Origin of the sequence: Sulfurivermis fontis (assembly GCF_004001245.1) — a bacterium.
GTDB classification, from domain to species: Bacteria; Pseudomonadota; Gammaproteobacteria; order Thiohalomonadales; family Thiohalomonadaceae; genus Sulfurivermis; species Sulfurivermis fontis.
Genome location: NZ_AP018724.1, coordinates 2715687 through 2828226 on the forward strand (window position 1 = coordinate 2715687; position 112540 = coordinate 2828226).

The 112540-nt window shown below is 64.0% G+C and carries 121 protein-coding genes, 1 tRNA gene and 2 pseudogenes (2 of these 124 only partly in view); 62 read left to right on the forward strand and 62 right to left on the reverse strand.

Translation table 11 applies throughout. The features are described 5' to 3' along the window. The 4 genes from EP379_RS13570 to EP379_RS13585 all read left to right on the forward strand — a co-directional run. On the forward strand, positions 1 to 172 hold the final stretch of the coding sequence (locus EP379_RS13570; protein ID WP_127478312.1) for a c-type cytochrome. The gene continues 416 nt to the left of window position 1, outside the view; 172 of the gene's 588 nt are visible here — the last part of the coding sequence; the start codon falls outside the window, past its left edge; its stop codon occupies positions 170 to 172. An 18-nt stretch (positions 173 to 190) separates the two neighbouring features. Further along, positions 191 to 1489, forward strand: coding sequence for an FCSD flavin-binding domain-containing protein (locus EP379_RS13575; RefSeq protein ID WP_127478313.1), 1299 nt, complete (start codon positions 191 to 193; stop codon positions 1487 to 1489). A 101-nt stretch (positions 1490 to 1590) separates the two neighbouring features. Then, positions 1591 to 2877, forward strand: a complete 1287-nt coding sequence (locus EP379_RS13580) for a nucleotide sugar dehydrogenase (RefSeq protein WP_127478314.1) — start codon at positions 1591 to 1593, stop codon at positions 2875 to 2877. Further along, the gene (locus EP379_RS13585; RefSeq protein ID WP_127478315.1) at positions 2874 to 3491 is read left to right on the forward strand and encodes a class I SAM-dependent methyltransferase; all 618 of its coding nucleotides are present in this window, start codon (positions 2874 to 2876) and stop codon (positions 3489 to 3491) included. The genes EP379_RS13580 and EP379_RS13585 overlap by 4 nt, the downstream gene beginning before the upstream one ends. Positions 3492 to 3631: 140 nt before the next feature. Here EP379_RS13585 and EP379_RS13590 read toward each other — a convergent pair whose 3' ends face one another. From EP379_RS13590 to aprB, 11 genes are all read right to left on the reverse strand, one after another. Then, positions 3632 to 4171, reverse strand: coding sequence for a hypothetical protein (locus tag EP379_RS13590; protein WP_127478316.1), 540 nt, complete (start codon positions 4169 to 4171; stop codon positions 3632 to 3634). A gap of 32 nt (positions 4172 to 4203) precedes the next feature. Next, complete coding sequence (locus tag EP379_RS13595) at positions 4204 to 5838, reverse strand: hypothetical protein (RefSeq protein ID WP_127478317.1); 1635 nt, start codon at positions 5836 to 5838, stop codon at positions 4204 to 4206. Then, entirely contained in the window at positions 5835 to 7502 is a 1668-nt protein-coding gene (locus tag EP379_RS13600) for a thiamine pyrophosphate-binding protein (RefSeq protein ID WP_127478318.1), read from the reverse strand. The genes EP379_RS13595 and EP379_RS13600 overlap by 4 nt, the downstream gene beginning before the upstream one ends. A gap of 75 nt (positions 7503 to 7577) precedes the next feature. Then, positions 7578 to 8768, reverse strand: a complete 1191-nt coding sequence (locus tag EP379_RS13605; RefSeq protein WP_127478319.1) for an NnrS family protein — start codon at positions 8766 to 8768, stop codon at positions 7578 to 7580. 322 nt (positions 8769 to 9090) lie between these two features. Beyond that, the gene (gene tsaA, locus EP379_RS13610) at positions 9091 to 9804 is read right to left on the reverse strand and encodes a tRNA (N6-threonylcarbamoyladenosine(37)-N6)-methyltransferase TrmO (RefSeq protein WP_232023914.1); all 714 of its coding nucleotides are present in this window, start codon (positions 9802 to 9804) and stop codon (positions 9091 to 9093) included. A 99-nt stretch (positions 9805 to 9903) separates the two neighbouring features. Next, positions 9904 to 11142 (reverse strand): ISL3 family transposase, encoded by a 1239-nt coding sequence (locus tag EP379_RS13615; RefSeq protein WP_127474685.1) that lies wholly within the window; start codon positions 11140 to 11142, stop codon positions 9904 to 9906. Positions 11143 to 11294: 152 nt separating this feature from the next. Then, positions 11295 to 11576: a pyrimidine/purine nucleoside phosphorylase gene (gene ppnP, locus EP379_RS13620; RefSeq protein WP_127478321.1), complete on the reverse strand. Its 282-nt coding sequence runs from the start codon at positions 11574 to 11576 to the stop codon at positions 11295 to 11297. A 187-nt stretch (positions 11577 to 11763) separates the two neighbouring features. Next, on the reverse strand, positions 11764 to 12198 hold the full coding sequence (locus EP379_RS13625; RefSeq protein ID WP_172600495.1) for a hemerythrin domain-containing protein: 435 nt from the start codon (positions 12196 to 12198) through the stop codon (positions 11764 to 11766). Between the two features lie 7 nt (positions 12199 to 12205). Beyond that, complete coding sequence (locus tag EP379_RS13630; protein ID WP_127478323.1) at positions 12206 to 13093, reverse strand: YkgJ family cysteine cluster protein; 888 nt, start codon at positions 13091 to 13093, stop codon at positions 12206 to 12208. A gap of 166 nt (positions 13094 to 13259) precedes the next feature. Next, positions 13260 to 15272 carry an adenylyl-sulfate reductase subunit alpha gene (gene aprA, locus EP379_RS13635; protein ID WP_127478324.1) on the reverse strand — a complete coding sequence of 671 codons (2013 nt, stop codon included), beginning with the start codon at positions 15270 to 15272 and terminating at the stop codon, positions 13260 to 13262. Positions 15273 to 15302: 30 nt separating this feature from the next. Next, positions 15303 to 15776, reverse strand: coding sequence for an adenylyl-sulfate reductase subunit beta (gene aprB / locus EP379_RS13640; RefSeq protein WP_127478325.1), 474 nt, complete (start codon positions 15774 to 15776; stop codon positions 15303 to 15305). 477 nt (positions 15777 to 16253) lie between these two features. Between aprB and soeA the strand changes: the two genes are divergently transcribed. From soeA to EP379_RS13675, 8 genes and pseudogenes are all read left to right on the forward strand, one after another. Then, the gene (soeA, locus tag EP379_RS13645) at positions 16254 to 19145 is read left to right on the forward strand and encodes a sulfite dehydrogenase subunit SoeA (protein WP_127478326.1); all 2892 of its coding nucleotides are present in this window, start codon (positions 16254 to 16256) and stop codon (positions 19143 to 19145) included. Between the two features lie 133 nt (positions 19146 to 19278). Next, complete coding sequence (locus tag EP379_RS13650) at positions 19279 to 20007, forward strand: 4Fe-4S dicluster domain-containing protein (protein WP_127478327.1); 729 nt, start codon at positions 19279 to 19281, stop codon at positions 20005 to 20007. An 88-nt stretch (positions 20008 to 20095) separates the two neighbouring features. Then, positions 20096 to 21082: a dimethyl sulfoxide reductase anchor subunit family protein gene (locus tag EP379_RS13655; protein ID WP_127478328.1), complete on the forward strand. Its 987-nt coding sequence runs from the start codon at positions 20096 to 20098 to the stop codon at positions 21080 to 21082. 136 nt (positions 21083 to 21218) lie between these two features. Further along, a complete protein-coding gene (locus tag EP379_RS13660) occupies positions 21219 to 21458 on the forward strand; it encodes an AbrB/MazE/SpoVT family DNA-binding domain-containing protein (protein WP_127478329.1) in 240 nt (79 codons plus the stop codon). After that, the gene (locus tag EP379_RS13665) at positions 21458 to 21868 is read left to right on the forward strand and encodes a type II toxin-antitoxin system VapC family toxin (RefSeq protein WP_127478330.1); all 411 of its coding nucleotides are present in this window, start codon (positions 21458 to 21460) and stop codon (positions 21866 to 21868) included. Before EP379_RS13660 ends, EP379_RS13665 begins: the two co-directional genes overlap by 1 nt. Before the next feature lie 158 nt (positions 21869 to 22026). Next, a pseudogene (locus EP379_RS17045) lies at positions 22027 to 22575 on the forward strand (cyclin-dependent kinase inhibitor 3 family protein); the annotation flags it as partial. Next, complete coding sequence (locus EP379_RS17050; protein ID WP_127478935.1) at positions 22573 to 23262, forward strand: hypothetical protein; 690 nt, start codon at positions 22573 to 22575, stop codon at positions 23260 to 23262. The pseudogene EP379_RS17045 and the gene EP379_RS17050, both read left to right, overlap by 3 nt. A gap of 135 nt (positions 23263 to 23397) precedes the next feature. After that, on the forward strand, positions 23398 to 24354 hold the full coding sequence (locus EP379_RS13675) for an IS5 family transposase (protein WP_127478331.1): 957 nt from the start codon (positions 23398 to 23400) through the stop codon (positions 24352 to 24354). A gap of 174 nt (positions 24355 to 24528) precedes the next feature. On the opposite strand, the gene EP379_RS13680 is transcribed toward EP379_RS13675, so the two are convergent. The 6 genes from EP379_RS13680 to EP379_RS13700 form a co-directional block, all read right to left on the reverse strand. Next, entirely contained in the window at positions 24529 to 25767 is a 1239-nt protein-coding gene (locus EP379_RS13680) for an ISL3 family transposase (RefSeq protein ID WP_127478143.1), read from the reverse strand. 16 nt (positions 25768 to 25783) lie between these two features. Further along, positions 25784 to 26158, reverse strand: a complete 375-nt coding sequence (locus EP379_RS13685; protein ID WP_127478332.1) for a hypothetical protein — start codon at positions 26156 to 26158, stop codon at positions 25784 to 25786. A gap of 129 nt (positions 26159 to 26287) precedes the next feature. Next, positions 26288 to 26623 carry a type II toxin-antitoxin system RelE/ParE family toxin gene (locus EP379_RS13690; protein WP_127478333.1) on the reverse strand — a complete coding sequence of 112 codons (336 nt, stop codon included), beginning with the start codon at positions 26621 to 26623 and terminating at the stop codon, positions 26288 to 26290. Between the two features lie 51 nt (positions 26624 to 26674). Then, positions 26675 to 27061, reverse strand: a complete 387-nt coding sequence (locus tag EP379_RS16555; protein ID WP_197722799.1) for a type II toxin-antitoxin system death-on-curing family toxin — start codon at positions 27059 to 27061, stop codon at positions 26675 to 26677. After that, positions 27058 to 27285 (reverse strand): AbrB/MazE/SpoVT family DNA-binding domain-containing protein, encoded by a 228-nt coding sequence (locus EP379_RS16560; RefSeq protein ID WP_197722800.1) that lies wholly within the window; start codon positions 27283 to 27285, stop codon positions 27058 to 27060. The genes EP379_RS16555 and EP379_RS16560 overlap by 4 nt, the downstream gene beginning before the upstream one ends. A gap of 145 nt (positions 27286 to 27430) precedes the next feature. Then, positions 27431 to 28210 carry a type IV pili methyl-accepting chemotaxis transducer N-terminal domain-containing protein gene (locus EP379_RS13700; protein ID WP_127478335.1) on the reverse strand — a complete coding sequence of 260 codons (780 nt, stop codon included), beginning with the start codon at positions 28208 to 28210 and terminating at the stop codon, positions 27431 to 27433. Positions 28211 to 28558: 348 nt separating this feature from the next. On the opposite strand from EP379_RS13700, the gene sat reads away from it, so the two are divergent. After that, positions 28559 to 29755 carry a sulfate adenylyltransferase gene (gene sat, locus EP379_RS13705; protein WP_127478336.1) on the forward strand — a complete coding sequence of 399 codons (1197 nt, stop codon included), beginning with the start codon at positions 28559 to 28561 and terminating at the stop codon, positions 29753 to 29755. A 67-nt stretch (positions 29756 to 29822) separates the two neighbouring features. Here the strand turns inward: sat and EP379_RS13710 are convergent, their stop codons facing one another. The 8 genes from EP379_RS13710 to napF all read right to left on the reverse strand — a co-directional run bounded on the left by EP379_RS13710 (position 29823) and on the right by napF (position 36787). Further along, on the reverse strand, positions 29823 to 30269 hold the full coding sequence (locus EP379_RS13710) for a bacteriohemerythrin (protein ID WP_127478337.1): 447 nt from the start codon (positions 30267 to 30269) through the stop codon (positions 29823 to 29825). Between the two features lie 263 nt (positions 30270 to 30532). Next, positions 30533 to 31162, reverse strand: coding sequence for a NapC/NirT family cytochrome c (locus EP379_RS13715; RefSeq protein ID WP_127478338.1), 630 nt, complete (start codon positions 31160 to 31162; stop codon positions 30533 to 30535). An 80-nt stretch (positions 31163 to 31242) separates the two neighbouring features. Next, positions 31243 to 31686 carry a nitrate reductase cytochrome c-type subunit gene (locus tag EP379_RS13720; RefSeq protein ID WP_127478339.1) on the reverse strand — a complete coding sequence of 148 codons (444 nt, stop codon included), beginning with the start codon at positions 31684 to 31686 and terminating at the stop codon, positions 31243 to 31245. Next, complete coding sequence (gene napH, locus EP379_RS13725; protein ID WP_127478340.1) at positions 31683 to 32579, reverse strand: quinol dehydrogenase ferredoxin subunit NapH; 897 nt, start codon at positions 32577 to 32579, stop codon at positions 31683 to 31685. Before napH ends, EP379_RS13720 begins: the two co-directional genes overlap by 4 nt. Continuing rightward, positions 32579 to 33433, reverse strand: a complete 855-nt coding sequence (gene napG / locus EP379_RS13730) for a ferredoxin-type protein NapG (protein WP_127478341.1) — start codon at positions 33431 to 33433, stop codon at positions 32579 to 32581. The genes napH and napG overlap by 1 nt, the downstream gene beginning before the upstream one ends. A gap of 20 nt (positions 33434 to 33453) precedes the next feature. Then, positions 33454 to 35997 (reverse strand): nitrate reductase catalytic subunit NapA, encoded by a 2544-nt coding sequence (gene napA, locus EP379_RS13735; RefSeq protein ID WP_127478342.1) that lies wholly within the window; start codon positions 35995 to 35997, stop codon positions 33454 to 33456. Beyond that, positions 35994 to 36284: a chaperone NapD gene (locus EP379_RS13740; RefSeq protein ID WP_127478343.1), complete on the reverse strand. Its 291-nt coding sequence runs from the start codon at positions 36282 to 36284 to the stop codon at positions 35994 to 35996. The genes napA and EP379_RS13740 overlap by 4 nt, the downstream gene beginning before the upstream one ends. Then, positions 36281 to 36787 carry a ferredoxin-type protein NapF gene (gene napF, locus EP379_RS13745; protein WP_127478344.1) on the reverse strand — a complete coding sequence of 169 codons (507 nt, stop codon included), beginning with the start codon at positions 36785 to 36787 and terminating at the stop codon, positions 36281 to 36283. The genes EP379_RS13740 and napF overlap by 4 nt, the downstream gene beginning before the upstream one ends. Positions 36788 to 37070: 283 nt before the next feature. Here napF and moaA point away from each other — a divergent pair, with 283 nt between their 5' ends. From moaA to EP379_RS13780, 7 genes are all read left to right on the forward strand, one after another. After that, the gene (gene moaA / locus EP379_RS13750) at positions 37071 to 38054 is read left to right on the forward strand and encodes a GTP 3',8-cyclase MoaA (protein ID WP_127478345.1); all 984 of its coding nucleotides are present in this window, start codon (positions 37071 to 37073) and stop codon (positions 38052 to 38054) included. Between the two features lie 96 nt (positions 38055 to 38150). Further along, positions 38151 to 39017, forward strand: coding sequence for an HDOD domain-containing protein (locus tag EP379_RS13755; RefSeq protein ID WP_127478346.1), 867 nt, complete (start codon positions 38151 to 38153; stop codon positions 39015 to 39017). 37 nt (positions 39018 to 39054) lie between these two features. Continuing rightward, positions 39055 to 39369 carry a hypothetical protein gene (locus EP379_RS13760; RefSeq protein WP_127478347.1) on the forward strand — a complete coding sequence of 105 codons (315 nt, stop codon included), beginning with the start codon at positions 39055 to 39057 and terminating at the stop codon, positions 39367 to 39369. A 75-nt stretch (positions 39370 to 39444) separates the two neighbouring features. Beyond that, entirely contained in the window at positions 39445 to 40641 is a 1197-nt protein-coding gene (locus tag EP379_RS13765; RefSeq protein WP_127478348.1) for a porin family protein, read from the forward strand. A gap of 11 nt (positions 40642 to 40652) precedes the next feature. Further along, entirely contained in the window at positions 40653 to 41558 is a 906-nt protein-coding gene (locus EP379_RS13770) for a metal ABC transporter substrate-binding protein (protein WP_127478349.1), read from the forward strand. Continuing rightward, on the forward strand, positions 41555 to 42310 hold the full coding sequence (locus tag EP379_RS13775; RefSeq protein ID WP_197722801.1) for a metal ABC transporter permease: 756 nt from the start codon (positions 41555 to 41557) through the stop codon (positions 42308 to 42310). The genes EP379_RS13770 and EP379_RS13775 overlap by 4 nt, the downstream gene beginning before the upstream one ends. Positions 42311 to 42322: 12 nt before the next feature. Next, positions 42323 to 42820 (forward strand): HugZ family pyridoxamine 5'-phosphate oxidase, encoded by a 498-nt coding sequence (locus EP379_RS13780; RefSeq protein ID WP_127478351.1) that lies wholly within the window; start codon positions 42323 to 42325, stop codon positions 42818 to 42820. Positions 42821 to 42936: 116 nt separating this feature from the next. Here EP379_RS13780 and EP379_RS13785 read toward each other — a convergent pair whose 3' ends face one another. From EP379_RS13785 to EP379_RS13805, 5 genes are all read right to left on the reverse strand, one after another. Next, positions 42937 to 44367, reverse strand: a complete 1431-nt coding sequence (locus EP379_RS13785; protein ID WP_127478352.1) for an RtcB family protein — start codon at positions 44365 to 44367, stop codon at positions 42937 to 42939. A 149-nt stretch (positions 44368 to 44516) separates the two neighbouring features. Next, positions 44517 to 44936 (reverse strand): archease, encoded by a 420-nt coding sequence (locus EP379_RS13790; protein ID WP_127478353.1) that lies wholly within the window; start codon positions 44934 to 44936, stop codon positions 44517 to 44519. A gap of 2 nt (positions 44937 to 44938) precedes the next feature. After that, entirely contained in the window at positions 44939 to 46204 is a 1266-nt protein-coding gene (locus EP379_RS13795; protein WP_127478354.1) for a BamA/TamA family outer membrane protein, read from the reverse strand. Between the two features lie 4 nt (positions 46205 to 46208). Then, positions 46209 to 46997 carry a sulfite exporter TauE/SafE family protein gene (locus EP379_RS13800; protein ID WP_127478355.1) on the reverse strand — a complete coding sequence of 263 codons (789 nt, stop codon included), beginning with the start codon at positions 46995 to 46997 and terminating at the stop codon, positions 46209 to 46211. 56 nt (positions 46998 to 47053) lie between these two features. After that, on the reverse strand, positions 47054 to 48418 hold the full coding sequence (locus tag EP379_RS13805; RefSeq protein WP_127478356.1) for an NAD-dependent succinate-semialdehyde dehydrogenase: 1365 nt from the start codon (positions 48416 to 48418) through the stop codon (positions 47054 to 47056). A 104-nt stretch (positions 48419 to 48522) separates the two neighbouring features. On the opposite strand from EP379_RS13805, the gene EP379_RS13810 reads away from it, so the two are divergent. The 3 genes and pseudogenes from EP379_RS13810 to mtgA form a co-directional block, all read left to right on the forward strand. Continuing rightward, the gene (locus tag EP379_RS13810; protein ID WP_127478357.1) at positions 48523 to 49470 is read left to right on the forward strand and encodes a complex I NDUFA9 subunit family protein; all 948 of its coding nucleotides are present in this window, start codon (positions 48523 to 48525) and stop codon (positions 49468 to 49470) included. A gap of 125 nt (positions 49471 to 49595) precedes the next feature. Further along, the gene (locus tag EP379_RS13815) at positions 49596 to 50828 is read left to right on the forward strand and encodes a multifunctional CCA addition/repair protein (RefSeq protein WP_127478358.1); all 1233 of its coding nucleotides are present in this window, start codon (positions 49596 to 49598) and stop codon (positions 50826 to 50828) included. A 72-nt stretch (positions 50829 to 50900) separates the two neighbouring features. Next, a pseudogene (mtgA, locus tag EP379_RS16750) lies at positions 50901 to 51608 on the forward strand (monofunctional biosynthetic peptidoglycan transglycosylase); the annotation flags it as partial. 30 nt (positions 51609 to 51638) lie between these two features. Here mtgA and EP379_RS13825 read toward each other — a convergent pair. Together EP379_RS13825 and EP379_RS13830 are read right to left on the reverse strand one after the other, a co-directional pair. Then, on the reverse strand, positions 51639 to 52436 hold the full coding sequence (locus EP379_RS13825) for an undecaprenyl-diphosphate phosphatase (RefSeq protein ID WP_127478360.1): 798 nt from the start codon (positions 52434 to 52436) through the stop codon (positions 51639 to 51641). 22 nt (positions 52437 to 52458) lie between these two features. Next, complete coding sequence (locus tag EP379_RS13830; protein WP_127478361.1) at positions 52459 to 53154, reverse strand: class I SAM-dependent methyltransferase; 696 nt, start codon at positions 53152 to 53154, stop codon at positions 52459 to 52461. 147 nt (positions 53155 to 53301) lie between these two features. Here EP379_RS13830 and EP379_RS13835 point away from each other — a divergent pair, with 147 nt between their 5' ends. Beyond that, entirely contained in the window at positions 53302 to 53517 is a 216-nt protein-coding gene (locus tag EP379_RS13835) for a hypothetical protein (RefSeq protein WP_127478362.1), read from the forward strand. A 6-nt stretch (positions 53518 to 53523) separates the two neighbouring features. Here EP379_RS13835 and EP379_RS13840 read toward each other — a convergent pair whose 3' ends face one another. Continuing rightward, positions 53524 to 54723, reverse strand: a complete 1200-nt coding sequence (locus tag EP379_RS13840; protein ID WP_232023916.1) for a class I SAM-dependent methyltransferase — start codon at positions 54721 to 54723, stop codon at positions 53524 to 53526. A 43-nt stretch (positions 54724 to 54766) separates the two neighbouring features. On the opposite strand from EP379_RS13840, the gene EP379_RS13845 reads away from it, so the two are divergent. The 3 genes from EP379_RS13845 (at position 54767) to EP379_RS13855 (ending at position 57860) form a co-directional block, all read left to right on the forward strand. Further along, entirely contained in the window at positions 54767 to 55540 is a 774-nt protein-coding gene (locus tag EP379_RS13845; protein ID WP_127478364.1) for a pteridine reductase, read from the forward strand. Between the two features lie 78 nt (positions 55541 to 55618). Continuing rightward, positions 55619 to 56911, forward strand: coding sequence for an ATP-binding protein (locus tag EP379_RS13850; protein ID WP_127478365.1), 1293 nt, complete (start codon positions 55619 to 55621; stop codon positions 56909 to 56911). 22 nt (positions 56912 to 56933) lie between these two features. Then, positions 56934 to 57860 (forward strand): response regulator, encoded by a 927-nt coding sequence (locus tag EP379_RS13855; protein WP_127478366.1) that lies wholly within the window; start codon positions 56934 to 56936, stop codon positions 57858 to 57860. Between the two features lie 246 nt (positions 57861 to 58106). Here EP379_RS13855 and folK read toward each other — a convergent pair whose 3' ends face one another. Further along, positions 58107 to 58595 carry a 2-amino-4-hydroxy-6-hydroxymethyldihydropteridine diphosphokinase gene (folK, locus tag EP379_RS13860; protein ID WP_127478367.1) on the reverse strand — a complete coding sequence of 163 codons (489 nt, stop codon included), beginning with the start codon at positions 58593 to 58595 and terminating at the stop codon, positions 58107 to 58109. Then, positions 58596 to 58952 carry a dihydroneopterin aldolase gene (folB, locus tag EP379_RS13865; RefSeq protein WP_127478368.1) on the reverse strand — a complete coding sequence of 119 codons (357 nt, stop codon included), beginning with the start codon at positions 58950 to 58952 and terminating at the stop codon, positions 58596 to 58598. A gap of 86 nt (positions 58953 to 59038) precedes the next feature. On the opposite strand from folB, the gene plsY reads away from it, so the two are divergent. Then, complete coding sequence (gene plsY / locus EP379_RS13870; protein ID WP_127478369.1) at positions 59039 to 59632, forward strand: glycerol-3-phosphate 1-O-acyltransferase PlsY; 594 nt, start codon at positions 59039 to 59041, stop codon at positions 59630 to 59632. Between the two features lie 4 nt (positions 59633 to 59636). Here the strand turns inward: plsY and tsaD are convergent, their stop codons facing one another. Further along, the gene (gene tsaD / locus EP379_RS13875; protein WP_172600543.1) at positions 59637 to 60647 is read right to left on the reverse strand and encodes a tRNA (adenosine(37)-N6)-threonylcarbamoyltransferase complex transferase subunit TsaD; all 1011 of its coding nucleotides are present in this window, start codon (positions 60645 to 60647) and stop codon (positions 59637 to 59639) included. Between the two features lie 143 nt (positions 60648 to 60790). Here tsaD and rpsU point away from each other — a divergent pair, with 143 nt between their 5' ends. The 5 genes from rpsU to EP379_RS13900 all read left to right on the forward strand — a co-directional run bounded on the left by rpsU (position 60791) and on the right by EP379_RS13900 (position 65458). After that, positions 60791 to 61006, forward strand: a complete 216-nt coding sequence (rpsU, locus tag EP379_RS13880; RefSeq protein WP_127478371.1) for a 30S ribosomal protein S21 — start codon at positions 60791 to 60793, stop codon at positions 61004 to 61006. Positions 61007 to 61044: 38 nt separating this feature from the next. Then, positions 61045 to 61500, forward strand: coding sequence for a GatB/YqeY domain-containing protein (locus EP379_RS13885; protein ID WP_127478372.1), 456 nt, complete (start codon positions 61045 to 61047; stop codon positions 61498 to 61500). 66 nt (positions 61501 to 61566) lie between these two features. Then, entirely contained in the window at positions 61567 to 63336 is a 1770-nt protein-coding gene (dnaG, locus tag EP379_RS13890; RefSeq protein ID WP_127478373.1) for a DNA primase, read from the forward strand. A 121-nt stretch (positions 63337 to 63457) separates the two neighbouring features. Beyond that, positions 63458 to 65314: an RNA polymerase sigma factor RpoD gene (rpoD, locus tag EP379_RS13895; RefSeq protein ID WP_127478374.1), complete on the forward strand. Its 1857-nt coding sequence runs from the start codon at positions 63458 to 63460 to the stop codon at positions 65312 to 65314. A gap of 67 nt (positions 65315 to 65381) precedes the next feature. Continuing rightward, positions 65382 to 65458, forward strand: a tRNA-Ile gene (locus tag EP379_RS13900). 55 nt (positions 65459 to 65513) lie between these two features. Here the strand turns inward: EP379_RS13900 and EP379_RS13905 are convergent. Then, entirely contained in the window at positions 65514 to 66326 is an 813-nt protein-coding gene (locus tag EP379_RS13905; RefSeq protein WP_127478375.1) for a phosphate/phosphite/phosphonate ABC transporter substrate-binding protein, read from the reverse strand. 129 nt (positions 66327 to 66455) lie between these two features. On the opposite strand from EP379_RS13905, the gene EP379_RS13910 reads away from it, so the two are divergent. Both EP379_RS13910 and EP379_RS13915 read left to right on the forward strand, forming a co-directional pair. Beyond that, positions 66456 to 67511 (forward strand): efflux RND transporter periplasmic adaptor subunit, encoded by a 1056-nt coding sequence (locus EP379_RS13910; RefSeq protein ID WP_172600496.1) that lies wholly within the window; start codon positions 66456 to 66458, stop codon positions 67509 to 67511. Beyond that, positions 67508 to 70603, forward strand: coding sequence for an efflux RND transporter permease subunit (locus tag EP379_RS13915; protein ID WP_127478377.1), 3096 nt, complete (start codon positions 67508 to 67510; stop codon positions 70601 to 70603). Before EP379_RS13910 ends, EP379_RS13915 begins: the two co-directional genes overlap by 4 nt. A 9-nt stretch (positions 70604 to 70612) precedes the next feature. Here the strand turns inward: EP379_RS13915 and tatC are convergent, their stop codons facing one another. The 9 genes from tatC to hisB form a co-directional block, all read right to left on the reverse strand. Next, positions 70613 to 71512, reverse strand: a complete 900-nt coding sequence (gene tatC / locus EP379_RS13920; RefSeq protein WP_127478378.1) for a twin-arginine translocase subunit TatC — start codon at positions 71510 to 71512, stop codon at positions 70613 to 70615. Beyond that, positions 71509 to 71886 carry a Sec-independent protein translocase protein TatB gene (tatB, locus tag EP379_RS13925; RefSeq protein WP_127478379.1) on the reverse strand — a complete coding sequence of 126 codons (378 nt, stop codon included), beginning with the start codon at positions 71884 to 71886 and terminating at the stop codon, positions 71509 to 71511. Before tatB ends, tatC begins: the two co-directional genes overlap by 4 nt. Before the next feature lie 69 nt (positions 71887 to 71955). Continuing rightward, the gene (gene tatA / locus EP379_RS13930; protein ID WP_127478380.1) at positions 71956 to 72189 is read right to left on the reverse strand and encodes a Sec-independent protein translocase subunit TatA; all 234 of its coding nucleotides are present in this window, start codon (positions 72187 to 72189) and stop codon (positions 71956 to 71958) included. A 238-nt stretch (positions 72190 to 72427) separates the two neighbouring features. Beyond that, positions 72428 to 72745, reverse strand: coding sequence for a phosphoribosyl-ATP diphosphatase (locus tag EP379_RS13935; protein ID WP_127478381.1), 318 nt, complete (start codon positions 72743 to 72745; stop codon positions 72428 to 72430). Then, positions 72742 to 73137 (reverse strand): phosphoribosyl-AMP cyclohydrolase, encoded by a 396-nt coding sequence (gene hisI / locus EP379_RS13940; protein ID WP_127478382.1) that lies wholly within the window; start codon positions 73135 to 73137, stop codon positions 72742 to 72744. The genes EP379_RS13935 and hisI overlap by 4 nt, the downstream gene beginning before the upstream one ends. Continuing rightward, positions 73134 to 73907, reverse strand: a complete 774-nt coding sequence (gene hisF / locus EP379_RS13945) for an imidazole glycerol phosphate synthase subunit HisF (protein WP_127478383.1) — start codon at positions 73905 to 73907, stop codon at positions 73134 to 73136. The genes hisI and hisF overlap by 4 nt, the downstream gene beginning before the upstream one ends. Positions 73908 to 73979: 72 nt before the next feature. Continuing rightward, the gene (gene hisA, locus EP379_RS13950; RefSeq protein WP_127478384.1) at positions 73980 to 74723 is read right to left on the reverse strand and encodes a 1-(5-phosphoribosyl)-5-[(5-phosphoribosylamino)methylideneamino]imidazole-4-carboxamide isomerase; all 744 of its coding nucleotides are present in this window, start codon (positions 74721 to 74723) and stop codon (positions 73980 to 73982) included. A 35-nt stretch (positions 74724 to 74758) separates the two neighbouring features. Beyond that, a complete protein-coding gene (hisH, locus tag EP379_RS13955) occupies positions 74759 to 75403 on the reverse strand; it encodes an imidazole glycerol phosphate synthase subunit HisH (protein ID WP_127478385.1) in 645 nt (214 codons plus the stop codon). 50 nt (positions 75404 to 75453) lie between these two features. Next, the gene (gene hisB / locus EP379_RS13960; protein ID WP_127478386.1) at positions 75454 to 76047 is read right to left on the reverse strand and encodes an imidazoleglycerol-phosphate dehydratase HisB; all 594 of its coding nucleotides are present in this window, start codon (positions 76045 to 76047) and stop codon (positions 75454 to 75456) included. Between the two features lie 199 nt (positions 76048 to 76246). Here hisB and fnr point away from each other — a divergent pair, with 199 nt between their 5' ends. From fnr to ccoS, 9 genes are all read left to right on the forward strand, one after another. Further along, entirely contained in the window at positions 76247 to 77014 is a 768-nt protein-coding gene (fnr, locus tag EP379_RS13965; protein ID WP_127478387.1) for a fumarate/nitrate reduction transcriptional regulator Fnr, read from the forward strand. A 507-nt stretch (positions 77015 to 77521) separates the two neighbouring features. Continuing rightward, a complete protein-coding gene (ccoN, locus tag EP379_RS13970; protein WP_127478388.1) occupies positions 77522 to 78949 on the forward strand; it encodes a cytochrome-c oxidase, cbb3-type subunit I in 1428 nt (475 codons plus the stop codon). Between the two features lie 22 nt (positions 78950 to 78971). Beyond that, positions 78972 to 79682, forward strand: coding sequence for a cytochrome-c oxidase, cbb3-type subunit II (ccoO, locus tag EP379_RS13975; protein WP_127478389.1), 711 nt, complete (start codon positions 78972 to 78974; stop codon positions 79680 to 79682). After that, the gene (locus EP379_RS13980; protein WP_127478390.1) at positions 79675 to 79884 is read left to right on the forward strand and encodes a cbb3-type cytochrome c oxidase subunit 3; all 210 of its coding nucleotides are present in this window, start codon (positions 79675 to 79677) and stop codon (positions 79882 to 79884) included. Before ccoO ends, EP379_RS13980 begins: the two co-directional genes overlap by 8 nt. Then, positions 79881 to 80723 carry a cytochrome-c oxidase, cbb3-type subunit III gene (ccoP, locus tag EP379_RS13985; RefSeq protein WP_127478391.1) on the forward strand — a complete coding sequence of 281 codons (843 nt, stop codon included), beginning with the start codon at positions 79881 to 79883 and terminating at the stop codon, positions 80721 to 80723. The genes EP379_RS13980 and ccoP overlap by 4 nt, the downstream gene beginning before the upstream one ends. A gap of 408 nt (positions 80724 to 81131) precedes the next feature. Next, positions 81132 to 82547 (forward strand): cytochrome c oxidase accessory protein CcoG, encoded by a 1416-nt coding sequence (gene ccoG / locus EP379_RS13990; RefSeq protein ID WP_232023917.1) that lies wholly within the window; start codon positions 81132 to 81134, stop codon positions 82545 to 82547. Positions 82548 to 82579: 32 nt separating this feature from the next. Further along, positions 82580 to 83113 (forward strand): FixH family protein, encoded by a 534-nt coding sequence (locus EP379_RS13995; protein WP_127478392.1) that lies wholly within the window; start codon positions 82580 to 82582, stop codon positions 83111 to 83113. Positions 83114 to 83177: 64 nt separating this feature from the next. Further along, positions 83178 to 85649 (forward strand): heavy metal translocating P-type ATPase, encoded by a 2472-nt coding sequence (locus EP379_RS14000; RefSeq protein WP_127478393.1) that lies wholly within the window; start codon positions 83178 to 83180, stop codon positions 85647 to 85649. Positions 85650 to 85690: 41 nt separating this feature from the next. Next, positions 85691 to 85915: a cbb3-type cytochrome oxidase assembly protein CcoS gene (gene ccoS / locus EP379_RS14005; protein WP_127478394.1), complete on the forward strand. Its 225-nt coding sequence runs from the start codon at positions 85691 to 85693 to the stop codon at positions 85913 to 85915. 32 nt (positions 85916 to 85947) lie between these two features. Here ccoS and EP379_RS14010 read toward each other — a convergent pair whose 3' ends face one another. The 8 genes from EP379_RS14010 to EP379_RS14040 all read right to left on the reverse strand — a co-directional run bounded on the left by EP379_RS14010 (position 85948) and on the right by EP379_RS14040 (position 92850). Continuing rightward, on the reverse strand, positions 85948 to 86622 hold the full coding sequence (locus tag EP379_RS14010; protein ID WP_127478395.1) for a hypothetical protein: 675 nt from the start codon (positions 86620 to 86622) through the stop codon (positions 85948 to 85950). 5 nt (positions 86623 to 86627) lie between these two features. After that, on the reverse strand, positions 86628 to 87131 hold the full coding sequence (locus EP379_RS14015) for a hypothetical protein (RefSeq protein ID WP_127478396.1): 504 nt from the start codon (positions 87129 to 87131) through the stop codon (positions 86628 to 86630). Positions 87132 to 87209: 78 nt separating this feature from the next. Next, a complete protein-coding gene (dtd, locus tag EP379_RS14020; protein ID WP_127478397.1) occupies positions 87210 to 87656 on the reverse strand; it encodes a D-aminoacyl-tRNA deacylase in 447 nt (148 codons plus the stop codon). Beyond that, entirely contained in the window at positions 87653 to 88603 is a 951-nt protein-coding gene (pip, locus tag EP379_RS14025) for a prolyl aminopeptidase (protein WP_127478937.1), read from the reverse strand. Before pip ends, dtd begins: the two co-directional genes overlap by 4 nt. 391 nt (positions 88604 to 88994) lie before the next feature. Then, positions 88995 to 90818 (reverse strand): translational GTPase TypA, encoded by a 1824-nt coding sequence (gene typA, locus EP379_RS14030; RefSeq protein WP_127478398.1) that lies wholly within the window; start codon positions 90816 to 90818, stop codon positions 88995 to 88997. Positions 90819 to 90948: 130 nt separating this feature from the next. Then, positions 90949 to 91125 (reverse strand): hypothetical protein, encoded by a 177-nt coding sequence (locus EP379_RS16425; protein WP_172600497.1) that lies wholly within the window; start codon positions 91123 to 91125, stop codon positions 90949 to 90951. Between the two features lie 63 nt (positions 91126 to 91188). Further along, positions 91189 to 92223, reverse strand: a complete 1035-nt coding sequence (locus tag EP379_RS14035) for a VIT1/CCC1 transporter family protein (RefSeq protein WP_127478399.1) — start codon at positions 92221 to 92223, stop codon at positions 91189 to 91191. A gap of 9 nt (positions 92224 to 92232) precedes the next feature. After that, entirely contained in the window at positions 92233 to 92850 is a 618-nt protein-coding gene (locus EP379_RS14040) for a Crp/Fnr family transcriptional regulator (RefSeq protein ID WP_127478400.1), read from the reverse strand. A gap of 276 nt (positions 92851 to 93126) precedes the next feature. On the opposite strand from EP379_RS14040, the gene EP379_RS14045 reads away from it, so the two are divergent. The 14 genes from EP379_RS14045 (at position 93127) to EP379_RS14110 (ending at position 103966) form a co-directional block, all read left to right on the forward strand. Then, positions 93127 to 93825, forward strand: a complete 699-nt coding sequence (locus EP379_RS14045; protein WP_172600498.1) for a DUF4395 domain-containing protein — start codon at positions 93127 to 93129, stop codon at positions 93823 to 93825. Positions 93826 to 93850: 25 nt separating this feature from the next. Then, a complete protein-coding gene (locus tag EP379_RS14050; RefSeq protein WP_127478402.1) occupies positions 93851 to 94258 on the forward strand; it encodes a hypothetical protein in 408 nt (135 codons plus the stop codon). After that, complete coding sequence (locus tag EP379_RS14055; RefSeq protein ID WP_127478403.1) at positions 94255 to 94689, forward strand: hypothetical protein; 435 nt, start codon at positions 94255 to 94257, stop codon at positions 94687 to 94689. The genes EP379_RS14050 and EP379_RS14055 overlap by 4 nt, the downstream gene beginning before the upstream one ends. A 97-nt stretch (positions 94690 to 94786) precedes the next feature. Continuing rightward, positions 94787 to 95479, forward strand: a complete 693-nt coding sequence (locus tag EP379_RS14060) for an ABC transporter ATP-binding protein (protein ID WP_127478404.1) — start codon at positions 94787 to 94789, stop codon at positions 95477 to 95479. Continuing rightward, a complete protein-coding gene (locus EP379_RS14065; RefSeq protein WP_127478405.1) occupies positions 95472 to 96719 on the forward strand; it encodes an ABC transporter permease in 1248 nt (415 codons plus the stop codon). The genes EP379_RS14060 and EP379_RS14065 overlap by 8 nt, the downstream gene beginning before the upstream one ends. Positions 96720 to 96730: 11 nt before the next feature. Beyond that, positions 96731 to 97465 (forward strand): outer membrane lipoprotein-sorting protein, encoded by a 735-nt coding sequence (locus tag EP379_RS14070; protein WP_127478406.1) that lies wholly within the window; start codon positions 96731 to 96733, stop codon positions 97463 to 97465. Positions 97466 to 97511: 46 nt separating this feature from the next. Then, positions 97512 to 98765, forward strand: coding sequence for a hypothetical protein (locus tag EP379_RS14075; protein ID WP_127478407.1), 1254 nt, complete (start codon positions 97512 to 97514; stop codon positions 98763 to 98765). After that, positions 98766 to 99914 carry an alkaline phosphatase family protein gene (locus EP379_RS14080; protein WP_127478408.1) on the forward strand — a complete coding sequence of 383 codons (1149 nt, stop codon included), beginning with the start codon at positions 98766 to 98768 and terminating at the stop codon, positions 99912 to 99914. It abuts the gene before it with no gap. Between the two features lie 63 nt (positions 99915 to 99977). Beyond that, on the forward strand, positions 99978 to 100583 hold the full coding sequence (locus EP379_RS14085) for a hypothetical protein (protein ID WP_127478409.1): 606 nt from the start codon (positions 99978 to 99980) through the stop codon (positions 100581 to 100583). Between the two features lie 74 nt (positions 100584 to 100657). Next, entirely contained in the window at positions 100658 to 101071 is a 414-nt protein-coding gene (locus tag EP379_RS14090; protein ID WP_127478410.1) for an SseB family protein, read from the forward strand. Next, positions 101068 to 101346, forward strand: a complete 279-nt coding sequence (locus tag EP379_RS14095) for a PilZ domain-containing protein (RefSeq protein WP_127478411.1) — start codon at positions 101068 to 101070, stop codon at positions 101344 to 101346. The genes EP379_RS14090 and EP379_RS14095 overlap by 4 nt, the downstream gene beginning before the upstream one ends. Next, positions 101346 to 101543, forward strand: coding sequence for a hypothetical protein (locus tag EP379_RS14100; RefSeq protein WP_127478412.1), 198 nt, complete (start codon positions 101346 to 101348; stop codon positions 101541 to 101543). The genes EP379_RS14095 and EP379_RS14100 overlap by 1 nt, the downstream gene beginning before the upstream one ends. A gap of 132 nt (positions 101544 to 101675) precedes the next feature. Further along, the gene (locus tag EP379_RS14105) at positions 101676 to 102515 is read left to right on the forward strand and encodes a cytochrome c (protein ID WP_127478413.1); all 840 of its coding nucleotides are present in this window, start codon (positions 101676 to 101678) and stop codon (positions 102513 to 102515) included. 275 nt (positions 102516 to 102790) lie between these two features. Beyond that, the gene (locus EP379_RS14110) at positions 102791 to 103966 is read left to right on the forward strand and encodes a lysozyme inhibitor LprI family protein (RefSeq protein ID WP_127478414.1); all 1176 of its coding nucleotides are present in this window, start codon (positions 102791 to 102793) and stop codon (positions 103964 to 103966) included. Positions 103967 to 104088: 122 nt separating this feature from the next. Here the strand turns inward: EP379_RS14110 and EP379_RS14115 are convergent, their stop codons facing one another. Continuing rightward, positions 104089 to 104457, reverse strand: a complete 369-nt coding sequence (locus tag EP379_RS14115) for a response regulator (RefSeq protein ID WP_127478415.1) — start codon at positions 104455 to 104457, stop codon at positions 104089 to 104091. Between the two features lie 277 nt (positions 104458 to 104734). On the opposite strand from EP379_RS14115, the gene EP379_RS16880 reads away from it, so the two are divergent. After that, positions 104735 to 105220: an RNA-binding protein gene (locus EP379_RS16880; RefSeq protein ID WP_127478416.1), complete on the forward strand. Its 486-nt coding sequence runs from the start codon at positions 104735 to 104737 to the stop codon at positions 105218 to 105220. 46 nt (positions 105221 to 105266) lie between these two features. Continuing rightward, positions 105267 to 106037 carry a M90 family metallopeptidase gene (locus EP379_RS14125; protein ID WP_127478417.1) on the forward strand — a complete coding sequence of 257 codons (771 nt, stop codon included), beginning with the start codon at positions 105267 to 105269 and terminating at the stop codon, positions 106035 to 106037. 9 nt (positions 106038 to 106046) lie between these two features. Here the strand turns inward: EP379_RS14125 and nikR are convergent, their stop codons facing one another. From nikR to EP379_RS14160, 7 genes are all read right to left on the reverse strand, one after another. After that, positions 106047 to 106469, reverse strand: coding sequence for a nickel-responsive transcriptional regulator NikR (gene nikR, locus EP379_RS14130; protein ID WP_127478418.1), 423 nt, complete (start codon positions 106467 to 106469; stop codon positions 106047 to 106049). A 62-nt stretch (positions 106470 to 106531) separates the two neighbouring features. Continuing rightward, positions 106532 to 107308 carry an energy-coupling factor ABC transporter ATP-binding protein gene (locus tag EP379_RS14135; RefSeq protein WP_127478419.1) on the reverse strand — a complete coding sequence of 259 codons (777 nt, stop codon included), beginning with the start codon at positions 107306 to 107308 and terminating at the stop codon, positions 106532 to 106534. Then, complete coding sequence (locus EP379_RS14140) at positions 107301 to 107852, reverse strand: energy-coupling factor transporter transmembrane component T family protein (protein WP_127478420.1); 552 nt, start codon at positions 107850 to 107852, stop codon at positions 107301 to 107303. Before EP379_RS14140 ends, EP379_RS14135 begins: the two co-directional genes overlap by 8 nt. Continuing rightward, entirely contained in the window at positions 107849 to 108493 is a 645-nt protein-coding gene (locus EP379_RS14145) for an energy-coupling factor ABC transporter permease (RefSeq protein ID WP_127478421.1), read from the reverse strand. The genes EP379_RS14140 and EP379_RS14145 overlap by 4 nt, the downstream gene beginning before the upstream one ends. Then, positions 108493 to 109473 carry a transporter gene (locus EP379_RS14150; RefSeq protein ID WP_127478422.1) on the reverse strand — a complete coding sequence of 327 codons (981 nt, stop codon included), beginning with the start codon at positions 109471 to 109473 and terminating at the stop codon, positions 108493 to 108495. Before EP379_RS14150 ends, EP379_RS14145 begins: the two co-directional genes overlap by 1 nt. Continuing rightward, positions 109470 to 109889 (reverse strand): hypothetical protein, encoded by a 420-nt coding sequence (locus tag EP379_RS14155; protein WP_127478423.1) that lies wholly within the window; start codon positions 109887 to 109889, stop codon positions 109470 to 109472. Before EP379_RS14155 ends, EP379_RS14150 begins: the two co-directional genes overlap by 4 nt. Further along, complete coding sequence (locus EP379_RS14160) at positions 109886 to 110557, reverse strand: DUF4198 domain-containing protein (protein ID WP_172600499.1); 672 nt, start codon at positions 110555 to 110557, stop codon at positions 109886 to 109888. The genes EP379_RS14155 and EP379_RS14160 overlap by 4 nt, the downstream gene beginning before the upstream one ends. 139 nt (positions 110558 to 110696) lie before the next feature. On the opposite strand from EP379_RS14160, the gene EP379_RS14165 reads away from it, so the two are divergent. Together EP379_RS14165 and EP379_RS14170 are read left to right on the forward strand one after the other, a co-directional pair. Then, on the forward strand, positions 110697 to 112007 hold the full coding sequence (locus tag EP379_RS14165) for an NAD(P)/FAD-dependent oxidoreductase (RefSeq protein WP_127478425.1): 1311 nt from the start codon (positions 110697 to 110699) through the stop codon (positions 112005 to 112007). A gap of 299 nt (positions 112008 to 112306) precedes the next feature. Further along, on the forward strand, positions 112307 to 112540 hold the 5' end (the start) of the coding sequence (locus EP379_RS14170) for a glycosyltransferase (protein ID WP_127478426.1). Its footprint extends 2427 nt past the window's final position; the window shows 234 of its 2661 coding nt (coding positions 1-234); it begins with the start codon at positions 112307 to 112309; the stop codon falls past the right edge of the window.

The window sequence follows — 112540 nt, forward strand, 5'->3', positions numbered from 1 at the left end:
CGGCGTCCTGGCCGGTCAGTCGATGACCTATCTCACCTTCACCATGGCCGATTTCCTCGACGGTCAGCGCACCATGGACAAGGACATGAAGAAGAAGGTCGATGAAATGCTGAAGAGCCACGACAAGTCCAGTGTCGATGCCCTGATCCATTTCTACGGCAGCCAGCAATAAACAGTGGGGGAGAACACAATGATTTCACGTCGTAACTTCATCAAACTTTCCGGCGGCGCCGTTGCCGTCGGTACCCTCGCCGGTTGTGCCGGCGGTATGAGCCGCGGCGGTGCCGGCGGCAAGGTGGTAGTGGTCGGCGGCGGCCCCGGCGGTGCCACGGCCGCCAAATACCTGCGCATGGCCGATCCCTCCATCGAGGTCACCCTGATCGAGGCCAATCCCAAGTACTACACCTGCTTCATGAGCAACGAAGTACTGGGCGGTGATCGCGATCTCGACTCCATCACCTTCGGCTACGACGGCCTGCGCCGCCACGGCGTGCGTGTTGTGCACGACATGGTGACCCAGATCGACCCGGCCACCCGGAAGATCATGACCAAGAGAGGCGCCACCTTCTCCTATGACCGCGCCATCGTCTCTCCGGGCATCGACTTCAAGTGGGGCGCCATCGAGGGCCACAGCGCCGAACTGGCGGAAAGCACCATTCCCCACGCCTGGAAGGCCGGTCCGCAGACCGTCGCCCTGCACAAGCAGCTGCTCGACATGAAGAACGGCGGCACCGTGGTCATCGCCACGCCGGCCGGCGCCTTCCGCTGCCCACCGGGGCCCTATGAGCGCGCCAGCCTGATCGCCCAGTACCTCAAGCGCCACAAGCCCAAGTCCAAGGTCATCATCATGGATTCCGGCGACAAGTTCGCCAAGCAGGGCCTGTTCATGGCCGGCTGGAAGAAACACTACGGCTACGGCACCAGCAACAGCATAATCGAGTGGGTATCCGGTTCGCAGGGCGGCAAGATCGAAGGTGTCGACGGCAAGGCCATGACCGTGCAGGGCGCGGTGGACAAGATCAAGGCCGACGTCATCAACGTCATCCCGCCGCAGAAGGCCGGCAAGATCGCCTTTGACGCGGGCCTGACCGATGGCGACTGGTGCCCGGTCAACAAGAAGACCTTCGAGTCCAAGATCCACGCCGGCATCCATGTCCTGGGCGACGCCAGCAACTCGGCCGGCATGCCGAAGTCCGGCTACAGCGCCAACGTGCAGGCCAAGGTCTGTGCCATGGCAGTAGCCGATCTGCTGGCCGGACGCGAGCCCGGCTTCCCGTCCTACATGAACACCTGCTACAGCGTGGTGGCGGAAGATCACGGCATCTCGGTCAGCATCGTCTACACCTTCGACGAGGCCAAGAACGAGATCGTCGCGGTCAAGGGAGCCGGCGGCGTTACACCGTCCGATGCCAGCGCCGAGGCCCTGCGCCGCGAGGCCCACTATGCTCACGGCTGGTTCGCCAACATCACCAACGACATCTTCGGCTAAGACCGCAAGATACGGTGACCTCCTTAAACGGGGCCGTAAGGCCCCGTTTTTTTTCATCCCTCATCCAGTAAAATGCCCGCCATGTGCGCGGAACACACAGCATGAACAGCACCATCGCCATCGTCGGCCTGGGCTATGTAGGCCTGCCGCTCGCCGTGGCCTTCGGCAAGCGCGGCCCCACCCTCGGTTACGACCTTTCCGCCACGCGCATCGAGAGTTATCGACGCCACATCGATCCCACCGGCGGAGTCACCACTGCTGAATTGCAAGCCGCGACTCAGCTCACCTGCAGCACCGATCCGGCCCTGCTCGCGCGCGCCGATATCATCATCATCACAGTCCCCACGCCGGTGGACAGCGCACGGCGGCCCGATTTTGCGCCACTCATCAGTGCCTCCGAGACCGTGGGCAAATACATGCCGCGCGGTGCGCTCGTCATTTACGAATCCACCGTCTATCCCGGCGCCACCGAGGAGATCTGCATCCCGGTGCTGGAGCGCGCCTCGGGTCTGACATGGCAACAAGACTTCCACGTCGGCTACTCCCCGGAACGCATCAATCCCGGCGACCAGGAACATACCCTCAGTAACACACTGAAGGTGGTGGCCGGCGACAGTGCGGCGACATTGGAGCGCGTCGCCGCACTGTACGAGCAGGTGGTCAACGCTGGCGTGCACCGCGCCAGCAGCATCAAGGTGGCGGAAGCCGCCAAGGTCATCGAGAACACCCAACGCGACCTCAACATCGCGCTGATGAACGAGTTGGCGCTGATCTTTGATCGCCTCGATATCGACACCCTGGAAGTTTTGGAAGCGGCCGGAACCAAATGGAATTTCCTGCCTTTCCGCCCCGGCCTGGTGGGCGGCCATTGCATCGGCGTCGATCCCTATTACCTGGCGCACAAGGCCGAAATGATGGGGCATCATCCGGACGTGATCCTCGCCGGCCGTCGCATCAACGACAGCATGGCGGCCTTCATCGCGCAACAGACGGTGAAGCAACTGATCAAGGCCGGCAGCGCGGTAAAAGGTGCGCAAGTCATCGTTCTCGGCCTCACTTTCAAGGAAAACTGCCCTGACCTGCGCAACTCCAAGGTGGCCGACATCGTGCGCGAGCTGAGCGACTTCGGCTGTGTAGTGTACGTGCACGACCCGATCGCCGAGCCGGACGAGGCCATGCACGAATACGGCATCACGCTAACGCCGTGGCAGCACCTACCGCGCAACGTCGATGCCATCATCGCTACCGTCAACCACCGCAGCTACCATGAACTACCACTCGCCGAACTGCTCGCCCACCTCAAGCCCGGCGGCGTCTTTGTCGATGTGAAATCCAGCTACGACGTTCATGCGATCCGCCACGCCGGCCATATACTGTGGCGACTGTGAGCATCGAAGCCTACTACGCGCTGTGCGCCCAATTGGGTCTCACCCAGGGTATCCCGTATACGCCGCAGTGGTCCGCCGCACCCGATTTCCTGCAACTCATCGTCGACCATGTACTGACTGATAAGCCACAGACCATCGTCGAATGCGGCAGTGGCCTCACCACCCTGATGCTGGCGCGCGCCTGCGCCCTGAATGGAGGCGGTCATGTCTACAGCCTGGAGAACGACGCCGACTATGCTGCCAACACGCGCAGCGAGATCAGCCGCTATGGACTGAATGAATACTCCGCCGTGTTGCACGCACCCCTGATACCCCGCACCATCCACGAGCGGAATTATCGCTGGTATGACGTCTCGCAACTGTCCGTACAAGACATCGACATGCTGGTCATTGACGGCCCACCCGGCTTCATCCAGCAACACTCGCGCTATCCCGCGTTGCCGCTGCTGCTCGAATACATGAAGGATGAGTGTACGGTATTCATGGACGACGCAGCGCGGCCGGATGAAATGGAAGTGGTGGCGATGTGGCAGACGCAGTACCGCAACACCACGCACACCTATCTGGCATTGGAGCGCGGCTGCGCAATAGTGCAGATCCGGCGCAGCAGATGAAACAGTCCATGGCGTTCTGGCCCACGCTCATGAGCCGGAATAGCGCAGCCCTCGCGGCACGACACCTCGCCGGCAATGCCAGGAGTAAGCCTGCGGCAAGAACCTGGCGTAAAAACAACTGCTCATACCCGATGTAACCATCAGCTTGGCGAGGCATTATGCCGCAAGTCCCATTCGGCCAGGGCGGCGGTGAGGTCACCCTGGGCGCCGATCCAGTGCCAGAAGTGGCGGAAGTCTTCCCGGGCGTTTTCCAGGCGGAAGTCCATCTTGTGGCGCTTGTCCTTGAGGAAGAGGGCGATGTTGGCCTCGACGGTGGCGATGTAATCGTCGGCGATGGCCGCGCGCGTGGCGCGCTGCGTTTCATCGTGCAGCAGGATGCCTTCGCGGTAGGCCTTCATGATGCCGAAGTCGGCGCGGCGCACGAAGCTGGCGGCGACCCTGGCACGGTCGCGGGTGAGGTGCACGTAGTAGGCGTTGTCGCCGTAGGCGGCGTCGAGGCGGCCGAGCAGCCAGGACAGGCGGTTGTCGGCCTCGATGTGGTGCGGCGGATAGGCGAGGCGCGCGGCGCCGAGCAGCTGCACGCGGGATTCGTGGCCGGCGCTGTAATTGCCGATGTGGCGGCAGGCCTCGATGAAGGTGGTCGAGCCGCAGCGGCCGGTATTGAGAATGAATACGTTCATGTCGTGTACCGGATGTTTCTGCGCTGAGCAGTTTATATCCCCTTTCCCTCGGGGAGCGGTGAGGGCTGCGGGAAAGGGACATCAGCGTGCGTCACGGGGTCGCCGCGTTGCTCGAAAGCCTGGCCGAGGACGGAGCGCCAGGCATTTCGATCTTCAGGATAGCGCCTGAGCGCATCGATGATGGCGGCTGTGCGTGCCTGACGGCGGGATAGGTCATTGACCTGCTGCCAGGCGCGGGCCTCGTCGCCGAAGTTGTGTTGCATGTTGGCGATGAACTGCCCGAACAGCTGCCTTGCCCCGGCCAGCTCATCCCGCTGCTGCCACCAGCCAGCGTCACTCTCGTACAAGCTGCGCAGCTGCGCGATCTTCGCCACGATCTGTTGATGCTTGTGACCATACCTGGCGTGCATCTGCGCCTCCACTTCGCCGACCGTGCGCGTCAGCTCATCTTCGGCCGGAGACACCGCCGGATAACCCAGGGCCGTCAGCCGTTCCATGCTGAACAGCATGACATCGCCGAAGTATTGCCGCTCGAATTCGCCGGACAGATCGATCTGCGTCTGTGCACGCTCGATACCGGGGCGGAATTCGGACTGGCCCAGCCCCTCCACCGTGCGGCGGTGCAGCATGGGCAGGTTGGCCGAGACGAAGCCCGCGCCCAGTTCGGCCTTGATGATGCGTCCCAACGTCGGTCCCGCCATGCGCAGCCTGAGGCCAGCGAAGGGGATGAAGTAGTCCAGACAGTCCGGGGTGAAGACGTAATTGCCGGTGTAGATGGTGCGCGCCGGGGTGAGGGTCCCCAACAATTCGGCCGGCTGATACACACTGCGACGCGTCGGGTGTTCGCCGTCGAAAAAGCGCGCCAGCCGGGCGGCGAAATGGATGAAGCAGGCGACGTGATCATGCGCACCGCGCAGGTGGCAGTGATAACGGAACGCCTCTGGCGCCTTGAAGCCGAACATGTCCGCCATATCATGATAGGCGGCATCGGCGGCGGGGCGCCGCGCCGTATGGAAGGTACATGGCGCCTGCGGCGTGCAGCGCGCCATATCGGCCAGAAACGCCATGACATCGTCGAGGAAGTTGCCCGCCATCACCGCCGGCGACACCGGCGGGTCGCCGACCACCTTGCCGGTGAGGATGCGCACCGGCGTGGTGGAGAATATCTGGTCGAGGCCGTTCAGGTAATCGACGGCGTATTGCTCCTCCTCACCGGCGGCCGTGGCCAGATTGACGCGAAACTCCTGGTCGCTGTCGAGAAACCAGATCAGCTGCCGGCGTCCGTCCTGCACCTGGCGGCGCAGCCAGAGATAGGCGATGTTGCGGGTGATGGAGGCGCCCTTGTGGGCGTAGCTGCCACCGTCGCCAATGATGCCGGCCAGTTGCATGCGTAGTGGTGCAGGCAGCGAGTCCACCAGTGCGCGCTGCGCGTCCGGGCCGAGGTGGTGCACAGCGATGCCCTGCGCGGTGACGGACGCGGCGATGGCCCGGTGCTGCTCGATGCTGCTGGCGTCGCGGCTGTCCTCCGCCACCAGCACCATCACCTTGCCGGCATAGGGATAGCGGCGCTTCAGCTCCAGCAATGTATGCAGGCAGTCGGACAGGTGGCGCGGACGATCGGCGACGGGGATGACGAGGGTGATGTCGTGGGGGGCGGGCGCAGTCATCGCCGCGATGAATAATTGGGAAACAGATTCTTGTCGATGACGATTTCGATCAGGTTGATCGAATCGCGCAGGTCGCAGTGGGCGAACAGCGCATCGACATCCATCATGCCCTCCACCCGCTGGTAATGAATGCCGAAGGAGCGGGCCAGCAGTTCGAAGTCGGGATTCACGAAGTCGCAGCTGATGAAGCGCTGCTGGTAGTGCTGGTGCTGGTTCTTGCGGATCAGGCCCATGGTGGCGTTGTTGAACACCACGACATTGAGCGGGATGCCGTAGTTCACCGCCGTCATGATCTCCATGGCGCACATCTGGAAACCGCCGTCGCCGATGATGGCGAAGGTCGGTCGCTGCTCGATGAAGCGCGCGCCGATGGCAGCCGGGATGGCATGCCCCAACGAGGAAATGCCGGAGTTGGGGTAGTAGCGGTTACCGCTCGCCACGTTGTAGAAGTTCTGCGCGAAGATGATGTTGTCGTCGAACACCTGCACGCCGCGCGGGAAGTTCTGCTCCAGCGCACGGAAGAAATACTCCATCAGGGCAAAGCCGGACTGGAAGATGGCGTAATCGCTGGTGACGGCCGCCTTGGAGCGTTCGATTTCGCCGCGCAGGCGCGCGAAGCTGGCGGCCTCGGCCTCGCGGCCGTCGAGATAGGTCAGCACACCTCCCAGCACCACCTTGATATCGCCGTGGATGGCGAGATCGGCGGGAAACACCTTTTCCAGCTGCGCCGGGTCGAGATCGACCTGCACCACCTTCTTGCCGCCGAGCAGGGCCGGGTCCCACAGGTAGCTGGTGCGCTCGTTGAAGCTGGCGCCGAGAAACACCACCAGATCGGCCCGGTCCACCACATAGCGGTAGGCGTGGCCGCTGGAGGTGACGCCGAGGCTGCCGAGGGCCAGCGGCGACTGCTCGCTGATCACGCCCTTGGCCTTGAGGCTGGTGGTTACCGGCACGTTGAGCAGGGCCGACAGTTGTTCCAGTTCGCCCTGCGCGCCGGCGCGCAGGCAGCCGTAACCGGCGACCATCACCGGGCGTTCGGCGGCCAGCAGCATCTCGGCCAATTGTTGCGCCGGCTGGGCGCATTCGCGCTGCGAGCGTGTGTGACGGCAACTGTGGATGCGCTCGAGCAGATTGGCATCGACCAGTTCCCGCTGCACGTTGTAGGGAAAACTGAGCAGCACCGGGCCGGGCTGATCGGACAGCAGGATCTTCGCCGCCTGGTTGAGCACGTTTTCCAGATAGTCGGTACGCTCGACGATCTTGTTGTAGCGCGTGATGCCCTTGAACAGCGACACCTGATCGATGCTGCCGCCCTCGCCCGAGCTTTCCTGCAGGCCGCCCTTGCCGAAGATGTGGGTCGAGGTCTCCCCGGTCAGCACCAGCACCGGCAGCTTGTCGGCATAGGCGTTGGCGATGCCGGTGACCAGATTGGTGGCGCCGGGACCGGCGGTGGTGATACAGGCGCCGATCTTGCCCGAGGCGCGGGCATAGCCACCGGCCATGAAGGCCGCGCCCTGCTCGTGCTTGACCAGTACGGTCTGAATCGGCGAGTCGTACAGACTGTCGTAGACCGGCAGGATGTGCGCGCCCGGCATGCCGAAGATGGTTTGCACCCCCAGGCGTTCCAGGTAGCGGACGATCAGTTCGCTGACGGCTATTTTCATCGGGTCACAGAGTCGCGGTAAGACCCGCAGTGTAACCGAAACCGCGCGGCAGAATCACACAGCGGTGCCGCCAGGCTATCCCGGCCTGCCATCGATGCGCGGCCTGAGCAGCATCAGGCCATAACTCCACACGAACAGTGCAAACGCCACCGACCAGAACACCGCAGACAGCGCCACGGTGAGCGCGTAGGACGGCAGCAGCAACGGCAGGAACACGCGCAGCAACGCCGCCACATAGAGCAGCGCGAAGGCCCACGGCATTGCCGGAGGTGTGCTCAGCACGCGACCGGTATGCCCCAGCGTGACACGCGCCATCATGCCGAGGGTGATGCCGCCGATGCCGCCAATGGTGGCGGCGTGCAGCGCCAGCAGCGTCCCCGCGCCGCTGGCGGCTGCCACCGCCTTGAGCAGAAGCCCCAGCACCAGCCAGGCATACCCCACCTGCAGCACCCACACCAGCGGCACGCGCCAGATGGCATGGGTATACCAGCCGGACAGGCGCACGCCGTTGACCACGGCGGCGGTGCCCGCCGCCAGCGCCACCAGGGTCGGCTGCGGCAGGACGCCTTCGATCAGCGCCAGGGCCAGCACGCTGAGCGGCGCCGCTATTTCGACCCAGCGCCATTCGCGCCGCACGAAGCCGGTCGTCACCCCCTTCTCGGTGAAGAAGGGAATCACCCGCCCGCCCATGATCACGATGATCAGCAGGATCATGCCGACGGCGAGGTAAGTACCTGCCGTCGCGGTGTGTGCGGTCATGCCGAGCAGTTGCAGATGCACCAGCCCATTGCCCAGGGCCAGACCAAGCAGAATGGCGACGAACATCAGGCTCTTGTAATGCCGTCCCTTCAACAGCGGCAGCAGTAAGGCGAGCGCGGCCAGCGGCAGAAAGGCCAGGTCCACCGCCGCGGTGAGCCAGGGCGGCGCCGGCAGCAGCGCCAGCACGCGACCCGCCAACCACAGCAGGGCCAGCAGTGCCAGGGGAACGCCGCGCAGGGTCTGCACCCCGGTCCAGTTGCGCGCCGCAGTGAGCAGGAAGCCGACGATCACCGCCGCCGTGTAGCCGAACAGCATTTCATGACTGTGCCAACCGATGAAGCCGTAGTAGCCCGCACCAGCGGGGCCATGCGCAAAGACATACCCCCACAGGGAAACCAGGATTACTGCGCCGATACCGGCCAGCAGAAAGAATGGCCGAAAGGCAAGCTCGAATGGCGCCCAATGGCGCGGCGTGCGCGACGGATCAGTGATACCCACGATGGCCATGTTCCACCTCGATTGTTGTATGGGCAAGAAATGCGGGTGGTGCGCGGCGAAGCAATCTGCCTTTAGGGAAGTTCTGAATAAGTTCAGAGCTTCCGCGGCACAGGGATGTGCCGCCATTTTTCAACGACGATAAGTCGTTGAAAAATGAGGCCAAGCGAAAATCACACTTTTCGCTTGGCGTGGTTTTGTCCACGGATGGACTTATGTCGCGCAGCCCAGGGAGGGGCGGGAGCGACCTGAGAAGTCCAGGATGGACTTATTCAGACCTTCCTTAGTGGTAACTGCGCGGCCATTGCGCCGCGGGCAGGCGGACCCGCCTGCTCTACGCAGGGTCGATGGCAATCACCTGCGCGGTATCGCCCTCGACTCGCCAGCGCACATTGCAGTCGAACACGCGCACACCGTAGATGCGTCCCGGCTCCTCGTCGCCGCGATAGGCCGGGCGCGGGTCGTATTGCAGCATCTGCACGATGAATTCCCGCAGCGGCGGCCGCTGTACGCACACTGCCTCCGCCTCCGGCGCAAAGGCCACCTGCAGGCGCGGCTGCGGTGCGCCGGCGGCAAAACCCGCACGCGCCGTGGGCACGCTGTCCACATAGGGTACATACGGCTTGATATCGAGCACCGGCGTGCCGTCCATCAAATCGGCACCGCGCAGTTGTAACAGCAAATGCCCCTGCTCGCGTTTGATGCCGATCAACTCCACCACGGAAAGTCCAATGGGGTTGGGGCGGTGGGTCGCGCGCGTGGCGAACACGCCGAGCCGCTGATTGCCGCCCAGGCGCGGCGGCCGCACCGTCGGCGACCAATCGCCCTGGCGCACGCCGTGAAACACGAAGGTGATCCAGAGATGGGAGAAACCCTCGAGACCACGCACCGCCTCATCACGGTCATAGGGCGGCAGCAGCTCCAGCTGCGACTGCGCCGCGCTCATCAGCCCGCTCTGACGCGGAATGCCGAATTTTTCCTTGAAGGGGGAACGGATGACGCCGATGGCGTCGAAGGTGAATCGGGCAGGAGAGGGGACTTCACTCACCGCATCAACACCCCACGGCCATAGCGGCGCAACGACGCTAAGGCAGAAGGCATCCGCAAACAAACGCAAATGGGTCATCACCTAATCGAGTGGGTTGAATCACCGATTTCTCATCTGAGCGGGGTATAGGTCAAGGCCGCCGAGATGGAAGTAGATGGCAGTACGGAAACGCTCCCGATTGCGGAACCCCCGCGCCCGGTTCTTCATGTGCTGGATGCGGCTGTTGATGCTTTCGGCATGGCCATTGTGTACCTTCAACACCACGGCATTGATGATGCCCCACAGGTGCTTCTTGATCGTTGCGGCGGTTTTCTTCACCGGCTCCAGTCGGCTGCGTACAGCCCAAGACAGCCAGCGCGTCCAGCCCTTGGCCGCCCAGGTGCGGCTGTCGTAGTGCCACAGGCCCATGGCGAATTCCTTGATGGCCCAGGCCCGCGCCGTTTTCAGGCTGCCATCGCGCAGTGCACGAAAGCGGTTCTGCTGCGCACGCGTCATGTTGGCCGGGTTGGTGAGCCAGTCATATTTGCTGCCCTTGAGGCAGTCCTCGCCCACGGCCAACAGGGAGCGATGCTCCTGTCGCCGTACCTTGTCCACCGCATCATTCAGGTACTTGGCGACATGAAACTTGTCGAAGGCGATTTTCTCCCGCGCCTGTGGGATGTGCGCCTCCGTGGCGCTGATATAGGCCGGCCACATGTCCATCGCCACCGCCTTGATGTTGGCCTTCTGCTCATCACTCAGCCCGGCATAGTAGGCCGACAGGCTCTCCGTCTTGCGGTCGTCCGCCACGTGCAGCACGACGCCACGTTCCTGGTCAGTCACCACGGTCACGTACTCGTGGCGCCGGGCGAAGGCGGTCTCGTCCACGCTCAAGTATTCCGGCGCTTGGCTCTCACGGCGGGACAGCCCGCGCTTCACCGCGCGCTGCATCACTCTGTCGATGGCGCCCCAACTCAGCTTCAATTGTCGCGCCACCGCCTGCGTGCTCGCCTCCTTCAGCCAGTCAATGAGCAGCGCCTCGAACAGCGCCGTGAAACCCGAACCCGGTTCTGCCCACGGGACCGCCACCGTGACCACCCCGTGCTCTGCACATTGCACCCGCGGCACGTCCGCTTCCAGCACCGTCTTGTACTGGCAGGTGTCCAGATGGCGCCATTGCCGACGCCTGCTGTCGTAGCCGGGGCTGGGGCGTCCACAGTGCGGACAGCTCCACGTCACTCCCGGCTCCGGGACCACGTGAATCCGAACCTCCTCGGCATCACGCAGCAACTGCACATCGGCCACCTTCCACGGCGACCGTAAGCCAAGAATCTGGGCGTATAGGTCTATGTCTCTCATGACTCAACAGGGTAAGCTACCCACTCGATACGGGGAAGAGCCACGCAAATAAACGCCAACCGGGACGGCGCGCCCCTGCGGGAATTTGCGTTTTTCGCGTTCATTTGCGGACTCTGTTGTTTCGCAGCTCTGTGCCAGGGGCGCTCATGCCATCAACGGAACTGGCACAGATAGGCGCTTTCCACCAGCGCCTTGATGCCGAACTTGCTGTTGGCGGGCACGTGGAACTTCTCGCCGGCGTTTACTTCGCGCCAGCCGCTCTCACCGGGCAGCGACACCGCCACCTTGCCGGAGACGATACTCATGATCTCCGCCTTGCCGGTATTGAACTCGTACTCGCCCTGCGCCAGCACACCGACGGTGGCGGCGCCTTCCGTCTCGGTGAAGGAGATGGACTTGACCTTGCCGTCGAAATACTCGTTTACCTTGAACACTCTTGGCTCCTCAAACAAACGTGGTTGGATAAGTCAGATACAAGATTAGAGAGGGAAGATGCAAGGGAAGGCGTGCGCCGCACGTACGGCCATTTCAATTCTTAAGCAGCACGAGCGCAGCGAGTTCATTCCCTTGTAACTTGTAACTTGTAACTTGTATCTCTGATTTCTTGCCGGTGTGCGCACCCTACAACGGCGCAAAATGCTTTAGCAAACGCTGGAGCTGGGTTTCCGGCAGCGCCGCCTCGATCGCCGGAAACAAATCGTTTTCCTCGAAGCGGATATGCTCGCGCAGGGCAGCGGCCAGGGCTTGCAACAGGGGCAGCGACGGTGCGACCAATCCCTCCTCGATCTCATCGATCAGGGCGCGCATATGCACGTGCTGACGCAGGGTCTCCACGATCAGCGGATGGTCCGGCGCGCTGTAGCGCGCAAACAGCGGCAGCAGCCACTCTTCCTCGGCGACGAAGTGCGGGCCGATCTCCGTCCGCCAGGCGGTCAGCAGATTCTGCGCCGCCCCCCGCAGGTCGCTGTCCGCCGCCAGCTTGCTCACCCGCCGCGCCAGCACCAGACCGCTGTGGTGATCGCTGGAGAGCTGGCGCAGGGCGGCGTGGCGTTTCATCGTGCCGTCAGATGAATTCCAGCGCTTCGTCCGCCGGATCGTAGACGCGGCGCTTGATCTGCATCTCCTGCAGCTCGCGCAGACGCTGCTCGCGCACGCGCACGGCATCTTCCCGCGCCGCGATGGTGACCTCACCGAACATCACCTGCTTGAGGAAACGGAAGCCGAAGTGCATCAGCTCCAAATCGTTCTCCATCAGCTGCTTGTTGGTGGCATCGTCCAGCTCGAAGGAGTTCTGGAACCCCTCGGAGCGCACGAACTCGCGGAACAGGTCCACGTCGTAGCAGGCCATGAAATACAGCTGGCGGCTGCGCAACGAGGGCTTGCCGATGGTCGGGCCGGAGGACATCTTTTTCAGGATCAGCTGGCGCCAGCCGCGCGACTGCTCGTCGTATTCGGCGACGCCCTGCTCCTGGCGGTATTCGTCGATGGTCAACGGACGGTCGACCTCGTGACCCTTGCAGTGCGGCTCCTTCACCAGGGCATAGGAACTGGTATCGGTGTATTCGTCCTGCTTGCGCATGGCGATCAGCGCCACCGGGTAGTAGCGGCAGGCGGTGGGACGATCCTCGTACACCGAACAGCCTTCCGGGCGCATGAACTGGCAGGCGGTGCCGTTTTCCACCGGCTTGAGCTTGACGCCGGCGATGCCGTCCTTCTCCAGTTCGAACGGGAAGGTGTACTGGCGCAGGAAATCGCTGGAGCTGAGGCCGAGGCGCGTCTTCAGGCGCAGCACGTCATAGGGCGTCAGCGTGATATCGATATTGGCGCAACAGGCGTTCCAGCAGCCGATGCCCTTGTGGCAGCTGAAACTGATGGTCTTGTTGCCATCGTACAGCTTGGGCATCACCGGACTGGTGGGAAACGGGGATTCGGTAAACGGGGTATCAGCCATGGGTACATCCCTCAATGAAACAGCCGGGCAAGGATACTCATGCGGCGGCCCCGGCGCCACCCTGCATATTGGATAGGCGGCCATTGCCGGCACAACCCGGCCCTGAAAACAAACCGGGCGCCTTGCGGCGCCCGGTTCGCAGTTCCATCTACTGCCTGGACGGCACTTAGTGAGCAGCCGCCTTGAACAGCTTGGACTTGTCCACCAGGTCCACGTGGGCGCGCTTGAACACGGTCCACTGCTTGGTGTTCTTGTCATAGATGGAGTTCACGAAGCAGTGCCAGTTCTCCTCATCGACAAAGTTCTTGTCCATGCGGTAGTAGAAGCCCGGGTAACGGGATTCTTCACGGAACTGGATGTGCTTCATGTGAGCTTCCGCGGTCAGGATGCGGTGGTAGTTCTCCCATGCACGCAGCAGCTCGTGCAGGTCCTTGGCACGCATCTTCAGCGCGTCTTCCTTCAGCATGCCCAGCTTCTCTTCCGCAACCTTGAGCATGTGCTCGTTGGTCTTGTAGTAGGTGGCCACGCCCGCAACGTACTCGTCCATGATCTTCTGCAGACGGAACTGCAGCATCTTCGGCGTGATGTAGTTGGGGTTGACGTCGATGGCGGTGGTGTAGTCCTTGTACTGCAGGTAGGTGCGTACCGGACGGTAGATCTCTTCCACCAGCTCGTCCACGGAGGTGTCCAGCTCGGGGGTCCAGTCCTTGTTGTCGATGACGTACTGCACCATGGCCTTGGCGGCCAGACGGCCTTCGGCATGGGAGCCGGAGGAGAACTTGTGACCGGAGGCGCCCACGCCGTCACCGGCGGTGAACAGACCCTTGACGGTGGTCATGCCGCGGTAGCCCCAGTTCCAGCCCTTCGGCAGGTGAGCGGGCACGCCCGGCAGGGCCTCGTCGGTGGGCGCACCCACGTCGGTCGGACCGGAGGTCCAGATACCGCAGCAACCGGAGTGCGAACCCAGCAGGTACGGCTCGGTCGGCATCAGCTCGGAGTTCTTCTTCTCCGGCTCGACGTTCTCACCGACCCAGATACCGCACTGGCCGACGCACATGTCCAGGAAGTCTTCCCAGGCTTCAGCCTCGAGGTGCTTCACTTCGCGCGGCGACAGGGTTTCGCGCAGCTTGGCGAGGGCGGTCACGGTATCCATCCAGATGGGACCGCGGCCTTCCTGCATCTCCTTCAGCATCAAGTGGTTACGCAGGCAGGAGGCGGGCACGGCAGCCTGGCCGTACGGCGGGTAGTCGTTCAGCAGCTCCTTGTTCTTGGCCATGTACACTTCGCCGAAGGCGTTGGTGGCCTGGGACTTGAACAGCAGGAACCAGGCGCCGACCGGGCCGTAACCGTCCTTGAAGCGGGCGGGAACGAAGCGGTTTTCCATCATGGTCAGCTCGGCGCCGGCCTCGGCAGCCATGGAGTAGGTGGAGCCGGAGTTCCACACCGGGTACCAGGCGCGGCCGGTGCCTTCACCCACGGAACGCGGACGGAAGATGTTCACGCAGCCGCCGGCGGCCAGCAGGATGGCCTTGGCCTTGTAGACATACAGCTTGTGCTCGCGGGTGGAAAAACCGACGGCGCCGGCGACGCGACCCTTGTCGTTCTTGTCGTTGACCAGCTTGACGATGAACACGCGCTCCTGGATGCGCTCGGAGCCGAGGGCCTTCTTGGCGGCCTCAGCGACGATCCACTTGTAGGATTCGCCGTTGATCATGATCTGCCACTTGCCGGAACGCACGGGCTTGCCGCCGTCCTTCAGCGCGGGCAGGCCCTTGGAGCCGTCGTGACGCTCGCCGTTCTCGTCGGTCTTCCAGATGGGCAGGCCCCACTCTTCGAACAGGTGCACGGACTCGTCGACGTGGCGGCCGAGGTCGTAGGCCAGGTCGTCACGGGTGATACCCATCAGGTCGTTGGAGACCATGCGGGCATAGTCCGCCGGATCCTGCTCGGGACCGATGTAGGTGTTGATGGCGGACAGACCCTGGGCCACGGCGCCGGAGCGGTCCATGGCGGCCTTGTCGACCAGCTTGATCTTCATTTCGCGGCCCAGCTTGGCTTCAGCCGCCTTGGCCCACGGCATGATTTCGTAGGCGGCGCCGCAGCAGGCCATACCGCCACCAATCAGGAGGACGTCTACCTCTTCCTGAATTACTTCCGGATTACCAAATTCACCAGCCATTGTTTGCTCCTAATTTCGTCAGGTCCGTAATTACTTGCGGATCAGCTCGGCCGGGTTGCCGGCGCGGTAGCCCTTCTGCTCCATATGGTTGAAGAAACCGGCCTCGCCGATCTTCGCCAGGTCAGCAGCCGGCTTGCCGCCGTACGGGTCGATGGAGCCTTCCGGAGTGGTACGGATGGGGAACTTGAAGCGCTTCATGGTGCCGTTGCGGAACTTGATGGTCCACATGATGGAATCGGAACCACGCAGCGGCTGCACGGAGCCGCCCAGCGGGACGATGTCGGCATAGTGACGGGCCTCGATGGCCTGCTGCGGGCAAATCTTCACGCAGGAATAGCACTCCCAGCACTGCTCGGGCTCCTGGTTGAAGGCGCGCATGGCGTGGCCGGTTTCGGAGCCGTCCTTGTCCAGCTTCATCAGATCGTGCGGGCAGATGTACATGCAAGCGGTCTTGTCCTGACCCTTGCAGCCATCGCATTTGTCGGTACGTACAAATGTCGGCATTTGTTGTGCTCCTTATGTGTTAACTGCAGTTGAGAATCCACACCGCGACGCGGCATCCAGTCGTTGTGGCGCTCCTCGAGCGCTGCGCAAGCAACTGCTGGACATGGCCCCTGTCACGATCCGGCCGCATGCGGCCCAGACCCTGAGACACCCAAACGGAACCATCCAGTCCTAGGGACCGCTACCTTACTCGGCTAGCCGGGGGGTGCCAAACAGAAGTATCTTTCGCTGGCATAAGTGGCCTTTATTGTTTGCCAAATGCCGGATTTTCTATTCCCAATGGGATAGACGACGGCAGGAGGGACTACATTTAGGGATGTATAACGAGACAGTCGGGTTTTGATATATTAGAAAAAAGCGATATTTTGTTAGACCCATTCTAATAAGTCCAAAGGACAAGCCACGAGGTCCGCGCGGGCAGTATAGCGCGGGCCTCTTGTTTTCTGGCCGGTATTTAACTTCAGCGCGAGTGACACTATGAGTGAGTCCCCCAACAAGGCGGCCGGCGGCCGCGTCGAAGTAAAAAACACCACATGCTATATGTGTGCGTGCCGCTGCGGCATCCGCGTCACCCTGCGTGACGGCGAGGTGCGGTATATCCAGGGCAATCCCAACCACCCCCTCAACAAGGGCGTGATCTGCGCCAAGGGCAGCTCCGGCATCATGAAGCAGTACTCGCCGGCGCGCCTGACCCGCCCGCTGCGCCGCAAGGCCGGTGCCGAGCGCGGCGCCGGCGAGTTCGAGCCGATCTCCTGGGAAGAGGCCTTCGCCACCATCGAGGAGCGCCTGGCCCACATCCGCGCCACCGACCCGAAGAAGTTCGCCCTGTTCACCGGCCGCGATCAGATGCAGGCCCTGACCGGCCTGTTCGCCAAGCAGTTCGGCACCCCCAACTACGCCGCCCACGGCGGCTTCTGCTCGGTGAACATGGCCGCCGGCCTGATCTACACCATCGGCGGCTCCTTCTGGGAGTTCGGCGGCCCGGACCTGGAGCGCGCCAAGCTGTTCGTGATGATCGGCACCGCCGAGGACCACCACTCCAACCCGATGAAGATCGAGTTGGCCAAGTTCAAGCGCAACGGCGGCCGCTTCATCTCCATCAACCCGGTGCGCACCGGCTACTCGGCCATCGCCGACGAATGGGTTCCCATCAAGCCGGGCACCGACGGCGCCCTGCTGCTGGCCCTGATCCACGAGCTGATCAAGCAGGGCCTGTACGACCGTGACTTCCTCACCCAGTACACCAACGCCGCCGAGCTGGTGAACCTGAACCCGAACGACCCGGAATACGGCATGTTCGTACGCTTCGAGATACCGCCGGAGGAAGGCTGCTTCGACCCGCAGAACAAGCTGTGGTGGGACCGCGAGCTGAACAAGCCCATCTCCACCCACACCCCGGGCGCCGACCCGCGCCTGCTGGGCGAATTCAAGCTGTCCGACGGCACCCCGGTGAAGCCGGCCTTCCAACTGCTCAAGGAACGCGTCGAGCAATACACCCCGGAATGGGCCGCCGACATCACCGGCATCCCGGCCGACACCATCCGCCGCCTGGCCCATGAGATGGGCATCACCGCCCGTGACGAGAAGATCGAGCTGCCCATCGCCTGGACCGACGTGTGGGAGAACGAGCACAAGTCCGTCACCGGCAACCCGGTGGCCTTCCACGCCATGCGCGGCCTGGCCGCCCACTCCAACGGCTTCCAGACCATCCGCGCCCTCGGCATCCTGATGACCATCCTGGGCACCATCGACCGCCCGGGCGGCTTCCGCCACAAGGCGCCGTTCCCGCGCCCGATCCCGCCCTGCCCGAAGACCCCGACCAAGCCGGAGGATGTGCAGCCCAACACGCCGCTCAACGGCATGCCGCTGGGCTGGCCGGCGGACCCGGACGACCTGTTCGTCGACGACCAGGGCAACCCGGTACGCATCGACAAGGGTTTCTCCTGGGAATACCCGCTGTCGGTGCACGGCCTGATGCACAACGCCATCACCAACGCCTGGCGCGGCGACCCGTACAAGATCGACACCCTGCTGATCTTCATGGCCAACATGTCGTGGAACTCCACCATGAACGCCGAGCAGGTGCGCAAGATGCTCAACGACAAGGACGAGAACGGCGAATACAAGATCCCGTTCCTCATCGTCGCCGACGCCTTCCAGTCGGAAATGGTGGCCTTCGCCGATCTGGTGCTGCCGGACACTACCTATCTGGAACGCCACGACGTCATGTCCATGCTGGACCGTCCGATCTCCGAGTTCGACGGCCCGGTGGACTCGGTGCGCATCCCCGTGCTGCCGCCCACCGGCGAGTGCAAGCCGTTCCAGGAAGTGCTCATCGAGATCGGCTCGCGCCTCAAGCTGCCGGCCTTCGTGGATGCCGCCGGCAAACGCAAGTACCGCGACTACCCGGACTTCATCACCAACTTCGAGACCGCCCCCGGTTCCGGCATCGGCTTCCTCGCCGGCTGGCGCGGCAAGGGCGGCGAGAAGCACATGCGCGGCGAGCCCAACCCGAACCAGTGGAAGATGTACGAAAAGAACAACTGCGTGTTCCACTACGAGATGCCCAAGTCCTACCAGTACATGCGCAACTGGAACCAGGGCTATCTGCAATGGGCGCAGTCCAACGCCTTGACCCGCTACGCCGAGCCGATCAACTGCCACATCTACTCCGAGGTACTGCAGAAGTTCCGCCTCGCCGCCCAGGGCAAGACCAACGGCCGCCAGCCGCCGGAACACCTGCGCAAGCGCGTGGAGACTTTCTTCGACCCGCTGCCGTTCTTCTACGAGCCGCTGGAGTCGCAGTTGTCCGACAAGCACAAGTACCCGCTCAACGCCGTGACCCAGCGCCCGATGGCCATGTACCACTCGTGGGACAGCCAGAACGCCTGGCTGCGCCAGATCCACACCTACAATCACCTCTACGTGCATCCATCCGTCGGCGCCGCCGCCGGCTTCGATGACGGCGACTGGGTGTGGGTGGAATCGCAGTGGGGCAAGGTGCGCTGCCTCAGCAAGTTCTCCGAGGCCGTGGAGCCGGGCACGGTGTGGACCTGGAACGCCATCGGCAAGGCCGCCGGTGCCTGGAACCTCGACCCGATGGCCAACGAGTCCAAGCAGGGCTTCCTGCTCAACCACGTCATCAGCGAGGAGTTGCCACCGCACGACGCCGGCGATCATGTCTCCAACTCCGACCCGGTCACCGGCCAGGCCGCCTGGTACGACGTGCGCGTGCGCGTCTACAAGGCCGGCGATGAGGAACCGAAGGAAACCTTCCCGCAGTTCGACCCCATGCCGTCCGCACCGGGCACCCCGCCGCGCCGGCCGTGGCAGAACTACTTCGCGGGCCGTTTCCAGAAGAAGGCGTGAGGCCAACGACGTTAAACGCAAAGGCGCGAAGGCCGCAAAGATCGCAAAGGGAAATGAACGCCAAAAGCCGCACTCGCATTCTTTGCGGCCCTTTGCGCCCTTTGCGTTGAAAGCTTTTAAAAGGTTAAGAGAAATGACTCAACTAGCACTCGTAATCGATTTGAACGTCTGCGTCGGCTGCCACGCCTGCGTGACCTCGTGCAAGCAGTGGAACACCTCGTCGGAGAAGTCCGGCCCGCTGTTCGACGATCGGCCGTACGGACAGGACCCGACCGGCACCTTCTTCAACCGCGTGCAGACCTACGAGATCGGCTGCTTCCCCAACACCGAAACGCTGCACTTCCCCAAGAGCTGCCTGCACTGCGAGGACGCCCCCTGCGTCCCGGTCTGCCCCACCGGCGCCAGCCACAAGCGCGCCGAGGACGGCATCGTGCTGGTGGACTACGACAAGTGCATCGGCTGCAAGTACTGCTCCTGGGCCTGCCCCTACGGCGCGCGCGAATTCGACGAATACCAGAAGGTGATGAAGAAGTGCACCCTCTGCGTCGACCGTATCTACGACGAAAAGCTGCCCGAGTCCGAGCGCAAGCCCGCCTGCGTGCTGGCCTGCCCCACCTCGGCGCGCCTGTTCGGCGACGTGCACGATCCGGAGTCGCAGGTGTCGGTGGCGATCCGCGAGCAGGGCGGTTACCAACTGATGCCCGAGTGGGGCACCAAGCCGGCCAACCACTACCTGCCGCGGCGCAAGACGCGCATGCACATCCACGAGGATGAGCTCAAGCGCACCGACAACCCGCTCAAGAAGGAAGACATCCGCCACGGCACCAGCGACGACGTCACGCTGGACGACTGGCTCATGTAAAGAAGTCGCAAGTTGCAGGTGGCAAGTTGCAAGAAAACGGCAACCCCACTTGTAACTTGAAACTTGCAACTTGTAACTGGAGTTCAAAATGCATCCGGCATTCTCGGTAATCTTTCTGACCACCCTCATCGGCGTCGGCCAGGGCCTGTTCCTCGCCCTGTTCAGCGCCCAGGCCTACGGCATGGCCAAGCTGCTGCCGGCACAAAGCGGCAGCTTCTTCGCCAACGGCAGCTTCCTCGCCCTGCTGTTCCTGCTCGGCGGCCTGTTCGCCGCGGTGTTCCACCTCGGCAAGCCCAGCTACATGTTCACCCGCGCCTGGCGCGGCATGACCCAATGGCGCACCTCCTGGCTGTCGCGTGAGCTGATCGCCATGCCGGCGATGATGGGTCTGACCTTCCTCTACGCCGTGTTCCACTGGTTCGGCTGGGACGTGGACCTGTTCGGCTGGCATGTCACCGGCCAGTTGTCCCTCGTCGTCGGCATCGTCGGCGTGCTCGCTGCCATCGCCCTGTTCGTCTGCACCGGCATGATCTACGCGGCGGTGAAGTTCCTGCAGGAATGGGCCAGCCCGCTCACCGTGGTGAATTATTTCCTCCTCGGCAGCGCCTCCGGCTTCACCTGCGCCACCGTCTACGCCTCCTACCAGGGCGTCGAGCAGGAGCTGGTGCACTTCTTCGGCGGCTGGGCCATCGCGCTGACCGTACTGGGCTTCGCCACCCGCGGCTTCTCCCTGCTGCGCAACGCCCGCATCAAACGCAAATCCACCTTGCAGACCGCCATCGGCGTGCGTCACACCCACATCCAGCAGAAGGCCATGGGCATGATGGGCGGCTCCTACAACACCCGCGAATACAGCCACGGCAAGACCGGCGCCTTCCTCAAGTCGGTGAAGTGGCTCTTCCTGGTATTGGTGTTCGTGGTCCCGGTCATCCTGCTGGCCCTCGGCCTCAGCGCCGACCACAACGCCCTGCTGCTGCTCGCCTTCATGACCCAGTACGTCGGTCTGCTGTTCGAACGCTGGTTCTTCTTCGCCCAGGCGAACCATCCGCAGAACCTGTACTACCAGACCATCTGAGCAGTCCGCTGATGCAGCAAAGAAAAAGGCGCCGCAAGGCGCCTTTTTCTTTTCCCGACCGGGCATCGGGCATCATTGCACACCCGACATCCAGGTATTACACTCTGTTATCAAGTAATACCCGAGGAGGTTTGCCATGCCGACAACACTTACCAGCAAGGGCCAGGTGACGATCCCCAAGCAGATTCGCGACGCCCTGAATCTGGAGCCGGGGTCCAGGGTCGATTTCACCGTCAACCGCGATGGCGAGGTGGTAATACACAAGGTCGATGCCCGTCCGAGTCGCAAACACGACCGCTTCGAGGCAGCCCGCGGCAAGGCCGATGTGAAATGGCGCACCGACGAGCTGATGGCACTGCTGCGCGGTGAGGAGTAATGCTACTCGTCGATACCAACGTCCTGGTTGATGTTCTGGAGGACGAGCCGGGCTGGGCCGACTGGTCCATCAACCAGTTACGGGCGCAATCCAAGGTTCATCGCCTGGCCATCAATCCGATCATTTATGCCGAATTGTCGCTAACCTTCTCCACCGTCGAGGCCCTCGACCAGGCCATCAACGATCTCAGACTCACGATGATCGAGTTGCCGCACCCAGCACTGTTCCTGGCCGGCAAGGCATTCGTGCGCTACCGCCGACAGGGTGGCACGAAGGGTAACGTGCTGGCGGACTTTTTCATCGGTGCCCACGCCGCCGTCAGCGACTATCCATTGCTGACGCGCGACACAGGACGCTATGCATCCTACTTTCCGAGCGTGCGATTGATCACGCCGACGGATGACGACTAAGGAAATGCAACACTAACGGAAATCGTAGTACGTCCCCGATTGTCCCCGGTGCGCACGGAGCTTTGGCATTTGTTGTAGTATCTACCCACGCTGACCACAGCATTGGCCGCTCGCCCCCCGGCCGGCAACCTACAGGAACCGCCTCCGGGGATGGCACCATGGCAATCGTACGAACCAGCCACACACACCCTCTGCAGATCGCCGAAGTGCGCGCGAGCCCGTCCCACGGACGAATCGGCATAACCTTCTGCCCCGGCAAGCACGACCGTTTTGCCCATACCGGCGCCTGGGAGCGCGACCTCGGCCTCGATCTGGATGTCATCGCCGCATGGGGCGCGCGGCGCGTGCTGACCCTGGTCGAGTCCGCCGAACTCGTGGAACTCAAGGTGCCGCAGCTGGGACACGAGATCCGGCAGCGGGGCATCGAATGGCGCCATCTCCCCATTGCCGACTACTCCGTTCCCGGCGCGGCGTTTGAGCAGCAATGGCTCACGGAAGGCCGCGAGATCCGCACGCTGCTGCGCAACGGACAGCATGTGCTGGTGCATTGCAAGGGCGGACTCGGCCGTGCCGGCATGATCGCGGCGCGGTTGCTGGTGGAACTGGGCATGGAACCCGGCGAGGCGATCCGCTCCGTGCGGCGCGTGCGCAAGGGCGCCATCGAAACCCCCGCGCAGCTGGCACTGGTGCGGCGCACCACCCCCATGGCTGACGCAGCCGGAACGCTGCTCGATACCGCCGCCATGCAGCGGGTGGGCGGCCAACTCGGCAGCAACCCTGCCGGCCTGTTCCAGGATGCCGATGGCAAACGTTACTACGTCAAGACGCTGGAATCGCCCGCCCATGCGCGCAACGAAATGCTCGCTGCCCGCCTCTACCAACTGGCCGGCGCACCGACATTGAAATACGTGGCCACAAAGGCCCCCGACCAGATCGCCACCGAGTGGATCGAACTCGACAAGAAGTGCGTCGCCCGCCTCAGCGCGGACGAGCGCAAACAGGCGCAGCAGTGGTTCGGTGTGCATGCCTGGACAGCCAACTGGGATGCGGCTGGCCTCGATGGCGACAATCAGGGCGTCGTCAACGGCACCGTGCTGACCCTCGATGTCGGCGGGGCCCTGGCCTTCCGCGCCCACGGCGACCCCAAGGGCAAGGCCTTCGGCACCCGCGTCGATGAGATCGACCTGTTGCGCAGCGACCCGGACAACCCACACGCAGTACAGCTCTTCGCCGGCATGAGCCGCGACGACATCAGGCAGGCCATCGGGGTGGTAACGCAAATCGCCGACGCGCAGATTCGTCAGGTCATCATGGAAGGCGGCGGCAGCGACGCATTGGCCGACAAGATGATCGCGCGCAAGGCGGATATGGCAAGGCGACTGGAATCGGCGTGAGCTGATTCAGCCTACTCTGCTCCGGCTCAAATTATTCCGTCTCGCGGAATATCCATCCCAATTCACTTAGGGAACTTCTGCAAAAGTCCCCGATCTGATCTTGCAACCGCATGACCGGAGCCGAGGACGGGGAAAATGAAACAACTGAGCATGACCACGGGGTTCGAGAAATACACCAAGGCGACCAAGCGCCAGGCGTTTCTGTCCGACATGGACCGCCTGCTGCCGTGGGCGGAGCTGTGCGCGCTGATAGCGCCGCACTACCCGCAGGCCGGTAACGGCCGGCCGCCGAAGGAGCTGGAGATGATGCTGCGCATCCACTTCCTCCAGCAGTGGTTCAATCTCTCGGACCCGATGGCCGAGGAAGCCCTGTACGACTCGCTCAGCATGCGCGCCTTCGCCGGCATCGACCTGGGCGAGCATCCGGTGCCGGACGAAACCACGATCTGCCGCTTCCGCCACCTGCTGGAGCAGCATGGCCTGGGTCGCAAGCTGTTCCAGCAGATGCACCAGTACCTGCAACGCCATGGCTTCAAGCTGGGCACCGGCACCATCGTCGATGCCACCCTCATCAGCGCCCCGTCCTCGACCAAGAACAAGGACCAGCAGCGCGACCCGGACATGCACCAGACCAAGAAGGGCAACCAGTGGTATTTCGGCATGAAGGCCCATGTCGGTGTCGACCACCGCACCAAGCTCATCCACTCGGTGGTGGCCACCTCCGCCAACGTCCACGACTCCCACTGCCTGCCCGACCTGCTGCACGGCGATGAAACCCGCGTCTGGGGGGATTCGGCCTATCAGGGCCAGACCGAGGTCATCAAACAGCATGCGCCCAGGGCCCGCGACCTCACCCACCGACGCTACCGCTACAAGGGCTGGGTCGACGAAGCCGAACGGGCGAAGAACCGCCTCAAGTCCACCATCCGGGCACGGGTCGAACACAGCATCGGTGTCATCAAACGGATATTCGGTTTCGCCAAGACCCGCTACCGGGGATTGGAGAAGAATGCCAACCGCCTGTTTGTCACCTGTGCCCTGGCCAACATCTACCTGGTGCGCAGGCAGCTGCTGCGTACTTTGCAGGCGTAGTGCCGATGCACTACGCCAAATGCGGCTCACGGGCCGCCGGGATGAGCAAATACCGGCGCTGCCGGTGCGATTCGGCGCGTGATGACTCGCTGGTATCGACGATTTGCTCATATTGGATTACTTGTTCAGAGCATCCCTAGAAATCAGGGTCATCACCTGATCGAGTGGGTTGAATCACCGATTTCTCATCTGAGCGGGGTGTAGGTCAAGGCCGCCGAGATGGAAGTAGATGGCAGTACGGAAACGCTCCCGATTGCGGAACCCCCGCGCCCGGTTCTTCATGTGCTGGATGCGGCTGTTGATGCTTTCGGCATGGCCATTGTGTACCTTCAACACCACGGCATTGATGATGCCCCACAGGTGCTTCTTGATCGTTGCGGCGGTTTTCTTCACCGGCTCCAGTCGGCTGCGTACAGCCCAAGACAGCCAGCGCATCCAGCCCTTGGCCGCCCAGGTGCGGCTGTCGTAGTGCCACAGGCCCATGGCGAATTCCTTGATGGCCCAGGCCCGCGCCGTTTTCAGGCTGCCATCGCGCAGTGCACGAAAGCGGTTCTGCTGCGCACGCGTCATGTTGGCCGGGTTGGTGAGCCAGTCATATTTGCTGCCCTTGAGGCAGTCCTCGCCCACGGCCAACAGGGAGCGATGCTCCTGTCGCCGTACCTTGTCCACCGCATCATTCAGGTACTTGGCGACATGAAACTTGTCGAAGGCGATTTTCTCCCGCGCCTGTGGGATGTGCGCCTCCGTGGCGCTGATATAGGCCGGCCACATGTCCATCGCCACCGCCTTGATGTTGGCCTTCTGCTCATCACTCAGCCCGGCATAGTAGGCCGACAGGCTCTCCGTCTTGCGGTCGTCCGCCACGTGCAGCACGACGCCACGTTCCTGGTCAGTCACCACGGTCACGTACTCGTGGCGCCGGGCGAAGGCGGTCTCGTCCACGCTCAAGTATTCCGGCGCTTGGCTCTCACGGCGGGACAGCCCGCGCTTCACCGCGCGCTGCATCACTCTGTCGATGGCGCCCCAACTCAGCTTCAATTGTCGCGCCACCGCCTGCGTGCTCGCCTCCTTCAGCCAGTCAATGAGCAGCGCCTCGAACAGCGCCGTGAAACCCGAACCCGGTTCTGCCCACGGGACCGCCACCGTGACCACCCCGTGCTCTGCACATTGCACCCGCGGCACGTCCGCTTCCAGCACCGTCTTGTACTGGCAGGTGTCCAGATGGCGCCATTGCCGACGCCTGTTGTCGTAGCCGGGGCTGGGGCGTCCACAGTGCGGACAGCTCCACGTCACTCCCGGCTCCGGGACCACGTGAATCCGAACCTCCTCGGCATCACGCAGCAACTGCACATCGGCCACCTTCCACGGCGACCGTAAGCCAAGAATCTGGGCGTATAGGTCTATGTCTCTCATGACTCAACAGGGTAAGCTACCCACTCGATACGGGGAAGAGCCAGAAATCAAACTCGCCATCGACGACCCGTTTTTCCAGGCCGAGCTGCGCGGCCTTGCTGAAGGCGATGCGCCAGAGTTTCTTGTCCCTGTCCCAAAAGCCACCCGCCGCCTTGATGCGCTCGCGCAGTTCGGATTCGCCGTAGCCGACGCGAACCAGGACCAGTTCATCTTTGGGAATAAAGGTTCCCGGCAGCCAGTCCTGTTCGTCCACGGCCAGCTCGACGGTGGTGATGCGCTTGCGGCGCTGGTGGTCGTAGCGGTAACGCACGCAGATGAGCTGGTCGCCGTACTGCGCGGCATAGCGCTTGGTGCCGTTCTGTCCCGGCCTGAGGGTCGCCTTGATCTGCATCCTGACCTCCTTGTCGGTTGCGCCGGCGGGCGGCGTCTGGGGGGAGCGGTCCGTGCCTGTGGTTTCGTTTATACGCCCATCGGCACGCAGCCTTCAAGAGTCGGCGCTGGCAGCACGGGTCCGACGCCCTCAGTCAGCACTCTTCGTCCAGTCTTCGTGACCGTGGCGCACGCGGATGATGAAGAGGCCACCGGCTGCGTCGATGATATCGATCACAATGTGTGATTTGATGCGATGGATACGGACAGGAGGGCCGAGTTCGGGACGTTCGCGGGCGGCCAGCGGATTCACGGCCAGGAACTGGAAGGTCCTTTCCAGCAGGTCGTGATACTGCTCGGCCTGCTGGAGGCCGAATTGCCGGGCACCGTCGAGGAAGATTGCGATGATGTCTTCCTCCGCCTTGCGGCTCAGGGTGTAACCCCTGTCGGAGTCAACCGCCGGCCACCGCTTTGGAGAACCGGGGATGTACCACGGCTCACCCCAGGCTCCGCCGGTACATCATGTGTCCGTCGGTAATCAGCGCGGCGCGCTGTGTTCCCGCAGCCAGAGCGCGAGTGCGGCTTCATCCATGTCGCCTGCGGCGAGCGCCAGCGTGGTCAGCACGCATGCCGCATCGCCGGCGGTGAGTTGCATGCCGTTCAGCGCCATGAACAGTTCCATGCAGACAAAGGCCGTGCGCTTGTTGCCGTCGATGAAGGGATGGTTGCGGGCGATGCCGAAGGCGTAGGCAGCGGCGCAGTCGGCTGCGTCGGGTTCGCCATAGGCGGCAAGATTTTTCGGGCGGTCGAGGGCGGAGGCGAGCAGCCCGGCATCGCGAATACCTGCCGGGCCACCGTGTTCTGCAAGCTGGCTTTCGTGGACGGCCTGGACAACCGCCTCATCGAGCCAGACGAAGGCGGTCACTTGGCCAGTTCCCGCAGCACGTTGCGGCGGCGCTTCATGATTTCCTCGGCCAGGGTCATCTGCTTTTCGAAGTCCGGGTCGAACTCGGTGATGCGATAGCCGTCCGGCGACTCGGTCAGGAATACGGTGTCGCCCTTCTCCAGCTTCATGCGCACAAGCGCCTCCTTGGGCAGGATCACACCGACGGAGTTGCCGATCTGGGTAAGTTTCAGCGTGAAGTGCATGGCGTGCCCCCGGCATCAGTTATAACGAGTGTTATATTATGAAGCCAGAGCAAGAAACTCAAGGGAATGGGGCCAGCCCCGATGCCATCTGCCTGGACAGTCATCGGGTCGGCCCGGCTTTCCATGATATGTGCCGCGCCCGGCGCTATTTCTTGTCCAGCGCCCCGTACAGCGCGGTGAGCTGGTCGGCGTCGTCGAGCATGCGCTCGGAGGTGGTGGAGATGAGGAAGGACAGGTTGCCGGCCTTGTCGGAGCGGGCCTTGAGCAGCAGCTGGTAGGCGCGATCCAGGTTGTTGAGCAGGGCGACCATCTCCTTGTTGTTGCCGCCGAAGGCGCGCAGCTCTTTCAGGCCCGCCGCGTATTCCTTGGCCGCGGTGTCGGCCATGGCCTCTTCGTCGGGACCACCAACGCCCCACAGTCTGAGCAGATAGAACATGGCCATACGCTGCGACAGCATGCGCTGGCGGCCGGCGACGTTGACCAGTCGGCCGGTGGCCGAGGAGGCGTCCTGTTCCATCTGCACCACGACCTCATGGGTCAACGGCAGCAGCTGGTGCGCGATCGCCAGCATCTTTTGTGCATTGTCTTTCGAGGGGGTCGTGAGGGCCAGTTCACGGTAGGGCGCCCAGGCCGTGCGCACCCGCGCCAGTCCGGCCTTGACCGCCTCGCCCACCGGCAGGGTTTCCAGTTGCAGCAGATTGGCCTCGAACAGATTGACCGCCTGCTGCAACTGCTCGTGGGAGGCGCCGGTGTCCTCCCCCAGGCCGAGTTCGCAATAGCTCTTGAGGATGCGCTGCGACAGCATGCGTTGCATGCCGGCCTTGTCGATGGCGTCGTTCTCGGTCATGCGCCCCTGCCAGGCGGCAGTGGCCAGCGAGGAATACAATACAGCGAAGAGCACCCCTGCCCATTTGGTCTGTTTCATGATCAGTCCTTGTTTCTGTTTGTTATGTCCACCCGCCCGCCGGCAGGACTACTCCCTCCGGCGAAGACGGCTATCACTTTCGGATTGAATCCGAGCGCGGCACTCTGATCCTTGTCCTATATCAAGGATCCGGGCGCCGCAGGCGGCCGTTTCACCTATTAATACCCCCATTACTGCAACCTATTTTTCCCCTTTCCGGCGCTGGTGTATGGTGTTCGCCTTGCCACCGGCGCGCCGGGCGGACGACCGCCGCGCGCCTTGATATAACGCAAAAATCACAGCGGTGGCGCCGATTTACAACACTTAACCGCCCAGGCGGGAGCAAAACTCAAACAAGAGGTGACACCGATGATCAAACCTGTTGGTTCCGATGAACTGAAACCGCTCTTTGTCTACGACCCGTCCAAGCACGACGCCCTCAAGCACGAGGCGGAGGCCCTGCCCTCGATGCTGCTGACCTCCCAGGCGGCAGCCAATGCGGTGATGATGGGTTCCGGTTACTTCAGCCCGCTGCCGGGCTACATGAACGTGGCCGACGCCATGGGCGCTGCCGAGAAGATGACCCTGACCAACGGCAAGTTCTTCCCGGTGCCGGTAATGAACCTGACCACCAAGGATCAGGTCGACGGCCTCAAGGGCGCCAAGCGCATCGCCCTGCGCGACCCCAACGTCGAGGGCAACCCGGTGCTGGCCGTGATGGACGTGGAGAAGATCGAAGAGGTCACCGACGCCCAGATGGAAACGATGACCAAAAAGGTCTACCGCACCACCGACCCCGAACACCCCGGCGTTGCCGCCTTCAACAGCCAGGGCCGTTACGCCCTCTCCGGCCCGATCCAGGTGTTGAACTTTTCCTACTTCTCCGAGGACTTCCCCGACACCTTCCGCACGGCGGTGGAAATCCGCAACGAAATCCAGGAGCGCGGCTGGAAGAAGGTCGTCGCCTTCCAGACCCGCAACCCCATGCACCGCGCCCACGAGGAGCTGTGCCACATGGCCATGGAGCGCCTCGGCGCCGACGGCCTGGTCATCCACATGCTGCTCGGCAAGCTGAAGAAGGGTGATATACCGGCCCCTGTGCGCGACAACTGCATCCGCAAGATGGTCGAGCTCTACTTCAAGCCGAACAGCGCCATGGTCACCGGCTACGGCTTCGACATGCTCTATGCCGGCCCGCGCGAGGCCGTGCTGCACGCCTATTTCCGCCAGAACATGGGCGCCACCCACTTCATCATCGGCCGCGATCATGCCGGCGTGGGCGACTACTACGGCCCGTTCGATGCCCAGAAGATCTTCGAGGAAGAGGTGCCGAAGGGTGCGCTGCAAATCGAGATGTTCATGGCCGACAACACCGCCTGGTCGAAGAAGCTGAACAAGGTCGTGATGATGCGCGAGGCCCCGGACCACACCAAGGACGACTTCATCACCCTCTCCGGGACCAAGGTGCGCGAGATGCTCGGCCGCGGCGAGGCGCCGCCGCCGGAGTTCTCCCGTCCGGAAGTGGCCAAGATCCTGATGGACTACTACCAGAGCCTGGACAAGTAAGCCGTCGCATTGAGGCCAGACAAAAGGGGCGCTGCTGGCGCCCCTTTTGCTTTGTCGCTGTCGTGCCTCAACCAAACAGCTTTTTCATGAGCCCCTTCACCCAGGTCTCGCCGCCTTCCTGCGCGATCACCTGTTGCACCGTCGCGGCGTAACGTTTGTCTTCCTGCTTGATGTGGTTGGCCACCCAACTGGTCAACATGGCCAGCAATTCTTCCGTGACATCATCGCCCTTGGCGTAGCGGCCGCGAAAATCCGCCAGCTTCTTCACGAAGATCTCGTGCACCCGTTCGTGGGCGCTGCGAAACTCGTAGTTGGCCTCCTCCATGAGCTTCTCCTCGAACAGGAAATTGTTCACTGCGAAATCCAGCAGTTGCTCCAGAACCCAGCCGGTCTGCTCACGGTCCCCCGTCTGCTGCGCCGCACTCAGGGTGTTGATGAAATCGCCGAGGCGGCGGTTCTGCACATCGATCTCGGCAATACCCGTGTCGAGCTCTTCCGTCCACTGCATGCGCATTTTTCTTCTCCCGTGGTAGAGGTGATTGGGCGCTCCTCCTGCCTGCCACCCTTATAGTTGTGCTGCATTCCCTGCCGCGGTGTCCGCGCCGGAATGTGAACCCCGGCAAGGTCGGACATGAATAACTATGCGCCGAAATGCGCCGGTTGACCACTCAAGACCGAGCGCATTACGCGGGTACTGCAAAGCAAAAAGGGGCGCCACAGGCGCCCCCTTTTGCCTTGCCTCACGCCCGCCCCTGTCCGGGCCGGCGCTCCCTTACCTCAATGCCGCTTACCGTCGCCCATGGCGGCGGACGGGTCCACCTCGACCATCGCCGGCAGCGAGTGGGCGATGCCCTTGTGACAATCGATGCAGGTCTTGCCTTCGTCGAAGCCCTCGATGTGCTGCATGCGGCCGCGACGCCCCTGCTTGGTATAGTCCATGGACTTGAAGTCGTGGCAGTTGCGGCACTCGCGCGAATCGGTCTTCTTCATCGCATGCCAAACGTTCCGCGCCAGTTGCAGGCGCTTGGCCTCGAACTTCTCCGGGGTGTCGATGCTGCCGAGCAGCTTGTGCCACACCTCGTTGCTGGCCTGGATCTTGCGCACGATCTTGTGTGTCCACTCCTTCGGCACGTGGCAGTCCGGGCAGGTGGCGCGCACACCGGAGCGGTTGTTGTAATGGATGGTGTTCTGGTATTCGCGGTACACGTTCTCTTCCATCTCATGGCAGGAGATGCAGAACTGCTCGGTGTTGGTCGCCTCCATCGCTGTATTGAAGCCGCCCCAGAGCACGATACCGGCGACGATACCAATTCCCAGCAAGGAGCCCGCGGCGTAGCGGGTGCTGGGGCGCTTCAGCGCTCCCCACCAGCGCGCCAGGATATTTTTGTCTGCGTTTGCACTGGACATGGCTGCCTCTCGCTTCTTCATTCGTGGTCACTGTCGCCGCGCCTCGGCGCGACGTACTGCGTCTGCTCGCCGCTACACAATCAGCGGTTGCTGATCGTCGGCAACGGCTGGAAGGTATTCTCCACCAGCGGCGCGGCATCGGCCTGCGGCACATGGCACTGGGTACAGAAGTAGCGCCGGGCCGATACATTGGCCAGGTCGTTGCCTTCGCGATCGGCGAAGTGAGTCTGGCTGATCTTGGTGGCCTTGTTCTGCTTGTAGTTGGCCCAGCTATGGCAGGTCAGGCACTTGTTGACCTTCTGGTTGATGACATAGCCTTCGACCGTATGTGGAATCAGCGGCGGCTGCTGCACATAGTCGCGCGGGATCGGATCACGATCCTGCCAGTGCTTGATCTCCACTGCCTGGGAATCATGGGATATCTCCTGGTCACCGCGTAGCGAAACCACGCCTGCCGCCCACAGCGGAGCATTGGCTAGCATCGCCAGCAGCATCACTCCACCCAACACCATAGACCTTTTCATGGCGCCACCTCCGTCTTATGTAGAAACTGGTTGTTTGTCGAATTGTTGAAGCGTGTGTCGATCCTGAATACGTCCTTGCTGCACACATCGATGCACCGGCCGCAATTGGTGCAGTTGGGCGACAGGATCAGCGGTCCTGCCCCGCTCGCCTCGCCCTTGAGGGCCGGCCGGATCACCTGCGGTTCCGGACAGACCTCGAAGCAATCCATGCAGTCATTACAGCGGGCCCGTGCCACCGCGCTGATCCGCACCACACTCGCCTTACCGAGCAGGCTGTAAAACGCCCCCACCGGACACAGATGGCCGCACCAACCGCGCCGGCTGACGAAGGCGTCGAACAGAAACAGCGCCACCAACAGCAGCCAGGCGGAGCCGATACCGAACACCAGGGCGCGATACACGCTGGAAACCGGGTTCACCAACTCCCAGGCCAGGCTGCCCGTGAGCAGTGCCAGCAACAACGTCAGCGCCAGAATCCAGTAGCGCGTACTGCGCGAGAAATTCGCCGTACTCTTGAAACCCAGGCGGCGATTCAGCCAGGCCGCCGCATCGGTAATGATGTTCACCGGACACACCCAGGCGCAGTACGCGCGCCCGCCGACCAGCAGATAGAACACCACCACAATCGCCGCACCGATCCAGGCGACCTGCATCGGCCGTCCCCCGCTCAGCAGCATCTGCAGCAACAGATAGGGATCGGTGAGCGGCAGCCACTCCAACGTCAGGCTCGATGCCAGCGAGCCCTCGACGATCCAAACGCCAAACCACGGCCCGAGCAGAAACAGACCCAGAATGCCCAACTGGCTGACACGCCGCAGCAACAACCATTTGTGTGCTGCCCACCAGCCCTTGCTGACGACGGCGTCGTGTCCCGCATACTGGCCCGCGCGCATCACAGACCTTCCTGCCCACGCTTGAGCGTCTCAAGCGGATCGTCGGCATAGGGACTGGCCGGCGCCGCCTCATCGATGATGAGTCCACGCCCTTCGTAGTCGTAGCGCATGCCTTCCGGCAGGTTGTACTGATGCTCCCGATCCGGCGCCACCAGACTGCCGCCGGCCTGCCGCTTTTCCTCCCAGCCGAGGCGATAGTGCTTGCCGAGCTTGCCGCGCGCCAGATGCAGCGGCAGCACCTTGATTGCCGCTTCCTCAAGGATGCAGGCCTTCTCGCATTTGCCGCATCCGGTGCAGGCATCCGCATGCACCTCCGGTATGAACAGCGCATGCTTGCCGGAACGGAGGTTGTGGCGCAGCTCCAGCGTGATCGCCTTGCCGCGCACCGGGCAGATGTTGAAACACACCTCGCAGCGCAGGCCCTGGAAGGCGATACAGTTCTCCTGATCCACCACTACCGCGAGTCCCATGCGGGCGTCGTCGATGTTGGTCAGCTCGTGATCCAGCGCCCCCGTCGGACACGCCTTCACACAGGGGATGTCGGGACACATCTCGCAGGGGATCTCCCGGGCGATGAAGTATGGCGAGCCGTTGGCCACCTGCTCGCCCAATTCCGCCAGCCGCAGCGTGTCGAACGGGCAGTCACGCACACACAGTCCGCAGCGGATGCAGGCGCCGAGAAACTTCTCCTCATCCAGCGCACCGGGTGGACGGATGGCCTCGGCCGGCAACGAGGCGGCGGAGCGCGCGTACAGTCCCACGCCCAACCCGAGCAAGGCGACACCGCAGGCGGTCCGGGTGACTTCACCCAGGAACCGCCGCCGTGATACTGCCTTGACTTCGCTGCCCGCCATTGCCGCTCACCCGCGCTGCATTACGCCCGCATCACCTTGACCGCGCACTTCTTGAAGTCCGTTTCCTTGGAAATCGGACAGGTCGCGTCGAGGGTCAGCTTGTTGACCAGACGGCCGGCGTCGAACCAGGGGATGAAGATCAGTCCCTCGGGCGGACGATTACGGCCGCGGGTCTCCACCATCAGCGTGATCTCGCCGCGCCGGCTGGCCACCTTGGCCATCATGCCGCGTTTGAGGCCGCGCTTCTCGGCATCCTTCGGATGCATGAACAGGACCGCATCCGGGAAGGCGCGATACAGTTCCGGCACGCGGCGCGTCATGGAGCCGGAGTGCCAGTGCTCCAGCACACGGCCGGTGGACAGCCACAGGTCGTATTCCTGGTCCGGCGACTCGGCCGCCGGCTCGTAGGGCAGGGCGATGATGTTGGCCTTGCCGTCCTTGTTGCCGTAGAACTGCCAGCCGGCGCCCGCCGGCACATGCGGGTCATAGCCTTCCTTGTAGCGCCACAGCGTCTCCTTGCCGTTGATCACCGGCCAGCGCAGGCCACGCACCTGATGGTAGTGATCGAACTCGGCCAGCTCATGACCCTTCTTCGGACCTTCCAGGGAGAAGATGCGGTACTCCTCGTACAGGCCCTTCTGCACATAGAAACCGTAGCGTTCCGACTCGTCGTTGTCGTAGACGTTGCCCTGGGCATCGGTAATCTTCTGCTTCGGGAACTTGTTCACCGCACCGTTGGCGAACAAGATGTCGAACAGGGTTTTGCCTTTGTACTCCGGCTTCTTGGCGAGCAGTTCCGCCGGCCACACCTCTTCCACCTTGAAACGCTTGGAGAACTCCATCAGCTGCATCAGATCGGACTGCGCCTCGCCCGGCGCTTTCACCTGCTGGCGCCAGAACTGGGTACGCCGCTCGGCGTTGCCGTAGGCGCCTTCCTTCTCCACCCACATCGCCGTCGGCAGGATCAGATCGGCCGCCACGGCAGAGACGGTGGGATAGGGATCGGACACCACGATGAAGTTGTCCGGATTACGCCAGCCCGGGTACAGCTCACCGTTGATGTTGGGACCGGCCTGCATGTTGTTGTTGCACATCTGCCAGTAGCAGTTGATTTTGCCGTCCTTCAGCAGGCGCGCCATCAACACCGCATGGGCGCCAACCTTGCCGTTGAGCGTACCCTCCGGCAACTTCCACACCTTCTCGGCGAAGGCGCGGTGATCGGCGTTGGCCACCACCAGGTCGGCGGGGAGGCGATGGGCGAAGGTGCCGACCTCACGCGCAGTGCCGCAGGCCGAGGGCTGGCCGGTGAGCGAGAACGGTCCGTTGCCCGGCTCGGAGATCTTGCCGGTGAGCAGATGGATGTTATAGACGAGGTTGTTCACCCAGGTGCCGCGGGTGTGCTGGTTGAAGCCCATGGTCCAGTAGGACACCACCTTGCGCTTCGGATCGGCATACAATTCGGCCAGCTCGATGAGCTGCTCCTTCGGCACCTTGGACAGCTGCGCCACCTTGTCCACGGTGTACTCGGCGACGAATTTCTTGTACTCCTCGAAGTCGATGGGGTCCATCTTGCCGGCCGTGGCGACATTCGCCGCCTTCTGCTCGCGCGGATCATTGGGGCGCAGACCGTAACCGATGTCCGTGGCACCCTTCTTGAAGTTGACGTGCTTGGCGATGAAATCCTTGTTCACCTTGCCGTTCTGGATGATGTAATTGGCGATGAAGTTGAGAATCGCCAGGTCGGTCTGCGGCTCGAACACGATGGGCAGGTCGGCCAGCTCGAAGCTGCGATGTTCGAAGGTGGACAGCACCGCGACCTTGACATGGTTGGCGGTGAGGCGGCGATCGGTGAGACGCGACCACAGGATCGGATGCATCTCCGCCATGTTGGAACCCCACAGCACGAAGGCATCGGCATGCTCCAGGTCGTCATAGCAGCCCATCGGCTCGTCGGCACCGAAGGTACGGATGAATCCCGCCACGGCCGAGGCCATACAGTGCCGTGCATTGGGATCGATGTTGTTGGAACGGAAGCCGGCCTTGTACAGCTTGGCCGCGGCATAGCCTTCCCACACCGTCCACTGCCCCGAGCCGAACATGGCGACGCTGGAGGTGAGCTGATCCGCCGGCTTGCCGGCATTGGCCGCCATATCCTTCTTCAGCGACTCCTTCCACTTCTGGGCCATGATGTCATAGGCCTGGTCCCAGCTGATCTCGGTGAACTCGCCTTCCTTGTCGTACTTGCCGTTTCGCATGCGCAGCAGCGGCTTGGTCAGGCGATCCTTGCCGTACATGATCTTGGAAAGGAAATAACCCTTGATGCAGTTGAGACCGCGATTGACCGGCGCATCCGGGTCACCCTGGGTGGCGACGACGCGGCCATCCTGGGTACCGACCAGCACGCTGCAGCCGGTGCCGCAGAAACGGCAGGCGGCCTTGTCCCAGCGGATCTTGCTGCTTGTGGACGCCAACGCGGTGTTGATACCGGGCACGGTGATTCCGGCAGCGGCAGCCGTAGCGGCGATGGCATTGGTCTTGATGAAATCACGCCTGGTCAGTTTCATTGCGAGGCCTCCTGTTCGGTAACGTCATTCTCGAATTGGTGATAAATCATCGCGGCAGACAGCACGCCCTCGACGTCGTATAGACGCATTACTGTTTCGCCTGTCATGCGCTCTGCACTCTCTTCCACCGTCACCACCATCTTTCCTTCCGGGGTCACGGCGTGAACTTCGACGCCGGGCAGTTGCGTCAGCTGTGCCCGCACCCGCTCGATATGCGCGGGCGCGGCATGCACCAGCACGCCGGCAACGGAAATGGCGGTTGCATCCTGGCTCAATGCTTCATTCATACGGATACCTCGACGGGATGGGGGCCGTAGCTCATGACGATGGCGGCAGCCGGACAGGGCGCAACACAGGCACCACAGCCGTTGCACAGCGCGGTGCTGACTTCCGGCGGCGCGACACGGCCGGCGGTGGGACGGAAACGGATGGCGCGCGCATCGCATTGCTCGCCGCAGCTGCGGCAGATCACGCCATGGTGGGTGAGACAGCCGCTGCCGATGCCGACACGCAACTGCCAGGGGGCCTCGCCTTCGTAAGCACGCAGGGCGCCACGCGTACAGCTGTCGAGACAGGCGCGGCAGAAGGTGCACTCGCCGCGCTGAAAATCGACCTTGGGGAAACCGCCACGCCCGGCGCTGAGCAGGCCTTGCGGACAGGCGCTGATGCACTGGCCGCAGCGATCGCAACGCTCGGCGAACAACCATTCTTCCAGCGCCCAGGGCGGACGCACGGCACGCCGCTCGCCGCGAAAATCGCCGCGCAGAAACTGCGTTCTGCTAATCGCCATATCCATCATGCTGCACCCCTGAGCTGACTGGCGTTGTCGTTATATGCGCACAAACGCTAAGGATTTGGGCACCGTAGTGACTTGATGTAAATCAAGCGCCACTGCGCCCTCACCCGTCACCATGACCCGCTCAGGGGGAAAACCGGCGTTATTTCGGGCAGATACAGGACATGACTCATCTCCCTATCCTCTGTGGGGGTACTACTTCAGAGGTAGTGCGGATCGCCGCGAAAATGCGCCAAACACTTGCATCATGACGGCGGAAGGACTAGAAACTCACCCCATGTCCCACACGCTCACCGACACCTACGGCAGACGCATCACCTATCTGCGCCTTTCGGTCACCGACCGCTGTGACCTGCGCTGTTTTTACTGCCTGCCGCAGGGCTTCACCGACTTCGAGGTGCCCGAGCACTGGCTCGACTTCGACGAGATCGAGCGTGTCGTCGCCGCCTTCGCCGACATGGGCGTGCAGCGCCTGCGTCTCACCGGCGGCGAACCGCTGGTGCGCAGGGGCCTGCCCGATCTGGCGGCGCAACTGTCCTCCATTCCCGGCATCGACGATCTGTCCCTGTCCACCAACGCCGTGCAACTGGCCAAACAGGCGCAGGCGCTGAAACAGGCCGGCGTGTCACGCCTCAATGTCAGTCTCGATTCGATCCAGGCCGACAGATTCAAACAGATCACCGGCGGCCCGCTGGACAAGGTGCTGCGCGGTCTGGCGACGGCGCAGCAGGCGGGCTTCCATCCCATCAAGCTCAACATGGTGGTGATGAAGGGGGTCAACGACGACGAGGTCGAGGCGATGGTGCAGTTCTGCATCGAGCACGGCTACACCCTGCGCTTCATCGAGACGATGCCCATGGGCGACACCGGCCGCGATGCCGCCGATCACTACCTCGATCTGCGCGAGGTGCGCGCGCGGCTGGAACAGCGCTTCGAACTCGTTGATGCCGTAATGCCCGGCGGCGGCCCGGCCAAGTACGTGCAGGTGGCCGGCACCGACCTCAAGCTCGGCTTCATCACCCCGATCTCGCAGCACTTCTGCGACACCTGCAACCGCGTGCGGCTCGGTGTCGACGGCACCCTCTACCTCTGCCTCGGCCAGGACCACAGCGTCGAACTGCGCCCGCACCTGCGCCAGGGCATCTCCCACGACGGCCTGGTCAATCTCCTCACCGAGGCCATCGCCCGCAAACCCCACAAGCACGAGTTCCGCGAAAAGCCCACCCAGGTCGTGCGCTTCATGTCGCAGACCGGCGGCTGATCCCCCGCTGCACCGCAACTTTCCTTGCCCCGGCCCCGGGGCTATGATGTAACGCACTGATTTACACCACATAACAACACATACAGGGAGTGTTTTGTGCCGACGGAAAACACGCCGTCCAGGCGGGACGAGGGGGAGCAGACCGCCCTGGAGCAGGACCTGCTGCGGACGCTGGAAAGCGAGATCGCCAGCAACCGTCTGGTGCTGCCCACCCTGCCGGAGATCGCCCTGCGCGTGCGCGAGCTGATGGCGCAGCCGGATTGCTCGGCCACCCAGCTGGCGCGACTCATCAGCAGCGACGCCGCCCTGGCGGCACGCCTGCTCAAGGTGGCCAACAGCAGCCGCTACCGCGGCCACAAGACCATCGACAGCATCCAGAGCGCCATCACCCGACTCGGCATGCAGCTGGTGCGCTCGCTGGTGACGCAACTGGCCCTGCTGCAGTCGCTGCACGGCGGCGCTGCCGACATCGGCCGCCAGCTCGCCGTCCTGTCGCGTCACAGCCTGGAGATCGGCGCGCACTGTCATGCCCTCGCCCAGTGCTACACCAAACTCGACCCGGAAGAGGCCCTGCTGGCGGGCCTGGTGCACGACATCGGCAAACTGCCGCTGCTGCTGCGCCTGCGCAGCCTGGGCGGCACGGGCGAGACCGCCGACCGTCTGGCGCGCCGCCTGCACGGCCGTGTCGGCGCCATGGTGCTGGAGGCCTGGCATTTCACGCCGGAGATGGTGGCGGTGGCGGCCGGCCATGAAGACGTGCAGCGCAATCCCTATGGCGCGCCCGACTATACCGACGTGGTGCTGCTGGCCCATCTGCTGCTGCACCTGCGCCACAACCGGCAGCAGCCATGGGCCGAACAGCTGCCCGTGTTCCGCAAGCTGCGCCGCAGTCCGCAGCAGATGCTCGACGACGACGTGCTGGCGCAACACACCCGCGCCGCCCTCGAGCGCCTGAGCACGTGACGCGCGCGCTTTGACATCCCGGCACGGTTGCTGAAGAATGCTGTTCCGTTTTCACCCCTATCCCACCCCGATGTCGCAGCGTGCCTTGCACATCGTTCTGGTCCTGGCCCTGCTGCTGTTCTCCTGGGTCGAGCTGGAACACAGCACCGACCTCGACGCCCACCATGGCGGCGAAAGCTGCGCCGTGTGCGTATTCGCCAGTCCGCTGGGCAACGGCCTCACACCCGCTGCCACGCTGTTCCTGCCGTCACCGCAGGTCACGTTCATCCCGCAGCAGACGCGGGCGGCGGCCGTCCTGCCGCAGCCGTACCGTCACACCCTGGGCCAGCGCGGCCCGCCGCCACACTCCTGATCCAGCAGCAATCCCCGGCTGACCCGCCCGCTACTCGTGGCGGGCCTGTTGATTTGCAATTTCAGGAGCCAAATCATGAAACGCATTGCACTGGCCATCGCGGCCTGCTGCGCGGCGCCCGTCGGCGCCGCCGAGAACCACAGCTTCAATCCGGACATCTCCCTCATCCTGCAGGGCCGTTACCTCAACGCCGAGGACATCGCGGAACGCCACATCACCGGCTTCCTGCCCGCCGGCCACGACCATGGCAGCGAGCGCGGCTTCTCCCTCGATCACAGCGAACTGATGCTGTCGGCCAACATCGATCAGGCCTTCCGCGGTCAGGCCAATTTCGCCGTCGCCGATGGCGAGGTGGAGATCGAGGAGGCCTGGTTCCAGACCCTCGGCCTGGGCCAGGGTTTCACCGTCAAGGGCGGCCGCTTCCTGTCCGGCATCGGCTACAGCAACGAGCAGCACCCCCACGCCTGGGACTTCGCCGATCAGAGCCTGGTCTACCAGGCGCTGTTCGGCGCACACCTGATCCAGGACGGCGTGCAACTGCGCTGGCTGACGCCCACCACCACCTTCATCGAGTTCGGCGTCGAGGCCGCGCGCGGCCAGTTCTTCCCCGGCGCCGAAGCAGGCGGCGACAAGAACGGCGCCGGCAGCACCGCCGCCTTCGTGCACATCGGCGACGACTGGAACGAGTCGCACAGCTGGCGTGCCGGCCTGTCGTATCTGCATGCCGCCCCCAAGGCACGCGAGTCGCACCTGGAGGATGCCAGCGAAACCGAGGCGCTCACCGTGTTCAGCGGTGATTCCAACACCTGGCTGGTGGACTTCGTGTGGAAGTGGGCACCGGACGGCAACAGCCGCGAGCGCAATTTCAAGTTGCAGGCCGAATACTTCCAGCGCGAGGAAAAGGGCGAACTCACCTGCGCGGACAACAGTGCCGACGGCGGCGTATGCAATGACACCACCGGCCGCTACAACGCCGACCAGTCCGGTTTCTATGCCCAGGCGGTATACCAGTTCATGCCGCGCTGGCGCGTCGGCTACCGCTACGACCGGCTCGACTCCGGCACGGTGGATTTCGGCGCCAATGCCGGCCTGCTGGAGCACACCGATTACCAGCCAACACGCCATGGTCTGATGCTGGACTACTCGCCGTCGGAGTTCTCGCGCCTGCGCCTGCAACTGACCCGTGACGAGTCCATGCGCGGCGTGACCGACAATCAGGTCACCCTGCAGTATGCCATGAGCCTCGGCGCGCATGGCGCGCACCGCTTCTGAGAGAGGTCGGCATGAAGCGCTATCTGATCTGTTTGCTGCTGCCCATCGGGCTGTGGTGGCACAGTGCCGCGCACGCCGCATTGAACGTGCTCGCCTGCGAACCGGAATGGGGCGCCCTGGTGGCGGAACTGGCCGGTGACAAGGCCGCCATCCACGTTGCCACCACGCCGCGCCAGGACCCGCACCGCATCGAGGCACGCCCCTCGCTCATCGCCCGCGCCCGCAACGCCGACCTGCTGGTCTGCAACGGCGCCGAGCTGGAGATCGGCTGGCTGCCGCTGCTGCAACGCGAATCCGGCAATCCCCGCGTTCAACCCGGGCAACCGGGCTGGTTCGAAGCGGCGCAATACGTGGAACTGATCGAAAAACCATCGAGCCTGGATCGCAGTGCGGGTGACGTCCATGCCGCCGGCAATCCGCACTTTCACGTCGACCCGCGCAACCTTCTGCCGGTGGCCACGGCGCTGGCGGCACGGCTGGCCGAGATCGATGCCGCCAACGCGGCCCATTACCAGCACCGGCTGACGGATTTCCGTCAACGCTGGCAGGCCGCCATCACACGCTGGGAGCAGCGCGCCGCACCGCTCCGGGGCATGCCGGTGGCGGTGCAGCACAAGAACTGGAGTTATCTGCTGCGCTGGCTGGGCATGAAGGCCGTCATCGACCTGGAACCGAAGTCCGGCGTCGAGCCATCGGCGGCCTATCTGGCCGAAGTGGTGCAGCGCCTGCGGCAGACGCCGGTACGCATGGTCCTGCGCGCCAGTTACCATTCGCCGCGCCCGGCACAGTGGGTGGCGCAGCACAGCGGCATCGCGGCAGTGGAGTTGCCGTTCACCGTCGGTGCCAGCGAACAGGCCACGGATCTGTTCGGCGTGTATGACGACATCATCGAACGCCTGCTGGAGGCATCGCAGTGATCGACGACCTCGCCATCATCGCACCCGCCTTCGCGGCGGGACTGCTGGTACTGGCCAGCCATGTGCCGCTCGGCCGGCGCGTGCTGGAGCGCGGCATCATCTTCATCGACATCGCCCTCGCCCAGTTCGCCTCCCTCGGCATGGTGCTGGCCCACATCCTGCACCTGGAGTCGGCCTGGATCACCCAGGCCGGCGCCTTCGCCGCCGCCCTCATCGGCGCCGCCCTGCTCAACCTGAGCGAACGGCTGTGGCCCGAGGTGCAGGAGGCGATCATCGGCAGCAGCTTCGTGGTGACGGCCTCGCTGGCGATCCTGCTGCTGGCCAACGACCCGCATGGCGGCGAACAGCTGCATGAACTGCTGGTGGGCCAGATCCTGTGGAGCCGCTGGCAGGACCTGCTGCCGCTGGCCGGCATCACGCTGCTGGTGCTAGGCGCCTGGTTCGGCCTCGATCTGCAACGCTCGCGTGCCGGCTTCTATCTGTTGTTTGCCCTGGCGGTGACCATGGCGGTGCAGATCGTCGGCGTGTACCTGGTGTTCGCCAGCCTGATCCTGCCGGCGCTGGCGGTACGGCACTGCGGCGCACGGCGCGGCCTGGCACTGGGCTACGCCATCGGCGCCCTCGGCTACGGCAGCGGCCTGCTGCTGTCACTGTGGTTTGATCTGCCCTCCGGTGCCATCATTGTATGCATGCTGGCTGCAGGAACGGCCGTGGTGCTGCCGCTGCTGCAACGGCGCCAATCAACGGCCTGAGGTACACACGCGATGAACGGAACGCCGCGCACGGACGACAACTCGATGCTGAACCGCCTGCTGCGCCTGTTGCGGCAGCGGCGCTGGGCCGCCCTGGCCACCAGTGCGGCCGACGGCTCACCGATGGCCTCGATGGTCGCCTATGTACCCGGCGATAACGCCGGCTGCCTCTACCTGCACCTGTCGCAGCTCGCCGCCCACACCGGCAATCTGCTCGCCAATGGCAAGGCGGCACTGGTGATCGGCGAAGAGGACAACGGCAGCGGCGACCCGCAGGAGCTGGCGCGCGTCACCCTGCAGGGACAGGCTGTCGTCGTCGCGCGCGACAGCGAGGAATACCGCCAGGCGCGCGAGCGCTACCTGGAGCGCCTGCCGGCCTCCGCACGGCTGTTCGATTTTTCGGATTTTCTGCTGTTCCGCCTCGACATCGACAGCGCCCGCTTCGTCGGCGGCTTTGCCCAGGCGCGCAGCTTCGACAGAGATGCGCTGTGCAATGTGCTCATGCGGTGAGTTAAAGGCAGATACAAGTGACAAGAGGATGAATGCGCTACGTGCGTGCCGTTATGCAATGCCGTGCGCGCAGCGCACTCACTCACTTGCAACCTGTCACTTGTATCTGCCTTGATTCACCCCTTGACGCACGCCATGGGCAGCAGCCGCGCCACCTTGCGCGCCAGGCCCGCAGCATCCGCCGCGTCGACCACTGCAGAGACATCCTTGTAGGCACCCGGCGCCTCCTCCGCCACGCCACGCAGTGACGGACTGCGGATCACGATGCCGCGTGCAGCGAGGTCGTCCACCACGTCGCGGCCATGCCACTGCCGTGTCGCCGCGTGGCGGCTCATGGCGCGGCCGGCGCCATGACAGGCGGAACTGAAGGCGCGTGTCTCGCTTTCCCCGGTGCCGACCAGGATGTAGGAACTGGTGCCCATGGAACCGCCGATGAGCACCGGCTGGCCGACGGGGCGCAGATCCGGCGGCAGGTCGCGATGGCCCGGACCGAAGGCGCGCGTGGCGCCCTTGCGATGCACGAACAGGCGGCGCGCCTTGCCGTCGATGACATGCTCCTCGACCTTGCAAGTGTTGTGCGACACGTCGTACAGCAGATTGAGATGGGCCTGGGGGACCAGGCGCGCGAACACCTCACGCGTCAGATGGGTGATGATCTGGCGATTGGCCAGGGCGCAATTGATCGCCGCGCGCATGGCGCCGAGGTAGCGCTGACCCAGCGGTGAGTCGATGGGCGCACAGGCCAGCTCGCGATCGGGCAGCCGGATGCCGTACTCGCCGGCGGCGATGGCCATGTCCTTGAGGTATTCGGTGCCGATCTGGTGGCCCAGTCCACGCGAGCCGCAATGGATGCTCACCACCACATCATCGACCTTGAGACCGAAGGCCGCGGCCGCCGGCGCGTCGAATATCTCGGCCACGCGCTGCACCTCCAGGTAGTGATTGCCGGAACCGAGCGTCCCCATCTCATCGCGCTGGCGCCTCTTCGCCTGCGCCGACACCGCGGACGGCACGGCGCCACGCATGCAACCGTGTTCCTCGATGCGCGCCAGGTCCGCCTCGTCACCGTAGCCCTGCGCCACCGCCCACTGCGCGCCGCCGGCCAGCATGGCGTCCATCGCCTTGTCGTTGAGACGCAGCGCCCCGGTGCTGCCGACACCGGCGGGGATATGCTCGAACAGCGCATCGGCCAACGCTGTCTTGCTGTGTTCCAGCTGCGCCACCGTCAGGCCGGTGTGCAGGGTGCGCACACCGCAGGAGATATCGAAGCCGACCCCGCCCGCCGATACCACGCCGCCCTCCTCCGCATCGAACGCCGCCACGCCGCCGATGGGGAAGCCGTAACCCCAGTGCGCATCCGGCATCGCATAGGAGGCCTGCACGATGCCCGGCAGCGTCGCCACGTTGCAGGCCTGCTCGAACACCTTGGCGTCCATGGCATCGATCAGCGCCCGACTGGCGAAGAGCACCGCCGCTACGCGCATCGCGCCACGCGGCGCGATCTCCCAGGAGAATGCTGACAATTGCTTCAACTCAGGAGGAGCCATGTTCGAATCCCAGTGGCAAGTGGCAAGTGGCAAGTGGCAAGTGGCAAGTGGCAAGTGGCAAGTGGCAAGTGGCAAGTGGCAAGTGGCAAGTGGCAAGGAAGAGTGTGGGCCTTTTCTTGCTACTTGCAACTTGTCACTTGAAACTTCATTCAAACATCCACCACGCACTGCGCATGCCACAACCCCTGCACATCCTGAAACACTCCCAGCTCAGTATAGGTCGCCCCCTTCACCTCCACCGCCGGGCGGTGGCGCGTCACATCCACCGGCTCGCCCCAGGCACGGGCGCGCAGCCGCGTGCCGTCCAGCTGCACCTCGAAGCGGGAGAACAGCATGTGGCGGACGGCCATCTCGTAGATCAAGGCGTTGAGCCAGTCCACCAGCAGCAATTCTCTATCCGGCGCCGTGCAGGCGATTTCCACCAGGCGCTCGGGGCGCACCCGTTGCGGATCACAGATCACGGCGGTGAGTGCCAGTGCGGCCTGGGCAAAGGCGCCGGCCAGATCCGGCGCAATGCCGGCGATACCGATATCTGCCTCGTGGGAAAAATGCTGCCAGGACGCCGTCATGATCAGAACATGGTGTGGGTGGACAGATAGGTGCCCTGGGTATCGGCAGCCAGGCCCCAGGCATAGTCGAGGCGGATGGTGACGTTGACGAAGGTCTGCACGCGCCAGCGCAGCCCCAGGCCCAGCGAAACCTTCAGGTCGGTCAGGTCCATGTCGGATACCTCGCGCCAGGCATTGCCCACATCGCTGAACAGCACGCCGCGCATCTGCGGATAGCCGGAAACGGGAAACAGATACTCGATGTTGCTCAGCAGCATGGCATTGCCGGCAACGTAGTCCTTGTCATAGCCGCGCAGCGTGGTGCTGCCGCCGAGATACCAGCCGTAGCGGTTGAAGGCCGTGCCCTTGGCCATGCCGAGCTGGAAACGATAGTCCAGGTTGGAGCGTTTCTGATCCAGCGGCAGGTGGCGGCGGTAATAGAACAGATGGCGGTGATAGCTGAAGTCACCCCACTGCGGCACCGCCAGCTCGGCACTGTAGCCGTACACCCGACCTCGCCGCCGGTAGCGTTCCTCGTCCACCTCGTTCAACTCCACCAGACCATTCAACTGCACGTCGCGCGCATCCTGGTAGGGCACGGCGTCACCCTCAAGGTAGCGATAATCCTCCCACTGCGCCGCCATGCCGCCGCCGTAGCGCAGGCCGCGTGACGGGCCGGTCACCGACTGCCAGCGGTACAGGCCGAAACGCAGGTTATGCGTGGTCTGCTCGTAACGCCCGGTTTCCGCGCCGGCGGTATCCAGCTGTCGTTCCACGCGCTGCACCTCGCCGCCGCCCACGTCGAGACGATACGGCGTGCCGACGATGCGCGGATAGCTGTAGCCGACAGACAGCTCGCGCCGCGCCGGCGTTCCGGAATCCAGCGACTCCTTGATGATCGACTCCACCTCGAAATGCTGGTTCAGGCCGAACAGGTTGTCGAAACGCAGCTCCATGCCGTATTCGGTCTCGCCATCGCCGCGCACGCCGATGCGCGGTATCGGCAGGATGTACCACTTCTCCACCACCGTGATGAGCAGTACCGTGCCGACCTCTTCCTCCCGCAACTCGGCCTGCACCGACTTGAACAGCCCCAGGTTCATGATCGCCTGGCGCGATTCCTCGATGCGTTCCGCATCGACGACATCACCCGCTGCGATTGTCATCTCCTGCAGCATCACCTCCGGGCGGGTGGTTGCATTGCCGGCAAAGCGGATGGCGGCCAATACCGCGCCATGGGCCTCACCCAGCAGCAACAGGCAGGACATGAAAATGGTCAGGAGGCGCAAGCGTTCATTCCATCAACATCCTGACTCCCAGCAGCGCCAGGAACAGGGCGAAGAAACGCTTCAACGCCGTAGTGGGCAAACTGTGCGCCAGCCAGGCGCCGAGAGGCGCGAACAGGATACTGCTGACGGCGATGCCGAACAGCGCGGGCAGATACAGATAGCCCAGCGCCTGCGCCGGCAGGCCGGCATTGCCGCTGCCGGTCCAGGCAAAGGCCACGGCACCGGCGACGGCGATGGGCAGACCGCAGGCAGCGGATGTCGCCACCGCCTGGCGCATCGCCACGCCGCACCACAGCAGGAAGGGAACCGTCAGTGTCCCACCGCCGATGCCGACGATGGCGGATACGCCCCCTATCACCGTACCGGCCGCACTCATGCCGATGCGACCGGGCAGGGCACGGTGGGCCTCCGGCAGCAGCGAGAAACCCATCTGTGCCGCCACCAACAACTCGAACACGCCGAACACGTTACGCAACGCCGCCGTCGGCAGCCCCGCCGCGAGCAGCGCCCCGAGAAACACACCGAGCACGATGCCGGGCAGCAGCTGCCACACGGCCGGCCATCGCACTGCGCCGCGCCGGTGGTGTGCGCGTACCGAGGAGAGAGAGGTGAACACGATGGTGGCAAGCGAGGTCCCCACCGCCAGATGCATGATCACACCCTGGTCAAACGCCAGGCCGGCGAACGCCCAGGCCAGCACCGGCACGATGACGAGCCCACCCCCCACACCCAGCATCCCCGCCAGGGTGCCGGCAAAGGCGCCCAGCGCCAGATAGATCAACCACTCGGCCACGGTATGTCCTCAGGAAGAATGCAGCGGCAGCACTGCCCTACGGCACGGCATATGTTTCAACGCACCCACACGGTCTTGGCGTTGACGAATTCACGTATGCCGAGCAGCGACAATTCGCGGCCATAGCCGGAGGCCTTGATGCCGCCGAAGGGCAGGCGCGGATCACTCTTCACCAGGCCGTTGACGAAGGCGCAACCGCATTCCAGTTGCCGCGCGACGCGCTCGCCGCGCGCGCTGTCCGCGGTCCACACGCTGCCGCCGAGACCAAAGCGCGAATCGTTGGCGATGCGCACGGCATCCGCCTCGTCACGGGCACGGATCACGATGGCCACCGGACCGAACAGCTCCTCTTCGTAGGCGCGCATGCCCGGCCGCACCTGATCGAGGATCGACGGTGCGTAATACGTCGTAGTGCCCTCCAGCGGACGACAGCCGGTGAGCGCCACCGCACCGGCGGCGATGCTGTCCGTCACCTGGCGGTGCAACTCGTCGCGCAGATCGGGGCGCGCCAGCGGCGCCAGGGTGGTGGCCTCGTCCATCGGGTCACCGGCCCGAAGCTGCTCCACCGCCGCCTGGAAGCGCGGCAGGAATGCAGCGGCGACGGCATCGACGACGATGAAGCGCTTGGCGGCGATGCAGCTCTGCCCGCCGTTGAGGAAGCGCGAGGCCACCGCCTGCTGCACGGTCCAGTCCAGCTCGGCATCCTCCAGCACGATGAAGGCATCGGAGCCGCCCAGTTCCAGCACGCTTTTCTTCAGGCAGGCGCCGGCGGTGGCCGCCACCTGGCGTCCGGCCGGCTCCGAGCCGGTGAGCGTCACCGCATGCACCCGCGCATCACGGATCACGCCCTCGACCTGGGCGGAGGAAATCATCAGGGTGCGAAACACGCCGGCAGGAAAACCGGCGTCGCGAAAGATCGCCTCGATGGCCAGCGCGCACTGCGGCACGTTGGAGGCGTGCTTGAGCAGTCCGGTATTGCCGGCCACCAGCGCCGGCGCGGCGAAGCGGAACACCTGCCACAAGGGGAAGTTCCACGGCATCACCGCCAGCACCGTGCCGAGCGGCTGCCAGGCGACGAAGCTGCGGCCGGCGTCGGAGGCGATCTCCTCGTCGGCGAGAAAGGCCACGCCATGCTCGGCGTAGTACTCGCAGCCCAGCGCGCTCTTGTCCACCTCGGCCAGCGCCTCGCGCCGCAACTTGCCCATCTCCAGGGTGATGGTGCGCGCCAGTGCCTCGCGCCGCTCGCGCAGGATCGCCGCCGCGCGCCGCATCAGCGCGCAGCGCTCGGCCAGCGGGGTCGCCGCCCAGGCCGGCGCCGCGCGCGCCGCCTCGGCCAGCGCCTGCTCGATGGCGGCGCTGTCCCAGGCCGGATACTCCGCCAGCCGTTCGCCGTTTGCCGGATTGATCGATTGGAAGGCCATGCGTGTCACCTCGCTGCCGCGCTACGGATGTCTGATTATCGCACAGGCGGCAATGCGACTCGTGCCGCTGCTACACTCACCTTCAACAGCTCAGGGAGGGCCTCATGAACAGCCACACCATCGCCATCATCGGCGGTTCCGGTTTTGTCGGCAGCCGCCTGTGCGCCCGTCTGGCCCGCGACGGCCACAGCGTGCGTGTGCTCACCCGGCGCCGCGCACGGCATCGTGATCTGCTGGTACTGCCCACGGTGGAGGTATGGGAAGGCAATCCCCATGACGCCGCCGTGCTCGATACCCTGCTGGAAGGTTGCGATGTCGTCATCAATCTGGTCGGCATCCTCAATGAGAAACAACACGATGGCAGCGGCTTCGCCCACGCCCACGTCGAACTGCCGCGCGCGCTCATCGCGGCCTGCCGCCGCCGGGGCATCCGGCGCCTGCTGCACATGAGCGCCCTCGGCGCCGATGCGGAGCACGGCGCCAGCCACTACCAGCGCAGCAAGGGACGCGGCGAAGACCTGGTACTCGCCGCCACAGACCTGGACGTCACGGTCTTCAGCCCCTCGGTGATCTTCGGTCCCGGCGACAGCTTCCTGCGCCGTTTCGCCGGCCTGCTGCGTCTGGCCCCGGCATTTCCCCTCGCCTGTGCCGGCGCCCGTTTCCAGCCGGTGTTCGTCGGCGACGTGGCCGAGTGTTTTGCCCGCGCCATCGACAACCCGCAGACCATCGGCCAGCGCTACAACCTGTGCGGCCCGCGCGACTACACCCTGCTCGAACTGGTACGCTATGCCGCCCGGGTGTCCGGCATGCGCCGGTTGATCGTCCCGCTGCCCGACTGGCTCTCGCGCCTGCAGGCGGAAATCTTCGAATGGCTGCCCGGCAAGCCATTCTCGCGCGACAACTATCTGTCCACCCGGCACGACAACGTCTGCGACGCGCCCTTTCCGGCCATCTTCGGCATCACCCCGACCCCGCTGGAATCCATTGCGCCCTACTACCTGGGCCAGGCCGGCGGGCGACGGCGTTACGAAAGGCTGCGCAGCCGCGACTGACCACGTCCGCAAAGCGTTTCCCGCCTGTTGCCGCGCGGCCGGTGCAGTCCCGCGCGCCTGGCACGCCCCCAAGGCCGCATTGCTCGGTTAAGATGACGCCACGCAAATCATCGGAACACTGCACCATGCAAATCTATCTGGTCGGCGGCGCCGTCCGCGACAAGCTGCTGGGGCTGGAGCCGCAGGACCGCGACTGGGTGGTGGTGGGCGCGACCCCGGAAGAGATGCTGGCGCAGGGCTTCCGCCCGGTCGGCAAGGACTTCCCGGTGTTCCTGCACCCGGAAACCGGCGAGGAATACGCCCTGGCGCGCACCGAACGCAAGACGGCGCCCGGTTATCACGGCTTCGAGTTCCATGCCGATCCGTCGGTGACACTGGAAGAAGACCTCAGGCGCCGCGACCTCACCATCAACGCCATGGCCGAGGCCGCCGACGGCACCCTCATCGATCCCTTTGGCGGCCGCGACGACCTCAATAACGGCCGCCTGCGCCACGTCTCGCCCGCCTTCACCGAAGACCCGGTACGCCTCCTGCGCGTGGCGCGCTATGCCGCGCGCTATGCCCGTTGGGGCTTTCGCGTCGCCCACGCTACCAACGCACTGATGCGGCAAATGGTGGAAAGCGGCGAGGTGGATGCGCTGGTGCCGGAGCGGGTGTGGCAGGAACTGTCACGGGCGCTGAGCGAAGCGACGCCGGCGCGCTTCTTCGAGGTGCTGCGCGGCTGCGGCGCCCTGGCGCGCATCTTTCCCGAGCTGGAGCAGCTTTTCGGGGTGCCGCAACCCAAACAGCACCACCCGGAAGAGGACACCGGCGTGCATACCCTGCTGGTGCTGGAACAGGCGGCACGCCTGTCGCCGGAGCCACAGGTGCGCTTCGCCGCCCTGGTGCACGATCTCGGCAAGGGCACCACACCGCGCGAGGAGTGGCCGCGCCACATCGCCCACGAACACCGCGGCGTCGCCCTGGTGGAACAGCTGTGCGAGCGGCTGCGCGTGCCCGCCGACTACCGCGACCTGGCGCTGCTGGTAACACGCTACCATGGCGTGTACCACCGTGCCGAAGAGCTGCGCGCCACCACCCTGCTGGAGCTGCTGGAACACCTCGACGCCTTCCGCCGCCCGCAGCGGGTGGAGCAGTTCCTGCTCGCCTGCGAGGCCGACTCGCGCGGCCGTCCGGGATTTGAAAACCAGGACTTCGCCCAGCCCGGACTGATCCGCGAGGCACTGCGCATCGCGCAGGCGGTGGATGTCAAAGCGGTGGTCGCCGCCGGCTACAGCGGCAAGGCGGTGGGCGAGGAGCTGCGCCGCCGCCGCCTCGCCGCCCTCAAGGCCTGGCGCCGCGACGAGGCCGAGGACTGAAGACATTCCGTTGCGGGGCGCCATGGCGTATCATGCGCGCCCCATCTGCAGTCCTGCCGGTTCCGCCCCATCATGCGTTTCCTTTCGCGCCGCCGCCGCGCCGCACCCACCCGCCCGTCACGCCGCCTGTGGCGCTGGCTTGCCCTGGCGCTGCTGCTGCCCATCGTCATCGATGCCGCCTGGCTGGCCTGGCTGTGGCCGGACTGGGGCCGTCTGGCCAGCGGGCCCATCCCCAAGTCCGCCTTCATCACCGCCTATGAGCAGCGCCGCCAGGCCGATCGGCGCCTGCCGCCGCTGCGCTGGCAGCCGGTGCCGTTCACGCGCATCGCGCCGGCCATGCGTCGCGCCGTCATCGTCGCCGAGGACAGCCGTTTCTACCTCCATGAGGGCGTGGATTTCGAGGCGCTGATGGAGGCGATGGAACACAATTGGGAACAGGGCCGCATTACCCACGGCGCCAGCACCATCAGCCAGCAGACGGTGAAGAATCTGTTTCTCAGTCCGTCACGCGATCCGCTGCGCAAATGGCACGAGCTGGTGCTCACCTGGGCGATGGAAAGAAATCTGAAGAAGCGTCGTATCCTTGAGCTGTATCTGAACGTGGCCGAGTTCGGCCCGGGGATCTACGGTGTGGAGGCGGCGGCACGGCGCTACTGGGGCATCAGTGCGGCCGGCTTGTCGCTGGAGCAGGCGGTGGAACTGGCGGCCACCCTGCCGAGTCCCGCACAGAACAACCCGGCAACCCGCAGCCGCGCCTTCCAGCAGCGCAAGGCGAAGATCATGCGTCACCTTGTGCCGCGGACCACGCTGTCAGCTGTAGAGGTACAGCAACCCGGCCCCCAGCAGCAGGCGGTAGATCACGAAGGGCAGCATGCCGATGCGCTCCAGCAACCGGAGAAAGACGTGGATGCACAGGTAGGCGGCGAGACCGGACAGCACGCTGCCGAGCAATAGACTGGTCCAGTCGACCAGCGCTTCCCCGCGCACCAGGTCGATGGTGTTCAAACCGCCGGCCAGCACGATCACCGGGATCGACAACAGAAACGAAAAGCGCGCCGCCGCCGAACGCGACAGCCCCAGCATCAGGCCGGCGGTCATGGTGATGCCGGAGCGCGAGGTGCCGGGAATCAGTGCCAGCGCCTGCGCCACGCCAATCACCAGCACATCCTTCCAGCCGATGGCATGCTCGCTGCGCGCACCACGGCCGCGAACATCGGCCCACCACAGCAGCGGCGCAAACACCACCGTGGCCCAGGCGATCACCAGCGGCGAACGCAGCTCGGTTTCGATCAGCCCCTTGAACAGCAGACCGGCCAGGCCCACCGGGATGGTGCCGAACAGCACCGCCCAGGCCAGCCGGCTCTCACCCACCATTTGCCGCGTCGCCACCGAGCGTCCCCAGTCGCGCGTCATCAGCAGCAGGTCACGGCGGAAATACCACACCACTGCCGCCAGCGTACCGACGTGCACCGCCACGTCGAAGGCCAGCCCCTGATCAGCCCAGCCCTCCATCTGCGGCAGCAGGATCAGGTGCGCCGAACTGGAGATGGGCAGGAACTCGGTGAGGCCCTGCAGGATGGCGAGGGCGATGATCTGGATCAGTTCCATGGCTTGCTTCCGTGTGCGCGCTTCAACGCTTTTCCGCCACGATGCGCGCGTAGCGCCCTTCCTTGGCGATCTCGCTGTGGATTACCGCGAAGCCGGTATGGTTCAACAAATAGATCAAATCCTCGCGCGAGAAGCGGTTGTGCTCGACGAAGTGGATGAAAAAGTCTTCCAGCTCGGCGGTGCTGATATCGGCACCGAACAGCTTCGCCTCGTCGGTCTGGTTGCGCACATACACCTCCAGCGGCGCGCGCACCCAGTCAGCGATGTAGAAGCGCCCGCCGCGGCGCATCACGCGGCTGATCTCCTGCAGGGTGCGCAACGGCTGATCCATTTCATGCAGCACCACCGAGCACATCACGGCATCCACGGAACCATCCTCCAGCGGCAATTTCGGATCGTGCAGGTCTTCGGCAATGATCTCGCAACCGGCCGGCAGCTCTCCCACCGCCTCCAGCATATAGGGCGCCACCTCCACGCCGATGGCGCGGATGCCGGGATAGCGTCGCGCCAGTGCCTGGACGAACAGGCCGGGACCGGCACCCAGATCGAGCACCACCGGGCGTTCCGAATAGGCCGGCTCCACCCACTGCCGCCAGGCATTCCAGAAGATATCGTCGAAGCGGCTGTCGAAGGATTCCTTCATCAGCTGCACGAAACGCGCACCATCGCGGTGGTGCTTGGCGAGCATTTCCTCGGTCTGGCGCCGGCGATCGGACATGGCTTACTCCAGGTGTGGTCTATAACGGTGAAACGGGGGGCCATGATACCCGGTTTGCGCCGGGACGGCGCAGACACGGCTGTCAATAAAGCGTCATACAGGGCTGTTACGGTGGCACCGTACCCCAAGACGAAGAGAGATGAAACCATGAGCCAGGAAATCGTTGCCTTCTATACCCAACCCCTGCCGCACGGCCAGGAGCACCGCAGCCGCCTTGCCCAGGAGATCGCCTTTCTGGAGGGCCGCCTGCACGACCTGAGCGCCACCGGCGACGGTGACAACGCCTACGAACGCGCCCTCGGCCGCACCTACCAGGCCCTGCTCAGCCTGCGCCGCAGCGAGTTGGCCTCCCTCAACGCCTGATCACTCTCACAGGCGGTAGCGCTCGTCGCGCACGGCAAAACCCGCCCCGCCATCGGCCACACCGCGTCCCACGGCCAGCACCTTGAACAACTCCCCCATCTCGCCGGGCAGCATCAGCCGCTTCAACTGCGCGGCCACCTCCAGCTGCCCGCGCACATCGCCCGCCTCCTGTGCCAGCTCCAGCAGGCCGCTGCCGATGAGGTAGTTGGCCTGGTTGGCAAAACCCAGCACATCCAGACCGGCATCCAGGGCCGCCGCGGCCATGGCGCTGAAATCGACATGGGCGGTGATGTCCTGCAAACCGGGCAGGATCAGGGGGTCGGGGTGACTGCGATGGCGATAATGGCACATCAGGGTGCCGCCGCTGCGCTGCGGGTGGTAGTACTCATGGCGCGGAAAACCATAATCGAACAACACCGCGACGCCGCGTTGCAGCATTGCGGCGAGGCTGCGCAGCCAATCCTCGGCGGCAAAGTTCACCTCGGACTCATAGCCTTCCGGCAGCGCGCCGGTGGCGGCAATTTCCCGCACCCGCACCTCCAGGCGCGGCGAGCACACCGGCAGTTCACACCAGACAAAGGCCTCACCGCTCCAGCGCACGCCCAGTTCATGCACCCGGCCATCGCGCCAGCGGAAACGCTGCACCGGCAGGGCATCGAGCACCTCGTTGCCCAGCACGACACCGACAAATTGCTCCGGCAGGGCATCCAGCCACCGCACTCGTTCCAGCAGATACGGCGCCCGCGCCGCCAGTGTTTGCCGCTGCCGTTCGCGCAGGTCGGCGCTCACCTCGAGGATGGCGTAGCGCGGCGGCAGCGCCTGCATCCGCTCCAGTTCCAGCAGGATGTCCGCCGCCATCACACCGCTGCCGGCACCGAACTCCATCACTTCACCGCCATCCAGCGCGGACAACAGAGCGGCACAATGCCGCGCCACGCAACGGGAAAACAACGGCGACAGTTCGGGGGCGGTGACGAAATCACCGTCGGCACCGAACTTGCGCGCGCCGGCGCTGTAATAGCCAAGGCCCGGCGCATACAGCGCCAGCTCCATGTAGCGGGCAAAGCTGATGGCGCCGCCGGCGGCGGAGATTTCCTTGCCGATATGCTGGATCAGGGCGGCACTGTGCGCCGCCTCGTCGGCCGACGGCGGCGGCAGTTCACGCAGGCTGCGGGCAACCTGGCGGAGGTCAGGGGAATCAGACAACGTGGAGTTTCCGGCTGGAGTGAGTTTCGGTAGAGTGTGCCAGATGAGCCAGCGCAACAAAAGCACGCACGATTCCGACACCCTCGACGGCAAGGTGGTGTTGATCACCGGCGCCGCCCATCGCATCGGCGCCACCACGGCGCGCCTGCTGCACGCCGCCGGCGCCAACATCGTGCTGCACTACCGCAGCTCGCGCAAGGCGGCCCAGGCGCTGCAAAAGGAGCTGAACGTCCTGCGTGACAACTCGGTGGTGCTGGTACAGGCGGACCTGCTCGATACCGACAAGCTCACGGCCCTGGTGCGCGAGGCGCAGGGGGCGTGGGGCCGTCTCGACGTGCTGATCAACAATGCCTCCACCTTCTATCCCACTGAAATCGGCAAGGTGGCGGAAAAGGAGTGGCACGACCTCATAGGTTCCAATCTCAAGGCGCCGTTCTTCCTCGCCCAGGCGGCAGCGCCGCATCTCGTCAAGGCGCGCGGCTGCATCGTCAACATCGTCGACATCCATGCCGACCGACCGCTCAAGGGCTATCCGGTGTACTCCATCGCCAAGGCCGGACTGGTGATGCTGACCCGCGCCCTGGCCGGCGAGCTGGGACCACATGTGCGCGTCAATGCCGTGGCGCCGGGGGCGATCCTGTGGCCGGAGCACGACATGGACGAGGTAACCAAGCAGCGCATCGTCTCGCGCACCTTCCTCAAGCGCCAGGGTGATCCCAGCGATATCGCCAAGGCGGTGCTGTTTCTGATCCGCGACGCCGGCTACATGAGCGGCCAGGTAATCACCGTAGACGGTGGCCGCAGTCTCAACAGCTGATTTCCCGCACTGCCATCATTCTGCAACGTAGCGTTGTTACCGTGGCGCGCTCCATCCTGCTGCGGAGTATGAATTGCCATGGCAGTCGCCACGATCGCCTCGCTCGCCATCACTGTGCCGCCGATTGCGCCACACGCCATCATCGAAGATGTAAGCGAATATTTTCTGGCTCCCGAAAACGAACAACTACTGTCGCTGCCGGTGGTGGAAGACGGTCGCCCGGTCGGGGTGGTGAGCCGTTACCAGATGATGAACGTGTTCCTCAAGCGCTACGGCCGCGAGCTGCACGGGCGCAAGCCGGTCGCTACGCTGATGAGCCGCACTCCGCTGTTGATCGCGGCGGAGCAGCCCCTGGAAGATGCCAGCCGCTACGTCACCGGCAACATGCGCTTTCCCATCACCGAGGACTTCATCATCGTGCACGACGACCGCTATGTCGGTGTCGGCGTAGTGTTGGATCTGCTCAAAGCGATGGAACAGCAGCTGGCCGGCCGTTCGCGCCAGCTGGCCAAGGCCTACAGCGAACTCAAATCGTCGCAGTCGCAGCTGGTGCAATCGGAAAAGATGGCCTCGCTGGGCCAGATGGTGGCGGGCGTGGCCCACGAGATCAACACGCCGCTGGGCTATGTGCACAACAACATCGAGTTGTTCGTGGAGCACCAGCGCCAGCAGGCCGCCGCACTGGACGGCTATGCCCTGCTGCTGCGTCTGATCGAGGCCGGCGACAGCAGCGCGGAAGTCCTGGCGCAGCAATTGGAACGGGTACGCCAGATGCACGCCGAGCTGGGCGACGGCGCGGAGACCGAGGCCCTGCTCGGCGACACCCTCTACGGCATCGGCCAGATTGCCGAGCTGGTCACCAGCCTGAAGAACTTCAGCCGCGTCGACCGCACCACGACCGATGATGTCGACATCAACGAGTGCCTGGAGACCACCCTCAAGATCGCCCACAACTCGCTCAAGCACCACGTGACGGTGATCCGGCAGTACGGCGACATCCCCCTGGTCAACGGCATGCCGTCCAAGCTCAACCAGGTATTTCTCAACCTGATTACCAATGCCGCCCAGGCCATCGAGCAGCAAGGGCGTCTGCTGCTGCGCACCTATGCGGAAAACGACTACCTGCACGTGGTGATCGAAGACAGCGGCAAGGGCATCCCGGCCGCCGTGCTGCCAAAGATTTTCGACCCGTTCTTCACTACCAAACCCGTCGGCCAGGGCACCGGCCTGGGCCTGGCCATCAGCTACCGCATCATCCAGGAGCACGGCGGCGATATCCGCGTCGCCTCGCGCGAGGGCGTCGGCACCCGCTTCGTCATCCGCCTGCCGCTGCCCCGCTCCGGGGCCGTGACCCTCGCCGCCGCCTCGTGAGCACACTGCCAAGGAGTCTGCCGTGAGCAAACCCACCCTGCTGTTCGTGGACGACGAGGAGCGTATCCTGCGTTCCCTCACCCCGCTATTCCGCGCCGACTATCGGGTGCTGAGCACCACCGATGCCCACCAGGCGCTGAACTGGCTGCGCGAGGAGCCGGTGCACGTGGTGATCAGCGACCAGCGCATGCCGGTGATGCTGGGGGCGGAACTGTTGCGCCAGGCGCGGGAAATCGCTCCCGCCGCCATGCGTATCCTGCTGACCGGCTATTCCGACCTGGAAGCCGCCATCGCGGCGGTCAACGACGGCGAGATCTACCGCTACCTCAACAAGCCATGGAACACACAGGAGTTGAAACACACCGTGAACCAGGCGGCGCAGATCGGTCTGCATCTGGCCGATGCCTACCGCCACATCGCCGCGCCGGCCGTCCGGCGACCGGTCAATGTGCTGGTGATCGAGGGTGACGCAGACTCCCCCCTGTCGCTACGGCACATCATCGGCGAGCAATGCGACACCGAGTGCACGCTGCACTGGGCCGACAGTCTGGATCAGGCCATGGAGATGATCATGCACAAGGACATCGGCGTGGTAGTCACCGATCTGCGCGTCAACGATCAGGATGCCGGTGCCGCCGTCAAGGCGCTCAAGCGCTACCGCCCCCATGTAGTCACCGTGGTCGTCACGCGATTCCAGGACAACCACACGCTCATCGACCTCATCAACCAGGGGCAGATCTACCGTTTCCTACCCAAACCGGTCAGCCGCGGCCTGCTGTCGCGCAGCATGCAGGCGGCGCTGCAACATCACCGCCTGCTCAGGGCCAGCCCGCAGCTCGCCGCCCGCCATACGGTGGAAGCGCCGGCGGAGACGGCCACGAAGCGCCTGCCGACACAGCTGGCCAGCTTCATCAACCGGCTGCGCGGACTGTCCCACGCCAGCGGATAAACGGCTGTCCCCGACCGGCGGCCCGGGAAGCTCTGAATAAGTTCAGAGCTTCCGCGGCACAGGGATGTGCCGCCATTTTTCAACGACGATAAGTCGTTGAAAATTGAAGCCAAGCGCAAATCACACTTTTCGCTTGGCGTGGTTTTGTCCACGGATGGACTTATGTCGCGCAGCCCAGGGAGGGGCGGGAGCGACCTGAGAAGTCCAGGATGGACTTATTCAGACCTTCCCTTATTCAGACCTTCCCTAGAAGGAAAACTCCACCGGCCACAGCGGCTGGCTCTGCTTGTCGAAGGAATCCCACAACACGCCATAGGTGACGCCCAGCTGCGGGTGCTCAAGCTGCGGCGCGATCTCCGCCAGCGGCCACAGCACGAAGGCGTTTTTGGTGATCTCGTCGCGCGGAATCTCCAGCTTGCCCTGGTGCAGCACCAGGTCGTCGTAGAGCAGCAGGTCGATGTCGAGGGTGCGCGAGGAAAAGCGCGGGCCGTTGCGCACGCGGCCGTGCGCCTCCTCGATGGCGCGCAGCTCCGCCGCCACCTGCTGCGGCGTCAGCGCGGTATCGAACCCGGCCACCAGGTTGTAGAAGCTGTCCCCGGCGAACCCCACCGCCTCGCTTTCATACACCGAGGAGAGGAGCAGCGTGCCGAAACGGGCCTTGAGGTCGGCGACACCGGCGCGGATGTTCTGCTCGCGCTCGATGTTGCTGCCGATGCTGACGTAGACGCGCGCCATTCAGGGTTTGCTGCCGCGCTCGATGATGATGCCGACGTCGCCGGCGTAGCGCACCGCCCCTTTCTTGTTGAGGCGCACGCGCACCCAGGAGACGTTGAATTCGCTGAGGATGATCTCGGCCACGCGTTCGGTGAGTGTTTCCACCAGCTGGAACTGGCTGTCGCCGACGAACTGGATCAGGCGCTTGGCCACCGCCTTGTAGTTGAGGGTGTCGTCGATGCTGTCGCTGGCCGCCGCCTTGCGGATGTCGGTGGCCATCTCCAGGTCCAGGCTCACGGTCTGCCTGATGCGCCGCTCCCAGTCGTAGATGCCGATGACGGTGTCGATCTTGAGGTCATTGAGGTAGATGATGTCCATGGGCAGGAAAGGTACAAGGGAAAAGGTAAAAGATACAAGGTCGGACTTATGGTAGATTTTGCTCCCCTTGAATCCGGTTCGTCCCCATGAACACTATCGACATTGCACTGTTCGCCGGCGCCTACCTGCTCGGCTCGCTGTCCACCGCCATCATCCTGTGCCGCCTGCTCGGCCTGCCCGACCCGCGTACCCAGGGCTCGGGCAACCCCGGCGCCACCAATGTGCTGCGCTTCGGCGGCAAGAAGCTGGCGGCGCTGACCCTGCTGGGCGATATGGCGAAGGGCCTGATCCCGGTGCTCATCGCCCGCACCCTCACCGCCGACCCGGTGGTGCTCGCCGCCGTGGCCATGGCCGCCTTCCTGGGTCATCTCTATCCGCTGTTCTTCGGTTTCAAGGGCGGCAAGGGCGTCGCCACCGCCGTGGGCGTGCTGTTCGGCCTGGCCTGGCCGGTGGCGCTGGCGGCGATCCTCACCTGGCTGGTGATGGCCGCGCTGTTTCGCATTTCCTCCCTCTCGGCGCTCACCGCCGCGGTGCTGGCGCCGGCCTATATGGTCTGGCTGGACGGGCGCGCGGCCTTCATCGCCATGACCGCGGTGATGAGCCTGTTCCTGCTCTGGCGCCACCGCGCCAATATCCAGCGCCTGCTGGCCGGGGAAGAGAAGAAGATCGGCAAGAAATGACCCGCTAACGCGGCGCCGGCAGGGTTTCCATCGGCCAGCGCGGCTGGGCGCGGATCGCCAGCGGCTCGTGCTGGCCGGCGTGCAACCGCACATACCCGGCATAGGCGATCATCGCGCCGTTGTCGGTGCAGAATTCCGGCCGCGGGTAGTACACCCTGGCCCCCTCTTCGGCGGCGATCTCCGCCAGTTTGCTGCGCAACCGGCGGTTGGCGCTGACGCCGCCGGCCATCACCAACCGCTTCAGCCCGGTCTGCTTCAATACGCGTCGGCACTTGATGGCCAGGGTGTCCACCACGGCATCCTCGAAGGCGCGGGCGATGTCGGCAGAGGCCTCCAGACCATGCTGCTGCAGGGTGGTGAGGGCATAGGTCTTGAGGCCGGAGAAGCTGAAGTCGAGGCCGGGCCGGTCGGTCATCGGCCGCGGGAAGGCAAAGCGCTGCGGGTCGCCCTGCTGCGCCAGTTGCGCCAGGGCCGGCCCGCCGGGGTAGCCCAGACCGAGCAGCTTGGCGGTCTTGTCGAAGGCCTCGCCGGCCGCGTCGTCCAGCGATTCGCCCAGCAGGGTATAGCGTCCGACGCCGTCCACCCGCACCAGTTGGGTGTGGCCGCCGGACACCAGCAGGGCGGCAAAGGGGAATTCGGGCGGCTCCGCCTCCAGCATCGGCGCCAGCAGGTGCCCTTCCATATGGTGTACGCCGACGGCGGGCACCCCCCAGGCGAAGGCCAGGCTGCGGCCGACGCTGGCGCCCACCAGCAGGGCGCCGATCAGCCCGGGCCCGGCGGTGTAGGCCACGCCGTCGATATCGGCCCGCGTCACCCCGGCCTGGCTCAGACACTGCTCCAGCAGGGGCAGCACCCGGCGCACATGGTCGCGGGAGGCCAGCTCCGGCACCACGCCGCCGTATTCAGCGTGCAACTGCACCTGGCTGTGCAGGACGTGCGCCAGCAGACCACGCTCGCCGTGATACAGGGCGACGCCGGTTTCATCGCAGGAGGTTTCGATGCCGAGGACGAGCAGTGGGGCGGACATAAGGGCGCATTGTCCGGACCCCGCCCCTTCGCCGCAAGGCCCCCTTTGCATTTTGGCCGGGGGATCATTAGAATTGCGCGTTCACTGTATCCCGGCCGCCCCGCGGCCTTTATTTCGAGGTAGGAAGTTTCATGCCGTCTGTCCGCGTCAAAGAGAACGAGCCGTTCGATTTTGCCCTGCGTCGCTTCAAGCGCAGCTGTGAGAAGGCCGGTATCCTGGCCGAGGTGCGCGAGCGCCAGCACTACGAGAAGCCGACCTCCATCCGCAAGCGCCAGAAGGCTGCCGCGGTGAAGCGCCAGCAGAAGAAGGTGCAGCGTCAGCAGTCCCGTCTGGTTCGCCTGTACTAAGACTCCGCCGACCTTTTCCACCCGAGGCCCTTCGCGGCATGAGCCAGGAATCCCTCAAGCAGCGCATCGACGCCGACATGAAGGAGGCGATGCGCGCCAAGGACAAGGAGCGCCTCGGCACCATTCGGCTGATCCTCGCCGCCATCAAGCAGCGCGAGGTGGACGAGCGCATCACCCTGGACGATACCCAGGTGCTGACCGTGCTGGAAAAAATGGTCAAGCAGCGCCGCGACTCCATCAGCCAGTTCGAGGCCGCCGGCCGCACCGATCTGGCCGGCAAGGAGAAGGCCGAGCTGGACCTGATCCAGACCTACATGCCGGCCCAGCTCTCCGAGGCCGAGATCGATGCCATCATCGAACAGACCATCGCCGCCACCGGCGCCACCTCAGCCAAGGACATGGGCAAGGTGATGGGGCCGCTCAAGGCCCAGTTGCAAGGCCGCGCCGACATGGGCGCCGTCAGCGCCCGCCTCAAGGTCCGGCTCTCCGCCTGAGTTTCCCGGCGTTTTCCCCTAGGGCGGAAGATGCCGTGTTTCTTTTAACCTCCTAGAATAAGGCCCATGGCCGGCCGCATTCCCCAGCAATTCATCGACGAGCTGATCAGCCGCGTCGATATCGTCGATGTCATCGACGCGCGCGTGCCGCTGAAGAAAAAGGGCCGCGAGCACGTCGCCTGCTGCCCGTTCCACAACGAAAAAACCCCCTCCTTTACCGTCAGCCAGAGCAAACAGTTCTATCACTGCTTCGGCTGCGGCGCCCACGGCACCGCCCTCGGCTTCCTCATGGAATACGAACACCTCGACTTCGTCGAGGCGGTGGAAAAGCTGGCCGCCGGCATCGGCCTCACGGTGCCGCGTGAAGGCGGCGACAGTGCGCCGCGCGGCCCCTCGCCACAGCCGCTGTATGAGCTGATGGAAAAGAGCGTACAGTTCTACCAGCAGCAACTGCGCCGCCATCCGCAGCGCCAGCGCGCCGTCGACTACCTGAAAAAGCGCGGCCTGTCCGGCGAGATCGCCGCCGCCTTCGGCATCGGCTACGCCCCCGACGGCTGGGACAACCTGCTCCAGGCGCTGGGCACCGACAAAGAACAGCAGGACCGCCTGCTCACCGTGGGCATGCTGATCGAAAAGGACAACGGTAGCCGCTACGACCGCTTCCGCGACCGCATCATGTTCCCCATCCGCGACTACCGCGGCCGCGTCATCGCCTTCGGCGGCCGCATCCTGGACAAGGGCGAACCCAAGTACCTCAACTCGCCGGAGACCCCCATCTTCCACAAGGGCCGCGAACTGTATGGCCTGTTCGAGGCGAAGCAGGCCCTGCGCGAGATCCCGCGCCTGTTGGTGGTCGAGGGCTACATGGACGTGGTGGCCCTGGCCCAGTTCGGCATCCGCAACGCCGTCGCCACCCTCGGCACCGCCGTCACCAAGGAGCACCTGGAGCGTCTGTTCCGCACCACTTCGGAAGTGGTGTTCTGTTTCGACGGCGACCGCGCCGGCCGCGATGCCGCCTGGCGTGGATTGGAAAATGCACTACCCTTGATGCGCGAAGGACATCAACTACACTTCATGTTCCTTCCGGAGGGGGAAGACCCGGACACCCTGGTGCGCAGTATCGGCCGGGATGGGTTTGAGCAGCGGATCGCGCAGGCACAACCGCTGTCGGAATATTTCTTCGAGCAGATGGGCAGGCAGGCCGATATCACCCGGCTGGACGGGCGGGCGCGGCTGGTGGAACTCTGCCGGCCGTATCTGTCGAAATTACCCCCGGGGGTCTACCGTCACCTGATGCTGGATCGCCTGGCGCAGCTGGCGCACATGGAGCGGGATGCCCTGGAGCGCATGCTGGGCGGTGAAGCGCCAAGTGTGATTGCAGCGCGACCGGCCGCCGCCGTTAGGCCTGCCAGGCCGCCCGCTGCCCCCCGGCAACAACCCTCGCTGGTGCGTAGCGCCATCCGCCTGTTGCTGCAACGGCCGGCCCTGGCACAGCTGGTGGGGGAACCGCAGCGGCTGGTCGGTCTGCAACTGCCGGGGACGCCGCTGCTGGTGGAAATGCTTGAACTGCTCAAACAGCACCCGCATTTAACCACAGGAGCCTTGTTGGAACACTGGCGCGGAAGTGACCAGGGCAAGCATCTGTTTGCCCTGGCGCAGCGCGACATGCTGCTGTCGCCGGAGCAGGACAACCTGGAACAGGAGTTCAGCGACACCGTCGCCCGCCTGCTCCAGCAGCTGCGCCGGCAACGCCGGCTGGAGCTGGAGCAACGCTTCGGCTCACTCAGTCAGGCAGAAAAAGACGAGTACTGTCAATTAGTTAAAGGTAACAACTAGCGTGGACCCGGATGTCGGCCCGGGCTGCTTTGGAGCTAGCCGGCTATAGTATATAATCACGCGATTTTTCGCTTCATTCTGCCCTCAAGGATGGGGCGTACAGTATGCAGGTAACACCGAGATGATGGATCAAGATCAGCAATCCCAGCTGAAAATGCTTATTTCCAAGGGCAAGGAACAGGGCTACCTGACCTATGCCGAAGTAAACGACCACCTGCCCGATGGCATCGTCGATCCGGAACAGATCGAGGACATCATCGGCATGATCAACGACATGGGCATCCTGGTGCACGAACATGCACCGGACGCCGACAGCCTGCTGATTTCCGACAACCCCGTCACCGCCGACGACGAAGATGTGGCCGAGGAGGCCGCCGCCGCGTTGGCCTCGGTGGACAGCGAATTCGGCCGCACCACCGATCCGGTGCGCATGTACATGCGCGAGATGGGCGCCGTCGAACTGCTCACCCGCGAGGGCGAAATCAAGATCGCCAAGCGCATCGAAGACGGCATGAACCAGATGCTGGAGGCGCTGGCCTCCCATCCGGAAACCATCGCCACGCTGCTCAATGAATTCGACCAGATCGCCAGCGGTGGCGCCCGCTTGGGCGACATCGTCACCGGCTTCATGGATGTGGACACCCCGGCCGAAGAATTGCCGGAAAATATCGACGCAGACGCCGAGCTGGAGGCCGATTCCGGTGATGACGACGAGGATGAAGAGGCTGAAGGCAGCGGCGATGAAGAGGCCGCCGACACCGGCCTCGACATTGAGGAAGTCCGTGTGCGCATGGACCACCTGCGCGACCTGCACACCAAGCTGGTGGCTGCGTTGGGCAAACATGGCAAGGAACATACCCGCACCAAGAAGCTGAGCGAGGAACTGACCGCCGCCTTCATGGAGTTCAAGCTGGCACCGAAGATGATCGATCGTCTGGTGGCCAACCTGCGCGAACTGGTGGAGCACATCCGTACCCATGAACGCGTGATCATGGATCTGTGTGTCAGCAAAGGCCGCATGCCGCGCAAGGAGTTCATCACGTCCTTCCCGGACAACGAGACCAACCTCAAGTGGCTGGACAAGCACATCAAGAACGGCAAGGGCCATGCCAAGGATCTGCAGGCCGTCGCCGACGATGTGCGCAAGACCCAGGAAAAACTCATCGCCCTGGAGCAGGAATGCGGCATGTCCATCACCGACATCAAGGACATCAACCGCAAGATGTCCATCGGTGAAGCCAAGGCACGTCGTGCCAAGAAGGAGATGGTGGAGGCCAACCTGCGTCTGGTGATTTCCATCGCCAAGAAATACACCAACCGCGGCCTGCAATTCCTCGATTTGATTCAGGAAGGCAACATCGGCCTGATGAAGGCGGTGGACAAGTTCGAATACCGCCGTGGCTACAAGTTCTCCACTTACGCCACCTGGTGGATCCGTCAGGCCATCACCCGTTCGATTGCGGACCAGGCACGCACCATCCGTATCCCGGTGCACATGATCGAAACCATCAACAAGCTGAACCGCATTTCCCGCCAGATGCTGCAGGAAATGGGCCGCGAGGCCACCCCGGAAGAGCTGGCCAAACGCATGGAGATGCCCGAAGACAAGGTGCGCAAGGTACTCAAGATCGCCAAGGAGCCGATCTCCATGGAGACCCCCATCGGCGACGATGAAGATTCGCATCTGGGCGATTTCATCGAGGACAGCAATGTCATGTCACCGTTGGAGTACGCTACCGTGGAGGGCCTGCGCGAGGCCACCCAGCAGGTACTGGAAGGCCTGACTGCACGCGAGTCCAAGGTGCTGCGCATGCGCTTCGGCATCGACATGAACACCGACCACACCCTGGAAGAAGTGGGTAAGCAGTTCGATGTCACCCGCGAGCGCATCCGCCAGATCGAGGCCAAGGCACTGCGCAAACTGCGTCACCCGAGCCGCTCGGAACAGCTGCGTAGCTTCCTCGACTCGGAAGGCTGATCAAAGGCCCGCTGCTGGGTATACTAGGCGCGCCCGGAGGGTCACCTTCGGGCGCGCTGCGTTTCCGGGGCCTATAGCTCAATTGGTTAGAGCAGAGGACTCATAATCCTTTGGTTCCAGGTTCAAGTCCTGGTGGGCCCACCACACAAAACGGGGGGCATAAGCCCCCCGCTTTCTCCTCCCGCACCAGCGGTCAGCGTTACTGAAAGCCCCACACTGGCGCCAGCAATTCTCCCAGCCCTTCATAGTCAGCCGGATAGGCCGGTATGAATTTCTCCTTTTTGAATACCTCCAGCAAGGGAGCCGCCACCTTGTTGCCCTCCTCGCTGATCAGCGCCGCAGCAATCTTTTCACGTAATTCCGGCTCAATGTCCGCAGCGACCGAGAAGGTCCGTTCCGGATGTTTGCGGTAAGCATGCGCAATCAGCCGCAGGCCGGTCTGATCCTGCTTTGCCCACACCTGATCGCGCAGCACCGCGGCATCGCCACGGCCGCTCTTGAGGCATTCGTTGATTTCCTTGAAACCCTCCACACGCAACAGCACCGGTTGCCGAGCCGGATTGCGGAAATAATTGAGAAAATCCATGGTCAACATGTTGGGCGAACTGAAGGCACACACATTGCGGCCAATCAGGTCATCCAACTGGCGAATATTGCTGTCTTCGCGCACCGCCACCACGATGCTGATGGCCCCGGGCAGGCGGGCTATCGGTATGGCACCCTGGCGCTCCATACGCCACGCGGTATAGTGAGGACCGTCGAATACCATGTCATAGGCATTCTGCAGGGTACCGTTGTTGTATTCGAGATAGTTCCGGGCCGGCTTGATGACAAACTGCTTGCCGGTGACCTGGCTCAGGTAATTGATTAATGGCGTGTAAAGCTTGATGGTTTGCTCGGGTGTCTGGGTCGGCGCCGTGGAAAACACGATTTCATCCTTGGCAAGTACCGCACTGGCCAAGCAACACCCCAGGACGATTCCCAGTCCCTTGCGCATCCATTGATGGAGCATTCTTTCCCTCCCGCTCTATGGCTTTGTTTTTGTTGTAACCCATATTGCAAGGCAATGATACTCCTTGACAAGATGTTCTCGACCCGGCTTTTCGGCTAATCTTCTCCCATGCCATGGAAATCTCCCCTCATGCGCCGTCCCCTGCCCCTCCTGTTTCTCATCGCCGCCACCCTGACCGCCGGATGCTCCGGCGAAGACAAACCTGCCAATGCCAGCAGGGCCAACAGTCCGGACCATATGGTGGAAACAGCGCTGGTGCGCAGCGAAGAGATTGCCGCCACCGCCACCCGCACCGGCTCGCTGCGCGCCCAGCGCGAGATACAGATTCTGTCCCAGGAGGAGGGGCGCATCGTCGCCTTGCCCTACTTTGCCGGTGATGCCGTCCGTCAGGGCGATTTGCTCCTGCAACTGGACGACACCTTGCTGACAGCCGAGCTGCGCAAGAGCGAGGCGCAGCGCCGTCAGATGGAGCTGGATCTCGGGCGGCTGGAACGCCTCAGCCGCAATCATCTCATCAGCGACGAGGAACTGGCCCGTGCCCGTACGGCTCTGGATATCGCCCTTGCCGAAGAACAACTGCTGCGCACCCGCCTCGGCTACACGCGGATCAGCGCGCCCTTTGCCGGCGTGATCAGCGAACGCCGTGCAGAGCCCGGCGACATCGTGCCCAAATTCACCCATGTGCTGACCCTCACCGATCTCGACTCGTTGGTGACCACCACCAGTGTCTCGGAGTTGCTGCTACCGTTCCTGGCAGTAGGTGATGCGGTGAGCATCCATATCGATGCGCTCGGCACCGCCCCCCATCCGGGGCGCATCCTGCGCATCCACCCCTCCATTGATGCCAGCACACGCCAGGGAGTGGTGGAAGTGGCGCTGGATCCTGTGCCGGCCGCGGCGCGGCCGGGGCAGCTATGCCGCATCCTGTTTACCGGGCATCCGCAGGTGCGTCGGGTCATCCCCTTCTCCGCCCTGCGCCGTGACAACAGCGGCGAATTTGTCTTTACCCTCGACGCCGACGACAAGGTACAACGCCATGCCGTGGTCAGTGGCATGCACCTGGGTGAAGATATCGAGCTGTTGTCCGGCCCCGATACCGGCACCCGCGTCGTCACCAAGGGCTTCCTCGGCCTGCTACCGGGCCGCAAGGTCAAAAGCGTCAACGCCATGCCAGCCACCTCATGAGCAGAACCACTACGCATGGCGGTCTTGCCGCCTGGTCCATCCAGCATCCCATTGGCGTCAGCATGCTGGCCTTGACGGTGGTGGTACTGGGCTTCTTCGCCCTCGGCCGCCTCGCCGTCGACCTCCTGCCGCAAATCATCTATCCGGAAATTCAGGTGCGGGTTCTCGATCCCGGCGTTCCGGCCAACATCATGGAAGACCGCATCACCCGCCAGCTTGAGGAACAGCTGGCGATCACGGAAGACGCCATCGGCGTGCAATCGCGCACCAACGAAGGCAGCAGCTCGGTGGAGCTGATGTTCGACTATGGCAAGGACATCGACATCGCACTGCGCGACGCCAGCACACGACTGGATCGTGCCAAGCGCTTCCTCCCTACCACGATCGACCCGCCCATCATTTTCAAGCGTGACCCTTCGCAGATACCGGTAGCGGAATTCATCGTCAGTTCAACGACGCTAGATCCAGTCAAATTACGCGACTGGGTAGACTATGACTTTGCCAAGCAGTTCCTCAACCTCCCCGGCGTGGCAGCCGTGGAGGTCGGCGGTGGTCTGGTACGGGAAATCCACCTGCTGCCGGATCAGGAGCGTCTGGCCGCCAGTGGCCTTTCCCTGAACGACGTCATCACTGCATTGCAACGCGGCAACGTGGAACTGCCGGCCGGGCGCCTTACCATGGAGCGGCGCGAGCTCGGTGGACGCACGGCGGCACGCCTTCAGAACGTGCAGGAGATCGCCGCTTTGCCCCTGCGCCTCAAGGATGGCACCACCATTCGCCTCGATGAGGTCATGCAGGTACTGGATACCCATAGCGATGAACGCATCAAGGTGCGCCTCAATGGCACGCCCGGCGTGAAAATTTCCATTCAGAAACAGCCAACGGCCAATACCGTCGCCGTGGTCGATGCCGTGAAAGAGCGCATGGCCTGGCTGCGCCAGAATAAACTGCTGCTGCAGGATGCCGAAATCTTCAATGTCGACGACCAATCCATCTATGTGCGCAATGCCCTCAACAGCGCCACCCAGGCCGCACTGTCAGGCACACTGCTGGCGATGGCGGTGGTGTACCTGTTCCTGGGCAACCTGCGCCGCACTCTGATCATCGGCAGTGCCATCCCGCTCGCCATCATGGTGACCTTCGTGCTGATGGGACTCGGTGATCTGACCTTCAACATGATGACGCTGGGCGGTCTGGCACTCGGTGTAGGCATGCTGGTGGACAACACCATCGTGATGTTGGAAAACATTCAACGTCATCAGCGTGAAGGCAAGGCAGCGGTAGAGGCGGGTACCCAAGCCGCCAGTGAGATTTATGGCGCAATTGTCGCCTCCACCTCCACCAATCTCGCTGCCGTGCTGCCCTTTCTGTTCATCAGTGGCCTGGTCGGCTTGCTGTTCCGCGAACTCATCTTCACCATCTCCGCCGCTATTCTCGCCTCCATGGTGGTGGCATTGACCCTGGTGCCGGCTCTTGCGGTACAGGTACACAATATCGACAGCGGGCGCCTGCGTCGCGTCGTCGATGGCCTAATCAACCAACTACAGGAAGGCTATGCCGGCGTGGTTGCCTGGCTGCTCGATCACCTGTGGGCACAGACACTGCTGGTCGCGGCCCTGCTGGCTGCGCTGGTGCTGACCCTGCCCGTATTCAGCGGTCCACAGGAATTTCTTCCCAGCATGGATGATGGTCAGATCCAGGTTTACCTCACTGCGGACCCCGGTGTATCCGTCGAAGAAATGGATCGCAGTGCCCACCGCCTGGAAGAACTGTTCCGCCGCCAACCGGAGGTGGTCAGCGCCTTTGCCACTATTGGTGGGTTCATTTTCGGTCGTACCGAACGTGAGTCCAGCAACAGCGGCTCGATCATGATTCAGCTGGTGCCGCGCAGCCAGCGGACCATGAGTAGCAATGACTGGATTGTCCGTATGCAACAAGCCGTGGCTAGGGAAGAGCTGGCTGGGGTACGCGTACGCATGCGCAGCCGCGGCATTCGTGGTATCCGCATCGGCAGCGGTGACGATGACCTCAGCATCCGTATTCAAGGCACGGACCTGGAGATTCTGGCGCAGCTCGCCGACGATGTTGTCGGCCGCCTGAAGAACATTCCAGGCCTGAGCAATGTAATGCACTCGGCAGAAGAGCAACGTCAAGAACTGGCCATCACACTCGACCGGCAACGTACCGCAGCACTGGGCCTCGACGCCGAAGAAGTCGGACGTACGTTACGACGCGCCCTGGAAGGTGAGATCGTCACCGACTTCATCGAGCGCGACCGCAGCATCGATGTGCGGCTACGCCTACCACACCGTGAGGTGGATACCCCGCGCGCCCTGGAAGAACTGGTGCTGTACAGCGGTAACGGACTGCCTCTGCGCCTCGGCGACGTCGCTCGTGTAACCCTGGTGGCCACACCGGCCGAGATACGCCGCGACAACCAACGCCGTATCGTCGAGATCAGCGCCAGTCTCGTTGCCGGCACCTCACTCAGCGAGGCCTATGGGCGTATTCATCAGGCGATGGCCGGTGTTGTACTGCCGGAAGGTTACACCTGGTATGACGGCGGCGAACTGAAGGCGCTGACGGAAGGCCGCAAGCTAGGGATGTTGTTGCTATCTCTCGCCATCTTCCTGGTGTTTGTGGTGATGGCGGTGCAATACGAATCGCTGCGCAATCCACTGGTGATCCTGCTGTCTATCCCGTTTGCAGCGCTGGGCGTGGCAATCGGCCTGCTGGTGACTGGGCTGACGCTGTCCATGCCGGTATGGCTCGGCATGATCATGCTAGCCGGCATCGTGGTGAATAATGCCATCGTGTTGGTGGAGTATGTGGAGATTACGCGCCGTGAAGGCGTTCCGCTGCGTGAGGCCATCGTCACTGCCGCGCGTCTGCGCCTGCGCCCGATTCTGATGACAACCCTGACAACGGTAGCCGGCATGACGCCGCTTGCGTTGGGACTGGGCGAGGGCTCCGAGATGCTGCAGCCGCTGGCCGTGGCCATCATCTTCGGCCTCGCCACTTCGCTGCTGGTGACCCTGTTACTGATACCGGTGGTCTACCGCCTGCTGCATCGCGTAACCACAACCGACTAGCAGAGCGGCTCATTCCTTCGGCTTGTCGCCTTTGTCGGTTTCGTCGCTGTTGCCCTGCCAGACCTCCAGCTCTCGACGCAGCGCTTCCTCGTCATGAATATAGCGATCGAGGGCAGCCTCCATCTTTTCGTCGCTATCGAGGTCGTCTTCCTCCTCCGGGCTCTTGCGCACGTAGTAGCGCGCAAAGAACACGCCGATCTCGAACAAAATCCACATCGGCACGGCAAGCAGGGTCTGGGAAAATACATCGGGCGGCGTCAGCAGCATGCCGATGACAAAGGCGCCTACAATGATGTAGGGACGCTTGGCCGTCAGGCTCTCCGGTGTCACCACCCCCATCCATACCAGCAAAATGGTGGCAACAGGCACCTCGAAGGCGACACCGAAGGCAAAGAACAAGGTGAGCACGAAATCGAGGTACTTGTTGATGTCGGTCATCACCGCCACGCCCTCTGGTGCTGCAGAAGTGAAGAAGCCGAACACCAGGGGGAATACCACGAAATAGGCGAAGGCCATGCCGGCATAGAACAGCAGCGTGCTGGACAGCAGCAACGGCACAATCATGCGCCGCTCATGGACATACAACCCCGGCGCGATGAAGGCCCACATCTGGTACAGCAGATAGGGGATAGCGATGAAAATGGACGCCACCAGGGTCAGTTTGAGGGGGGTAAGAAACGGCGAAGCCACCTCGGTGGCGATCATCGAGCCACCTTCCGGCAAATGGGACAGTAGTGGCTCGGCCAGCAACGCATAGATGTCGTTGGCGAAATAAAACAGGCCAAGAAAAATGGCCAGCACCACCAGTACCGCGCGCAGGATGCGATCACGCAGTTCGATCAGGTGAGAAATGAAGGGCTGCTCCAGTTCGGGGCCGTTACTGCCGCTGCTGGTCTGTCGCTCACTCATGTCGGCGTTTTGTCGCCATCCGGCTTGGCGGACGGCGAGGTCGTTAATGTGGTATCGGGGGAAGACTCCAGGCTGGGCAGCTCAACCGGGCGATTCACGCTGTCCAAGCCGGATTTGATATCTTGCAACGAGGCCTTGGCCTCCTCCACCATGTCGAACAGACCTTCACTCTTGGTCTGCTCCTGCACGATACGCTTGAGTTCCTCGGCCTTGAGCTCACGATCGATGTCGGCCTTCACCGTACCGACAAAATGGCGTACCTTGCCATACCACAGCCCTGCGGTACGGGCGACCGCCGGCAGTCGTTCCGGTCCCAGCACCAGCAGGGCCACGATGCCGATAACCACCAGCTCCCAGAAGCCGACGTCGAACATGTTGTTTCCGATTTTATGTTAAAGGAATCAGGCATCCGCCGCTGGCGCCACACCTGACAGCATTGAAACTCAGGCCTTGTCCTTCTCGCGGGTGGACTCCCCCTCGATGACGGTTCCTTCCTTCTTCTCCTCCAACTTTTCGCCTTCCTGCGCCGCCGCCTGTTGTTCGCCGTCTTTAATCGAATTGCGGAAGTTCTTGATAGCCCCGCCCAGATCGCTGCCGATATTGCGCAGCTTCTTGGTGCCGAACAGCAGGATGACGATTGCCAGTACGATAAGCAGTTGCCAGATACTCGGTGCCATGATTCAACTCTCCACGATGGTAGTAATGTCGGCAGCGCTGCACTGCCACAGTTCTAAGTATTGCGCTTCACTGGACCTGATTTAGGGTAGCTCTGAATAAGTTCAGAGCTACCGCGGCACAGGAATGTGCCGCCATTTTTCAACGACGATAAGTCGTTGAAAAATGAAGCCAAGCGAAAATCACACTTTTCGCTTGGCGTGGTCTGAGAAGTCCAGGATGGACTTATTCAGACCTTCCTTAGTTGGTCCGGTTTGCCTTTTCTTCCAGCCCCGACAGGCCGAAACGCCGCTCCAGTTCGTTCAGCACCGCCTGCGGCTCCAGATTCAGGTGCTTGAGCATCACCATACAGTGGAACCACAAATCGGCCGTCTCGTAGATCACCTGCGCCGGGTCACCGCCCTTGGCGGCGATCACCGTCTCGGTGGCCTCCTCGCCAACCTTCTTCAGGATGCTGTCCAAACCCTTGGCATACAGCTTGGCCACATAGGAGCTGTCCGGATCGGCGCCTTTGCGCTGTTCCAGGATTTCCGCCAACTGTTTAAGGATATCGCTCATGAGGGCTTGCTGTATATCTGTTGCGGATCCAGCAGGACCGGATCGACGCTCCGCCATTGGCCGTTGTCGAAAATCTTATAGAAACAGCTGTGGCGTCCCGTGTGACACGCGATGCCTCCGACCTGCTCAATGGTGAGCAGGATGACGTCGTTATCGCAGTCGAGACGCATCTCTTTCACGCGCTGCACATTACCGGACTCCTCGCCCTTGCGCCACAGCTTGCCGCGCGAGCGCGACCAATACACGGCGCGGCCCTCGCGCACGGTCAGCGCCAGCGACTCACGGTTCATCCAGGCGAACATCAGAACCCGGCCGCTCCCCGCCTCCTGGGCGATCACCGGCACCAGGCCGTCGTCCGTCCACTTGATTTCGTCGAGCCAAGCCTCGCTCACAGGCGCACCTCGATACCGGCAGCGGCCATGCGCTGCTTGGCCTCGGCGATGGTGTATTCGCAGAAATGGAAGATGCTGGCGGCCAGCACCGCGTCGGCGTGGCCTTGCACGATACCATCCACCAGGTGATCCAGATTGCCGACACCGCCGGAGGCGATGACCGGCACGCGCACGGCCTCCGACACCGCACGCACCAAGGCCAGGTCGAAGCCGGACTTGGTGCCGTCGCGGTCCATGCTGGTGAGCAGGATCTCACCGGCGCCGTAATCGACCATGCGCCGCGCCCACTCCACGGCGTCGATGCCGGTAGCCTTGCGCCCGCCGTGGGTGAATATCTCCCAACGCGGCGGCTCGCCCGCCGCGCTCACGCCCTTGGCGTCGATGGCAACGACGATGCACTGCGAGCCAAAACGATCGGCCGCCTCCTTGACGAATTCCGGATTGAATACAGCCGCCGTGTTGATACCCACCTTGTCGGCACCGGCATTGAGCATGCGGCGGATGTCGGCGCTGGTACGGATGCCGCCGCCGACAGTAAGGGGAATGAACACCTCGCCGGCCACCTGCTCCACCACATGCACCATGGTTGCGCGATTGTCAGAGGAGGCGGTGATATCGAGAAAGGTGATCTCATCAGCACCCTGCTGATCGTAGCGGCGCGCGATCTCCACCGGATCACCGGCATCGCGGATGTCGAGGAATTTGACGCCCTTGACGACGCGGCCGTTGTCCACGTCGAGGCAGGGGATGATGCGTTTGGCTAGACCCATTATTCAGTCACAAGTTGCAAGTGACAAGCTGCAAGCAAGACCATCGTTTTGGGACTTGCAACTTGGAACTTGTCACTTTTCTCCACAAAGTTCATCGGCCAGACGTTGGCCTGCTGCGAAGTCCAGCGTACCTTCATAGATCGCGCGGCCGGTGATGGCTCCGGTAATGCCCTCGTCCGCCACGGCACACAGGGCGCGGATATCATCCAGATTGGTAATGCCGCCGGAGGCGATGATGGGGATCGACACCGCCTGCGCCAGTTTCACCGTGGCCTCGACATTGACGCCGGACATCATGCCGTCACGGCCGATATCGGTGTAAATGATCGCCGACACACCGTCCTGCTCGAAGTGCCGTGCCAGGTCGATAACATCGTGCTTGGACAGCTTTGACCAACCGTCCATCGCCACCTTGCCTTCTTTGGCGTCGAGGCCAACGATGACATGACCGGGAAATTCGGCGCACAGATCACCGACAAAACCGGGATGATTCACCGCCTTGGTGCCGATGATGACGTACTGCACGCCGGCATCGAGATAGGCCTGCACTGTATCCTCGTCACGGATCCCGCCACCCACCTGGATCGGCAGGTCGGGGAAGGCCGCGGCAATGGCATGCACCACGTCGCGGTTCATCGGCCGGCCCTCGAAGGCGCCATTGAGATCCACCAGATGCAGTCGCCGCGCACCCGCCTCCACCCAACGCGCCGCCATGGCCACCGGATCGTCGGAGAATACCGTGGAATCCTCCATTCGTCCCTGACGCAGGCGTACACACTTGCCGTCTTTGAGATCTATGGCGGGTATGAGCAACATCGATCAGTCCTCTTTACTACGCGGGTAGTGAATTGTCAGACGCCCTGTCCATCCCAACGCAGGAAATTGGCGTACAACGCCAATCCTGCGTGCTGACTTTTTTCCGGGTGAAACTGCACGGCGAACACGTTGTCGCGCGTCACCGCCGCGGTGAACTTCACGCCATATTCAGCACTGGCAGCAGTCAGCGCTGCCTCGGCCGGCTGCACATAATAGCTGTGCACGAAGTAAAAGCGTTCATCCTGTGCAATGTCACGCCAGAGCGGATGCTGCCGCTCCTGGTGGACCTGATTCCAGCCCATGTGCGGCACCTTGAGGCGCTCGCCCTGCTGCATCAGGTTGTCACCGAAATATTCCACCCGGCCGGGCAGGATGCCGAGACAGGGAGTGCCACCATTTTCCGCGCTGAAATCCATCAGCGCCTGCATACCGACGCAGACGCCGAGGAACGGCTTGGTGCGTACCACTTCGTGGATCACCTCGACCACACCCTGGCGCGCCATCTCCGCCATGCAGTCACGGATGGCGCCGACACCGGGCAACACCACGCGGTCGGCGGCGCGAATGCGCTCCGGGTCATGGGTGACGATCACCTGCTGGCCATCGGCCACATGCTCCAACGCCTTGGCCACGGAGTGCAGGTTACCCATGCCGTAGTCGATGACTGCAACGGTACTCATGATAGGAAAGACATCCGGCTCGAATCAGATAGAGGAATAAACGCCGGGCGTTACAGGCTGCCCTTGGTGGAAGGAGTAATGCCCTGCATGCGCGGATCAGCTTCCAGTGCCATGCGCAGGGCACGGCCGAAGGCCTTGAACACCGTTTCGGCGATGTGGTGCGCATTACGCCCGCGCAGATTGTCGATGTGCAGGGTCACCTGGGCATGATTGACGAAGCCCTGGAAGAATTCCAGGAACAGATCGACATCGAACTCACCGATGCGGGCACGGGGAAAATCCACCTGGAACTCCAGGCCGGGTCGGCCGGAGAAGTCCACCACCACACGCGACAAGGCCTCATCCAGCGGGACGTAGGCATGACCATAGCGGCGGATCCCCTTCTTGTCACCGACGGCACGGGCGAAGGCCTGGCCGAGGGTAATGCCGATATCTTCGACCGTGTGGTGGGCATCGATATGCAGATCCCCCTGCGCCTTGACCACCAGGTCTATCAGACCATGGCGGGCCACCTGGTCCAGCATGTGATCAAGAAACGGCACGCCCGTCTCGAAACGGCCACTGCCGCTGCCATCGAGATCGACACTCACCTCGATTCGGGTCTCCAGGGTCTCTCGCGTGACCGTGGCCCTGCGCTCGCTCATCGCAACTCCTTATTTAGATACGCCACTCGGGCGGCCAGACTGCGCCCATAGCATACCGACTTCCGCGCCCGGATAGAACAAAAGCACCACCGGATAAGCACTATCGGTTGCATCGGCACGACACATGTACGAGGATACCTGTCTCGACAGCGTTGAAACCGGCCCTGGGTGGTGTATCACGGTGCCGGCCATGTGTGCAATGCCGCAGACAAAAGCAAGCAATATCATTGAGTTATCGGCAATACGCGTTGCCTGCAAAGACTGTGGGCTGTTCCAGCTATGCCTGCCGGTGGGCATCGACGGCGCCGACCTGGAACTGCTGGACAGCATCATCAAGCGCCGTCGCCCGATCAAGCGCGGCGAGCACCTGTTCCAGGTCGGTGACCCGTTCCAGGCCATCTATGCCGTGCGCTCCGGTTCCATCAAGACCTATGTGCCGACGGAAGACGGTTATGAACAGGTCACCGGTTTCCATCTGCCGGGCGAACTGGTCGGACTGGATGCCATCCATGCCGATATCCACCCCTGCGCGGCCAAAGCGCTGGAAACCACCAGCGTGTGCGAAATCCCATTCGAACGCCTGGAAGAACTGTCCGAGCGCATTCCCTCCCTGCGCCATCAACTATTGAAGATCATGAGCCGCGAGATACTGCATGAGCAGTCGCTGCTCATGCTGCTGGGCAAGAAGAATGCCGAGGAACGCCTTGCCTCTCTGCTGCTCAGTCTGTCCGGTCGCTACCAACAACGCGGTTTCTCCGCCACCGAGTTCAACCTCAGCATGTCGCGCAACGACATAGGAAACTACCTGGGACTGGTGGTGGAAACCGTCAGCCGTCTTTTCACCCGCTTTCAGGACGAAGGTCTGCTGACGGTACAGCGCAAGCACATCCGCATCCTCGACCCGCAACGCCTGTACGCCATCGCCTGCCAGTCTCGCAGCTACACGCCGCGCCCCATTTCCGACTGAGCGACTGCGCCATTGCGCCGAGCATGGCCCTCCACGAAAACCTCGATAAAAACAGTACGAAATGTACTGTGGGATATGGCGCAGCCACTGCGTCGTAATCACCAGTTTGTTTGACAAAAATCAATGTTCTGATATCTTCTCTTCGACTATATTTGGTCGCTAGTTCCGGTAGTGGGGTCTGGGAACGCAGCGATCGGCATGTCTGGGAGGACAAAAGAATTTTATTGGCCTATCAGGGCGTTGCCCTCACTGACGATGCCTCCCGCCAGCACTCCCCGCCTCTTCCAGGAACTGCATAGTCACGACGTACCAGCGACTCGGCCAGATGCGTCCGGTAGCGTTGGCTGGATACAACACCATGGAGTCATGCGATCGCACACTCCGGATAAGTAAAGGTTTCGGTTTGTTCATGCATGGGGGTTGTCACAGAAAAATCAACAACGGTTTTTTGGGCGGTAAAGAGTTGGTCTTGGTTTAACCATTGGCTCACACAGAGGAGAGAAACTCGTGGAAGCGACACAAGCGGAACAGAAATATAACTTTGAGGTCGTCAGGTGGTTCACCATCATGGCGGTTGTTTATCTGGTGGTAGGCACCCTGGTAGGCGTGCTCGTCGCCTCCCAGCTGGCCTGGCCGGCGCTGAACTTCGACACGGCCGAACTCAGCTTCGGCCGACTGCGTCCGTTGCATACCAACGCAGTTATCTTCGCCTTCGGCGGCTGTGTGCTGATGGCAACCGCCTTCTACTCCGTGCAGCGCACCTGCGGTGTACGTCTGTGGAGCGACAAGATGGCGTGGTTCACCTTCTGGGGCTGGAACACCATCATCGTCCTCGCCGTCATCACCCTGCCGCTGGGCCTGACCCAGGGCAAGGAATACGCCGAGTTGGAGTGGCCGATCGACGTGCTGATCGCCGTGGTGTGGCTGTCCTATGCCTTCAACTTCGTGATGACCATCGCCAAGCGCAAGACCAGCCACATCTACGTGTCCAACTGGTTCTTCCTCGGCATGATGGTGATGATCACCTATCTGCACGTGGTCAACAGCCTGGCCATCCCGGTCGAGCTGTTCAAGTCCTACTCCGTGTTCTCCGGTGTGCAGGACGCCATGATTCAGTGGTGGTGGGGCCACAACGCGGTAGGCTTCTACCTGACCGCCGGCTTCCTCGGCATCATGTACTACTTCGTGCCGAAGCAGGCCGGTCGCCCGGTGTTCTCCTACCGTCTGTCCGTGATCCACTTCTGGGCGCTGATGTTCGGTTACGTCTGGCTGGGTGCGCACCACCTGCAGTACACCGCCCTGCCTGACTGGACCGGCTCCCTGGGCGCCGCCGTTTCCCTGGCCATGATCATCCCGTCCTGGGGTGGTGCCATCAACGGCATGATGACCCTGTCCGGCGCGTGGGACAAACTGCGCACCGACTACATCCTGCGTTTCCTGATCATGTCCCTGGCCTTCTACGCCATGTCCACCTTCGAAGGTCCGGTCATGTCCGCGAAGACCGTCAACGCGCTGTCCCACTATACCGACTGGACCGTCGGCCACGTGCACTCCGGTGCCCTGGGCTGGGTCGCCATGGTCGGCGCCGGCGCGCTGTACCACATGGTCGAGAAGCTGTGGAATACCCGCATGTACTCCGCCTCGCTGGTAAACCTGCACTTCTGGATGGCCACCATCGGCACCGTGATCTACATCACCGCCATGTGGGTATCCGGCATCATGCAGGGCCTGATGTGGCGTGACTACGACGAGTTCGGCACCCTGACCTACACCTTCGCCGAATCCGTCGCCGCCATGCATCCCTACTATGCGATGCGTGCCATCGGCGGCCTGATCTTCTGGGCCGGTGGTGTGGTGATGCTCTACAACGTGGTGATGACTGTGCGTCAGGCCGTTGGCCAGCGCAGCAGCTCCGCCGCCGCAGCGACTGCCTAAGCGCGAGAGGAGTTCAAGAAAAATGGCTGATCAAATTCATTCGACCAAACTGCAGGACAAGATTGAGCGCAGCGTCTTTGCCATGTTCCTGATGCTCGCCGTGCTGCTGTCTGTCGGCGGCCTGGTGGAAATCGTACCGCTGTTCTTCCTCGACGACACGATGGAGCACAACAAGCGTCCGGAAATCGTCTGGCAGCGCCAGGCGGGCCAGACCCTGGCGGACTGGAAGGCCGGCGAAGGTATCCGTCCCTACACCGCCCTGGAACTGGCCGGCCGTGACGTCTACATCCGCGAAGGCTGCTACACCTGCCACTCACAGATGATTCGCCCGTTCCGTGACGAGAAGGAGCGTTATGGCCACTACTCACTGGCCTCCGAGTCCATGTACGACCATCCCTTCCAATGGGGCTCCAAGCGTACCGGCCCGGATCTGGCCCGCGTGGGCGGCAAGTACTCCGACGCATGGCACTACCAGCACCTCCGTGCACCGCGCTCCGTGGTACCGGAATCTGTGATGCCCAACTACCCCTGGCTGGACAACAACAAGGTTGACGGCTCCCGCGTCGCCAAGCGCATGCGCGCGATGAAGGCCCTGGGCGTTCCGTACACCGAGGACGACATCTCCGCCGCCTCCGCCATCACCGGCAAGACCGAGATGCAGGCCATTGTTGCCTACCTGCAGGTACTGGGAACCATGGTGAAGTTCGAAGAGGGCGTGGATTACCGTGAGTAATCTCCGCGAGTACTTCCACACAGACTGGGCGGCCATGACCAGCAGCGACTGGGTTGGCCTGATTACGACGGTCGGCATCTTTCTGCTGTTTATCGCCCTGTTTGTGTACGTACTCCACCCGAAGAACAAAGCCAGACTGGAATCAAAACGTCACATTCCGATAGACGAAGACGACCGTTTCGATACGGAGGATAAAAAATGAGCGAGCAAAACAACCCGTACGGTGCCCCGACCACCGGGCATCTGTGGGATGACAACCTGGCGGAGCTGACCAACCAGCCGCCCAAATGGTGGATGATTGGCCTGCATGCCAGTTGGATCCTGGTGCTGCTGTACGGCATCGTGTACCCGATGTGGCCGTGGTTCGGCGGCGCGACCCAGGGCCTGATGGGCTGGACCGCCATCGGCGAATACAAGGCCGATGTGGCCGCCATCCAGCAGGTACGTTCCCAATACGAAGACAAGCTGCCGGGCATGAGCGCGGCCGCGATCCTGGCCGACAGCGAGCTGTCCGAGTACGTGGTACGTTCCGCCAAGGTGCTGTTCGGCGACAACTGCGCCGCCTGCCACGGTGGTGGCGGCCAGGGCAATCCGGGCTACCCCAACCTGGTGGATGACGACTGGCTGTACGGTGGCGACATCGACACCATCGTTACCACGATCACCAACGGCCGCATGGGCATGATGCCCGCCAAGGCCGGCGTGGCGATGACCGAAGCCGAGATCGATCAGTTGGCGGCTGCCGTTGCCAAGGGCGAACCCACCTCCACCCCGCTGTTCATGGAGAAGGCCTGCTTCGCCTGCCACGGCATGGACGGCAAGGGCATGCATGCCCTGGGCGCTCCCAACCTGACCGATGCCATCTGGCGCTTCGGTGACGGTTCCGTCGAGGCCATCAAGTACACCATCACCCACGGTGTCAACGACCCCTCCGATCCGCAGACCCGCAACGCGGTGATGCCGAAGTTCGGTGGCGGCAAGCTGAGCGAGACCGACATCAAGAAGCTGGCAGTGTATGTGGCCAAGCTGGGCGCCAACTAAGTTATAGCGTCCTCACACCTTCCATAACGTAAGCAGGTGACCGCGCTCCCGCGCGGTCACCTCAGGAAAAAAGGGGTGTTGCAATGACTGACTGGGTAGCAATTGCGTCGTATCTGACCGTGGCCGTTGCGGCCATCATCGTCATCTTCCTTGGCATCAAGGGCTACAGCCTGATTTACAAGGACAGTGACAAGAAATAAGTCACCTGCAGTAATCGAAGAGGGGGACTGAATGGTCCCCCTCTTTTTTTGTATACTGTGCCGCCGACTTGATATTTTTCAATTACAGGCGTTTTCCCCGGTGCGAGAATTGCCAGTGGCCTGCTGAAAGCCCGCGCTTTCAACAGGGCATTTGCCCTAACATTTTTTGTGACAGCGACCTTTTTTGCTGTCCTCCCAGGAGGTATCCGTGAACGACCAGGTCGACAAGCAGGCGCACGCCGACGAACTCTACGCCGAAGCCCATCATTGGCATGTCAACACCGGCAAGGAAACCATCCATGCCAAGCGCATGCCAGGTCGCTTCCGCAACCTGAAATGGGCCACGGCTGCCGTCTGGCTGGTGTTCTTCATCGGCCCCTATCTGCGCTGGGGCGAACGCCAGGCCGTGCTGTTCGATATTCCGGGCCGCCAGTTCCACATCTTCGGCATCACCATCCTGCCGCAGGACGTGTGGATGCTGTCTCTGGTGCTGCTGTTCTTCGCCATCCTGCTCGCCGTGGTGACGTCCATCGCCGGCCGCGTCTTCTGCGGTTATTTCTGCTTCCAGACCGTGTGGACCGACGTGTTCACCTGGATCGAGGAAAAGCTGGAAGGCGCACCGCAGAAGCGCCGCAAGCTGGATGAGGCGCCATGGGACTTCACCAAGATCCGCATCAAGGTAGTGAAGCATGCCATCTGGATCCTCATCGGCATGCTGACCGGCATCAGTTTTACCCTCTGGTTCGGCGATGCCTTCGAGATGTGGAAAGGCTTCCTGACCCTGAGCGCCAACCCTGTGGCCTGGGGCGCGGTGGCCGTGTTCACCTTCTTCACCTATCTGTTCGCCGGCCACATGCGCGAGCAGGTTTGCTTCTGGCTGTGCCCCTATGCCCGTATCCAGGGCGTGATGTACGACAAGGAAACCATCCTCCCGGCCTACGACTTCAAACGCGGCGAACCGCGCGGCAAGCTGAAAAAGGGCCAGATCGAGGAAGGGAAGGGCGACTGTATCGACTGCGGCCAGTGCGTGGCGGTCTGCCCGACCGGCATCGACATCCGCCACGGCCAGCAGGAGGGTTGCATTACCTGCGCCCTGTGCATCGATGCCTGCGACGCGGTGATGGACAAGATCGGCCGTCCGCACGGCCTGATCCGCTACGCCTCGATGGATGAGTTGGAGGGCAGGCCGACCCTCAAGCTGTTCCAGCGCCCGCGCGTGCTGGTCTACCTGACCATCCTCACTGTAGCCCTGTCCGGCATCATCTACGGCCTGTTCAACCTGTCCGGCCTTGAGGTAAAGGTGCTGCACGAGCGTCAACCGCTGTTTGTGATGCAAAGCGATGGCTCGATCCAGAACAAGTACAGCGTTAAGATTCTCAACAAGACACCACAGGATCAGAAGGTGCGTCTGGTGGTCGATGGCCTGCCGGGGCTGGTGGTCAGTGGCGGCGAAGGCAGCCTGATCGCCAACAAAGGCCGTATCACCAGCTATACGGTGTTCGTGCGCGTACCGCGCGAAAATCTCAAGGCCGAGAGTACCCCGCTCATTTTCCGCGTACAGGCGGAGGGGGACGAGTCACTGACTTCCGACTACACCAGCATGTTTATCGGGCCGCGCCGCTGAGGCGCGGCCGCCAACCACGACGGGTAAGGAACATGACGACTATCGACGCCACCGGCGACAACCGTATTTCGCAGTCCAACAAGCGCGCCATGCGCAATCCCTGGGTGCTCGGCGGACTGGCCCTCATCGGCACGGTGCTGGCGGTGAACGTGGCAATGATCACTCTGGCCGTCGTCACCAATCCGGGGCTGGTCAGCAAGGACTACTACGAGCGCGGCCGCTACAACGAGCGCCACTACATCCAGCGCGTGACCGAACGCAACGCCCTGGGCTGGACCGCCAGCCTCGAGGTGCCGGAGAACATCCAACTCGGCGCCACTCAGACTTATCGCGTGGCCATCGTCGACAATGTCGGCGAACCATTGCGCGGTGCACAGGTGGTGTTGAATGCCTTCCGCCCCTCTGATGCCAAGGCCGACTTCAACCTACCGCTGGAAGAGGTCGGGGCCGGCATCTACCAGGCCCCGGTCGAGTTCCGCCTGAAGGGTATCTGGGACATACTCATCGACGTCAAGCGTGACGGCAAATCCTTCGAACTGCCGCGCCGCATCTCCGTCCAGGGCTAAACGGCAGTACCCCGCCCGCACCCTCCCCACACGGGTGCGGGCGTCATAACCCATAACGATCCCCATGGCCAGTGCACATTCCCACAGCGGCTGTTTCCACTGCGGCCTGCCCCTCCCACCCAAGGATGACTACTCCGCAGAGATCGCCGGAGAGAAACGCCAATTCTGCTGCATCGGCTGCCGCGAAGTGTGTCGTGCCATCTACGACGCCGGCCTGGAGGGCTTCTACCAACGCACGCCGGAAGGCACCCTGCTGGCCCCCCCGCCGGAACTCCCCAAGGATCTCGCGCTGTATGACCTGGACGAGGTGCAGGAAGAATTCATTGTCAAACACGGCGAGGAGCGGGAAATCAATCTGCTGGTGGAGGGTATCCACTGTGCCGCCTGCGTCTGGCTCATCGAGCGTACCCTGGCCGCTGTCCCTGGCATCGCCTCGGCCCAGGTCAACCTGGCCGGCCGCCGCCTCTTGGTGCGCTGGGACAACAGCCGCCTCAAGCTATCCGACATCATTCGCCGTCTGGGTGAAATCGGCTATGCCGCCGTCCCCTTCGACCCGGAGGTGGCAGAGGGGGCGTTGAAGAAGCAGAACCGCGCCTTCCTGTTCCGCATGGCCTTTGCCGGCTTCGCCATGATGAACCTGATGTGGATATCCATCGCGCTGTATGCCGGTGCCGATGAAGGCGAATTCCGCAGCCTGTTCCACTGGATCGGTTTCGTACTGGCCACCCCCACCCTGCTCTATTCCGGCTGGCCGTTCTTCAAGGGGGCCTGGACCGGCCTGCGCCGCCGTCACCTCACCATGGACCTGCCCATCGTCGTGGGCGCCACCACCACCTATCTGTACTCCCTCTACATCACGGTGACGCAGTCCGCGGTCGGTGAGGTGTACTGGGACACGGTGGTGAACTTCATGTTCATCATCCTCATCGGTCGCCATCTGGAATCGGTGTCCAAACGCCGGGCCATCGCCGCCACCCAGCGCCTGCTCGACCTGCAGCCGCGCGGCGCCACCGTGCTGCGCGACGGCGAGGAGCAGTTGCTGCCGATCCGCGCCGTGAAACCGGATGACGTGGTGTTGGTTAAGGCCGGCGATCGCATTCCGGTGGACGGCGTGGTGCTGGAGGGCCACAGCGCGGTGGACGAGGCCATGCTGTCGGGCGAGTCCCGTCCGGTGGACAAGGGTCCGGGTGACAAGGTTTCCGCCGGCACCATCAACATCCACAGCGCGCTCACCCTCAAGGTCAGCGCCACCCTCAAGAACACTGCTCTCGGACGCATCATCCGCCTGGTGGAAGAGGCCCAGGCCTCCAAGGCGCCGATCCAGTGCACCGCCGATCGCATCGTGCCCTGGTTCGTCGCCGTCACCCTGCTGCTCGGTACCCTGACCTTTGCCTACTGGTCGTTCTTCGATGTCGAAGTGGCCCTGCTCGCCGCCTGCTCGGTGCTGATCATCACCTGCCCCTGCGCCTTCGGCATGGCCACCCCCATGTCCATCGCCGTCGCCTCCGGCCTCGCGGCGCGCCACGGCATCCTGATCAAGAACGGCGCGGTACTGGAAACCCTGTCCCACATCACCCATTTCGTGTTCGACAAAACCGGCTCCCTCACCGAAGGACGCATGGCGGTGCAGGAACTGCACCCCGCCGTCGGCATCGACACCGACACGCTGTTGCTCAAGGCCGCCGCGGTGGAGCGCTATTCCGAGCACCACATCGCCCGCGCCATCGTCGAGGAGGCGCGCCAGCGCGGCATCAACCCGGCGGTACCGACCCTGATCGACTTCGCCAGCAGCGCCGGCCTCGGCGTGGTCGGACAGGTGGACGGCACAACGGTCCTGCTCGGTAACGAAACCTGGCTGGCACAGCACGGCATTACCCTGCCGGACGCCATGCTGAGCGACATCGGCGCACTGGAGCGGCGCGGCATCACCTGTATCCATGCCGCACTGGACGGACAGTACGCGGGCTTCATCGCCATCGCCGATCGCCTGCGCCCCGATGCCCGCGCGCTGGTCGACAGCCTGCGCAGCCAGGGCATCCGCATGACCCTGCTCTCCGGCGATCGGCGCCGCGTGGCCGAGGCCGTGGCCGAACAGCTCGGCGGCATGGAGGTGCTCGCTGAGGTGCTGCCGGAAGACAAGGATCGCGTCATCGCCGACTTGCAACGCCAGGGCGAACAGGTGGCGATGATCGGCGACGGTGTCAACGACGCTCCGGCGCTGATCCGCGCCAACGTCGGTATCGCCATCGGCTCCGGCACCGAGGTGTCGGCGGAAAGCGCCGACATCGTGCTGATCAGCAACGAGCTGGAGAAGGTCAACCTGGCCACCCGGCTGTCGCGCCGCACCCTGCGCACCATCCGCCAGAACATCGGTATCTCGCTGACCTACAACGTGATCATGGTGCCGCTGGCGATGGCGGCCTTCGTGACACCGCTGGTGGCCGCCATCTCCATGCCGATCAGTTCGCTGCTGGTCATCGGCAACGCCGCACGCATCCGCACCCTGTTCGCCCACCGGCGCGAACTGGGCGACTGAAACGGGTACACTGGCGCAGCAGACAGACAGGGGCACATACGATGGAAGTGATCTACAGCCTGATCCCCGCCATGATCTTCCTGGGTCTCGCCATGGTAGTGGTGCTGGTGTGGGCGATACGACGGGGCCAATACGAGGATCTGGAGGGCGATGCCCACCGTATCCTGCACGACGACGACGACCCCAATCTACCGGTGGAGATGCGCGGGCGGAAAGAGAAGGCGACACGCAGCGACAAGGTGATGCCGGACACCGACGAGGACTGAAGGATACTCGGGCGCGCGTTGCGCGCCCGCTCTTACGGCGTGGCCTGGCGCTCCAGCAGCGGCGCCACCAGACGGCTAAAATCCCGCGGCGCCACGTATTGCAGTACTTCCTTGCCGCCGGCACTGACGGCCACATCGAGTCCACGCTCCGGATACAGCCAGTGCACCACCTCGCCTCCCGGTTCGCCCAGCTTCTGTGCCGGCACGCCGAAACGCTTTTCCACCAGGACCTCGTCCAGGTGCGTCCGTGGCAGATAGGTCAGACTGGCGATGGGCGTGGCGCGCAACCGGGCAATATCGTCGGGATGCAGCGTCACCTTGCGGCTGCCGTTGCCCATGGTGGCGATGCGCACACCGCGCTCGAACATGGCCCGCAGCTCCGCCTCGCTCAGCGCCGCCTCCACCACCAGCTTGGCCGCCAGCCCACTCAGGGTGACGCCATCGAAATAACCTTCCGCGGCTCGACGTCCTTGCGGCGACTGGAACAGGATCAGCTCCAGCTCCGTCTGGAACAGCTGTTCGGCGTCCCCCAGGGTATTGTGTCCAAGCCGCAGACCAAACACGGTGCTGCTGCCGTCTTCATGCGTGGTGATGGCCCAGGGTAGCAACTCGGGACGATGGTCCTGTCGGCCCGGGATCAGCATCGCCACGGCGATGGCCAGGAGGGCGAAACCCAGCACGCCAAGGAAGAGATGACGCTCCCGCATCGTACTCAGTCGGCCACCGGCGCCAGGGCGCCATCGGGATAACGCTGTACCAGCCAGTCCGGCATCTTGCCGAAGCGCGCCAGGTGCAGGGCATCGGACTCCATCACGATCAGCACCAGCACGGTGACCAGGGTCGGCATGATGCCGACGCCGAAGAAGGCCCAGTGCTGCGGCCGCATGTTGCCACCGGAGATCAGGTAGATGGCGATCATCACCACCACCATGATGCCGAGCATGATGACGAAGGCCCGGCTGCGCCGTGCCGCCAGTTGCCAGTGGCATTTCACGAACCAGGGGTCCACCCGCAGCGATTTGCGCGCCCGCCACAGGATATAGGCCAGGATGACAAAGGAGATGACCGGGACGATGAGCGCCAGCTTCTGCAACGAACTGGCGCTGAGGAAGGCGACAAACAGCAGGATATGATTGAAGATCAGGTTGATGAGGAAGATCTCGTGGGGCCACTTGGCCGCCTTGGCGGTGTCTTCGGAGATGGCGTAGCGGTTCATGGATAATGCCTTTTGTCATGTCCTCCAGGGGGCGCCCAAGTTAGCATGCTCTACCGCCGAATGCCACGCGCTGCGGTGTCAGTGGGGACTCACCTGCAGCCAGAAGGTCACCGGCCCGTCATTGGTGAGGCTGACCTGCATGTCGGCGCCGAAACGGCCGCTCTGCACATCGGGATGGGCCTCCCAGGCGCGCTGCAGCAGATGGTCGAACAGGTGCAGCCCCTGCTGCGGCTCGGCGGCGGGGGTGAAACTGGGGCGGGTGCCCTTGCCGGTGTCCGCCGCCAGGGTGAACTGCGGCACCAGCAGCAGGCCGCCGCCGATATCGCGCAGACTCAGATTCATCCTTCCCTCCGCGTCTGGAAACACACGGTAAGTGAGTATTCGCTCCAGCAGGCGCTCGGCCTGCGCCTCACCGTCGCCCCGCTCGACCCCCACCAGCACCAGCAGGCCGCGGCCGATGGTTCCCACGGTTTCACCGGCAACGCTCACCCGTGCTTCGCTTACCCGTTGCAGCAATCCAATCATGCGTAGCGCCTCGCCATGGCGTCGGTGGCCTGCAACAGGGCTTCAGTGGTGCCGCGCTCGCTGGCCGAGTGGCCGGCATCGGGGACGATGGTGAGCTCGGCCTCGGGCCAGGCCTTGTGCAGTTCCCAAGCGTTTTCGATGGGGCAGATCACGTCGTAGCGGCCATGGACGATGGCGCCGGGGATGCCGTGCAGGCGCGGGGCATCGGCCAGGATCTGGTTGGGGCGTAGAAAGCTGTCGTGCGTGAAATAGTGGGCCTCGATGCGCGCCAGGCTGAGGGCGACAAAGGGGTTGCCGAAATGGTCGATCACCGCCTGACTCGGGCGCAGGGTCGCCGTGCGTCCTTCCCACAGCGACCAGGCCTTGGCCGCCGCCATGCGCTCCAGCTCGTTGTCGCTGGTCAGGCGGCGGTAATAGGCGGCGAGCAGATCGCCGCGTTCGCTGGCAGGGATCGGGGCCAAGAACGACTCCCACAGATCGGGGAACAGGCGGCTGGCGCCCTCCTGGTAGAACCAGTGGATTTCATGGGGCCGGCACAGAAAGATGCCGCGCAGGATCAGTCCCAGCACCCGTTCGGGATGGGTTTCGGCATACACCAGGCTCAGGGTGGAACCCCAGGAGCCACCGAACAGCACCCAGCGCGCGATGCCGAGGTGTTCGCGGATGCGCTCCATGTCGGCCACCAGGGCCTGGGTGGTGTTGTTCTCCAAAGAGGCATGCGGCGTGGAGCGGCCACAGCCGCGTTGATCGAACAGGACGATGCGGTAGCGTTCCGGATCGAAAAAGCGGCGGTGATAATCCTCACAACCGGCACCCGGCCCGCCGTGGACGAACAGCACCGGCAGGCCCGCCGGGTTGCCGCACTCCTCGACATACAGGATATGGGGCGGCTCCACGGCCAGGCTGTGGATGACATAAGGTTGCAGTTCGGGATAGAGAATGTGCATGGCGGCCACCGGAATCGTCGGGTAGACCCCCATTCTAACCGCTCCGGCAGGGTGTGCCGTGGGCAGATTTGTAGGAATCAGCTTACAAGGACTGTAGTGAGGGGCTGACTTACATCCCACACGACTTTTGGCAGTATAGCCTCGACTTCGCAGGGAGGCGGGGTCTTCGCAAGGATGCTTGATAGGGATTATCGCCGCCTGACAGGATGACAGGCTTCCGGAAACGAATGAGACCAGGACGGTCGCGAACATCGCCCTCCGGACAGGGATGGATCAAGGACACTAAACCCCGGCTTGCCGGGGTTTTTTTTCACCTGAACGACACTTCCCCGCTATCCCACAGAGACGCGCGAACGCCACGGCATCCGCGCATCTCCGGCAACTGCAGCCGTCAGCCTTCGGCGCTGGCGCGGCCGGCGCGCTTGCGCTCGTTCTCGCCCAGCAGCTTCTTGCGCAGGCGGATGGACTTCGGCGTCACCTCCACCAGTTCGTCGTCGTCGATGAACTCCAGCGCCTGCTCCAGCGACATGCGGATCGGCGGGGTGAGCAGGATGTTCTCGTCGGAACCGGCGGCACGGATGTTGGTGAGCTGCTTGCCCTTGAGCGGATTCACCACCAGGTCGTTGTCGCGCGAGTGGATGCCGATGATCATGCCCTCGTACACCTCCTCGCCATGGCCGATGAACAGACGGCCGCGCTCCTGCAGGCTGAACAGGGCATAGGCCAGGGCCTTGCCGGCGCCGTTGGCGATGAGCACGCCGTTGACCCGCTGGCCGTAGTCACCCTTCTTCACCGGGCCGTAATGATCGAACACGCTGTAGAGCAGACCCGAGCCCTGGGTGGCGGTGAGGAACTCGGTACGGAAGCCGATCAGGCCGCGGCTCGGGATGATGTAATCGAGACGCACGCGGCCCTTGCCGTCGGGCATCATGTTCTTCAGTTCGCCGCCGCGCTCGCCCAGCTTCTGCATAACCGCACCCTGGTGGATTTCTTCCACGTCCACGGTGAGCTGCTCATACGGTTCCTGCTTCACGCCGTCCACCTCGCGCACGATGACTTCGGGACGCGACACGCCCAGCTCGTAGCCTTCGCGACGCATGTTTTCGATCAGGATGCCGAGGTGCAGTTCGCCGCGGCCGGAGACGCGGAACTTGTCCGGGTCGTTGGTATCGGCCACGCGCAGCGCCACGTTGTGCACCAGCTCGCGCTGCAGGCGGTCGCGGATCTGGCGGCTGGTGACGAACTTGCCTTCCTTGCCGGCAAAGGGCGAGTTGTTCACCTGGAAGGTCATGCTCACCGTCGGCTCGTCCACGGTCAGCGGCGGCAGTGCCTCCACCGCCTTGGGGTCACACAGGGTGTCGGAGATGTTCAGCTCCTCGAGGCCGGTGAAGGCGATGATGTCGCCGGCCTGGGCCTGCGGCACCTCGATGCGCTCCAGGCCATGGAAGCCGAGGATCTGCAGCATGCGGCCATTGCGCTTGTTGCCCTCGCGGTCGATCAGCGTCACCTGGGTATTGGGTTTGACGGTGCCGCGCTGGATGCGGCCGATGCCGATGACGCCGACATAGCTGTTATAGTCGAGCTGGGACACCTGCATCTGGAACGGGCCGTCCACATCCACCTGCGGTGGCGTGACATGCTTGACGATGGCCTCGAACAGCGGGGTCATGTCGCCGCCGCGCACATCGGCATCCAGGCCGGCGTAGCCGTTCAGGCCGGAGGCATAGACCACCGGGAAGTCGAGCTGCTCGTCGGTGGCGCCGAGGCGGTCGAACAGATCGAAGGTCTGGTCCAGCACCCAGTCGGGGCGGGCGCCGGGGCGATCGACCTTGTTGATGACCACGATGGGCTTGAGACCGCGGGCGAAGGCCTTCTGGGTGACGAAGCGGGTCTGCGGCATGGGGCCGTCCATCGCATCCACCAGCAGCAGTACCGAGTCGACCATGGACAGCACGCGCTCCACCTCGCCGCCGAAGTCGGCGTGGCCCGGGGTGTCGACGATGTTGATGTGGTAGCCGTTCCAGTCGATGGCGGTGTTCTTGGCCAGGATGGTGATGCCGCGTTCCTTTTCCAGGTCGTTGGAATCCATCACGCGTTCGCCCAGGTTGGCGCGCGCGTCCAGGGTGCCGGACTGCTGCAGCAGCTTGTCGACGAGGGTGGTCTTGCCATGGTCGACGTGGGCGATGATGGCGATGTTGCGAAGCTTTTCAATCACGAGGGCGTTACCGGAAATAGGGGGGTATTGGGGGGAACGGCGGAAAATAGCCGCGCATTCTACCCCAGATGGGGGTTGCTCACCAGTTGAACAGGGGAAACGGCGTTGGGAGAGGGATTACCGGAACCGGTCAGGCGGCTGCCGACAGGCTCGGGTAATCCCACTCACGCCGCTGCTGCACCTTGGCGCCGCGGCGCTCGGCCTTGCGGCTCTTGCCGTGGGCGGCGCCCTTTTTCAGCAACGGGTGATCATGCAGCAGGTTGCGCGCGCGCCCCAGTGGCGCCTGTGGTGCGGGTTTCTTGGCCATGGTTTCATCCTCGGGTCAGTTTGGGGTCGGTCGTAAGACCACCGGGGTAATTTTTGGTTGCACTCAGGCCAGGCTGACACCCAGCAGCATGCCGATGAGGTAGGTCACCACGCCGGCACCGCCACCGATGAGCACCATGCGCAGGCCGGAGCGCAGGGCGCCACGTCCGGTGAACAGACTCAGGGTGGCACCGACCGCGAACAGGCCCAGCACGGCCAGGCTGGCGGCGGTGGGCACCGGCGGCATCCCCAGCGGCAGCAGAAAGGGCAGCAGGGGCAGGACCGCGCCCGCCGTGAAGGCGGCAAAGGACGAGGCGGCGGCGCCCCAGGGAGAGCCGAGGTCGTCGGGATTGAGGCCCAGCTCCTCCCGCGCCAGGGTATCCAGGGCATGCGTCGGATCCTGCATCAGCGCCGCCGCCAGCTCGCGCGCCCGCTCCAAAGGCACGCCGCGCGCATGGTAGATCAGCGCCAGCTCCTCGGTCTCCTCCGCCGGATATTCCGCCAGCTCCTCCCGTTCCAGACCGATCTGATACTCGAACATCTCGCGCTGGGAGCGCATGGAAATGTATTCGCCGGCGGCCATGGACAGCGCGCCCGCGAGCAGGCCGGCGACGCCGGAAGTCAGGATGAAGGCGGTATCCGCGGTGGCACCGGCCACGCCCATGATCAGGGCGGTGTTGGATACCAGACCGTCATTGACACCGAACACCGCCGCGCGCAGGTTGCCGCCGCTGCCCACGCCGCGGTGGCGCCCGCCCACCTGTTCCACCGTGGTGGGCATGGGATGGCCGGGCATGGCGGCGCCATACACCGAGATGCCGCGCACCTTCATCGCCGCCAGCACCGGGCGGATGGCACGCGGTCCCAGCCGGCGCAAGAGAGCTGCCACCAGTCGTGCGCGCTGTGTCGGCGCGAAGCCCGTTGGCACGTCCTCACCATCCGCTGCCATCTGCCGCTCCCAGATGCACGCCTGATCTTCCGCCGCCGCCGCCAGCGCGTTGAACAGCGCGCGCTTGCCACCGTCGGTTTCCACCCCGGCCAGCACCCGGTACAGCCAGGCCGACTGCATCTCCTCGTGCCAACTGTCGTATGCAGCCATGACCTCCCCTTATGACACCCGTGCGATGCGGTTACCGTCGATCTGTATCACGCCGTCCTCGCGCAGGCGACGCAGGGTGCGATACAGCACCTCATGGGACAGCCCCAGCTCCGCCGCCCAGGCCTTGCGCGATTGCGGCAGTATCAGCGCGCCGTCGCGGCCCTCGGTTTCCAGGTAATGCAGGATGCGCTCCGCGGCGCTGTGCAGACCGAGCCGCTCGTTTTGCGCACGCAGCTTGCGCACTTCCTGCGCCAGGCGCCGCATCCACGCCTGGCGGAAGGCGGCGTCCTGTTCCAGCACGGCACGAAACACCGGCAACGGAAAGCGCAGCAGGTGCCCGGCGGCGGCGGCCATCACGTCGCAATGATAGGCCCCCGCCTCCATGCTCGCCTCGGCGATGAAACCGGAACGCACCCGCTGCAAGATGAGTACGCTGCCGTCAATGGCCGTGCGCACCAGACGCAACTCGCCGTCCAGCACCCAGAGCATGGCCGTGGGACGATCACCGCGCCGGTGCAGGGTTTCCCCGGCGGCAAAGCGGCGCAGCTGCGCCGCCTCCCGCAGGGTGGTGGGGATGGCCGCCAAGGCCGGCTGCCCGCGCCCAAGGCTGTCCCAATCGATGTTCACGGCTCTCCCTGTTTGTCGGTCGGACAGATATGATTCAAATCATAACGCTGTCCACCCGGCACGCCATAGCATGCGGCCGATAAAATGTCAGCAAGACACCGAAGGAAGCTCTGAGTAAGTTCAGAGCTTCCGCGGCACAGGGATGTGCCGCCAATTTTCAACGACGGTAACTCGTTGAAAATTGAAGCCAATCGAAAATCACACTTTTCGCTTGGCGTGGTCTGAGAAGTCCAGGATGGACTTATTCAGACCTTCCCTAATATGGAGGAGAACGGCATGGGCAAGATTTTCGCTTTCGGCGAAGCCGTCGCCGGCTATGACCTGCCGGTGCTCAACGAGCGCGAGGTGCGCGCCGCCGCCGGCATCCTGTTCTTCGGCGCGCTGGTGTCGTTCATGAACGCCTGGCTGGCCGGCAACTTCCAGCCCATCCGCGTGTTCGTGGTCGCCTTTCTCATCGATTTCACCCTGCGCGTGCTGGTCAATCCGCGCTACGCACCGAGCATGGTGCTGGGACGGCTGGCGGTGGCGCACCAGGCGCCGGAGTGGGTGGGCGCGCCGCAGAAGCGCTTCGCCTGGAGCATCGGCCTGGTCCTGGCGACGGTGATGCTGTATCTGGTCATCGTCGAGCGGGTGGTCGGCCCGCTCAATCTGGCCATCTGTTCGCTGTGCCTGCTGCTGCTGTTCTGCGAGACCGCCTTCGGCGTCTGCCTCGCCTGCATCGTCTACAACGCCTTCCATCGCCAGCGGGCCCGCCACTGCCCCGGCGGCGTCTGCGACACGCAACCGCGCCTGCGCATCGGCACCGCGCCCCTCGTCGTGCTCGCCGCCTTCGCCGCCGTCATCACCCTGGTCGCCTACAGCCTGCCGGCCGATCGGCCGACCGCGGCCAGCGCCGATCCGCGTTGCGTCGTGCCGGACTGGGCCAAGGCCATCGGCCACGAAGAGATGTGGAAACTGCACAACAACTGCCAGTAAGGCCCTGAACCCGGAGTCATCGTCCATGCCCAGCCGCCGCCGCTTTCTCTTCTCCCTCGCCATCCTGGCCGCACTGCCCGCCGCCGCCCACGCGGCGCCGCCCAGCGTCGAGATCATCGCCATGGCGCACCCGCCGGTGCGCGCGGCCCTCGCGCCTGTGCGCAGCTGGCTGGCGGCACAAGGCAGCAAGGTCAGCGTGCACGAGATCGACATGGAAACCCCGGCGGGACACCAGCGCCTGGCGGCGATGGGGCTCCGCGGCCATATCCCGATCCTGATCCTCATCGATGGGCAATACCGCTTCCAGCGCGCCGACGGCGGCACGGTGGCCCTGGTCAACTTCCCCGACTCACCCGCCAGCCCGCCCGGCGTGCGCGGCAACTGGCAGCCCGCCGATGTCGAGGCTGCGGTGCAGGAGCGCATGCAACCATGAAGACGAAATCACGACTGTTGGCCCTGGCGCTGCTCACCTCCGCCGCGCTACCCGTGGCGTCGGCCGCGGAGCCCGATGGCGATCCGCGCCATCGTCTCGGCATGACGCCAGCCGAGCGCGTCGAGTTCCTTGCCGAAATGCGCCAGATGCTGACCAGCATCCAGGGCATCATCGCCGGCATCGGCACCGAGGATCGCGAGCGCATCGCGGCGGCGGCGCGCTACTCCGGCAACCGCATGGCGCGCGCCACGCCGGACTCCCTGCGCCGGCGGCTGCCCCGGGAGTTCCAGGAGATCGGCGGCCCCACCCACATGCTGTTCGAGGAAATCGCCATCCGCGCCGAAACCGACGACATGGCCGACCTCGCCGTGCTGACCGGCCAGACGATGCAGCAGTGCCTGGCCTGCCACGCGATGTTCCGCGCCGACTGATTCCACAGAAGCAAGCCGCGCCACGGGCTGGTAGTATTTGGTGAACAGCCGGCGCCACAACACACCGGCTGCATCGAATAATCACAGGAGAGTTCCCATGAGTCTGGTCCAAGCCGCCGGCCTGGAAAAAAGCTACCGCGTCGGCGAGGTCACCGTGCCCGCCATCCGCGGCGCCGACTTCACCATCGAGCCGGCCTCCTTCGTCTCCTTCGTCGGCCCCTCGGGCAGCGGCAAGAGCACCCTGCTCAACATGATCGGCTGCCTCGACCGCCCCACGGGCGGCTCGCTCAAGGTACTGGATACCGACGTCGGCGCACTGGACCGCAGGCAGGCCGCCGCCTTCCGCGGCGCGCACATCGGCTTCGTGTTTCAGGACTTCAACCTGGTGCCGGTGCTCTCCGTATATGAAAACGTCGAATATCCGCTGGTGATGGTGCAGAACTGGCCGGCCGCGCAGCGCCGTGCGCGGGTACTGGAATTGCTGGAGGCGGTGGGTATGAGCGACCAGGCGGACAAGCGCCCCGACCAGCTCTCCGGCGGCCAGAAGCAGCGCGTCGCCGTGGCGCGCGCCCTGGTGACCCGCGCCAAGCTGGTGCTGGCCGACGAGCCCACCGCCAACCTCGACCACGCCACCGCCTACCGCGTCATCGAGCTGATGAAGAAGATGCGCGACGAATCCGGCACCACCTTCCTGTTCTCCACCCACGACCCCAAGATCATGGAGGCCGCCGAGGTGATCTACGCGCTGGAAGACGGCCGCATCGTGCCGGGAGGGGCACATCATGGTTAACGTGCTGAAACTCGCCACCCGCAACCTGCTGCGCTATCACCGCCGCACCGCCCTCACCGCCAGCCTGATCACCCTGGGCATCGTCGCGGTGCTGATGTTCGTCGCCCTGTCCGGCTCGTTCAAGGCGCTGATGATCGGCCAGATCACCGACTCGATGCTCGGCCACCTGCAGATCCACCGCAAGGGCTATGTAGCCTCCATCGACAACCTGCCGCTCAACCTGCTGATGAAGCCCGGCGCGGTCGCCAAGGTCGAGGCACAACTGCAACAGATGCCGCAGCTCGCTGCCTGGTCGCCGCGCATCAAGTTCAGCGCCATGTTCAGCAACTTCACCGAAACCACCGGCATCCGCCTCAACGGTGTCGACCCACAACGCGAGGCCGCCACCTGCCCGCTGCTGCCGGGCCGCCTCATCGATGGCAGCGCCAATGGCGGCCTGGTGGAACAGGGCAAGCTGCTCATCCCCGACATCATCGCCAAGGGCATGAAGGTGAAGGTGGGCGATACCGTGGTGCTGGTCGCCACCAACCAGGACGGTTCGGTCAACGGCCAGACCTTCGTGGTGCAGGGCGTGCTGGAAAGCGCCACCGGACCCGGCGGGCGCGATGCCTACCTGCACATCGACGACGCGCGCCGCCTGCTGCGGCTGGAAGACGCCTCGCTGAGTGAGTTCGCGGTGCGCCTGCACGACCCGGCGCAACTGCCGCAGGTGATGGCCGAACTGGACGCCACCCTGGGCCAAATGAAAAACCAGCAGGGCCAGCCGGCGCTGGAAGTCCACGACTGGAAGAAGCTGACGCCGTTCACCGCCATCGCCAACATGATCGACCTGCTCACCCTGTTCATCAAGGTGATGCTGGTGGCCATCGTGCTGATCAGCATCCTCAACGTGATGATCATGGCGGTGTACGAACGCATGCGCGAGATCGGCACCCTCGCCGCCATCGGCACGCCGCCGCGGCGCATCCTCGGCCTGTTCGTGGCCGAGGGGCTGCTGCTCGGCGTCACCGGCACCGTGATCGGCACATTCATCAGCCTCGCCGCGGTCGCCCTGCTGCGCGTGTATCCGGTGTCCTTCGCCTTCGGCCGTCAGGACAGCCTGCAACTGGTGCCCAGCCTCGCCGCCGGCGACGTGCTGTTCATCGGTGTGCTGGTCACATTCATCGCCGTGCTCGCCAGCCTGCAACCGGCCTGGAAGGCCGCGCGCATGGACCCGATCACCGCTTTGCGTTCCGTATAAAAGGACACCCCATGAAACATCTCGCCGTCACCCTGTTGTTGCTCGTGGTCGCACCGCGGGTGTATGCCATTGACGCCGCCGACCTGCTGCGCCAGGTGGACCGCAACCTGCAGCCGGAAAGCTACGAGATGTACCGCAAGCTCATCAACATCGAGCCCGACGGCCGGCGCAAGGAGTTCGTGCTGTACAGCGTGAAGAAAGGCGGCGACAAGGTGCTGGCGCTGTTCCTCGATCCACCCAGCGAGAAGGGGCGCAGCACCCTGCGCCTGGGCGACAACATGTGGCTGTACATCCCCAATGTCGGCAAGCCGCTGCGCATCACCTCGCTGCAATCGGTGATCGGCGGCGTGTTCAACAACGCCGATATCCTGCGCGTCGATTTTGCCGCGGAGTACGATGCCGAGAGCCTGGAAGAAACCAGCAACGGCTACACACTGCAACTGAAGGCGAAGAATACGACGGTGGCCTACGACCGTCTGGTGATGCAGGTGGACCGCAAGCACAAGGTACCGGTGATCATCGAGGCCTATGCCGCCAGCGGCATGCTGATCAAGACCCTGCGCTACAGCCAGATGAAGGATTTCGGCGACGGCCGCCCGCGCCCCTCGGTGCTGGAGACCGACAGCCCGCTGTACAAGGACTACAAGTCGATCATGATCTACGCCAGCATCAAGGCCCGCGACCTGCCCGACGAGGTGTTCAGCCTCAACTACATGGGGCGCGTGGACGACCTGCGCGGCAAGTAGCCACGGGCCTTGGAACTGCTCAGTTTCGTGCATCATGAAACATCTTGTGGCTGTCGTTCTGTCCCTGTGCGTCACCCTCCTTGCCCACGCCGCCGATGAGTTCAGCTTCGATCTTTCCGCCTATACCGCGCCCAGCCCGTTCGAGCTGCACGGTTATGCGGAGCTGCGCCAGGAATACCAGAGCCTGGATGAGGACAGCCCGCTGTATCGCCTCAATTTCGCCGACAGCGGACGCGATGCGCTGAACCGCAGCATCGCCGCGCTGGAGCTGAGCGGCAGCTACCGCAATGGCGATTCGCGCATTGCCGGCACCTGGCACGGCGAGCAGCAGCACGATGAACTGGCCGATCATGGCGCCGGGCGCCTGTACGAACTGTATCTGGCCCATCAGCCCGATGCCGGCACCACGGTGGAGGTGGGCAAGCGGGCGGTGAAGTGGGGCAAGGGCTATGCCTGGAATCCGGTGGGCTTCATCGAGCGCCCCAAGGATCCCAACGATCCGGAGCTGTCGCGCGAGGGCTACGTCATCGCCGCTGCGGACTTCATCCACACCCGTGGTGGCGACCTGCACACCCTCGCCTTCACGCCGGTACTGCTGCCGGTCACTGCATCTGTCAACGACGACTTCGGCCAGGAGACGGGACTCAATGCCGCGGCCAAACTCTATCTGCTCTACCGCGACATCGACATCGACCTGCTGTGGCTCAGCAACGGCAGCCGGCCGGGACGCATCGGCCTCGATTTTTCCACCAACCTGGCGCCCAACTTCGAGATCCACGGCGAGTACGCCTACATCCATGACCATGAGCAGAAGGTGCTCGACGCCGGCGCCATGATCACCCGCAGCTACGACGCGCAGACCTGGCTGCTCGGCCTGCGCTATCTGAGCGAACGCGAAACCACCTGGATCGTCGAGTACTACCACGATGACCGCGGCTACAGCGAGGCGCAGATGCAGGACTTCCTCGGCCGCGTGGACACCGCGTCGGAGGCCATGCTGCCGCAACTGCGGTCTATCGGTCAGACCGGTTACACGCGTCCCACCGCCATGCAGGACTACGTCTATCTGCGCGTCGCGCAGAAGGACCCCTTCGACATCCTCTATTTCACGCCGGCCCTCACCGCCATCGGCAACCTCGATGACGACAGCTGGTCGCTGACCCCGGAGCTGCTCTACACCGGTATCGACGATCTGGAGCTGCGCCTGCGTGCCACCGTCCTGCACGGCGATCGCCTGAGCGAGTTCGGCGCCAAGCCCAATGACCGCAAGATCGAGCTGCGCCTGCGCTACAGTTTCTGAATGCACAAGCCCGACTACGACCGCAGCATCGTCAATCTCATGGCCAGCCTGGCCGCGGCGTGGGGCGGCGGCGACACCGGCTACGCGCCGCTGGCCGAGCTATCGCCGGACCGGCTGCGTGACCGTCCGGTAGCGTTGCTGCTCATCGACGGCCTGGGCGATGCGCTGCTGCAACAGTTCCCGGACAGCCATCTCGCCCGCGCGCGCATCGGCACACTCACCTCGGTGCTGCCCTCCACCACCGCCAGCGCCATCACCACCTTCGCCACCGGCGTGGCGCCGCAACAGCACGCCATCACCGGCTGGCACATGTGGCTGCGCGAGCTGGGCAGCGTCGCCACCATCCTGCCCTTTGTCCCACGCCACGGCGGCGCCGCGTACAATACCACCGGCTGGACCCCGGCCCAGTTCATCGGCGCGCCGCCGCTGTACGACCGCATGGATATCCCGGCCACCGTCCTCAGCCCGAACTGGATCGCCGACTCGGCCTACAGCCGCGCCACCGGCGGCCGCGCCCGCCGGCTCGGCTACAGCGGCATGGATGATTTTTTCACGCAGCTGACAACGCGGCTGGCCGATGGCCGGCCGCAGTATGTCTACGCCTACTGGACCGAACTGGACAGCCTGGCCCATGAACACGGCAGTGCCTCCCGCCAGGTGCGCGAGCACTTCCTCGCCCTGGACCGCGCCTTCGCCGCCGCCTGTGCCAGGTTGCGCGGCAGCGGTGCCCTGCTGCTCGGCTGCGCCGACCATGGCTTCGTCGACACCGACGATCGGCACACGCTGCATCTGGCCGACCATCCGCGCCTGGCCGACACGCTGGCAATGCCGCTGTGCGGCGAACCGCGCACCGTATACTGCTACCTGCGCCCGGGCCGCGAGGCGGAGTTCCTGAGCTATGTGCGCGGGGAGCTGGGCCGGCAATGCGAAGCGGTGGCCAGTGCAGAGCTCCTGACCGAAGGCTGGTTCGGCCACGGCATTCCGCACCCGCGCCTGCACGAGCGCATCGGCGACCATGTGCTGCTGATGAAGGAAAACTACGTGCTGCGCGATCGCCTGGCCAATGAAAAGCCGTTCCGCCAGCTCGGCGTGCATGGCGGTATCAACAGCAGCGAAATGACGGTGCCGCTGTTGTATCGTGAACTGTGATTGCCTGCACAGAATGCCCCCGGCCAGACCTTAACCTAAGCGACTCACCCGGACGCGAGAATCATGGCCAGAACGCTCACCGCACGCCTGCACCAGACCGACGGCCCCAATGGCATCCGTCTGTTCGAGGTGTTCGACCACCGCTTCCTGCGCGTGCGTCAGACCGTCGGCCCCAACACCCTGCGCGACTATGCCATGGATGTCGCCATCCTCGGCCCCACTGCGCGTACCGTCCAGCACAATGACCGCCACTGGCTGTGGCTGGCGGCGGCGGCTGCCGGCGTCCTGCTGCTTAGCCTCCTGGTACTGTACCTCGGCCAGGCCAGCCCGCTGCTGCTGCTGCCGCTCGCCGGGCTGCTGCTGGCGGCCACCATCATCTGCATCAACCAGTTCCTGCACAGCCGGCGCCAGCTGCTGATCTTCGACAGCCGCTACGCCGCCGTGCCGCTGGTCGAGCTGCTCGTCAACCAGCCGGAGCCGGACAGCTATCAGGCCTTCGTCGCCGGCCTTTGCGCCGACATCGAAAGCCTGGTGCGCGACAAGGGACTCAGTCCCGCCGACCTGCGCGCCGGCGAACTGCGCTCCCTGCGCAAGCTGCTGGAGCAGCAGGCCATCGACCTGCCGACCTACGAAGGCGCCAAGCAGACCCTGCTCGCCCAGGCTGGCTGAACGCCGGCAGGACTTGCCATCGGCGCGCCGATGGCCCACCCTTGCGCCATCCACTGCAAATGACCGGCACAGGTATGGAACAGGTATTCAGCCCGCAAAACGATCTCGAACGCCAGCTGCTCGCCGCCCAGGAGGGCCAGCTCGGCGAAGAGGAATTCATGCACGCCCTGCTCGGCGCACAGGTGTTCATGCCCATCCACGACAAGCACGGCATCGGCGGCCTGCAAAGCTCCAGGAGCGCCACGCCGCTGACCCTGGACAGCGGCGCCGGCTTCGACGTCATCGTGCTGTTCACCAGCCCGGAACGCGCCAAGGACTTCGTCAAGGATTATCCCGGCTATGAGGGCGGCCTGCTGGCCGAGTTCACCTGGGTGCTGGAAAAGATGGGCAGCGGCCTCGGCCTGACCCTCAACCCGGGCTGGGACGCCGGCCTCGACATGGAGCCGGAAACGGTACAGCAGTTGCTGGCCGCGGGAGGCGAACAGTGAGCCGCGATCAGCGCCGCCACCCGCGCATCAACATCCAGATCGAAGTGGAGCTGATCGCCCCTGAGATCGGCGCCGTCACCCTGCAGAGCGGCAACCTGAGCGACTCCGGCCTCTATCTCTGCGCCGACCAGTCCATGCCACTGCAGATCGGCAGTGAGGTATGCGTGCGCCTGAAGCAGGCGCTGGGTGACGGCGAGGCGCCGCTGGTCAAGGCGCGCGTGGTGCGCATCGAGGAGCAGGGCATCGGCCTGCACTTCCACGAGGACGCGGAGTAGTGAGCGGGCAACAGCCGGTCAAGTGTCTCTACTGCGGCGGCGACGTGCCCGCCGAGAGTGCCGACTGCCCCCACTGCGGCGCCCCCTCCCACTTCCAGCAGCAGGGCGAAAACCCGCGCCGCCAGCGCCGCTTTCTCATCTTCGTCATCCTCGTCGCCCTGTTCTGCGCGGCGATGATTGTGTATCTGCCCAGGTGAGGCAGATACAAGTTGCAAGATACAAGTGACAAGTTAAAACCCTGTATTGCAGGAACCCGCTGCGCAGCGGCATCTCCAACGTATTCACCGAGGGGATTCGGTTCCTGCAAGCGGACCGCAAGGGAGGCCACCATGTCCAGACTGCACATCATTCTGTTGCTGATATTCCTGCTGAGCGGCGCCGCCCTGGCACAGGAACAGGTGCGCACCCTGCCGCTGCCGCCGGATTCGCTGGCACAATGGTACCCGCCTGCCAACCAGCGCCAGGTGTGGCTGCATACCATGTTCTCCCTGCGCCGCTCCATGCAGGCGGTGGGCGAATACAATGCCCTGGGCGATCACAAACTCGCGGCACGCTGGGCCGAACGTTTCGCCAGGGACTACAAGCGCCTCGCCGAGATGGTGCCGGAGTGGAAGGACGAGATCGAACATGAGCAGGCCGACAGGCTGGTGGCCGCCGCGCAGCAGGGCGATGCCAGCGGCGTCAACAGCGCCCTCAACCGCCTCGGCACCAGCTGCCGCTCCTGCCACAACGAAAACCGCGCCATCGTCACCCTCATCTACCGCATGCCGGACTACAAGGACGTGATGGTGGAAAACAGCGACACCATGGAAGAGGTGGCGTATCCGCAGCACATGGAGCGGCTGGGCACGCTGATGAACCGCGTGAAGATCGCCCAGGAGGACGGCCGCCACGCCGTGGCACAGGAGGCCGGCAGCGCCTTCATCGCCGGCGTGAAGGATCTCGCCACCAGCTGCGGCGCCTGCCACAAGGACGACGCGCCGCGCGAACGCATCTTCGGCCCGGCCATCCAGCAGGCCCTGGTCAAGCTGGACGGCGAACTGCAGCAGAACAACCGCAAGGGCACCGACGAGGCCCTCGGTACCCTCGGTGCCTACGCCTGCGGCCGCTGCCACAGCATCCACAAGAACAGCGCCGAACTGCGCCGCGCCCTGCTGCCGCGCGACTAGGGAAGCTCTGAATAAGTTCAGAGCTTCCGCGGCACAGGGATGTGCCGCCAATTTTCAACGACGATAAGTCGTTGAAAATTGAAGCCAAGCGAAAATCACACTTTTCGCTTGGCGTGGTCTGAGAAGTCCAGGATGGACTTATTCAGACCTTCCCTAGGGTGCATCGTGGGATGCCTGGCCTGCCGGGCGATTGCGGCCCGTCCCCTGCGAAGCGGCAACCCGGTACGAACACACCGGCGGAAGTCACAAGGAGGAAGCAAATGCGCCATGGAAGGATGTCCGGACCGAAGCGGTTTGCATATCAAGCGGTATTCTCAACGACCATCATCGCGGCAGCACTGTTTGCAGCGGCACCTGTCTGGGCGGCGAGTTTTGATTGTAGTAAGGCGACGACCACGGTAGAAAAACTGATTTGTAGCGAGCCGGAGCTCTCCGCCCTGGACGAGCAGTTGAGCAAGGCCTATGCCGGGGCGAAGGAAGCTGCCGGTTCATCCCAGGCGTTGATAGCGGATCAACGCCGTTGGCTTGCCGAGCGGAATCGGTGCGCCGACGCCGCCTGCATCAAGCTGGCCTACACGGCGCGCCTTGCCCAGCTGCAACCTGCGGGCGGTGAAGCCGTTGCGCAGAAGGCTACAACGCCATCGGAACACCTCGAACCCTGGCGGGCCGCCTGCCCCGCGCCGAACATCGACTGGCGCAACTACGAGTGGACCATCATCGTCGGCAACGGCTGGACGGCCTGCGAGGAAATGCTCGGCTATCTGCGATCGCGGCCGAAAGACCAGCCGCCTGCGGTATGTCCCGATGAGCGCCTGCCGCCCAATGGCAACTGGACACGCCCGGACTGGAAGGAGCCGGCGGAGCCGTTGCGCTCGGAGCTGCTCAGGGATTTGGCCGCGCATGGGCAGAAGAGCCAGACACCCAAGACCGTCCGAATCGCGCACATCGATATCACCCGCGATGGTGAAAATGAAATGCTGCTGCTCTATGGTGATACCGCTGACCACAGCGAAAAGGTCTGCCGGGATTCGGCCCGATGCGCACGGGTCGAGGGCTCGCTTGCCGGATATGTTTCGCTCCGAGGAGGGAATTTTTACAACAAGCTGTATGCGATGAACGACGAGGGAACCGCCATTGATTGGAGGCGTTCCGCCTTGCTCGAATACGGCGAACTGGTCTACTACAAGGGCAACCCCTACTGGCTGACAAATGCAAACTGGTCGCAGAAGTCCCATGATAATTTCGACAAGTCAAAGTTCGGTCCCAACGACCCCTATGCCGCCATATTTCGCTTGGCGCCGTTGGCGTACCTAAAGCGCGATAACGCTAACCCGAGAACGCCAGATAGTTTTAATAATATTTACAGTCTATTACCGGATGAAAACGCCACTTGTCATTTCGGCTATTTCCATCGTGACAACCTGAAGCAGAATCCGCCCAGAAGGAGATAGCGGCATCGGGGCCAGGTCTGGTCTTTCTCTCCAGCGAGGTCGATGGATTCGGCCCCGCCACGCGCCGGCCGCCTTGTTGGTCATCGGTGATGAGGAAGGGGTAACGGGAACCGGCAATTCATTCAGCGCAGCGCCGCCTCCAGGGCCACCGCATCGATGGGCTGCGGCAAGGCGGTGAAGTGCGTAAAGCGCTGGCATAGCCGGTTGAACGGCTCCTGCTCCTCCGGCTGGTAGAACACCACCACGCGCGTCGCCGGCATCTGCTGCAGCGTGGCCAGCACCGACTCCAGCCAGCCGGTGCGATCGCGAAAGTCCGGCATGTAATTGAACTCCGCCACCACCGCCGCCGGGCGGTGCGTCTTCAGATAGCTGATCGCCTTGCGCCCCGAGGTCACCACCTCCACCGCATAACCGAGGGAACGGTACAGCGGCGTGAAGTCGGGATAGCCGCCCAGCTCGACAATCATCAGCAGTTGTCTGTTTTCAGTCATGGTCCTGTCCTGTGCAGGGCGTCAGTATAACGATCACCCCCTTCTCCCGCACAAACCGCAGGCTTATTGCGTTAACGCAACTCATTGAATCTGGCGCGCCATCGTTGGAGAATGGCAGCGAGTCCCGGCCGTCCACACCGGCCGCAGAGCTCCCGGCCCAGGCGCACGCCGACGACATAACACAATAACGGCGCGCCACATTTTTTCCTGCATCGTCACGTCCCTACGGACATGGCCGGTCTTTGCCATAACCACTACAAAAAGGATATTCGACACCATGAAACTTCATTTTCCGTCTGCTTCCGCCTATGGCGCCGCGCTGATCCTCGCCACGGTACTCGCCGTGTCCGGCTATGTCCTGTTCCCTGTCCTGGCACTGGAACTCGGCGGTGCCGCGCTGTTCGCCCTGGGCATCGCCATCGGCGCCGTGCTCGCCGTCCCGCTCGCGGGCCTGCGCCTGGAGGCCGGTCCGGCGCGCGCCGCGGACAACGGCGAAACCCGCTCCATCTTCGTCGGCAACCTGGCCTACCGCGCCTCCAAGGACGAGCTGGAACAGCTGTTCGGCCAGTATGGCGTGGTGCGTTCGGTGCGCATCATGACCGATCGCATGACGCGCCGGCCGCGCGGTTTCGGCTTCGTGGAGATGGAGGCCAAAAGCGCCCTCGCCGCCATCAAGGCCCTCGACGGTAAGGAATTCCATGGCCGCGCCCTCAAGGTCAACGAGGGCAACGAGCGCCGGCCGCGGGAGAGCCAGGCGGCCTGAGCGGCCGGGAGATTCTGCCCCCGCGCCTCCCGTTATACTGCCGGCCATGTGGAGCCTGCGTGACTGGCGCCGCCGGTGCATACTGGCGCGCCACCCCATCCCCGATGCGCTGTGGCAGGCAGTAAGCCGCCGCCTGCCCGTCATTGCCGCCCTCACGCCCGGTGAGCAGACGCGCCTGCGCGAGCAGGCTACCCTGCTGCTCGCCGCCAAAACCATCAGCGGCGCCGGCGGCCTCGACCCCGACGCCGCCATGCGCGTGCACATCGCCGCCCTCGCGGCACTGCCCCTGCTCGGGCTCGACCTGGACTGGTACGACAACTGGCACGAGATCGTGGTCTACCCGGACACCTTCGTGCAGGAACACGAATGGGAAGACGAGTTCGGCGTGATGCACCGCGAGCGGCGCGAGCTGGACGGCGAATCCTGGCAACAGGGGCCGCTGGTGCTGGCCTGGCACGAGATCGAGGCCAGTGGTCAGGGCAGCGGCTTCAATCTGGTGGTGCACGAGATCGCCCACAAGCTGGACATGCAGAACGGCGACGCCAACGGCTACCCGCCGCTGCAGCGCGGCATGAGCCATGCCGACTGGAACGCCGCCTTCAGCGCCGCCTATGAGGACATGGTACGGCGCGACGAGAGCGGGATGGAAACACCGCTCGATCCCTACGCCGCCGACGCGCCGGAGGAATTCTTTGCCGTGGCCTGCGAGGCCTACTTCGAAATCCCTGCGCAGCTGCATGCCGCCTATCCGGCGGTGTACGACCAACTGTGCCTGTTCTTCCGCCGCGATCCACTTGCACCAAGCGCGGTGCCGTAGCGCTGCCGCTTACATATCCAGTACCGAGGCGCGTGTCAGTTTGGCCAGCCGCACGCCCTTGATGCCGCCGATCTCACGGCTGATGCGCACGATCTCCTCCGCCGGTCCCTTGAGGATGATGGTTTCCAGGCACAGATGATGATCGAGATGGACATGGGTGCTGCACAACACCGCCGTGTGGTGGCTGTGCTGGGCATCCACCAGTTTCTGCGACAGGCCGCGCTGATGGTGGTCGTAGCTGATGGTCAGCACGCCGATCACCGGCTCGGCACTCTCCTCCCATGCCTCATCGACCAGTTGTTCGCGGATCAGGTCGCGCACGAATTCGGAACGCGAGGCATAACCCTTGCTGAGGATGCGCCGCTCCAGATCGTCGAGCAGTTCTTCCGGCAGGGAGATGGTGATGCGGGCCAGGTCGGCGTCGTTTTTCATCGTGGCAACCATAACGGGGGACGTCGCAACGTTAGCGCGCCGCGCCGGCCGCGCGCAACGGTTCACTCCCAGTCGTGGGCATGAAAGTGGCGGTGTTCCAGGCCGCCATGGCGGTGGCGGTGCCGGTGCAGCAGGTTGGCGGCCAGCAACACTTCCGGCCGGCGCAACAGTTCATCGACGGCGCCGTCGTAGATGATTTGATGCCGTTCCGACAGCACCACGGCGCGCTGCCCCAATTCGGCGGCGATGCTCAGGTTATGGGTGGAGATCACGCAGGTCACGGGAAGATCGGCCAGGAAATCGATCAGCCAGCCGCTGGAGCGCGGATCCAGGTTGGCGGTGGGTTCGTCCATCAGCAGCAGGCGCGGCTCCACCACCAACAGCGCCGCCAGTGCCAGCCGCTGCTGTTCGCCGCCGGACAATTCGTAGGGCGGACGCGTCAGATGTTCGGCAAGGCGTAGTTGCCCGGCCATGCGCAATACGCGGCCGTCGACATCGTCGAGGCCGAACTGGCGCGGTCCGAAGGCGATCTCGTCATACACGGTGGGATTGAACAGCATCGCCGCGGGCTGCTGGAACAACAGTGCCACCTCGCGGCGAAAGCGGCGACTGAACTCCCGCTCGGCGAGCCGTGCCGCACTGAGCTCGCCGCCGTCGTAGCGCACGCTGCCCGCCGTGGGCGGAAGCAGTCCGGCGAGCAGACGCAGCAGCGTCGTCTTGCCGCAGCCATTGGCGCCGAGCAGCACCACCCGCTCACCAGGCATTATCGCCAGAGTGACGCCGTCGACGGCGCAACGGCCGTCGGCGTAGCGATACGTCAAACCCAAGGTTTCAATCATCGAAGAGCCCGCGCGCACGCATCGCCGCCGTCACCTCGCCGGCATCGTGCAACGCCTTTTCCAGCAGCGCGCCACCCTGGTGCGCCGCCTGCATGTAACGCACCCGCAAAGACTGCGCGCCGGCACAGCGGCTGCGCGCGGCAAGGCGGTAATCCTCCAGCAGGCGCGCCAGGACGCGGATCTGACCGTAGGCCAGCGTGATCAGGAACCGCAGCGGCGGCACCGCGGCACCGACGTGGTGCAGGGAAACGCGCCGCACGAACCACGCGCCGAGAAAGGCAAGCAACAGCACGCGCAGATTGAGCAGCAGCAGATAGTGCCACGACACAGCGCCGTGCGCCGCGGCGAACAGCAGGTAGCCGAGGGACACCGCGCCGTTGATCAGCGCGATGGCGAGCAGGGCGCGCCGCAGCAGGTAGGGCGTATCGCGGCCGGCACCGATGGCGGCGGCCAGCAGCCCCAGGGCCAGCAGGCGCACATCGTGCACCAGGGTCACGCTGACCGCGGCAGCCAGATAGGCCAGCAGCCACAGGCGCGCGTTCACGGCGTCACCCAGCCGCGCTGGCGCGCGTGGCGCCAGATGAACCAGGTCAGGGCCGCCTCGCCGGCGGCGATGGCCAGGTGCGGCAGCAGCACGGCCGGCAGCGTGACGCTGAAGCCGAAGGGGAAGAACAGGGGCTGCCCGCCGGCATCGTGGGCGAGCAGGGGTTGCGCGCCGAGTACCAGGGCGATCAGCGCGGCGGAGACGAGCACGGCGCCGCCGCTGGCGACGAGCACCGCTGTTGCCTCGTGCCGGCGCACGAGCAGGCGGAACAGCGCGCGCGCCGCCGCCGCGCCGCACAAGCCGAGCAGCAGGGCGTTGAGCGCCAGCACGGTGACGCCGCCGGCGCCGAACAGAAACAGTTGCAGCACCAGCACCACGCTGTAGGCGAGAAACGCCGCGCCGACACCGAACAGCAGCGCCAGCAGCGGCACGCCGGACAAATGGGCCGAGGTGCCGCCCGGCAGCGGGATCATCAGCGTGGAGAGGACGAAGGCCAGCGCAGTGAGCACCGCCAAACGGGGGATTGCCTCATCGCGCAGGCGGGAACGCAGGCGCCGCAGGGCCAGCGCCCAGGCGGGCACCGCCAGGGCGATCGCCGGCAGGTACACCACCGGCGCGACGAAGCCGTCGGGGATGTGCATCAGAACAGAGCCGAGAAGCTGACCACCAGCCGATACTTCTCCTTGCCCTCCGCCCCCTGCTGCTGAGCGGATTCATTGAGATCGGTCCAGGCCGGCCGCTTGTAGGCCAGGCCCAGGCTGGTGTTGTCCCAATAGGCGCGCACCCCCGGCACCAGGTAGAGCATCTTGCCGCCGGTGGCGGGTTCGTCCACCCCATTGCCGCTGTCACGCCCCAGTTGCAGGTAGTTGGCCTCCAGGTTGAGGTCGAGGCGGAAACGGCTCTCGGCATTGACCCGCAGGCGATAGGCCAGCGCGCCGTTGACGCGCAGCTCGTCGCCGAAGCGGGCGCGATTGCCGTCGGCATAGGTGTTTTCCTGGAACCACATATACCCCAGCTCGCCCACCGCCGTCAGGCGATCGGTGAGGGGTTTGGTAACGGTGAGGCCCAGGGAATAGCTAGGCTGGCCGAAACCGAGCGACATGCCAGGGTCGATGTCGCCGCTGGCGTCACGCAGATCGGCGTTGCCCGTCGGCAGCGTCACCCCGCCGTACACGGTGAAGTGCCAGTCCTCCAGGTCATCCAGACTTTCGTTGGCCGGCACCAGGCGGAAGCCGTCGTCGTACTTGAAGCCGATGACGCCCATCAGCGACAGGTCGGCGAAGCCGGCGCTGTTGAAGGCGTTGTCCTCGTTGACCTTCACGTTGTAGGGCTGGAACAGGTAGGCGGAAAACCAGGGCGTGAAACCGTAGCCGGCGCCCCACATGAGGAAGCTGCTGTAATCGGCCTCGTCGTCGCGCGCGGCGGTGTACTTTTCCCACACCGCATGATCGAGCTTCATGTAGGCCAGCCACCGGCCTTGCGGCAGGGTGGCCGAGCTGGAGGTTTCGATGGGCGCCCCCGGACCCGACAGCCCCGCCGCCCCGAGGGAGGCGACGCCGTGGTGGGCCGAGACCGTCAACGGCAACAAGGTGAGTGCAGCAGCGCATAACAGACGTTTCATGTCGACTCCTTGCGACGCGTGTAAACTGCCCAAAGCCCGAACAAACCAAAGATCCAGCCGACACCGGCGCCGATGAGGACATAACGGGGCACGGCGGCGGCACCCGGCGTGCCGGCGCCAGCAAGCGCCGCCACCTTGATATCGGCGCCGTGGCCGTCCTCGGTGAAGATGCGCAGGCGCCATTCGCCGTCCCGATCGGGAACGAAGGTGACACGCCCCAGGCCATCGCTGCGGCCGACCTGGAACGGAATGGTTTCGCCGGGACGGAACAGTTCGTACTGTTCGTAGCTGAGTGCTTCCGCTCCGGGGAAACGGAACGACACGGTCACCGCCTCGCCGCGCTCCACCGCGTGATGCAGATCGTGGGCATGGACCGGCAGCGCGCACAGCAGCCACCACAGCCACCAGCCTCTCATTGCGGTGCGGTCTCGAAATTGAGCGCGGTGGCATGCACCTCTTCGTCGGCCTTGGGCGAGGCGAGCGGGCGCGACCAGCTCGCCTCCACCGCCTGAAAGCCGCCGTGGCGCAGGCGGATGTTGACCGTGCCGTCATCCCCGCTCACGCCGCGCGGCTCTCCCTCATAGGCCACCGTCGCACCGGCCAGCGGTTGACCGTCGAACACCACCCGCAGACGCAGTTTGTCGCCGGGCTTGAGGGCGCGCGGATCGCTCAGGGGTAGCAGCTCCAGGCCCCGGCCGAAGGCGCCGGCCAGGGCCGTTCCCCAGGCATCGAGCCGCTTCACGGACTCGAAGGACAGCCAGCTCTTCACCACCATGGCGCCGGCCTCGTCCCGCGCCAGGTTCTTGCTACCATAGGGCGTCTTGCTCCAGTAGCCCGACGAGGTCTGCACGAAGGCGCCAGCGCAACCGTGCAGGCGATAGGGATAGGACTCCGCCGGCGGGGCGGCACGCTCGCCGCCGTCGGCCGCCAGGCAGCGCGCCCATTGCACCTGGGCCGGGGAATATTCGATATAGTGCTGACCGTCGTGGCCGGCATGCAGGTGGCCGTAGTAGAGGGTGTAGCCATCATCGGAGCGCTCCAGCCACAGGTCGTGCGCCCCGGCGACGGCGATGCCGCCCCCCACAACAGGACACCGAGCAGTAACGGACGCATGGCACACACCTCGCCGTCAGTGTGAATTATTTTTGATTCGTAATACCGTAGCTCGTTGACTCCGCCCCCGCAAGGACGGCGGCGACACTATCCACAGGAGAGACCTGGCCATGAGTGAACGCCCGCAAATCATCGTGGTCGGCGGCGGCGCCGGCGGCCTGGAGCTGGTGACGGCGCTGGGCGACAAGCTGGGCCGGCGCAAGAAGGCCGACATCACCCTCATCGACACCAGCCGCACCCATGTGTGGAAGCCGCTGCTGCACGAGGTGGCCGCCGGCACGCTGGACTCCCACGAGGACGAGCTGGAGTACCTGGCGCAGGCGCGCTGGCACCACTTCCGTTTCCGCCTCGGCCGCATGGTGGGGCTGGATCGGGAAAAGCAGGAGGTGCTGCTCGCCGCCACGCACAACGAAGACGGCAATGTCATCGTCCCCGAGCGGCGCTTCCGTTACGACATGCTGGTCATCGCCGTCGGCTCGCTGTCCAACGACTTCGGCATCCCCGGCGTGAAGGAACACTGCCTGTTCCTCGACACCACCGCCCAGGCCGAGCGCTTCCAGCGCCGCCTGCTCGACTGCATGCTGCGCGCCCACACCCAGGGCGAACCGGTACGCCCCGGCCAGCTCGACGTGGCCATCGTCGGCGCCGGCGCCACCGGGGTGGAGCTGGCGGCCCAGCTGCACCACGTCACGCGCCAGCTCTCCGCCTTCGGCCTCGACACCATCGACCCGGAACGTCACATCAAGCTGCACGTCATCGAGGCCTCGCCGCGCATCCTGCCGGCCCTGCCGCCGCGCCTGTCCGCCGCCGCCACCGCCGACCTGGCACGCCTCGGCGTGGTGGTGCACACCAACGAGCGGGTGGTGGAAGTGACCGACGACGGCATCCGCACCGCCACCGGCCACTTCATCCCGGCGGCGTTCCGCGTCTGGGCCGCCGGCATCAAGGCGCCGGACTTTCTGCGGGACCTCGCCGGCCTGGAAACCAACCGCATCAACCAGCTGGTGGTGCGCCCCACCCTGCAGACCACGCGCGACGACAACATCTACGCCATCGGCGACTGCGCCGCCTGTGCCATCGACGAGGCCGGCAACACCGTGCCGCCGCGCGCCCAGGCCGCCCACCAGATGGCCTCCCTGGTGGCCAAGTCCATCCTGCGCCGCCTCCGGGGCAAGGCCCTGCCGACCTACCGCTACACCGACTACGGCTCGCTGGTGACCCTGGGCAAGTACAGCACCGTGGGCAGCCTGATGGGCGGCCTCACCGGCAGCCTGATGGTCACCGGCTTCATTGCCCGCGTGGTGTACCTTTCGCTGTACAAGATGCACCAGGTGGCCCTGCACGGCTGGACCCGCACCGCCCTGCTCACCCTGGCCCACTTCCTGCGCCGGGCGGTGAATCCCGAGATCAAACTGCACTGAGCGGCGCCCCGGATAGGCGCTGTATCACAGATGCGCCCCGCTCCTGCGGACAATGGAAAGCGTGCCTGTTCCCACCCCGTGACCCTGGTTCCGGTTTGCCACACCACCCTGCCCTAACATCACGCCCTTCATCGGCAAGGATGCGGCGGACCCAGGGATGAAAAATATTGTGTTGCCACCCCATCGACAGCCGGCGGCGGCAGGCCTAGAATCCCGCGCCGATCCCGGAGCATTTTCTTCGGTGAGGCCCTCCCCCTTCCTGTTGCCGGCCGTCGCCGGTTGATGCAGGTCGTGCCGCAATGAAGTTCCCCCGTGCCGTCGCCGCCATCGCGCTGACCGTGATCAGCGTGAATCTGGCCCTATGGTCCGCCCTCAACCGGCCCGACACACCGCAGGACTGGAGCGGCCCCATCAACGGTGTTTCATTCAACCCCTACCGCGCCGGCGATGATCCGCGGCGCGGACGTCATCCCGACGTTTACGCCATCGACGCCGATCTGAAACAGGTGGCCGGCCACGTCAAGCGCGTACGC

Coding starts and splice junctions, on each gene's coding strand:
- EP379_RS13575 (WP_127478313.1), top strand. CDS start 191: ATGATTTCACGTCGTAACTTCATCAAACTTTCCGGCGGCGCCGTTGCC.
- EP379_RS13580 (WP_127478314.1), top strand. CDS start 1,591: ATGAACAGCACCATCGCCATCGTCGGCCTGGGCTATGTAGGCCTGCCG.
- EP379_RS13590 (WP_127478316.1), bottom strand. CDS start 4,171: ATGAACGTATTCATTCTCAATACCGGCCGCTGCGGCTCGACCACCTTC.
- EP379_RS13595 (WP_127478317.1), bottom strand. CDS start 5,838: ATGACTGCGCCCGCCCCCCACGACATCACCCTCGTCATCCCCGTCGCC.
- EP379_RS13600 (WP_127478318.1), bottom strand. CDS start 7,502: ATGAAAATAGCCGTCAGCGAACTGATCGTCCGCTACCTGGAACGCCTG.
- EP379_RS13605 (WP_127478319.1), bottom strand. CDS start 8,768: ATGGCCATCGTGGGTATCACTGATCCGTCGCGCACGCCGCGCCATTGG.
- EP379_RS13615 (WP_127474685.1), bottom strand. CDS start 11,142: ATGAGAGACATAGACCTATACGCCCAGATTCTTGGCTTACGGTCGCCG.
- EP379_RS13625 (WP_172600495.1), bottom strand. CDS start 12,198: ATGAAACGCCACGCCGCCCTGCGCCAGCTCTCCAGCGATCACCACAGC.
- EP379_RS13630 (WP_127478323.1), bottom strand. CDS start 13,093: ATGGCTGATACCCCGTTTACCGAATCCCCGTTTCCCACCAGTCCGGTG.
- aprA (WP_127478324.1), bottom strand. CDS start 15,272: ATGGCTGGTGAATTTGGTAATCCGGAAGTAATTCAGGAAGAGGTAGAC.
- aprB (WP_127478325.1), bottom strand. CDS start 15,776: ATGCCGACATTTGTACGTACCGACAAATGCGATGGCTGCAAGGGTCAG.
- soeA (WP_127478326.1), top strand. CDS start 16,254: ATGAGTGAGTCCCCCAACAAGGCGGCCGGCGGCCGCGTCGAAGTAAAA.
- EP379_RS13650 (WP_127478327.1), top strand. CDS start 19,279: ATGACTCAACTAGCACTCGTAATCGATTTGAACGTCTGCGTCGGCTGC.
- EP379_RS13655 (WP_127478328.1), top strand. CDS start 20,096: ATGCATCCGGCATTCTCGGTAATCTTTCTGACCACCCTCATCGGCGTC.
- EP379_RS13660 (WP_127478329.1), top strand. CDS start 21,219: ATGCCGACAACACTTACCAGCAAGGGCCAGGTGACGATCCCCAAGCAG.
- EP379_RS13665 (WP_127478330.1), top strand. CDS start 21,458: ATGCTACTCGTCGATACCAACGTCCTGGTTGATGTTCTGGAGGACGAG.
- EP379_RS17050 (WP_127478935.1), top strand. CDS start 22,573: ATGGCTGACGCAGCCGGAACGCTGCTCGATACCGCCGCCATGCAGCGG.
- EP379_RS13675 (WP_127478331.1), top strand. CDS start 23,398: ATGAAACAACTGAGCATGACCACGGGGTTCGAGAAATACACCAAGGCG.
- EP379_RS13680 (WP_127478143.1), bottom strand. CDS start 25,767: ATGAGAGACATAGACCTATACGCCCAGATTCTTGGCTTACGGTCGCCG.
- EP379_RS13685 (WP_127478332.1), bottom strand. CDS start 26,158: ATGCAGATCAAGGCGACCCTCAGGCCGGGACAGAACGGCACCAAGCGC.
- EP379_RS16560 (WP_197722800.1), bottom strand. CDS start 27,285: ATGCACTTCACGCTGAAACTTACCCAGATCGGCAACTCCGTCGGTGTG.
- EP379_RS13700 (WP_127478335.1), bottom strand. CDS start 28,210: ATGAAACAGACCAAATGGGCAGGGGTGCTCTTCGCTGTATTGTATTCC.
- sat (WP_127478336.1), top strand. CDS start 28,559: ATGATCAAACCTGTTGGTTCCGATGAACTGAAACCGCTCTTTGTCTAC.
- EP379_RS13710 (WP_127478337.1), bottom strand. CDS start 30,269: ATGCGCATGCAGTGGACGGAAGAGCTCGACACGGGTATTGCCGAGATC.
- EP379_RS13715 (WP_127478338.1), bottom strand. CDS start 31,162: ATGTCCAGTGCAAACGCAGACAAAAATATCCTGGCGCGCTGGTGGGGA.
- EP379_RS13720 (WP_127478339.1), bottom strand. CDS start 31,686: ATGAAAAGGTCTATGGTGTTGGGTGGAGTGATGCTGCTGGCGATGCTA.
- napH (WP_127478340.1), bottom strand. CDS start 32,579: ATGCGCGCGGGCCAGTATGCGGGACACGACGCCGTCGTCAGCAAGGGC.
- napG (WP_127478341.1), bottom strand. CDS start 33,433: ATGGCGGGCAGCGAAGTCAAGGCAGTATCACGGCGGCGGTTCCTGGGT.
- napA (WP_127478342.1), bottom strand. CDS start 35,997: ATGAAACTGACCAGGCGTGATTTCATCAAGACCAATGCCATCGCCGCT.
- EP379_RS13740 (WP_127478343.1), bottom strand. CDS start 36,284: ATGAATGAAGCATTGAGCCAGGATGCAACCGCCATTTCCGTTGCCGGC.
- napF (WP_127478344.1), bottom strand. CDS start 36,787: ATGGCGATTAGCAGAACGCAGTTTCTGCGCGGCGATTTTCGCGGCGAG.
- moaA (WP_127478345.1), top strand. CDS start 37,071: ATGTCCCACACGCTCACCGACACCTACGGCAGACGCATCACCTATCTG.
- EP379_RS13760 (WP_127478347.1), top strand. CDS start 39,055: ATGCTGTTCCGTTTTCACCCCTATCCCACCCCGATGTCGCAGCGTGCC.
- EP379_RS13765 (WP_127478348.1), top strand. CDS start 39,445: ATGAAACGCATTGCACTGGCCATCGCGGCCTGCTGCGCGGCGCCCGTC.
- EP379_RS13770 (WP_127478349.1), top strand. CDS start 40,653: ATGAAGCGCTATCTGATCTGTTTGCTGCTGCCCATCGGGCTGTGGTGG.
- EP379_RS13780 (WP_127478351.1), top strand. CDS start 42,323: ATGAACGGAACGCCGCGCACGGACGACAACTCGATGCTGAACCGCCTG.
- EP379_RS13785 (WP_127478352.1), bottom strand. CDS start 44,367: ATGGCTCCTCCTGAGTTGAAGCAATTGTCAGCATTCTCCTGGGAGATC.
- EP379_RS13790 (WP_127478353.1), bottom strand. CDS start 44,936: ATGACGGCGTCCTGGCAGCATTTTTCCCACGAGGCAGATATCGGTATC.
- EP379_RS13805 (WP_127478356.1), bottom strand. CDS start 48,418: ATGGCCTTCCAATCGATCAATCCGGCAAACGGCGAACGGCTGGCGGAG.
- EP379_RS13810 (WP_127478357.1), top strand. CDS start 48,523: ATGAACAGCCACACCATCGCCATCATCGGCGGTTCCGGTTTTGTCGGC.
- EP379_RS13815 (WP_127478358.1), top strand. CDS start 49,596: ATGCAAATCTATCTGGTCGGCGGCGCCGTCCGCGACAAGCTGCTGGGG.
- EP379_RS13825 (WP_127478360.1), bottom strand. CDS start 52,436: ATGGAACTGATCCAGATCATCGCCCTCGCCATCCTGCAGGGCCTCACC.
- EP379_RS13830 (WP_127478361.1), bottom strand. CDS start 53,154: ATGTCCGATCGCCGGCGCCAGACCGAGGAAATGCTCGCCAAGCACCAC.
- EP379_RS13835 (WP_127478362.1), top strand. CDS start 53,302: ATGAGCCAGGAAATCGTTGCCTTCTATACCCAACCCCTGCCGCACGGC.
- EP379_RS13845 (WP_127478364.1), top strand. CDS start 54,767: ATGAGCCAGCGCAACAAAAGCACGCACGATTCCGACACCCTCGACGGC.
- EP379_RS13850 (WP_127478365.1), top strand. CDS start 55,619: ATGGCAGTCGCCACGATCGCCTCGCTCGCCATCACTGTGCCGCCGATT.
- folK (WP_127478367.1), bottom strand. CDS start 58,595: ATGGCGCGCGTCTACGTCAGCATCGGCAGCAACATCGAGCGCGAGCAG.
- folB (WP_127478368.1), bottom strand. CDS start 58,952: ATGGACATCATCTACCTCAATGACCTCAAGATCGACACCGTCATCGGC.
- plsY (WP_127478369.1), top strand. CDS start 59,039: ATGAACACTATCGACATTGCACTGTTCGCCGGCGCCTACCTGCTCGGC.
- rpsU (WP_127478371.1), top strand. CDS start 60,791: ATGCCGTCTGTCCGCGTCAAAGAGAACGAGCCGTTCGATTTTGCCCTG.
- EP379_RS13885 (WP_127478372.1), top strand. CDS start 61,045: ATGAGCCAGGAATCCCTCAAGCAGCGCATCGACGCCGACATGAAGGAG.
- dnaG (WP_127478373.1), top strand. CDS start 61,567: ATGGCCGGCCGCATTCCCCAGCAATTCATCGACGAGCTGATCAGCCGC.
- rpoD (WP_127478374.1), top strand. CDS start 63,458: ATGATGGATCAAGATCAGCAATCCCAGCTGAAAATGCTTATTTCCAAG.
- EP379_RS13905 (WP_127478375.1), bottom strand. CDS start 66,326: ATGCTCCATCAATGGATGCGCAAGGGACTGGGAATCGTCCTGGGGTGT.
- EP379_RS13910 (WP_172600496.1), top strand. CDS start 66,456: ATGCGCCGTCCCCTGCCCCTCCTGTTTCTCATCGCCGCCACCCTGACC.
- EP379_RS13915 (WP_127478377.1), top strand. CDS start 67,508: ATGAGCAGAACCACTACGCATGGCGGTCTTGCCGCCTGGTCCATCCAG.
- tatC (WP_127478378.1), bottom strand. CDS start 71,512: ATGAGTGAGCGACAGACCAGCAGCGGCAGTAACGGCCCCGAACTGGAG.
- tatB (WP_127478379.1), bottom strand. CDS start 71,886: ATGTTCGACGTCGGCTTCTGGGAGCTGGTGGTTATCGGCATCGTGGCC.
- tatA (WP_127478380.1), bottom strand. CDS start 72,189: ATGGCACCGAGTATCTGGCAACTGCTTATCGTACTGGCAATCGTCATC.
- EP379_RS13935 (WP_127478381.1), bottom strand. CDS start 72,745: ATGAGCGATATCCTTAAACAGTTGGCGGAAATCCTGGAACAGCGCAAA.
- hisF (WP_127478383.1), bottom strand. CDS start 73,907: ATGGGTCTAGCCAAACGCATCATCCCCTGCCTCGACGTGGACAACGGC.
- hisA (WP_127478384.1), bottom strand. CDS start 74,723: ATGTTGCTCATACCCGCCATAGATCTCAAAGACGGCAAGTGTGTACGC.
- hisH (WP_127478385.1), bottom strand. CDS start 75,403: ATGAGTACCGTTGCAGTCATCGACTACGGCATGGGTAACCTGCACTCC.
- hisB (WP_127478386.1), bottom strand. CDS start 76,047: ATGAGCGAGCGCAGGGCCACGGTCACGCGAGAGACCCTGGAGACCCGA.
- fnr (WP_127478387.1), top strand. CDS start 76,247: ATGCCGCAGACAAAAGCAAGCAATATCATTGAGTTATCGGCAATACGC.
- ccoO (WP_127478389.1), top strand. CDS start 78,972: ATGGCTGATCAAATTCATTCGACCAAACTGCAGGACAAGATTGAGCGC.
- ccoP (WP_127478391.1), top strand. CDS start 79,881: ATGAGCGAGCAAAACAACCCGTACGGTGCCCCGACCACCGGGCATCTG.
- EP379_RS13995 (WP_127478392.1), top strand. CDS start 82,580: ATGACGACTATCGACGCCACCGGCGACAACCGTATTTCGCAGTCCAAC.
- EP379_RS14000 (WP_127478393.1), top strand. CDS start 83,178: ATGGCCAGTGCACATTCCCACAGCGGCTGTTTCCACTGCGGCCTGCCC.
- ccoS (WP_127478394.1), top strand. CDS start 85,691: ATGGAAGTGATCTACAGCCTGATCCCCGCCATGATCTTCCTGGGTCTC.
- EP379_RS14010 (WP_127478395.1), bottom strand. CDS start 86,622: ATGCGGGAGCGTCATCTCTTCCTTGGCGTGCTGGGTTTCGCCCTCCTG.
- EP379_RS14015 (WP_127478396.1), bottom strand. CDS start 87,131: ATGAACCGCTACGCCATCTCCGAAGACACCGCCAAGGCGGCCAAGTGG.
- dtd (WP_127478397.1), bottom strand. CDS start 87,656: ATGATTGGATTGCTGCAACGGGTAAGCGAAGCACGGGTGAGCGTTGCC.
- pip (WP_127478937.1), bottom strand. CDS start 88,603: ATGCACATTCTCTATCCCGAACTGCAACCTTATGTCATCCACAGCCTG.
- EP379_RS16425 (WP_172600497.1), bottom strand. CDS start 91,125: ATGGCCAAGAAACCCGCACCACAGGCGCCACTGGGGCGCGCGCGCAAC.
- EP379_RS14035 (WP_127478399.1), bottom strand. CDS start 92,223: ATGGCTGCATACGACAGTTGGCACGAGGAGATGCAGTCGGCCTGGCTG.
- EP379_RS14045 (WP_172600498.1), top strand. CDS start 93,127: ATGGGCAAGATTTTCGCTTTCGGCGAAGCCGTCGCCGGCTATGACCTG.
- EP379_RS14050 (WP_127478402.1), top strand. CDS start 93,851: ATGCCCAGCCGCCGCCGCTTTCTCTTCTCCCTCGCCATCCTGGCCGCA.
- EP379_RS14055 (WP_127478403.1), top strand. CDS start 94,255: ATGAAGACGAAATCACGACTGTTGGCCCTGGCGCTGCTCACCTCCGCC.
- EP379_RS14060 (WP_127478404.1), top strand. CDS start 94,787: ATGAGTCTGGTCCAAGCCGCCGGCCTGGAAAAAAGCTACCGCGTCGGC.
- EP379_RS14065 (WP_127478405.1), top strand. CDS start 95,472: ATGGTTAACGTGCTGAAACTCGCCACCCGCAACCTGCTGCGCTATCAC.
- EP379_RS14070 (WP_127478406.1), top strand. CDS start 96,731: ATGAAACATCTCGCCGTCACCCTGTTGTTGCTCGTGGTCGCACCGCGG.
- EP379_RS14080 (WP_127478408.1), top strand. CDS start 98,766: ATGCACAAGCCCGACTACGACCGCAGCATCGTCAATCTCATGGCCAGC.
- EP379_RS14085 (WP_127478409.1), top strand. CDS start 99,978: ATGGCCAGAACGCTCACCGCACGCCTGCACCAGACCGACGGCCCCAAT.
- EP379_RS14090 (WP_127478410.1), top strand. CDS start 100,658: ATGGAACAGGTATTCAGCCCGCAAAACGATCTCGAACGCCAGCTGCTC.
- EP379_RS14105 (WP_127478413.1), top strand. CDS start 101,676: ATGTCCAGACTGCACATCATTCTGTTGCTGATATTCCTGCTGAGCGGC.
- EP379_RS14110 (WP_127478414.1), top strand. CDS start 102,791: ATGTCCGGACCGAAGCGGTTTGCATATCAAGCGGTATTCTCAACGACC.
- EP379_RS14115 (WP_127478415.1), bottom strand. CDS start 104,457: ATGACTGAAAACAGACAACTGCTGATGATTGTCGAGCTGGGCGGCTAT.
- EP379_RS16880 (WP_127478416.1), top strand. CDS start 104,735: ATGAAACTTCATTTTCCGTCTGCTTCCGCCTATGGCGCCGCGCTGATC.
- EP379_RS14125 (WP_127478417.1), top strand. CDS start 105,267: ATGTGGAGCCTGCGTGACTGGCGCCGCCGGTGCATACTGGCGCGCCAC.
- nikR (WP_127478418.1), bottom strand. CDS start 106,469: ATGAAAAACGACGCCGACCTGGCCCGCATCACCATCTCCCTGCCGGAA.
- EP379_RS14135 (WP_127478419.1), bottom strand. CDS start 107,308: ATGATTGAAACCTTGGGTTTGACGTATCGCTACGCCGACGGCCGTTGC.
- EP379_RS14145 (WP_127478421.1), bottom strand. CDS start 108,493: ATGCACATCCCCGACGGCTTCGTCGCGCCGGTGGTGTACCTGCCGGCG.
- EP379_RS14150 (WP_127478422.1), bottom strand. CDS start 109,473: ATGAAACGTCTGTTATGCGCTGCTGCACTCACCTTGTTGCCGTTGACG.
- EP379_RS14155 (WP_127478423.1), bottom strand. CDS start 109,889: ATGAGAGGCTGGTGGCTGTGGTGGCTGCTGTGCGCGCTGCCGGTCCAT.
- EP379_RS14165 (WP_127478425.1), top strand. CDS start 110,697: ATGAGTGAACGCCCGCAAATCATCGTGGTCGGCGGCGGCGCCGGCGGC.